Origin of the sequence: Dokdonella sp. (genome assembly GCF_019634775.1) — a bacterium.
Lineage (GTDB): Bacteria > Pseudomonadota > Gammaproteobacteria > Xanthomonadales > Rhodanobacteraceae > Dokdonella.
In genome coordinates, this window is record NZ_JAHCAS010000001.1 from 633,414 (window position 1) to 748,756 (window position 115,343).

95 protein-coding genes and 1 tRNA gene (2 of these 96 cut by a window edge) are annotated in these 115,343 nt (G+C 67.1%); 49 read left to right on the forward strand and 47 right to left on the reverse strand.

What is annotated here, in order from left to right; translation table 11 throughout:
• Window positions 1-969 carry the 5' portion of an MFS transporter gene (locus KF907_RS02720; RefSeq protein WP_291217932.1) on the reverse strand. Its footprint begins 309 nt before the window's first position, so only the first 969 of its 1,278 coding nucleotides appear in the window; its start codon is at window positions 967-969; its stop codon lies off the left edge, out of view.
• A 260-nt stretch (window positions 970-1,229) separates the two neighbouring features.
• Between KF907_RS02720 and KF907_RS02725 the strand changes: the two genes are divergently transcribed.
• On the forward strand, window positions 1,230-2,219 hold the full coding sequence (locus tag KF907_RS02725; protein ID WP_291217934.1) for a bile acid:sodium symporter family protein: 990 nt from the start codon (window positions 1,230-1,232) through the stop codon (window positions 2,217-2,219).
• 16 nt (window positions 2,220-2,235) lie between these two features.
• Here the strand turns inward: KF907_RS02725 and cyoE are convergent, their stop codons facing one another.
• Genes cyoE through KF907_RS02745 form a run of 4 tightly spaced genes read right to left on the reverse strand, consistent with a single transcriptional unit; the run spans window position 2,236 to window position 5,613 of the window.
• Window positions 2,236-3,147 carry a heme o synthase gene (gene cyoE, locus KF907_RS02730; protein WP_291217936.1) on the reverse strand — a complete coding sequence of 304 codons (912 nt, stop codon included), beginning with the start codon at window positions 3,145-3,147 and terminating at the stop codon, window positions 2,236-2,238.
• A gap of 50 nt (window positions 3,148-3,197) precedes the next feature.
• Window positions 3,198-4,337, reverse strand: coding sequence for a COX15/CtaA family protein (locus KF907_RS02735; RefSeq protein WP_343214749.1), 1,140 nt, complete (start codon window positions 4,335-4,337; stop codon window positions 3,198-3,200).
• Window positions 4,334-4,882, reverse strand: coding sequence for a hypothetical protein (locus KF907_RS02740; RefSeq protein WP_291217939.1), 549 nt, complete (start codon window positions 4,880-4,882; stop codon window positions 4,334-4,336). The genes KF907_RS02735 and KF907_RS02740 overlap by 4 nt, the downstream gene beginning before the upstream one ends.
• A complete protein-coding gene (locus tag KF907_RS02745) occupies window positions 4,882-5,613 on the reverse strand; it encodes an SURF1 family protein (RefSeq protein WP_291217941.1) in 732 nt (243 codons plus the stop codon). The genes KF907_RS02740 and KF907_RS02745 overlap by 1 nt, the downstream gene beginning before the upstream one ends.
• 57 nt (window positions 5,614-5,670) lie before the next feature.
• Here KF907_RS02745 and KF907_RS02750 point away from each other — a divergent pair, with 57 nt between their 5' ends.
• The gene (locus KF907_RS02750; protein WP_291217943.1) at window positions 5,671-5,880 is read left to right on the forward strand and encodes a twin transmembrane helix small protein; all 210 of its coding nucleotides are present in this window, start codon (window positions 5,671-5,673) and stop codon (window positions 5,878-5,880) included.
• An 84-nt stretch (window positions 5,881-5,964) separates the two neighbouring features.
• Here the strand turns inward: KF907_RS02750 and KF907_RS02755 are convergent, their stop codons facing one another.
• The 4 genes from KF907_RS02755 to coxB are packed head-to-tail and all read right to left on the reverse strand — an operon-like array spanning window position 5,965 to window position 10,041.
• On the reverse strand, window positions 5,965-6,837 hold the full coding sequence (locus KF907_RS02755; protein WP_291217945.1) for a cytochrome c oxidase subunit 3: 873 nt from the start codon (window positions 6,835-6,837) through the stop codon (window positions 5,965-5,967).
• Between the two features lie 32 nt (window positions 6,838-6,869).
• Entirely contained in the window at window positions 6,870-7,472 is a 603-nt protein-coding gene (locus KF907_RS02760) for a cytochrome c oxidase assembly protein (protein WP_347252747.1), read from the reverse strand.
• Window positions 7,473-7,484: 12 nt separating this feature from the next.
• Window positions 7,485-9,104, reverse strand: coding sequence for a cytochrome c oxidase subunit I (gene ctaD, locus KF907_RS02765; protein WP_291217949.1), 1,620 nt, complete (start codon window positions 9,102-9,104; stop codon window positions 7,485-7,487).
• A gap of 28 nt (window positions 9,105-9,132) precedes the next feature.
• Window positions 9,133-10,041: a cytochrome c oxidase subunit II gene (coxB, locus tag KF907_RS02770; RefSeq protein ID WP_291217951.1), complete on the reverse strand. Its 909-nt coding sequence runs from the start codon at window positions 10,039-10,041 to the stop codon at window positions 9,133-9,135.
• Window positions 10,042-10,470: 429 nt separating this feature from the next.
• On the opposite strand from coxB, the gene KF907_RS02775 reads away from it, so the two are divergent.
• The 3 genes from KF907_RS02775 (at window position 10,471) to KF907_RS02785 (ending at window position 16,329) form a co-directional block, all read left to right on the forward strand.
• Window positions 10,471-12,345 carry an LTA synthase family protein gene (locus KF907_RS02775; protein WP_291217953.1) on the forward strand — a complete coding sequence of 625 codons (1,875 nt, stop codon included), beginning with the start codon at window positions 10,471-10,473 and terminating at the stop codon, window positions 12,343-12,345.
• Between the two features lie 151 nt (window positions 12,346-12,496).
• Window positions 12,497-15,646 (forward strand): bifunctional proline dehydrogenase/L-glutamate gamma-semialdehyde dehydrogenase PutA, encoded by a 3,150-nt coding sequence (gene putA, locus KF907_RS02780; protein ID WP_291217955.1) that lies wholly within the window; start codon window positions 12,497-12,499, stop codon window positions 15,644-15,646.
• Window positions 15,647-15,936: 290 nt separating this feature from the next.
• Window positions 15,937-16,329 carry a hypothetical protein gene (locus KF907_RS02785; RefSeq protein ID WP_291217957.1) on the forward strand — a complete coding sequence of 131 codons (393 nt, stop codon included), beginning with the start codon at window positions 15,937-15,939 and terminating at the stop codon, window positions 16,327-16,329.
• A gap of 81 nt (window positions 16,330-16,410) precedes the next feature.
• Here KF907_RS02785 and KF907_RS02790 read toward each other — a convergent pair whose 3' ends face one another.
• From KF907_RS02790 to KF907_RS02815, 6 genes are all read right to left on the reverse strand, one after another.
• Entirely contained in the window at window positions 16,411-17,592 is a 1,182-nt protein-coding gene (locus KF907_RS02790) for a glutathionylspermidine synthase family protein (RefSeq protein ID WP_291217960.1), read from the reverse strand.
• Window positions 17,592-18,134, reverse strand: coding sequence for a DUF1190 domain-containing protein (locus tag KF907_RS02795; RefSeq protein WP_291217962.1), 543 nt, complete (start codon window positions 18,132-18,134; stop codon window positions 17,592-17,594). The genes KF907_RS02790 and KF907_RS02795 overlap by 1 nt, the downstream gene beginning before the upstream one ends.
• 59 nt (window positions 18,135-18,193) lie before the next feature.
• On the reverse strand, window positions 18,194-21,334 hold the full coding sequence (locus tag KF907_RS02800) for an efflux RND transporter permease subunit (RefSeq protein ID WP_291217963.1): 3,141 nt from the start codon (window positions 21,332-21,334) through the stop codon (window positions 18,194-18,196).
• A gap of 229 nt (window positions 21,335-21,563) precedes the next feature.
• Complete coding sequence (locus tag KF907_RS02805) at window positions 21,564-24,743, reverse strand: efflux RND transporter permease subunit (protein ID WP_472843849.1); 3,180 nt, start codon at window positions 24,741-24,743, stop codon at window positions 21,564-21,566.
• A 141-nt stretch (window positions 24,744-24,884) separates the two neighbouring features.
• Window positions 24,885-26,087: an efflux RND transporter periplasmic adaptor subunit gene (locus tag KF907_RS02810; protein WP_291217965.1), complete on the reverse strand. Its 1,203-nt coding sequence runs from the start codon at window positions 26,085-26,087 to the stop codon at window positions 24,885-24,887.
• A gap of 343 nt (window positions 26,088-26,430) precedes the next feature.
• Window positions 26,431-28,269, reverse strand: coding sequence for a hypothetical protein (locus KF907_RS02815; RefSeq protein ID WP_291217966.1), 1,839 nt, complete (start codon window positions 28,267-28,269; stop codon window positions 26,431-26,433).
• Window positions 28,270-28,433: 164 nt separating this feature from the next.
• Here KF907_RS02815 and KF907_RS02820 point away from each other — a divergent pair, with 164 nt between their 5' ends.
• The gene (locus KF907_RS02820) at window positions 28,434-29,045 is read left to right on the forward strand and encodes a glutathione S-transferase family protein (protein WP_291217967.1); all 612 of its coding nucleotides are present in this window, start codon (window positions 28,434-28,436) and stop codon (window positions 29,043-29,045) included.
• A gap of 94 nt (window positions 29,046-29,139) precedes the next feature.
• On the opposite strand, the gene rpe is transcribed toward KF907_RS02820, so the two are convergent.
• Together rpe and djlA are read right to left on the reverse strand one after the other, a co-directional pair.
• The gene (rpe, locus tag KF907_RS02825; RefSeq protein ID WP_291217969.1) at window positions 29,140-29,814 is read right to left on the reverse strand and encodes a ribulose-phosphate 3-epimerase; all 675 of its coding nucleotides are present in this window, start codon (window positions 29,812-29,814) and stop codon (window positions 29,140-29,142) included.
• Between the two features lie 91 nt (window positions 29,815-29,905).
• Complete coding sequence (gene djlA, locus KF907_RS02830; RefSeq protein WP_291217972.1) at window positions 29,906-30,703, reverse strand: co-chaperone DjlA; 798 nt, start codon at window positions 30,701-30,703, stop codon at window positions 29,906-29,908.
• A gap of 159 nt (window positions 30,704-30,862) precedes the next feature.
• On the opposite strand from djlA, the gene KF907_RS02835 reads away from it, so the two are divergent.
• From KF907_RS02835 to KF907_RS02850, 4 genes are all read left to right on the forward strand, one after another.
• Window positions 30,863-31,759 (forward strand): phosphoribosylaminoimidazolesuccinocarboxamide synthase, encoded by an 897-nt coding sequence (locus KF907_RS02835; protein ID WP_291217974.1) that lies wholly within the window; start codon window positions 30,863-30,865, stop codon window positions 31,757-31,759.
• 98 nt (window positions 31,760-31,857) lie between these two features.
• Window positions 31,858-32,574, forward strand: coding sequence for a J domain-containing protein (locus tag KF907_RS02840; RefSeq protein ID WP_291217976.1), 717 nt, complete (start codon window positions 31,858-31,860; stop codon window positions 32,572-32,574).
• Window positions 32,564-33,037, forward strand: coding sequence for an Mpo1 family 2-hydroxy fatty acid dioxygenase (locus KF907_RS02845; RefSeq protein ID WP_291217979.1), 474 nt, complete (start codon window positions 32,564-32,566; stop codon window positions 33,035-33,037). The genes KF907_RS02840 and KF907_RS02845 overlap by 11 nt, the downstream gene beginning before the upstream one ends.
• A 227-nt stretch (window positions 33,038-33,264) precedes the next feature.
• Window positions 33,265-33,957, forward strand: coding sequence for a VIT1/CCC1 transporter family protein (locus tag KF907_RS02850; RefSeq protein WP_291217981.1), 693 nt, complete (start codon window positions 33,265-33,267; stop codon window positions 33,955-33,957).
• A gap of 76 nt (window positions 33,958-34,033) precedes the next feature.
• Here the strand turns inward: KF907_RS02850 and KF907_RS02855 are convergent, their stop codons facing one another.
• The 8 genes from KF907_RS02855 to KF907_RS02890 form a co-directional block, all read right to left on the reverse strand.
• Window positions 34,034-36,550, reverse strand: a complete 2,517-nt coding sequence (locus KF907_RS02855) for an efflux RND transporter permease subunit (RefSeq protein ID WP_291217983.1) — start codon at window positions 36,548-36,550, stop codon at window positions 34,034-34,036.
• 10 nt (window positions 36,551-36,560) lie between these two features.
• Window positions 36,561-37,670, reverse strand: coding sequence for a WD40/YVTN/BNR-like repeat-containing protein (locus tag KF907_RS02860; protein ID WP_291217985.1), 1,110 nt, complete (start codon window positions 37,668-37,670; stop codon window positions 36,561-36,563).
• Between the two features lie 99 nt (window positions 37,671-37,769).
• Complete coding sequence (locus KF907_RS02865) at window positions 37,770-39,146, reverse strand: DUF1329 domain-containing protein (protein WP_291217987.1); 1,377 nt, start codon at window positions 39,144-39,146, stop codon at window positions 37,770-37,772.
• Window positions 39,147-39,159: 13 nt separating this feature from the next.
• Window positions 39,160-41,061, reverse strand: a complete 1,902-nt coding sequence (locus KF907_RS02870; RefSeq protein WP_291217989.1) for a DUF1302 domain-containing protein — start codon at window positions 41,059-41,061, stop codon at window positions 39,160-39,162.
• 22 nt (window positions 41,062-41,083) lie between these two features.
• Window positions 41,084-43,246 carry an Ig-like domain-containing protein gene (locus KF907_RS02875; protein WP_291217991.1) on the reverse strand — a complete coding sequence of 721 codons (2,163 nt, stop codon included), beginning with the start codon at window positions 43,244-43,246 and terminating at the stop codon, window positions 41,084-41,086.
• Between the two features lie 147 nt (window positions 43,247-43,393).
• Complete coding sequence (locus KF907_RS02880) at window positions 43,394-44,272, reverse strand: NAD-dependent epimerase/dehydratase family protein (RefSeq protein WP_291217994.1); 879 nt, start codon at window positions 44,270-44,272, stop codon at window positions 43,394-43,396.
• Between the two features lie 9 nt (window positions 44,273-44,281).
• Window positions 44,282-45,283, reverse strand: coding sequence for an ATP-binding protein (locus KF907_RS02885; RefSeq protein ID WP_291217995.1), 1,002 nt, complete (start codon window positions 45,281-45,283; stop codon window positions 44,282-44,284).
• A 56-nt stretch (window positions 45,284-45,339) separates the two neighbouring features.
• Window positions 45,340-46,290 (reverse strand): hypothetical protein, encoded by a 951-nt coding sequence (locus tag KF907_RS02890; protein ID WP_291217998.1) that lies wholly within the window; start codon window positions 46,288-46,290, stop codon window positions 45,340-45,342.
• Window positions 46,291-46,669: 379 nt separating this feature from the next.
• On the opposite strand from KF907_RS02890, the gene KF907_RS02895 reads away from it, so the two are divergent.
• A complete protein-coding gene (locus KF907_RS02895) occupies window positions 46,670-47,470 on the forward strand; it encodes a TonB-dependent receptor (RefSeq protein WP_291218000.1) in 801 nt (266 codons plus the stop codon).
• A 194-nt stretch (window positions 47,471-47,664) separates the two neighbouring features.
• Here KF907_RS02895 and KF907_RS02900 read toward each other — a convergent pair whose 3' ends face one another.
• The 4 genes from KF907_RS02900 to rplM all read right to left on the reverse strand — a co-directional run bounded on the left by KF907_RS02900 (window position 47,665) and on the right by rplM (window position 50,664).
• On the reverse strand, window positions 47,665-48,777 hold the full coding sequence (locus tag KF907_RS02900; RefSeq protein ID WP_291218002.1) for an S-(hydroxymethyl)glutathione dehydrogenase/class III alcohol dehydrogenase: 1,113 nt from the start codon (window positions 48,775-48,777) through the stop codon (window positions 47,665-47,667).
• 867 nt (window positions 48,778-49,644) lie between these two features.
• A tRNA-Gln gene (locus tag KF907_RS02905) sits at window positions 49,645-49,718 on the reverse strand.
• Between the two features lie 53 nt (window positions 49,719-49,771).
• Window positions 49,772-50,164, reverse strand: coding sequence for a 30S ribosomal protein S9 (rpsI, locus tag KF907_RS02910; protein WP_291218004.1), 393 nt, complete (start codon window positions 50,162-50,164; stop codon window positions 49,772-49,774).
• A gap of 71 nt (window positions 50,165-50,235) precedes the next feature.
• Window positions 50,236-50,664, reverse strand: coding sequence for a 50S ribosomal protein L13 (gene rplM, locus KF907_RS02915; RefSeq protein WP_291218006.1), 429 nt, complete (start codon window positions 50,662-50,664; stop codon window positions 50,236-50,238).
• Between the two features lie 363 nt (window positions 50,665-51,027).
• On the opposite strand from rplM, the gene KF907_RS02920 reads away from it, so the two are divergent.
• Both KF907_RS02920 and coq7 read left to right on the forward strand, forming a co-directional pair.
• Window positions 51,028-52,224: a (Fe-S)-binding protein gene (locus KF907_RS02920; protein ID WP_291218008.1), complete on the forward strand. Its 1,197-nt coding sequence runs from the start codon at window positions 51,028-51,030 to the stop codon at window positions 52,222-52,224.
• Window positions 52,221-52,865: a 2-polyprenyl-3-methyl-6-methoxy-1,4-benzoquinone monooxygenase gene (gene coq7, locus KF907_RS02925; RefSeq protein ID WP_291218010.1), complete on the forward strand. Its 645-nt coding sequence runs from the start codon at window positions 52,221-52,223 to the stop codon at window positions 52,863-52,865. Before KF907_RS02920 ends, coq7 begins: the two co-directional genes overlap by 4 nt.
• 157 nt (window positions 52,866-53,022) lie before the next feature.
• On the opposite strand, the gene speD is transcribed toward coq7, so the two are convergent.
• Window positions 53,023-53,808, reverse strand: a complete 786-nt coding sequence (speD, locus tag KF907_RS02930; protein WP_291218012.1) for an adenosylmethionine decarboxylase — start codon at window positions 53,806-53,808, stop codon at window positions 53,023-53,025.
• Window positions 53,809-54,062: 254 nt separating this feature from the next.
• Between speD and crp the strand changes: the two genes are divergently transcribed.
• Window positions 54,063-54,773 carry a cAMP-activated global transcriptional regulator CRP gene (gene crp / locus KF907_RS02935; protein WP_291220223.1) on the forward strand — a complete coding sequence of 237 codons (711 nt, stop codon included), beginning with the start codon at window positions 54,063-54,065 and terminating at the stop codon, window positions 54,771-54,773.
• A gap of 96 nt (window positions 54,774-54,869) precedes the next feature.
• Here the strand turns inward: crp and KF907_RS02940 are convergent, their stop codons facing one another.
• Complete coding sequence (locus KF907_RS02940; RefSeq protein ID WP_291218014.1) at window positions 54,870-55,574, reverse strand: HAD family hydrolase; 705 nt, start codon at window positions 55,572-55,574, stop codon at window positions 54,870-54,872.
• Window positions 55,571-56,368 (reverse strand): indole-3-glycerol phosphate synthase TrpC, encoded by a 798-nt coding sequence (trpC, locus tag KF907_RS02945; RefSeq protein WP_291218017.1) that lies wholly within the window; start codon window positions 56,366-56,368, stop codon window positions 55,571-55,573. Before trpC ends, KF907_RS02940 begins: the two co-directional genes overlap by 4 nt.
• 149 nt (window positions 56,369-56,517) lie before the next feature.
• Between trpC and KF907_RS02950 the strand changes: the two genes are divergently transcribed.
• Complete coding sequence (locus tag KF907_RS02950) at window positions 56,518-58,233, forward strand: M28 family metallopeptidase (protein WP_291218019.1); 1,716 nt, start codon at window positions 56,518-56,520, stop codon at window positions 58,231-58,233.
• A gap of 206 nt (window positions 58,234-58,439) precedes the next feature.
• Here KF907_RS02950 and KF907_RS02955 read toward each other — a convergent pair whose 3' ends face one another.
• Window positions 58,440-60,080 carry a hypothetical protein gene (locus KF907_RS02955; protein WP_291218021.1) on the reverse strand — a complete coding sequence of 547 codons (1,641 nt, stop codon included), beginning with the start codon at window positions 60,078-60,080 and terminating at the stop codon, window positions 58,440-58,442.
• A gap of 135 nt (window positions 60,081-60,215) precedes the next feature.
• Window positions 60,216-61,235, reverse strand: coding sequence for an AI-2E family transporter (locus tag KF907_RS02960; RefSeq protein WP_291218023.1), 1,020 nt, complete (start codon window positions 61,233-61,235; stop codon window positions 60,216-60,218).
• 125 nt (window positions 61,236-61,360) lie between these two features.
• On the opposite strand from KF907_RS02960, the gene KF907_RS02965 reads away from it, so the two are divergent.
• The 3 genes from KF907_RS02965 to plsB all read left to right on the forward strand — a co-directional run bounded on the left by KF907_RS02965 (window position 61,361) and on the right by plsB (window position 66,089).
• Window positions 61,361-62,278, forward strand: a complete 918-nt coding sequence (locus KF907_RS02965) for a 5'-nucleotidase, lipoprotein e(P4) family (RefSeq protein WP_291218025.1) — start codon at window positions 61,361-61,363, stop codon at window positions 62,276-62,278.
• A gap of 309 nt (window positions 62,279-62,587) precedes the next feature.
• On the forward strand, window positions 62,588-63,493 hold the full coding sequence (locus tag KF907_RS02970) for a hypothetical protein (protein ID WP_291218028.1): 906 nt from the start codon (window positions 62,588-62,590) through the stop codon (window positions 63,491-63,493).
• Between the two features lie 55 nt (window positions 63,494-63,548).
• On the forward strand, window positions 63,549-66,089 hold the full coding sequence (gene plsB, locus KF907_RS02975) for a glycerol-3-phosphate 1-O-acyltransferase PlsB (protein WP_472843821.1): 2,541 nt from the start codon (window positions 63,549-63,551) through the stop codon (window positions 66,087-66,089).
• A gap of 164 nt (window positions 66,090-66,253) precedes the next feature.
• Here plsB and KF907_RS02980 read toward each other — a convergent pair whose 3' ends face one another.
• Entirely contained in the window at window positions 66,254-66,460 is a 207-nt protein-coding gene (locus KF907_RS02980) for a YdcH family protein (protein WP_291218032.1), read from the reverse strand.
• 95 nt (window positions 66,461-66,555) lie between these two features.
• Here KF907_RS02980 and ttcA point away from each other — a divergent pair, with 95 nt between their 5' ends.
• The 3 genes from ttcA to KF907_RS02995 all read left to right on the forward strand — a co-directional run bounded on the left by ttcA (window position 66,556) and on the right by KF907_RS02995 (window position 69,266).
• The gene (ttcA, locus tag KF907_RS02985) at window positions 66,556-67,398 is read left to right on the forward strand and encodes a tRNA 2-thiocytidine(32) synthetase TtcA (RefSeq protein ID WP_291218034.1); all 843 of its coding nucleotides are present in this window, start codon (window positions 66,556-66,558) and stop codon (window positions 67,396-67,398) included.
• A gap of 171 nt (window positions 67,399-67,569) precedes the next feature.
• On the forward strand, window positions 67,570-68,487 hold the full coding sequence (locus KF907_RS02990; RefSeq protein WP_291218036.1) for a recombination-associated protein RdgC: 918 nt from the start codon (window positions 67,570-67,572) through the stop codon (window positions 68,485-68,487).
• Window positions 68,488-68,501: 14 nt separating this feature from the next.
• On the forward strand, window positions 68,502-69,266 hold the full coding sequence (locus KF907_RS02995) for a M48 family metallopeptidase (protein ID WP_291218038.1): 765 nt from the start codon (window positions 68,502-68,504) through the stop codon (window positions 69,264-69,266).
• A gap of 67 nt (window positions 69,267-69,333) precedes the next feature.
• On the opposite strand, the gene KF907_RS03000 is transcribed toward KF907_RS02995, so the two are convergent.
• Window positions 69,334-70,203, reverse strand: a complete 870-nt coding sequence (locus KF907_RS03000) for an alpha/beta fold hydrolase (RefSeq protein WP_291218041.1) — start codon at window positions 70,201-70,203, stop codon at window positions 69,334-69,336.
• On the reverse strand, window positions 70,196-71,242 hold the full coding sequence (gene hemH / locus KF907_RS03005; protein WP_291218043.1) for a ferrochelatase: 1,047 nt from the start codon (window positions 71,240-71,242) through the stop codon (window positions 70,196-70,198). The genes KF907_RS03000 and hemH overlap by 8 nt, the downstream gene beginning before the upstream one ends.
• Window positions 71,243-71,384: 142 nt before the next feature.
• Between hemH and KF907_RS03010 the strand changes: the two genes are divergently transcribed.
• The 6 genes from KF907_RS03010 to KF907_RS03035 all read left to right on the forward strand — a co-directional run bounded on the left by KF907_RS03010 (window position 71,385) and on the right by KF907_RS03035 (window position 74,861).
• Window positions 71,385-72,326: an NHL repeat-containing protein gene (locus KF907_RS03010; protein WP_291218045.1), complete on the forward strand. Its 942-nt coding sequence runs from the start codon at window positions 71,385-71,387 to the stop codon at window positions 72,324-72,326.
• A gap of 84 nt (window positions 72,327-72,410) precedes the next feature.
• Window positions 72,411-73,085: a lipid-binding SYLF domain-containing protein gene (locus KF907_RS03015; protein ID WP_472843850.1), complete on the forward strand. Its 675-nt coding sequence runs from the start codon at window positions 72,411-72,413 to the stop codon at window positions 73,083-73,085.
• 45 nt (window positions 73,086-73,130) lie between these two features.
• Complete coding sequence (gene tatA / locus KF907_RS03020; protein ID WP_291218049.1) at window positions 73,131-73,355, forward strand: Sec-independent protein translocase subunit TatA; 225 nt, start codon at window positions 73,131-73,133, stop codon at window positions 73,353-73,355.
• Window positions 73,356-73,389: 34 nt separating this feature from the next.
• Complete coding sequence (gene tatB, locus KF907_RS03025; protein ID WP_291218051.1) at window positions 73,390-73,704, forward strand: Sec-independent protein translocase protein TatB; 315 nt, start codon at window positions 73,390-73,392, stop codon at window positions 73,702-73,704.
• The gene (gene tatC, locus KF907_RS03030) at window positions 73,691-74,461 is read left to right on the forward strand and encodes a twin-arginine translocase subunit TatC (RefSeq protein WP_291218052.1); all 771 of its coding nucleotides are present in this window, start codon (window positions 73,691-73,693) and stop codon (window positions 74,459-74,461) included. The genes tatB and tatC overlap by 14 nt, the downstream gene beginning before the upstream one ends.
• Window positions 74,462-74,645: 184 nt before the next feature.
• Window positions 74,646-74,861, forward strand: coding sequence for a hypothetical protein (locus tag KF907_RS03035; RefSeq protein WP_291218054.1), 216 nt, complete (start codon window positions 74,646-74,648; stop codon window positions 74,859-74,861).
• Window positions 74,862-74,902: 41 nt separating this feature from the next.
• On the opposite strand, the gene tfpB is transcribed toward KF907_RS03035, so the two are convergent.
• Complete coding sequence (tfpB, locus tag KF907_RS03040) at window positions 74,903-76,732, reverse strand: type IV pilus assembly ATPase TfpB (protein ID WP_291218057.1); 1,830 nt, start codon at window positions 76,730-76,732, stop codon at window positions 74,903-74,905.
• Between the two features lie 73 nt (window positions 76,733-76,805).
• On the opposite strand from tfpB, the gene glyQ reads away from it, so the two are divergent.
• The 4 genes from glyQ to KF907_RS03060 all read left to right on the forward strand — a co-directional run bounded on the left by glyQ (window position 76,806) and on the right by KF907_RS03060 (window position 81,917).
• Window positions 76,806-77,711, forward strand: coding sequence for a glycine--tRNA ligase subunit alpha (glyQ, locus tag KF907_RS03045; protein WP_291218058.1), 906 nt, complete (start codon window positions 76,806-76,808; stop codon window positions 77,709-77,711).
• A gap of 5 nt (window positions 77,712-77,716) precedes the next feature.
• Window positions 77,717-79,858 carry a glycine--tRNA ligase subunit beta gene (glyS, locus tag KF907_RS03050; RefSeq protein ID WP_291220225.1) on the forward strand — a complete coding sequence of 714 codons (2,142 nt, stop codon included), beginning with the start codon at window positions 77,717-77,719 and terminating at the stop codon, window positions 79,856-79,858.
• Window positions 79,859-79,960: 102 nt separating this feature from the next.
• Entirely contained in the window at window positions 79,961-80,866 is a 906-nt protein-coding gene (locus KF907_RS03055) for a GGDEF domain-containing protein (RefSeq protein ID WP_291218061.1), read from the forward strand.
• Between the two features lie 202 nt (window positions 80,867-81,068).
• Window positions 81,069-81,917 carry a YbaY family lipoprotein gene (locus KF907_RS03060; RefSeq protein WP_291218064.1) on the forward strand — a complete coding sequence of 283 codons (849 nt, stop codon included), beginning with the start codon at window positions 81,069-81,071 and terminating at the stop codon, window positions 81,915-81,917.
• A gap of 130 nt (window positions 81,918-82,047) precedes the next feature.
• Here the strand turns inward: KF907_RS03060 and KF907_RS03065 are convergent, their stop codons facing one another.
• Together KF907_RS03065 and mnmG are read right to left on the reverse strand one after the other, a co-directional pair.
• Entirely contained in the window at window positions 82,048-84,405 is a 2,358-nt protein-coding gene (locus KF907_RS03065) for a Tex family protein (RefSeq protein WP_291218066.1), read from the reverse strand.
• A 79-nt stretch (window positions 84,406-84,484) separates the two neighbouring features.
• Window positions 84,485-86,365, reverse strand: coding sequence for a tRNA uridine-5-carboxymethylaminomethyl(34) synthesis enzyme MnmG (mnmG, locus tag KF907_RS03070; RefSeq protein WP_472843822.1), 1,881 nt, complete (start codon window positions 86,363-86,365; stop codon window positions 84,485-84,487).
• Window positions 86,366-87,061: 696 nt separating this feature from the next.
• Between mnmG and KF907_RS03075 the strand changes: the two genes are divergently transcribed.
• Window positions 87,062-87,259 carry a hypothetical protein gene (locus KF907_RS03075; protein WP_291218070.1) on the forward strand — a complete coding sequence of 66 codons (198 nt, stop codon included), beginning with the start codon at window positions 87,062-87,064 and terminating at the stop codon, window positions 87,257-87,259.
• Between the two features lie 234 nt (window positions 87,260-87,493).
• Here the strand turns inward: KF907_RS03075 and pepN are convergent, their stop codons facing one another.
• Complete coding sequence (gene pepN / locus KF907_RS03080) at window positions 87,494-90,154, reverse strand: aminopeptidase N (protein WP_291218072.1); 2,661 nt, start codon at window positions 90,152-90,154, stop codon at window positions 87,494-87,496.
• Window positions 90,155-90,304: 150 nt separating this feature from the next.
• Between pepN and KF907_RS03085 the strand changes: the two genes are divergently transcribed.
• The 7 genes from KF907_RS03085 to KF907_RS03115 all read left to right on the forward strand — a co-directional run bounded on the left by KF907_RS03085 (window position 90,305) and on the right by KF907_RS03115 (window position 96,142).
• On the forward strand, window positions 90,305-91,288 hold the full coding sequence (locus KF907_RS03085; RefSeq protein WP_291218074.1) for a pyridoxal-phosphate dependent enzyme: 984 nt from the start codon (window positions 90,305-90,307) through the stop codon (window positions 91,286-91,288).
• 407 nt (window positions 91,289-91,695) lie between these two features.
• Entirely contained in the window at window positions 91,696-92,124 is a 429-nt protein-coding gene (locus KF907_RS03090; RefSeq protein WP_291218076.1) for a ketosteroid isomerase-related protein, read from the forward strand.
• Between the two features lie 3 nt (window positions 92,125-92,127).
• Window positions 92,128-92,748, forward strand: coding sequence for a DNA-3-methyladenine glycosylase I (locus KF907_RS03095; protein WP_291218078.1), 621 nt, complete (start codon window positions 92,128-92,130; stop codon window positions 92,746-92,748).
• Complete coding sequence (locus KF907_RS03100) at window positions 92,745-93,653, forward strand: arginine deiminase-related protein (protein WP_291218080.1); 909 nt, start codon at window positions 92,745-92,747, stop codon at window positions 93,651-93,653. The genes KF907_RS03095 and KF907_RS03100 overlap by 4 nt, the downstream gene beginning before the upstream one ends.
• A gap of 130 nt (window positions 93,654-93,783) precedes the next feature.
• On the forward strand, window positions 93,784-93,999 hold the full coding sequence (locus KF907_RS03105) for a PepSY domain-containing protein (protein ID WP_291218082.1): 216 nt from the start codon (window positions 93,784-93,786) through the stop codon (window positions 93,997-93,999).
• 14 nt (window positions 94,000-94,013) lie between these two features.
• Window positions 94,014-94,742 (forward strand): response regulator transcription factor, encoded by a 729-nt coding sequence (locus tag KF907_RS03110; RefSeq protein WP_291218085.1) that lies wholly within the window; start codon window positions 94,014-94,016, stop codon window positions 94,740-94,742.
• A gap of 14 nt (window positions 94,743-94,756) precedes the next feature.
• Window positions 94,757-96,142 carry an ATP-binding protein gene (locus KF907_RS03115; RefSeq protein ID WP_291218087.1) on the forward strand — a complete coding sequence of 462 codons (1,386 nt, stop codon included), beginning with the start codon at window positions 94,757-94,759 and terminating at the stop codon, window positions 96,140-96,142.
• A 200-nt stretch (window positions 96,143-96,342) separates the two neighbouring features.
• Here KF907_RS03115 and KF907_RS03120 read toward each other — a convergent pair whose 3' ends face one another.
• The 5 genes from KF907_RS03120 to KF907_RS03140 form a co-directional block, all read right to left on the reverse strand.
• Window positions 96,343-97,539: a glycosyltransferase family 4 protein gene (locus tag KF907_RS03120; RefSeq protein ID WP_291218089.1), complete on the reverse strand. Its 1,197-nt coding sequence runs from the start codon at window positions 97,537-97,539 to the stop codon at window positions 96,343-96,345.
• Entirely contained in the window at window positions 97,536-98,618 is a 1,083-nt protein-coding gene (locus tag KF907_RS03125; RefSeq protein ID WP_291218092.1) for a glycosyltransferase, read from the reverse strand. The genes KF907_RS03120 and KF907_RS03125 overlap by 4 nt, the downstream gene beginning before the upstream one ends.
• Before the next feature lie 16 nt (window positions 98,619-98,634).
• A complete protein-coding gene (locus tag KF907_RS03130; protein WP_291218094.1) occupies window positions 98,635-99,618 on the reverse strand; it encodes a glycosyltransferase family 4 protein in 984 nt (327 codons plus the stop codon).
• A gap of 108 nt (window positions 99,619-99,726) precedes the next feature.
• A complete protein-coding gene (locus tag KF907_RS03135; protein WP_291218097.1) occupies window positions 99,727-100,659 on the reverse strand; it encodes a hypothetical protein in 933 nt (310 codons plus the stop codon).
• Window positions 100,660-100,676: 17 nt separating this feature from the next.
• Window positions 100,677-101,855: a hypothetical protein gene (locus KF907_RS03140; RefSeq protein WP_291218100.1), complete on the reverse strand. Its 1,179-nt coding sequence runs from the start codon at window positions 101,853-101,855 to the stop codon at window positions 100,677-100,679.
• A gap of 83 nt (window positions 101,856-101,938) precedes the next feature.
• Between KF907_RS03140 and KF907_RS03145 the strand changes: the two genes are divergently transcribed.
• From KF907_RS03145 to KF907_RS03190, 10 genes are read left to right on the forward strand one after another with little or no spacing between them, the layout of a single operon-like run.
• Window positions 101,939-102,412: a hypothetical protein gene (locus KF907_RS03145; protein ID WP_291218102.1), complete on the forward strand. Its 474-nt coding sequence runs from the start codon at window positions 101,939-101,941 to the stop codon at window positions 102,410-102,412.
• A gap of 10 nt (window positions 102,413-102,422) precedes the next feature.
• Window positions 102,423-103,130, forward strand: coding sequence for a class I SAM-dependent methyltransferase (locus KF907_RS03150; protein WP_291218104.1), 708 nt, complete (start codon window positions 102,423-102,425; stop codon window positions 103,128-103,130).
• A gap of 26 nt (window positions 103,131-103,156) precedes the next feature.
• Complete coding sequence (locus tag KF907_RS03155; protein ID WP_291218106.1) at window positions 103,157-104,503, forward strand: glycosyltransferase family 39 protein; 1,347 nt, start codon at window positions 103,157-103,159, stop codon at window positions 104,501-104,503.
• Window positions 104,504-104,558: 55 nt separating this feature from the next.
• The gene (locus tag KF907_RS03160; protein WP_291218108.1) at window positions 104,559-105,320 is read left to right on the forward strand and encodes an ABC transporter permease; all 762 of its coding nucleotides are present in this window, start codon (window positions 104,559-104,561) and stop codon (window positions 105,318-105,320) included.
• A gap of 1 nt (window position 105,321) precedes the next feature.
• Entirely contained in the window at window positions 105,322-106,035 is a 714-nt protein-coding gene (locus tag KF907_RS03165) for an ABC transporter ATP-binding protein (protein ID WP_291218111.1), read from the forward strand.
• Window positions 106,032-106,298 (forward strand): hypothetical protein, encoded by a 267-nt coding sequence (locus KF907_RS03170; protein ID WP_291218113.1) that lies wholly within the window; start codon window positions 106,032-106,034, stop codon window positions 106,296-106,298. The genes KF907_RS03165 and KF907_RS03170 overlap by 4 nt, the downstream gene beginning before the upstream one ends.
• On the forward strand, window positions 106,298-108,916 hold the full coding sequence (locus KF907_RS03175) for a glycosyltransferase (RefSeq protein ID WP_291218115.1): 2,619 nt from the start codon (window positions 106,298-106,300) through the stop codon (window positions 108,914-108,916). The genes KF907_RS03170 and KF907_RS03175 overlap by 1 nt, the downstream gene beginning before the upstream one ends.
• Window positions 108,906-110,396: a glycosyltransferase family 2 protein gene (locus tag KF907_RS03180; RefSeq protein WP_291218117.1), complete on the forward strand. Its 1,491-nt coding sequence runs from the start codon at window positions 108,906-108,908 to the stop codon at window positions 110,394-110,396. The genes KF907_RS03175 and KF907_RS03180 overlap by 11 nt, the downstream gene beginning before the upstream one ends.
• Window positions 110,393-111,424 (forward strand): GDP-mannose 4,6-dehydratase, encoded by a 1,032-nt coding sequence (locus KF907_RS03185; protein ID WP_291218119.1) that lies wholly within the window; start codon window positions 110,393-110,395, stop codon window positions 111,422-111,424. The genes KF907_RS03180 and KF907_RS03185 overlap by 4 nt, the downstream gene beginning before the upstream one ends.
• A complete protein-coding gene (locus KF907_RS03190) occupies window positions 111,424-112,572 on the forward strand; it encodes a glycosyltransferase family 4 protein (RefSeq protein ID WP_291218122.1) in 1,149 nt (382 codons plus the stop codon). Before KF907_RS03185 ends, KF907_RS03190 begins: the two co-directional genes overlap by 1 nt.
• 69 nt (window positions 112,573-112,641) lie before the next feature.
• Here KF907_RS03190 and KF907_RS03195 read toward each other — a convergent pair whose 3' ends face one another.
• On the reverse strand, window positions 112,642-115,343 hold the 3' portion of the coding sequence (locus KF907_RS03195) for an ankyrin repeat domain-containing protein (RefSeq protein ID WP_291218124.1). The gene runs 646 nt beyond the window's last position; the window shows 2,702 of its 3,348 coding nt (coding positions 647-3,348); its start codon lies beyond the right edge, outside the window — the gene reads right to left on this strand; its stop codon occupies window positions 112,642-112,644.

Consider the following 115,343-nt stretch of genomic DNA (forward strand, 5'->3'; position numbering starts at 1 on the left):
AGCCGTGGTCGCGGCGACTGCGAAGGCGCCGATGAGCAGCATGCGGCGATAGCCCCAGCGGTCGGCGCCGAGGCCGTAGGCAATGCAGCCGATGACCAACATGAAGGTCGCCAGGCTGTTCGCGCGCGCGGCATCGACCGGGACGATGGCAAAGAGGTTCTGCACCAAGGTCGGGGTCATCAGGATCACCACGACGATGCCGGCGGTGAGCATCCAGGTCAGCAGCATCGAGGTGGCGACTTCGCGCCCCGAGCCAGCCAGCACGCGACGCAACGGAAGACCTTCGACCAGCGCACGGCGCCGGCGCATTTCCTCGAACACCGGCGTCTCGGCGAGATAGCGGCGCAGCCATACGGCGAGCAGGCCCGACACGCCGCCAAGCACGAACGGGATGCGCCAGGCCCAGGCCAGCACCTCATCCTTCGTCCACGTCGCGTTGACGCCGCTGGCGACGAGCGAGCCGAGCAGGATGCCGAAGGTGAGACCCGCGGTCAGGGTGCCGCAGGCGAAACCGACGCGCGACGGCGGCACGTGTTCGGACACGAACACCCATGCTCCCGGCACCTCGCCGCCGACTGCCGCGCCTTGCAACATGCGCAGCCCGAGCAGCAACAACGGTGCGGCAAGACCGATGTCGGCATAGGTCGGCAGGAGGCCCATGAGCAAGGTCGGCACGGCCATCAGCAGCACGCTCAGCATGAACATGCGCTTGCGCCCGCCGCGGTCGCCGAAGTGGGCCATGATGATGCCGCCAAGCGGACGCGCGAGATATCCGGCGGCGAAGATGCCGAACGCCTGCAGCTGACGCAGCCATTCGGGCAGGTCGGGCGGAAAGAATACCTGAGCGATCACCGCCGCGAAGAACACGAAGATAATGAAGTCGTAGAACTCGAGCGCGCCGCCGAGTGCGGCGAGCACGAGGGTACGCACGTCGCCGCGGCGAAGGGCGTGGTCGGCGGGCGGCGTCATCGGTCATTCTCGGCGGGAAGGGCCGGCGCTGTATAGCATTGGTGCAGGGTGTGCGCACGGGGTTGTGCATCGGGTGAGTGGAGCCTGGCCTTGTGGGAAACGCCTTCAGGGGTGATGCTTTCGCTTTTGCGGGGTGTGGGAAGGGAGCCTCGCGGCTGTAGCTATTTCCTGCAGCCGTTGCCTGCGGCCGTTTCCCGTGCTTGCTTGCCGTGACGAACGGGGTTGCTCCGCGTGCGGAGTGACGGGGAACCGCACACCTGTTGCCGATCGAGGACCACCGCTTGCGTTCGCTGTTCGATCCCTACCTGCTGGCCCTGGTCGCGGCCGTCGTGCTGGCCAGCTTCGCTCCGGTGCGAGGCGATGCGGCAGTGCTGGCCGGCGTCGCAACCAACGTCGGCATCGCCCTGCTGTTCTTCCTGTACGGCGCGCGCCTGCCGCGCGAGGCGATCATCGCCGGCCTGGTGCACTGGCGCCTGCACCTGACCGTGCTGACATGCACCTTCGTGTTGTTTCCACTGCTCGGATTCGTCGTCCTGCCGATGGCACGGCCATGGCTGACAGACGAGCTCGCGTTCGGTGTCCTCTTCCTGTGCGCCCTGCCCTCGACCGTTCAGTCATCGATCGCCTTCACCGCGATCGCACGCGGCAACGTTGCCGCGGCGGTGTGCAGCGCATCGCTGTCGAACCTGCTTGGCGTTTTCCTGACGCCGCTGCTGGTATCCCTGATGGTGGCCACGCATGGTGACACGACCTCGCCACTCGATGCGGTCGGCAAGATCGCCTTGCTGCTGCTTGCGCCGTTCGTGTGCGGCCATGCGCTGCGGCCACTCCTGGCCGGTTTCGTCGAGCGCAGGCGCCATCTGCTGGCGATCAGCGATCGCGCAACCGTGCTGCTGGTGGTCTATGTCGCCTTCAGCGCATCGGTGGCCGAAGGTCTGTGGCAGCGCGTGTCGCCGATGGCCCTGGTGGTGGTGGGCATCGTCGCGCTGGTGCTGCTCGCGCTGGTGCTGTTCGCCACGCAGGCGGCTGGTCGCCTGCTCGGCTTCGCGCGTGGTGACACGATAGCGCTGGTGTTCTGTGGCTCAAAGAAGAGCCTCGCCAGCGGCGTGCCGATCGCCAAGGTCCTGTTCGCCGGCGACCCGATGATCGGCGTGATCCTGCTGCCGATCATGCTGTTCCATCAGTTGCAGCTCATTGCCTGTGCGATGCTGGCGCAACACTGGTCACGCCAGGCAGCGGATCGCGGCTGAGCGAAAGCCGGCGGATTCAACCTGCGGGATCGAAACGGATTGCCGGTACCGGCGCCAGCGCCTGCGGCATCAGATAGTGGTCAGCGAGCAGGAAGGCGAACAGCGCCATCAGGTAGATGATGGAATAGTTGAACACCTTCATCGCGAACCATTCGTCCGGTGGGTTCAGCAGGCGCACGGCGTACCAGAGGAAACCTGCGCCGAGCACAAGCGCCCCGCCGAGATAGAAAAGCCCACTCATGCCGGTCAGATACGGCAGCACGGTGACGATGACGAGCAGGATCGTATAGGCGAGCACATGCCAGCGCGTGTAGGTGACGCCATGCGTGACCGGCAGCATCGGCACCTGCGCGCGCGAGTAGTCCTCGCGCCGGAAGATCGCCAGAGCCCAGAAATGCGGCGGGGTCCATACGAAGATGATCAGGAACAGCAGCAGCGCGTACGGATGCACTTCGCCGGTCACCGCGGCCCAGCCGAGCAGCGGCGGAGCGGCACCGGCGGCACCGCCGATGACGATGTTCTGCGGCGTGGCACGCTTAAGGAAGGCGGTGTAGACGACCGCATAGCCGATCAACGAGGCGAAAGTCAGAACTGCGGTCAACGGATTGACCAGCGCAATGAGGATCGCCATCGACAGCGCGCCGAGCGCGATCGCGAAGGCGAGCACCTGGGTCGGGGTCAGGCTGCCGGTCGGCAGCGGTCGATGCGAGGTGCGCGCCATCACGCGGTCGATGCGCTGATCGATCAGGTGATTGATCGCCGCTGCCGAAGCGGCAGCCAGCCAGATGCCGATGAACCCGAACACCGACTGGCGCAGGGGCGGCCAGCCTGGCACCGCGAGGAACATGCCGATGATCGCGGTGAACACGATCAGGGCGACCACGCGCGGCTTGGTCAGTTCGAGGTACTGGCTGGCAAGGGAGGTCATGGTCGCGCCAAGGGAGGGGGCGTGGAGTGTTGGCCGCGCGCTCGCGTCGGTCAAGCCACGGTCATGCGCGGCTGCGTGCGCGCAAAGGCCAGGATCAACATGAACTGCAGCAGCACGGCGACAAGGACATGCGCGGTGGCAACGGCAAGAGGCAGCATCAGCACGACGTTGCCGATGCCGAGCGCGACTTGCACCAGCAACAAAGTGCCAAGCACGCGTCCACTCGTGCGCAGACCCGCGCGCACGAGGCGGCCGCTGAGCCAGCCGATATACAGGAATGCGACGACCGCGCCGATGCGATGCGCGATCTGGATCGCCGCGCGTGCCGGGCCGTCGAGCACACCGCCTTCGTAGTCGACCCCGATGCCGCGCCAGAGCACGAAAGCTTCGCGGAAATCGGTAGGCGGCCACCATTGGCCGAGGCAGGTCGGAAACGTGTTGCCGCAGGCGAGGGCGGCATAGTTCGCGCTGGTCCAACCGCCGAGTGCGATCTGCACGGCAAGCACGACCAGTGCGATCACGATCAATGGACGCAGTTGCACATGGCGTGCGTCTTCGGCGCCGATGCCGGACCAGCGCAGGCCGACGTAGGCGAGCAGACCGAACGTGGTCAGCCCACCGAGCAGGTGGCCCATGACGACGACAGGCTTGAGCAGCCAGGTCACCGTCCACATGCCGAGCATGGCCTGCAGGATGACGACGGCGAGCACACCCACACCGATGCGCCATGCCGCAGGTCGGTCCAGCAGCCAAGCACCGAGCACGGGCGCAGCGAGCGCCACGACCGACAGCACCGCGGACAGGGTAGTCGCGCCGCGCATCCAGGCAACGACAGCCGCCGCCGCGGCGAGCGCGGCGATCGCCACGAGTGCGAGCACGCGCGGTTGTCGCCAGGCGCTGCTCACGGCAACCGCCAGGATCAGCAGGCCGAGCGTGCCGGCGACCATGCGATGACCCTGCTCGCGCCAGGTCTTGTGCGATTCGACCGGGCGATCGAACTGGGCGTTGGCGGCGACGACTTCGTGTTCATGGCCGGGCCAGGTCGCCTGGCCATAGCAGGTCGGCCAGTCCGGGCAGGACAGGCCCGCATGCGAGAGCCGCACGAAGGCGCCGAACACACTGACACAGAGCGCTAGCGCGGCAGCGGCGCAAGCCAAGCGCGCCGGCCACGAGGACGGGATCAGGCTCACTTGGTCACCTTGGCGAGATCCTTGCGCAGGCCACTCGCATCGAAGCCGTTGCGATAGACGATCAGGGCCGTGCCGTCGGGCTTGACCAGGACGATGGCGAGGCCGTCGTCGACATCGGGCGTCCATTCGGCCAGACGTGCATCGACGTCACGGCCGATCTGCCATGCGGACAGGAGCGTCTCCGCCGCGTCGCCGGCGGGAGGTTCGCCGACATAGAGCAGGCGCACGCGCATCGCGTTCTGGTTCAGCGAGACGCGCGCGCGATGCACGAGGTCGAGTTGTTGCTGACAGGCGTCGCCGCAACGGCGGCCCGGCAGGGCGACGACGCTCCAGCGCCAGTCGGGGTCCTTCCATTGCAGCAACTCTCCGTCACCGAGCGCGATCGCAATGCCGTCGAACGAACGCTGTGGGACGATGCCTTCGCCGTGGCTGCGCGCGTCGGGTACCCAACCGCTGGCCACGAGCAAGCCGGCGATGAGCATCGGCAGGAAGAACAACGAGGCGATCAGGATCAGCTGGAACCGCTTGCGATTGCGCTGTTGCATCATTTGGATCCGTTGGATGCGCGCCGCCAGTGCAGCACGATGAAGATGACGATCGCGGCAATGGCGAAGGAGAACCATTGCAGGGCATAGCCACGATGCCGCTCGGGCGGGATGATCTGCGGCGTCCAGGCGCGCATGAAGCCCGAAGCCGGATCGGCGTCGAGCAACAGCACGCGCGTGTCGACGGCGCGACCGATGTCCTGGGCGATTTCCGCCGTGTCGATGTAGATCGTCGACTTCGGCCAGCGTGACTGCCGCGGCAGGGCATTGCCGCCGAGGCGCAGCCCCCCGCCCGGCGGCGACGCGTACAGACCGCTCAGTTCCACCTCTCCTGTTTCGACCGCCGGCAGCACCGGCTGCTTGCCGTCGCTGCCGCGCGCGACGAAGCCGCGATTGACCAGCAACGCCGGTCCGCCTCCATCCGGCTCGAACACGGCCCAGGCCAGCAGCCCCTGACGACCGTCCCGGACCTGATCGTCGAGCAGGTAGCTGCGCAACGGATCGTAGCGGCCGTGTACGCGCACACGCGGATACGGCATGGAAGCGGCGCGGCGACGCGCATCGGCCAGGGTGAGCGGCGCCTGCGCCGCATCGGCGGCGAACGCGTCGAGCAATGCGTCCTTCTCGTGCGCGCGGTCGAGCTGCCAGAAGCCCAGCGTGATGAACACGCCGAGTCCAGCCAGCAGCAGGACCAGCGCAAACCACGACGGCGAAGTCCAGTGACGCGCCACGACGGAGCTTATACTGCGCGACCGGACGGATCCTGCCGTCCGCAACGGAGCCCATGCATGGCCGGCAAGATCATCATCATCGTGTTCCTGGTCGCCATCGTCTGGAACCTCGGCGCCGGCCTGTACTACATGATGACCGACAAGGGCGGCAGCGACCGCACCGTCAAGGCCCTGACCCGCCGCATCGGCCTGTCGGTCCTTCTCATCGTGCTCGTCATCATCGGCATCGCCACGGGCGTGATCCAGCCGCATGGGGTGGGTGGCTAGAGCAGGCGGGAATGGAGCATGGGGAACGGTCAGCTGCGGCGACGCTCACGTGCTCCGACTTCAGCCATGCCCCGCTCCCTGCTCTCAAAGCACGTAGACGAACACGAACAACCCCAGCCACACCACGTCGACGAAATGCCAATACCAGGCGACGGCTTCGAAGCCGAAGTGGTTGTCGCGGGTGAAGTGGCCCTTGAGGCAGCGGAACAGGATCACCGTCAACATGATGACGCCGAGGGTGACGTGCATGCCGTGGAAGCCGGTCAGCATGAAGAAGGTCGAGCCATAGATGCCGCTGCCGAGGGTCAGGTTGAGGTGGTTGTACGCCTCGGCGTACTCGTGCACCTGGTAATAGAGGAAGATCACGCCGAGCGTGATCGTCGCGGCCAGCCACAGCACCAGCGCACGGCGCTGACCGGCACGCAGGGCGTGGTGGGCGAGCGTGATGGTCACGCCCGAGGCCAGCAGCAGCAGGGTGTTGAGCAGCGGGATGCCCCACGCCGGGATCGTCTCGAAGCTGCCGCCGACGTTGCCGGGGCCGTTGGTCGGCCAGGCCGGCGTGAAGCCTGGCCAGAGGAACTCGTTGGTCACCGCGCCATGACCCTCGCCACCGATCCACGGCACCGACAGAGCGCGCGCGTAGAACAGCGCGCCGAAGAACGCGGCGAAGAACATCACTTCCGAGAAGATGAACCACATCATCCCCATGCGGAACGAGATGTCGACCTGACGGTTGTACAGCCCACCGACCGATTCACGTATGACCGAGCCGAACCAGCCGAAGAACATGAAGACGACAACAGCGAGGCCGAGGAACATGGTCGGCTGTGCGAGCAGGCCCGTGTCGCCGTTGATCCAGTGCGCGGCCCCCATGACGGTGAGGAACATGCCGACGGCGGCCACGATCGGCCACATGCTGCCGTGCGGGACGTAGTAGAGGTCTTTGGAATGCGCCATGGTGGTCGGCCCCGGTTCGATGGGTGGGTGCGTCAGTGTTGCGCCAGGCTTGGCGAAGCGTGTGCGGTCGCGGCGAGGCGCCGCGTCGCGATCTCGTTTTCGTAGAACGTGTAGGACAGCGTCAGCGTCCTGACGTCGGCCGGCAGGCGCGGATCGACGACGAAACGCACCGGCATGCGACGTGATTCGCCGGCATCGAGTTTCTGCTCGGTGAAGCAGAAGCACTCGGTCTTGTTGAAGTACAGCGAGGCAGAACTCGGCGCCACGCTCGGCACGGCATTGCCGACGATCGCCGAACCGGCCGTGTTGGTCGCATCGAACCAGACCTCGGTCAGCGCGCCCGGATGGACCTCGATCCGTGACACTTCGGGAGCGAACTCCCACGGCAGGCGACTGTTGACGCCCGCCACGAACTCGACGGCGACCGTGCGTGAAACGTCAACTTCCATTGCAGCGACCGTCTCCTGGGCAACGACATCGCCGGCCAGCTTGATGCCGAGCACGTGTTCGCAGGCAATGCGGTACAGCGGCACCATGGCGAAGCCGAACAGGAACGACGCCAGCACGACGGTACCGGCGACCTTCGCCAGTCCGCGCACGTCGCGTTGTTTCGTCTGGGCCACGTTGTGACTCATGGGATCAACAACTCAGTGACTTACATCGCCGTGGGCCAGCATCGAATCGTCGATGACCGGCGGCGTCTCGAAAGTGTGGTGCGGGGCCGGCGACGGCACCGTCCACTCGAGACCGCGCGCACCCTCCCAGACCTGCTGGGTCGCGCGGTTCTTCGAGAAGAACACCGCGTGCACGATCACGCCGACGAACAGGAGCTGGCTCGCGCCGAACCAGAAGCCGCCAATCGAGGAGATCATGTTGAAGTCGGCGAAGGCGACGTTGTAGTCGGGAATGCGCCGCGGCATGCCGGCCAGGCCGAGGAAGTGCTGCGGGAAGAACAACACGTTGACCGAGATCACGCTCGACCAGAAATGGATCTTGCCCCAGCGCTCGCTGTACATGTTGCCGCACCACTTCGGCAGCCAGTAATAGGCGCCGGCCATGATCGCAAACACCGCGCCGGTGACGAGCACGTAGTGGAAGTGGGCAACCACGAAGTAGGTGTCGTGGTACTGGAAGTCGGCCGGTACGATCGCGAGCATCAAGCCCGAGAAACCGCCGATCGTGAACAGGATGACGAAGGCCAGTGCGAACAACATCGGCGTCTCGAACGTCATCGAGCCTTCCCACATCGTGGTGACCCAGTTGAATACCTTCACGCCCGTCGGCACCGCGATCAGCATCGTCGCGTACATGAAGTAGAGCTCGCCGCCGAGCGGCATGCCGACGGTGAACATGTGGTGCGCCCACACGATGAACGAGAGGAAGGCGATCGAGGCGATCGCGTAGATCATGGCCTGATAGCCGAACAGCGGCTTGCGTGCAAACGTCGGAATGATTTCCGAAACGATGCCGAACGCCGGCAGGATCATGATGTAGACCTCGGGATGCCCGAAGAACCAGAAGATGTGCTGGAACATCACCGGGTCGCCGCCGCCGGCGACGTTGAAGAAGCTCGTGCCGAAGTACTTGTCGGTGAGCAGCATGGTTACCGCGCCGGCGAGCACCGGCATGACCGCGATCAGCAGGAACGCGGTGATCAGCCACGACCAGACGAAGATCGGCATCTTCAGCAGATCCATGCCCGGCGCGCGCATGTTGAGGATGGTCGCGATGATGTTGATCGCGCCCATGATCGAGCTGATGCCCATCAGGTGGATGGCGAAGATCGCGAACGCCACCGCGTGACCACCCTGCATCGACAGCGGCGGGTACAGCGTCCAGCCACCCTGCGGGCCGGCCCCCGGCATGAACAGCGTGGAAAGCAACATGAAGAACGCGAACGGCAGGATCCAGAACGACAGGTTGTTCATGCGTGGCAGCGCCATGTCCGGCGCACCGACCTGCAGCGGGATCATCCAGTTGCCGAGGCCGACGAAGGCCGGCATGACCGCGCCGAAGATCATGACCAGCGCATGCATCGTGGTCATTTCGTTGAAGAATTCGGGTTCCACGAGCTGCATGCCCGGCTGGAACAGTTCCGCGCGGATGATCATCGCCATCGAGCCGCCGACGAAGAACATCAGCAGCGAGAACACGAGGTACAGGGTACCGATGTCCTTGTGATTGGTGGCGAACACCCAGCGCGCAAGGAAACCCTGCGGCGCGGCGTGGTGGTCGTGGTGATCGTCGTGGACGGCAGCGTGGGCCATGGCCTCAACCTCGATTGCGATGTCTGGATCAGCCCTGCGGGGCCGTCGTCGGAGCGGTGGCGGCAGCCGTGGCCGCGGCAGGCGCGGGCGCCTGTTCGGTCATCCACTGCTCGAACTCGGCCTTCGGCACGACACGGACGACGATCGGCATGAAGCCGTGGTCCTTGCCGCACAGCTCGGCGCACTGGCCGCGGTAGATGCCGGGCTGGTCGACCTTGGTCCAGGTCGAATTGATGACGCCGGGAATGGCGTCCTGCTTCCAGCCGAGGGCGGGCACCCACCAAGCGTGGATCACGTCGTCGGCGGTGATCACGAAACGCACCTTGACGCCGGCCGGCAGTACCAGCGGCTTGTCGACGTCGAGCAGATAACTGGCGTAGTCGCCGGACTTGACCGAACGCGGATCGAGGCCGGAGCCGAGCTGGCGCACGCGGTTGGACTGCGCTTCCAGACTCGAGATGAAGTTGATGCCCGGATTGCTGCCGTAGTAGTCGACGTACTCGTAACGCCACTTCCACTGGTAGCCGGTGATCTTGACCGTCATCTCCGACTCGCTGGTATCGGCCATGCGCACCAGGACCTTGGTCGCAGGCCAGGCGCTGCCGATCAGGATCAGCACCGGGACGATCGTCCAGGCCGCCTCGAGCTTCGTGCTGTGGCTCCACTTGGCCGGCACCGCGCCCTTCGACTTGCGGAAGCGGAACATGGCGATGAACATCGCGCTGAACACGACCACGCCGATGACCACGCAGATCCACAGGATCGCCATGTGCAGGTAATGCACATCGGCCGAAGTCTCGGTCACACCCGGTGTCATGTTGAGCTGCCAGGGCTGCGGGTTGGCTGCCCAGGCCGCCGCGTTCGCCAGACACGCCGACAGCAGCACGGCCGACGCGGCCAGCGCGCGGCGGATTCGCGGGATCCCAACTGACGTCATTGCCATCACCTTGAATGGAAACCATCGGAGCCCGCGCGGAACGCGGGTGACACGCCTTCTTCCCCGGGGCTGCGCCTCGCGGCCCTGCCCGGCATCCGTCGAAACGCCGGGCGTGGAACTATCGGATGATAGTGGAGCGTGCTTGGCAGCGGCAAGGACGAGGCCCGGACGGACACCGCCGCGCCGCGTGCATGGCGCGACGTACTGCCGCGTGCATGGCGCGACGTACTGGAGCAGGCGGCGGATCGGCGATTCCCCCGCAGGAGCCCGTGCACGGGCGATCGGATGTCGCGACGCCGGGGGAAAGCATCGCCCCTGAAGGGGACTCCTGCGGCGAATGTTCAACCCGAACCCTCGCCCCTCGTCCCCTCATCTACACTTGCGCCCCCGCCGCATCTCGGAAGCCACTCTGGCGAGACCTCGCGCATCGTGAGCCCCCCCCTCGGAAATCTCGGATCCGCAGCACGCCGGGCAACGGCCACGTGCGGTCATCGGCTCGGCATCGCCGGCATCACCGGAGTGGTGCTGCTGCTGATGTTGGTGCCGTGGGCACGCGCGCTGGTGGTCGAGCGCACCTATGGCGGCTTCGCCGATTGCGGCAGTTGCGTGCGCTGGCAAAGCCTGGGCAACGACGCCTGGCTGGCCGGCGCAGGCATCCTGGTGCTGGCGCTCGGGCTGCTGCTGCGCTGGCGCATCCTGCGCCATGTGTGCGCGTTCGCCGTGTTCGCGCTGGGCCTGGTGATGCTGGTGGACACCCTGCTGCTGGACCTGTTCACCCTGCGCCTGCACATGGGCGACGTGCTGAAGTTCGGTGGCGAGGGCCGCGCCACCACCCAGTTCATCCAGTCCCTGGCCGCCGGCGGCTATCGTCCTTTGCCATACCTCGCCGTGGCGATCCCGGGCATCTTCGTGCTGCTCTGGTTCCCGCTGCCGCGCACACCCAGGCTGGCCCGGGCACTGCTCGGGTCGGGCATTGCGATGATCGCCTGCGGTGTCTGGCTGGCAGCGACCGCACGCGACCACGTGTTCCGCGACAGTGCCGTGAACATCGTCCAGCTCAGCGGCATGCGCGGGATCAACCAGCCGTACTCGGAAGCGTTCAAGTTGCGCATGCTGGCGCAGGAACGACCACAGGCCGTGCTGTGCGACATGGGGCAGGAACGGCATCCGGACGTGCTCCTGCTGATGGTCGAGTCACTTTCGGCCCACCACAGCGCCCTGCTCGGCGGCAGTGGTTTCACGCCGCAACTGGATGCCATCGCACGCGCCAACACCTGGTTCGAAGCTTTCCACGCCAATGGTTTCACCACCGACCATGGCCTGATCGCGCTGATGGACGGGCGCGTGCCGGTCCCGGCCGTCGGCCGCTACCTCAGCCTGTACCCGTTCACCGGGTTCGGCGACCCGGAGCACTCCGTCGGCGGGGTACTCGGCGCGCACGGCTACCAGACGGCGTTCTTCACCAGCGGCAACCTTGGCTTCCTGGAGAAGCAGCCGTGGCTGAAAAGTCTTCATCTGAGCCATTTCGAGGGCGCGGAGAGCCCGTTCTACGAAGGCAAGCCGCGCGGCATCTTCGATGCCGCCACCGACGAGGTGCTGTACCAGCGTGTCATCCAGTGGCTGGACAACGAACGTGACCGCACCCGCCCGCTGTTCGCCGCCGTGCTGACGGTGGAGACCCACCCGCCCTTCCTCGACCGCGCATCGGGCAAGCTCGATGAGGCCGCCCTGTTCCGTCGCGCCGATGCAGCGATCGGCGACTTCTACCGAACCCTGCAGGCGCGCGGCTTCTTCGACAACGGCATCCTGCTCATCGTCGGTGACCACCGCAGCATGACGACGGTGACGCGTGAGGAATGGGAGCGCTATGGCGACAGCGCACTGGCGCGTGTGCCGATGGTCGTCGTCGGTCCGAGCGGCTTGCCGAAAGGCGCCATCGCCGGCGCCTTCCAGCAGGTCGACCTCCTGCCCTCGCTCGCCCAGCTGACCGGCAGCGGTCCGGTCTGCCGCCGCGAGGACCAGGGCAGCTTCCTGCGCCCCGATCCGCAGCCGCCGGCCTGGGTGCTGCACCCGCGCGGCGATCTGCGTGGCCGCGTCGACGTGTACTTTCCCGATGGCACCGGCTGGATCGACCTGGCCGGGGATGCCAGCGTCACCGGCGGCGCGCATCCGGAACGCATGGCCGCCATCGCCAACGCCGTGCACCGCGATCGCATCGAGCGTGGCGAGGTCGCCCAGGACATGGCCGAGCTGCTGATGAAGATCTCGGTTCAGCGGCTGGAGCAGGAAGAACAGGCGCGCTGAGTACCGTTCCCACGCGCCATCTTCCGGTACGGGCCCGTTCAGGGGCTCCTACGCCGAAGGTCCAACCCGAGCCCTGGCCCTCGGCCCTCCTCTACACTAGTGCCCCCCGCCGCCACAGCCTGGCGGCCACCCCAGGCGAGACGTCCGCACCGTGAGCGACATCCTCTCCCCCGAACTGCCCGCGCCGAGCGATGCCGCGCGCGCCCGCATCACCGCAGCCTGGCTGCGCGACGAGACCGAAGCGGTCAACGACCTGCTTGCCCAAGCCAGCCTGCCGCCCGCCGAGCGCGAGCTCGTGCTCGCGCGCGCCGCCGAATTGGTCGCACGCGTGCGGGCCAAGGCATCGAACCAGAGCGCGGTCGAATCGTTCATGCGCGAGTACGACCTTTCCAGCGAGGAAGGCGTGCTGCTGATGTGCGTAGCCGAGGCCTTGCTGCGCATCCCTGACAGCGAGACTGCCGACAAGCTGATCCGCGACAAGCTCGGCGAAGCCGACTGGCGCAAGCACGTCGGTGCCAGCGAGTCGCTGTTCGTCAATGCCTCGACCTGGGGCCTGATGCTGACCGGCCGTCTGGTCAGCTTGGCCGAGGAAACACGCAGCAACTTCACCGGCGCGCTCAAGCGCCTGATCGGCCGTGCCGGCGAACCGGTGATCCGCCTGGCCGTGCGTCAGGCCATGCGCATCATGGGCCACCAGTTCGTCATGGGGCGCACGATCGACGAGGCGCAGGACCGTTCCGAGCAGAAGGAAAACCGCGCCTACCGCCATTCCTACGACATGCTCGGCGAAGCCGCGCTGACCGCGCACGACGCCGAGCGCTACCAGCAGGCCTACCGCGACGCGATCGCTGCGCTCGGCCGGCGCGGGCCGTGGACCGATGTGATCGAAGCGCCGTCGATCTCGGTGAAACTCTCGGCGATCCATCCGCGCTACGACGTGGCCAATCGTGCGCGCGCGCTCGCCGAACTGACCCCGCGCGTGCTCGAGCTCGCCCGACTGTCCATGGCCAACGGCATCGGCATGACCGTCGACGCCGAGGAGGCCGATCGCCTGGAACTCTCGCTCGACGTGATCGGCACGGTGTTCGCCGACCCGTCACTGCAAGGCTGGAACGGCTTCGGCCTCGCCGTGCAGGCCTACCAGAAGCGCGCGCCGTTCGTGATCGACTGGCTGGCCGAGACCGCACGCAAGGCCAACCGGCGCTGGTGCGTGCGCCTGGTCAAGGGCGCCTATTGGGATTCCGAGATCAAGCGCGCGCAGGAACTCGGCCTCGCCGGCTATCCGGTGTACACGCGCAAGCCGAACACCGACGTCTCCTACCTCGCCTGCGCCAAGCAGATGTTCGAGGCCGGCGCGAACCTGATCTATCCGCAGTTCGCCACCCACAACGCGCATACGATCGCGGCGATCCACCACCTGGCCAAGGGCCGCCCGTACGAGCACCAGCGCCTGCATGGCATGGGCGCGGATCTCTACGCCGAAGTGGTCGGCAAGGACAACCTCGACGTGCCGTGCCGCGTGTATGCGCCGGTCGGCAGCCACGAGGACCTGCTGCCCTATCTCGTGCGCCGCCTGCTCGAGAACGGCGCCAACACCAGTTTCGTCAACCGCGTGGTCGACGAGGACGTGTCGATCCGCGACCTCGTCGCCGACCCCTGTGAGGTCGTGCGCCAGCACGACTCCAAGCCGCACCCCCGCATTCCCCTGCCGATCGGTCTGTTCGGCGAACAACGGAAGAACTCCATGGGCGCCAATCTCGCCAACGACAATGAACTGCGCGCACTCGCCGACAGCGTCAACGCCGCGCGCAAGCCGTGGACCTCGACCCCGCTCGTACCGGACGCCAAGCCCGACGGCGACAAGCGCGCCGTCACCGACCCGGCCGACCGCCGCCGCGTGATCGGTGATTCGACCACCGCTGGTGCCGCCACCATCGCGCGCTCGCTCGACAACGCGCTCGCCGCGCAGCCGGACTGGAACGCGCTGCCGGCCGCGAGCCGCGCGAAGATCCTCGAACACGCCGCCGACCTGCTCGAAGCGCGCCGCGCCGAGTTCATCGCCCTGGCCGTGCGCGAAGCCGGCAAGACGATGTCCGCGGCGATCGCCGAAGTGCGTGAAGCCGCCGACTTCTGTCGCTATTACGCGGCAATGGCGCGCAAGCTGTTTGCTCAGCCCGAAACGATGCCGGGCCCGACCGGTGAAACCAACGAACTGCACCTGCACGGCCGCGGCGTGTTCGTCTGCATCAGCCCGTGGAACTTCCCGCTGGCGATCTTCATGGGCCAGGTGGTCGCCGCCCTCGCCGCCGGCAACAGCGTCATCGCCAAGCCGGCCGACCAGACCACCCTGATCGGCCATGCCGCGGTCAAGCTGCTGCACGAGGCCGGCGTGCCGGAAGGCGTGCTGCAATACGTGCCGTGCAAGGGTTCGGTGCTCGGCCAGACCCTGCTCACGCGCCCCGAGATCGCCGGCGTCTGCTTCACCGGCTCGACCGAAACCGCGTGGACGATCAACCGCACGCTGGCCGCACGTGATTCGACGATCGCCGCGCTGATCGCCGAGACCGGCGGCCAGAACGCGCTGATCGCCGACTCCTCGGCGTTGCCCGAACAACTCGTCAAGGACGTGATCGCGTCAGCGTTCGATTCCGCCGGCCAGCGTTGCTCGGCCGCGCGCGTGCTGTTCGTGCAGGATGACATCGCCGACAAGGTCATGACCATGCTCGCCGGCGCGATGGCCGAACTGACTCTCGGCGATCCCGGCCTGCTGTCCACCGATGTCGGCCCGGTCATCGACGAACCCTCGCACAAGGTGCTGAGCGACCACGCCGCACGCATGGATCGCGAAGGACGCCTGATCGCTACCGTGAAATCCGGTCCGAGCGCCGAACATGGCACCTTCTTCGCCCCGCGCGCCTACGAGATCCCGTCGTTGTCGGTGCTCGAACGCGAAGTGTTCGGGCCAATTCTGCACGTCGTGCGCTGGAAGGCCGACCGCCTCGACGAGGTGATCGACGCCATCAACGCCACCGGCTACGGCCTCACTCTCGGCATCCACAGCCGCATCGACGACACCATCGACCACATCGTCAAGCGCGCCAAAGTCGGCAACTGCTACGTCAACCGCAACCAGATCGGTGCGGTCGTCGGCGTGCAGCCGTTCGGCGGCGAAGGCCTCTCCGGCACCGGGCCCAAGGCCGGCGGCCCGCACTACCTCTTGCGCTTCGTCACCGAGCGCACGGTCACCATCAACACCACGGCAGCGGGTGGCAATGCGTCGTTGTTGACCCTGGGCGAGTGATCACGGGCGGCCTGGCCGCCTCCCCATCCGCAGCTTGCCGACGAACGCGCGAACGCAGGCGCGCGCGCGCCGGCATGCGCACGACCGAAGCAGGGGCCGAGCGACTTCCGCGGACACGCATGCGGACAGTTGCTGTGTCCGCGAACGGCCGCCGCAGGCAGGGCATGACTTCCTTCACAGCAACGCAAATGCGCGCCGCTGCATCTCTTTTCCCGCAAACGACACACTCCGGCCAGGCTGGCACAGCGCTTGCTCTACCGGACTTGCAACACCGTTTGCTGGAGACTGCCATGAAAACCCGTTATTCCCCCCGCCGTGCCTTCCTGTTCATCGCCCTCGTCGCCGTGGCCGCGGGCACGGCCAAGGCATCCTGTGCCGAGACGATGACGGTCGACTCGCGCGCGCCGCTCGCGGCAACGCTGCTGCCGACCGTGACCGTGGTCGCCGATGTGGCGAAGCCCGACGCCGATGCGCGCTGGCACGTCGCCGCTGATGCCCCCTTGCCGGTGACCTTGATGCCCACCGTGCGGGTCAGCGCGCGGATCGCCATCCCGATGGTCGCGCAGGCACATGCGCACGCGCCGGCGATCGCCGCTGAGCTTCGCGGCCGCGCCCTCATCGCCCACGCCGATGTCGTCGATGACCACGCAAAGCCGCCGCATGGCCTCGAGATCGGAGATTGAAGGCCTTGCGCCTCGCTTCGCTTGACCTGCAGGAGCCCGTGAACGGGCTCCGCGGTGTCTTCGTGAACGCACGTCGCGGCTTCAGGCCACCAGCACACCCGTTTCCTCAGCGAGGATCACGTGCGGCACGAAGCAGGCGCCGTCGCGGGTGATCGGTGAGGCGTCTTCGCGGATGCCGAGGCCACAGGCACGGTCGCCGACGACCCAGCTGCCGAGCAATGCATGGCGACCATCGAATTGCGCGAGCGGATGGAAGGCCTGGCGGATGCAGGGACCGTTGTACGGGCCTTCCGAGGCGAGCCGCCGGCCATCGGGCAAGGCGATCGTGACATTCGCTCCTTCGCGCGAGTGCAGCGGCTTGCGCACCCAGCCGGCGGCAAGCACGCCCTCGCCGTCGTCGAATTCCGCGGCGAGCAGGTTCGGGTGGCCGCGATGTTTCTCCCACAGCAAAGGCAGGATGCCCTTGTTGCTGAGCACGGCCTTCCATGCCGGTTCGATCAGGCGCAGGCCTGAGGTCGGCAGCCAACGCGCGAAATCCTCGCGCATGAGGTCCTCGAGCGGGTACAGCTTGAACAGCGTGCCGATGGTGCGATCGGAAAGGTCGGTGTAGTGGCCGTCGGCGGATACGCCGATGTCCTCGATGGCGATCAGGCCACAGTCGATACCCGCTTGCTGCGCGCATTCCTGCAGGTACATGACCGTGCCCTGGTCCTCGGCCGATTCGCGCACCGCCGAGAGCAGGAACGGGCGCGGCAACGAGGGCGCGATCGTGCCGAATGCTTCGACGAGACTCTCATGGATGGAGTTGTACTGGTCGGCGGCCACCGGCAGACGCCCGGCACGTTGCTGGTCGTCGAGCCATTGCCACTGGAAGAACGCCGATTCGTACAGCGAAGTCGGCGTGTCATAGTTCAGCTCGAGCAGCTTGGCCGGGCCGATTCCATTCCAGGCGAAGTCCATGCGCCCATACAGGTGTGGCTCGCGTGCACGCCAGCTCGCCGCTATCCAGTCGCGGAATGGTTCGGGAATGGCGAGCCGCTCCATGTGCTGCTCGCTGCCGACCACCTCGTCAACGAGGTCGAGTGCCATCGCATGCAGTTCAGCCGTCGGATCCTCGATGCCCTGCTCTATCTCGTCGAGCGTGAAGGCGTAGAACGCCGACTCGTCCCAATAGGGAGCACCGTCGATCGTGTGGAAGACGAAACCGGCTTGCTCGGCGCGTTCGCGCCAGTCCGGGCGCGGCGCGATCGCAATGCGCCGCATCAGCCGCCGCTGCTCGAACCACCGCGACCGGCACTGCTCGCGCCAAAGCCGCCGCGCGACACGGTCGGTGCCGCGTTCGGCCGCGCGTTGACCGGTGCCATCGCCGTGGTGCCGTTCATGCCGGCGCGATAAACGCCACCCGCCGACGCCGGCCGCTGCCAGGTGCCGTTCGGCGAACGATAGGCCGGGCTTGAGGCAAGCCCGGCCGGCTGGCCGCCACGCATGAGCTGGGCCATCAGGAAGCCTGTCATGAACGGCATGAAGTATGAGTGACCCGTGCTGGTGCGCATCTCGTTGCAGTTGTCCGCGCCGTGCGCGGCGATGCATTCCTCGCGCGAGGCATAGCGCGGGCCTTCCGCCTCGGCCAAGCGCGTTGCCGACGTGAATGCCTGCTCGCAGTTGTAGCGGTCATTGGTCTGCTCGACGCAGGCCTCGACCGAGGTGTACAGCCCCTCGCGCACGCTTTCTTCCTCGCTGCAGGCGGTCAGCAGCAGTGGTGCTGTGCCCATCAGCAACAGGGCGGTCGTCTTTGAACGCTTCATCATCGTTTCCTTGCCGGCCAGGCGCACAGTCTGCCCGTGCGTGCACAAAAGGGGAACCGTCACGGCGCCGCAGCTTTCGCTGACTGCGTGGCAGCCCGCGCGGCACGTTTCGCCGCGCGTTTCTCGCGCCGGCGCGCGGCGATGCGCGCGAACACGAGGTAGAGCGCGGGCGTGGAGAACAGGGTCAGGCTCTGCGAGACGAGCAGGCCGCCGATCATCGCGATGCCGAGCGGTTGGCGCATCTCCGAGCCGACACCGAAACCGATGGCCAGCGGCAACGCACCAAGAATCGCGACCATCGAAGTCATCATGATCGGTCGGAAGCGCACCAGACAGGCTTCACGGATCGCCTCGATCGGTGCAAGACCCTCGTCACGCTCGGCCTTGAGGGCGAAATCGATCATCATGATCGCGTTTTTCTTGACGATGCCGATCAACAGGACGATGGCGATCACCGAAACGATCGACAGTTCGGTGCTGGTCACGATCATCGCCAACAGTGCGCCGACACCGGCGGCTGGCAGGGTCGACAGGATCGTGACTGGATGGATCAGGCTCTCGTAGAGGATGCCGAGCACGAGATAGACGGCAAGAATGGCGAACAGGATGAGCTGGTTCTGTCCACTCTGCTGCTGTTGGAAACGGCGGAAGTCGCCACCGAATTCGCCACTGATGCTGCCCGGCATGCGCAGGTTGCGCATGACCTCACCTATCAGCGGGATCGTCTCGCCCATGCTGACGCCTTCGGCGAGATTGAAGCTGAGGTCGAACACCGGGAACTGGAACGCATGCTGAATCGTCAGCGGGGCTCGTCCGGCCTCGATGCGCGTCAGCGCCGACAACGGCACCATCGCGCCATTGTTTGCGCGCACGTGCAGGCGTTCCAGTGTCTCCACACCCGGCGTGGCGCCGGTGATCGCGTTGAGCACGACGCGATACTGGTTGAGGTCGGAATGGATCGTGGAGATCTGGCGCTGGCCGAAGGCGTTGTAGAGCACGCTGTCGATCGCGCCGATCGACACGCCGAGGCGTGCGGCCGTATCGCGATCGATGACGAGGTTCTGCTCGATGCCGCCATCATCGAGCGCGGTACCGACGCTCTTCAGTTGCGGCAACTTGGCCAGTTCAGCGGCGAGCCTGGGGCCCCATTCGAGCAGTTCCTCATAGTTGCTGCCCTTGAGCGAATAGGTGTAGGTGGCATCACCGCCGCGCGGGCCGCCGCCACCACCGACGTCCTGCACCGGGCGCAGGCGCAATTGGATGCCCGGCATGCCGGCCGTCTTCGCCTGCAGGCGCGCCATCACCGCGAAGGTCGACACGTCGCGCCCCTGGCCGAGCGGCTTGAGGTTGATGAAAAGGCGCCCGCGATTGCTGCCCGACCCCGGACCGCCGCCCCCGCCCAGCTGCGAGCCGACGCTCTCCACGGCAGGATCGGCCATGACGATGTCGGCGATGCTGCGTTGCAGTTCGACCATCGCTTCGTACGAAGTCGATGCGCCGGCCACCGTGGTGCCGTTGAGCATGCCGGTGTCTTGTTGCGGCACGAAACCGAACTTGAGGAAACCGGCGAGCACGACGGTCAACCCGATCAGCAGCACAGGCTGCAGGCTCATCAGGCGCGGATGGCGCAACGACCAATCCAGGCCGCGTTGGTAGGCGCGCGTCATCGCCGCATGCATGCGGTCGATGCGTGCAACCCACTTCGATGGCCGAACCGCGGCATGCGGGAGCAGCCAGCGCCCGCACAGCGCGGCGGTAAGGGTCAGCGAGACCAGCGCGGACATGATGATCGCCGCGGCGATCGTCACCGAGAACGAGTGCAGCATCATGCCCATGAACCCACCCATGAACAGCAGCGGCAGGAACACGGCCACCAGCGAGGCGGTGATTGAAACGATCGTGAAGCCGATTTCGCGTGCACCGTCGAGCGCGGCCTGCAGGCGCGGCTTGCCCATTTCGAGATGGCGCACGATGTTCTCGATGACGACGATCGCATCGTCGACGACGAAGCCGATCGAGATGACCAGCGCCATCAAGGTGAGGTTGTCGAGGGTGAACCCGAACACGTACATGACGATGAAGGCCGCCGCCAGCGACAGCGGCACCGACACGCCGGCGATCACGGTCGGCACGACGCGGCGCAGGAACAGCAGCATTGTCAGGATGACCAGGGCCAGGCTGATCAACAGGGTGATCTGCACCTCGTTGACCGAGGCGCGGATCGTCGCCGTGCGGTCGTTGAACGGGATGAGCTGCACGCCTTCGGGCAGCCAGCTGCGCATCAGCGGCAACTGTTCGTGGACGCTGTCGACCGTCTTGATGACGTTGGCATCGGCCTGCTTGGTGATGACCATCAGGACCGAACGCTGGCCATTGAACCACGCCGCCTGGTTGCGGTTCTCCAGGCCATCCCCGACGGTGGCGATCTCGCGCAGGCGCACCGGCACACCATTGCGCACGGCGACGACCAGATCGGCGAACTGTTCGGCTTCGGTCAAGGCACCGTTCGCGGCGATGGTCATCATGCGCTGGCCGTCGCCGAGGAAGCCCTGCGGCGAGGTTACGTTGGCGGCGGCGATCGCGTTGCGCACCTGATCGGCCGATAGACCCATCGAGGTCAGCTTCGACAGGTCGACATCGATGCGCACGGCCGGTGTCGCACCACCGGCGATGCCGACGTCAGCCACCCCCGGCAACTGGCGCACGCGCTGGGCGAGCAACGAATCGGCCATGTTGTAGAGCTCGGCCGGGGAGTGCTTCGGCGAGGTCAGGGCGAGCAACAGCACCGGGTCGTTGTTCGGGTTGGCCTTGCGGTAGAACGGCGCAGTACGCAAGCCGGCCGGCAGGTCCGGCATGGCCGCATTGATCGCCGCCTGCACGTCGCGCGCCGCACTGTCGATGTCCTGATCGACCTTGAAGAACAGGATCACCACCGTGTTGCCCTCACGGCTGTTCGAGCCCATGTCGTCGACACCGGCGATGCGTCCCATGTGGCGCTCGAGCGGCGCCGCCACGGTCGATGCCATCGTCTGCGCATTCGCACCCGGCTGGTTTGCGACCACGAAGATCACGGGGTACTCCATGTTCGGCAACGCCGCGACGCCGAGCTGGAAATAGGCGATGACGCCGCCGACGAACACGCCGAGGGCGAGGAGGATCGTGCCGATGGGGCGTTTGATGAAGGGGGCGGAGAGGTTCATCGGCCGGCTCCGCGTGGATCCGCGGGAGTGCACCCTGTGCGCGATTCGCGCCGCGTGGAACGAAAATCGCGCACAGGGCGCGCTCCTGCGACAGAGGGGCCGAGCCAAGGCAAAGCAAGGCGCGCCTCGCCGCTGTTCTGTAGGGGCCCGTTCACGGGCGATGCTTGCGTCTTCGTTGGATCGCCCCTGAAGGGGCTCCTACGGGTTGCTCGCATGGCCGTGACGACACTCATGCCCTCGCCCCCGCCTGCACCAGTGCACGATGCTCGCGGCGTCCGCGCAGCCAATCGGAGAAACGCTCCATGTGCAGGTACAAGACCGGTGTGGTGTACAGCGTAATGAGCTGTGAGAGCAGCAGGCCGCCGACGATCGACACGCCGAGTGGCTGGCGCAGTTCGGAGCCGATGCCGGTGCCGAGGGCGAGCGGGAGCGCGCCGAACATCGCCGCGGCGGTGGTCATCAGGATGGGACGGAAGCGCAGCAGGGCGGCGCGGCGGATCGCGGCATGCGCGGACATGCCGTCGCGCTGCGCATCGATGGCGAAATCGATCATCATGATCGCGTTCTTCTTGACGATGCCGATCAAGAGGATGATGCCGACGATGCCGTCGATGGACAGATCGAAACCGCACAGGCTGAGCGCGAGCAACGCACCGACGCCGGCCGGCGGCAGGGTCGAGATGATCGTGACTGGATGGATGTAGCTCTCGTAGAGCACGCCGAGCACGATGTAGATGACCACCAGCGAGGCGAGGATCAACAGTACCTCGTCGATCATCGAGGCGGAGAACTCGCCGGCCTTGCCGATGAAGCTGCCGCGCACCTGTGGCGGCATGCCGATCGACCTTTCGACCTCGGCGATCGCCTCGACCGCCTGCGACAGCGAATGACCCGGCGCGAGATTGAACGAGATCGTCACCGCCGGCAGCTGGTTCTGGTGGCTGACCACGAGCGGCGCGTTGACGACCTTGGCATCGACCAGCGAGGCCATCGGAATCGTGCCGCCACCGCCGAGGCTGATGCCGGTGTTGCCTTGCGTGCCGATGCCGCTCGGCGTGGCCGAGTTGCTCGAGGTGACCATGCCGAGCGTGGTCGCGTTGCTGCCGGTCAGCGCACCGCTGCCGCTGCCGCGCACCGCCAGGCGATCGAGCAGGTCGGCGCTGGTACGGTATTGCGGATCGACCTCGAGAACGACGCGGTACTGGTTGAGCTGGGTGAAGATCGTCGAGATCTGGCGCTGGCCGAAAGCCGAGTAGAGCGTGTCGTCGATGGTCTGGATCGGCACGCCAAGGCGGCTGGCCTGGTCGCGGTCGATGGTCAGGTTCAGCTGCAGGCCGTTGGCAGCGAGATTGTTGTCGACGTCGGCGAGTTCGGGGCGTTTGGCGAGCTCCGCGGTCATGCGTCCGGCGAACTCGGCAAGCTCATCGGCGTCGACATCGGTCAGGGCGTACTGGTATTCGGTCGGCGCGATGCGGTTGTCGAGCGCGATGTCCTGCACTGGTTTGAGGAACAGGGCGATGCCCGGAATCCCGGCTGCGGCGTCCTGCAAACGTGGCAGCAGCGCATCGAGGCCGTCGCGTTCGCCGCGCGGCTTGAGCACGATGTTGAGCTGGCCCTGGTTGAGGGTCGGGTTGATCGATCCGGTACCGACGAAGGCGGCGACACCGCTCACGGCCGGATCGGCGCGCAAGGCCTCGGCGACGCGCTGCGTGCGTTCGAGCATGGCCGGGAACGCGATCGTCTCGTCGGCCTGCACGACGCCGGTGATCATGCCGGTGTCCTGGTCCGGCAGCAGGCCCTTCGGCATGGTCACGAACAGCAGCACGGTCAGCGCGACCGTCGCCGCCAGCACGAGCAGGGTCAGCTTCTGGTGCGCGAACACCCGGTCTAGGCTGCGCGCATAGGCATCGACGAGACGGTTCCACCAGCCACCCTCGCCATGATGGCCGGTGTCGACGGCTTCCTCGTCGGCCGGTGCATTTTCGCGGCGCAGCAGGTAGGCGCACATCATCGGCGTCAGGGTCAGCGAGACGACCATCGACAGCGCAACCGCGATCGACAGCACGACCGCGAACTCCTTGAACAGCCGCCCGGTCACGCCGGGCATCAGCAGCAGCGGCAGGAACACCGCGATCAGCGAGACGGTCAGCGAGAGCACGGTGAAACCGATCTCGCGCGCACCCTTCTCGGCGGCTTCCTTCGGTGCGTGGCCTTTTTCGAGGTAACGCACGATGTTCTCGATCATCACGATCGCATCGTCGACGACGAAGCCGGTGGCGACGGTCAGCGCCATCAGCGAGAGGTTGTCGAGCGAGAAACTCATCGCCGCCATCACTGCGAAGGTGCCGACGATCGACAGCGGCACGGCCACGCTTGGAATCACCGTGGCCCACAGCCGGCGCAGGAACACGAAGATCACGGCGATGACGAGACCGACCGTCAGCATCAGGGTGAACTCGACGTCCTCGACCGAGGCGCGGATCGTCACCGTGCGGTCGGCGAACACGTCGAGGTTGACGCTGGCGGGCAACAGTGCGCGCAGCTCAGGCAGCATGCGCTTGATGTTGTCGACGGTCTGCACGATGTTCGCGCCGGGCTGGCGGCGGATGTCGAGCAGCACGGCGGGCCTGCCGTTGGCCCAGGCGGCAAGCTGGTCGTTCTCGACGCCATCGATCACCTTGGCCACGTCGGCCAGGCGCACCGGCGAGCCACCCTTGTAGCTGACGATCGTGTTGCGGTATTCGTCGGCGTCGCTCAACTGATCGTTGGCGCCGATCGTGAACGACTGCGCGGCGCCGTCGATCGTGCCCTTCGGGCCGTTGACGTTGGCCTGCACGAGCGCCGCGCGGATGTCCTCGATGGTCAGGCCCTGGTTGGCGATCGCGGTCGGATCGACCTGGATGCGCACGGCCGGACGCACGTTGCCGGCGATGCTGACCAGGCCGACGCCAGCGACCGTCGCGAGCTTCTGCGCGAGGATCGAGTCGGCGTAGTTGTTGACCTCGCGCAGCGGCAGCGCGTCGGACTGCATCACCAGCGTGAGGATCGGCGCGTCGGCCGGATTGACCTTGTTGTAGACCGGCGGGTACGGCAGGTTGTTCGGCAGCGTGCCGCGGCCGGCGTTGATCGCCGACTGCACGTCCTGCGCGGCGGCGTCGATGTCGCGATCCATGTCGAAGGTGAGCAGGATCGTCGACAGACCGGCCGACGAATCCGAGGTCATCACGCGCAAGCCGGAGATCTGCCCGAACTGGCGCTCGAGCGGCGTCGTGACCAGCGCCGCCATCGTGGTCGGGCTCGCACCTGGATACTGCGTGGTCACCTGGATCGACGGTGCGTCGATGTCAGGCAGCGCCGACACCGGCAGCAGGCGGTAGCCGGCGATGCCGAGCAGCAGCAGCGCCGCCATCAGCAGCGAGGTGGCAATCGGTCGGCGGATGAAGAGCGTCGAGAAGCCCACGGTAAGGTGTCCTGCTGGATCGGAGCGCGGCGCGCGTCCTGTCTTGCGTTCAGGACCGGACGGCAATCGCCGGCCAGGTCACATTCGTGTTCAACCGCCCGCCGAACGACCGCGCTTCGCCGCATCGGCCGGCGGCGCCTTCGGTGCAGCGACCTCACCCGGCGCAAGCGGCGTGACCTTGCTGCCCGCCTTCAAGCGGAACTGGCCTTCGGTGACGACGCGATCACCGAGCGCGAGACCCTCGGTGACGAGCACGCCTTGGCCCTCGACGCTGCCGGCACTGACGACCTTGCGCATGACCACCGTATCGTCGCCCTGTACGAGCCAGGCGAACTCGCCATCCGGGCCTTGCTGCACGCCGGTCGCCGGCACCACGATGCCACCCCGCACGGTCTTGACCTGCAGGCGCACGTTGACGAACTGGCCGGGCCACAGGCGGCGGTCCTCGTTGGGGAACTCGGCCTTGAGCTTGAACGTCGCCGTCGCCGTATCGATGGTGTTGTCGACCACGGTCAGCACGCCTTCGGCGATCGGCGCGGTATCGGTACTCGACAACGCGAACACCCTGAGAGGCGCCGCGTCGGCTTCGCGCACGCGCGCCATGTCGCGCTGCGGCAGGTTGAACAGCACGTTGATCGGCCGCGTCTGCGTGAGCACGACGATGGCGCCGCCGTTGGCCTGCACGAGGTTGCCGACGTCGACCTGGCGGATGCCGGCGAGGCCGTCGATCGGCGCGACGATGCGCGTGTAGCCGAGCTGGGTGCGCGCATTCGTGATCGCCGCATCGTCGGCGGCGATCATCGCCTCCTGCTGGCGCACGGTCTGGCGCTGGTTCTCGAGATCCTGCGCGGAGACGAACTTCTTCTCGATCAGCTCCTCATAGCGCGCCAGCGTGCTGCGCGAGGCAGCGAGCTGGGCCTGGTCCTGCTTCTTTTTTGCCACGGCCTGGTCGAGCGCGGCCTGGTAGGTGGCCGGGTCGATCTCGGCGATGAGGTCGCCCTTCTTCACCTCCTGGCCTTCCTGGAAGTGCACGGCCTTGAGCTGGCCGCTCACCTGCGCGCTGACTGACACCGTGTTGAGCGCCTGCACCGTACCCGGCGCGGTCAGGAACAGCGGCACATCGCGCGCCTCGGCGGCGACCACGGTGACCGGAATCGGCCCCTCGTTCTGCCAGCCCTGCCCGCCGGGACCGCGTGGCCCCGACGCACCCGGACCGCCCGCGAACAGGCGCCAGCCGATGAACGCAGCCACCACCACGGCCACTCCAAGTCCGATCCACTTGCCGCGCGACATGCGCCGATCCCTTATGTCTGGATGAAAATGATTCGCGGCCACTGGTTCAGTGGGCACGAGCGGCGCACATGATCGCGCGAATGGCCGCCCGGCGCCGCATGCTGGGAGTCATGCCGGGCAGCAAAGTTTCCCTGGGGCAGGCCCTCGCTTCCGGGGGCGTTCGTGAGCGCTCGGGGTGAGCGAGAGCATCCTGGAGGGAACCTCCAATAAGAGTCCTGCGCAAAGCCGTCATTCCGGCGTTTTCAACAGACGAATGTCTGGTCGGGCCGGCATGACGGGAAAGGGGGAGTTTTTTCGAGGTTCCCTACAGCGAATCAGTGGACAGGGCAGGCCGCACGATTCCTCAGTAATCGTGCGGCCCCGTCGAGGCCGGCACGCGCTGACCGAAGCCGCCGAAGAACAGCACGTCGTCGCGTTCGACGGCGCCGAGATCGTGGCGGCCGGCAGCGTCGCCGAAGCGGTCGGGCACGCCGGGCGTGTCGGCGAACGGCGCGGTGCGGTAGTAGTCCTCGCCGGGCGCGAAGCCGAGGCCGTCGCAGGCGTCGACGGCGGGCGAGGCCGGAGCCGGGCGGTAGAAGGCCGGATCGATGCGTGGCTCGATGGCGAACACGCGCGCGGGATTGCCGAAGCCGGGAATCTGGTCGCCGAGGCGCGTGATGAGGCAGTCGTTGTGGACCACGGTCGGCGTCGCGCCGGCGAAATTCGTCGCGGCCGATGGTGCCCACAGGATGCTGCCCTGCAGGTCGATGTTCTGCGCGCGCAGCAGGTTCTGCACGTTGTTGTCCAGCACGGTGTTGTAGCGGAAGCGCGTGGTCAGGCTGCCGGTGATCGAGGCCAGCGCGCGCGAGCCGGTCGAATCGACGGACTGCGCGGCGTTGCCGGAAAAGGTCGAGCGCTCGACCACGGTCGTGCCGCCGAGGCTGTCGGTGTAGGACAGGATCGTGGCGACCGAACCGGCACTGGTGTTGCCGCGGAACTCGGTGCGCGTCACGGTCAGCAGCGAGGACGGCGCCGAACCCATGTGGAAGTGGATCGCACCGGCCGCGGCCTCCACGCCCACCGCGGCGGCCTCGTTGGCGAGGAAGGTCGAGCAACTGTAGGTGAAACCGACCAGCCAGAAGGCCGGGCACGGCGCGGTCGAGGCATGGCCGATGGCGATCCAGACGCGACCGTTGGCGAACACTGCTCCGCCGACGTTGTGGGCCTCGTTGAGCGCGAACGCCGTGTTGGCGAACGAGAGCGCCGGCTCGCTGCCAGCCTGGTCGTCATTGCGCGCGGCGACGCCACCGCCCGAGTAGGCGCGGTTGCCGACGAGGGTGAAGCCATGGCGGTTGGTCGTGCCCTGCGGCGCATCAACGAAGATGCCGCGGCGGTAGGCGTAGATGCCGCCGCCTTCACCGCCACCGCCGGCCACCACGGGGCGACCGAAGTGGGCGCGGTTGTTCGAGATCGACACCGTGCCCTCGCCCGGCGTCACCACCATTCCGCTGGCGGCGGGTCCGGCGAGATGGATGCCGCCGCCGTTGCCGACAGCGTTGTTCTGCTCGATCCTTGACGGGCCGAGAACCACGCGCGCGTACGGCCCGGCGAAGATCCCGCCGCCACCGGTGCCCGCGTCGCTCGCGCTGTTCGAGCGCACGCTCGATCCGCCCTGCACGTGCAGTTCGGCTTCGCCGCTGTTGGCGATGCCGATGGCGATGCCGCCGCCGCGCTGCGCCGAGCTGCGACGCACCGAGGTTTCGGCGTCGAGCACGACGACGACACGCCCGTCAGCACGGATCGCGCCGCCGATGTCCGCGCTGCCGCGGTCGAGGATCACCTGGCGCAGGGTCAGCCGGCGCGTCGTCGCCGTGGTGTTGGTGATGCGGATGTGGCGCGCGGCATCGTTGGCATCGAGCGTGGTGTGCACGCCGGCCTGCGGTGCCGATGCCGCACAGTTGGCATAGCCGCCTTCGAGGGTGATGTCGGCCTGCGGATTGGCAATGACCACGCCGGTGAAGGCCGAGAACGTCGATTCTGGCAGGCGGATCACATGCGGACCGCCGGCATTCGCCGCCGCCGCGGCGACCGCGGCCTGCACGCTCGCATGCGTGCAGCCGGCGCCGCCGACCGAATAGATGGCCGCATGCGCGGCGGGCATGCAGGGCACAGCGAACGACAGGCACATGAGGAACATGCGCATGGGCACCTCCAATCGTTGGGATCCACGACGTCGCGCGTGTCATCGGCGCGCACCATCGATACAAGCGCAAATGCGCGTCGGCGCAGGACATCCGCTAGGCTTGAATCCGCGCGCAGGCGCGCCAAACTCGGCGGACGCGCACCCCATCCACACGAGGACACCCCATGAAGCTCTACACCAAGCCCGGCGCCTGCTCGACCGCCGACCACATCGCTCTGCAATGGACCGGGCAGCCGTTCGAGGTCGAGGTCCTGACGGCGGCGACGATGAAGGAACCGGCATATCTGGCTATCAATCCGACCGGCGCGGTGCCGGCGATCGTCGATGGCGATTTCGTGCTGACCCAGAACGCGGCGATCATGGGCTACATCGCTGACACGTATCCGCAGGCGAAGCTCGCCGGCGACGGCTCACCACGCCAGCGCGCCGAGGCGAACCGCTGGCTCTCCTTCGTCAACTCCGACCTGCATCCGGCGTTCCGGCCGATCTTCGGCCCGGCGGCGTTCCTTGCCGACGAAGGCCAGCACGATGCGCTCAAGGCCGCCGCGCGCAAGCGCCTGCGCGCTTTGTACGAACAGGCCGAGAAGCAGCTTCAAGGCCGCGACTGGCTGGCCGGCTTCCGCAGCTTCGCCGACCCGTATTTCTACGTGACCCTGCGCTGGGCCGGTTTCCTCGGGGTGGACCTGTCGGGCCTGCCGAACATCGCCGCGTTCAAGGCACGCATGGAAGCCGATATCGGCGTGCAGGAGGCGTTGAAGGCCGAAGGGTTGGCCTGATGCCGGGGTGAATGCCGTGGTATAGGAGCCCGTTCACGGCCGATGCTCCTTCTGTACAACCTCCAAAGCAAGGGCATCGCCCCTGAAGGGGCTCCTACGAAGCTTTGACCGCCGCCTTCATCGCCGCGATGACCGCGGCGTAGTCCTTCTGGCCGAAAATCGCCGAGCCGGCGACGAAGGTGTCGGCGCCGGCGCGCGCGATTTCGGCGATGTTGTCGGCCTTGACGCCGCCGTCGATCTCGAGGCGGATATCGCGACCACTGGCGTCGATCAGCGCACGCACGCGGCGCAACTTGTCGAGTGCGGACGGAATGAAGCTCTGTCCGCCGAAGCCGGGATTGACCGACATGATCAGCACGAGGTCGAGCTGGTCGAGCACGTGGTCGAGGTGATGGAGCGGCGTGGCCGGGTTGAATACGAGGCCCGCTTTGCAGCCGCTGGCCTTGATGAGCTGGATCGTGCGGTCGACGTGCTCGCTGGCCTCGGGGTGGAAGCTGATCGTGGTCGCCCCGGCTTTCGCGAAGTCCGGCACGATGCGGTCGACCGGCTTGACCATCAAGTGCACGTCGATCGGCGCGGTGATGCCGTGCTTGCGCAGCGCCTCGCAGACCAGCGGCCCGATCGTCAGGTTCGGCACGTAGTGGTTGTCCATCACGTCGAAATGCACCCACTCCGCACCGGCGGCGAGCACGGCCTCGACCTCCGCGCCGAGGCGGGCAAAGTCGGCCGACAGGATCGACGGGGCGATGACGGCTGGTTGTCTGGACACGGGAGATCCTCGGCGGCACGTACGGCTGGATGGTCGGGCAGATCGGCGGTTGCCACAAGGGATGCGCTGGACGGGGCATCCACAGCCCGCTTCAGGTGAAACCCTGCTCCGACTTGATGCGTTCATAGGCGGCGTTGATCTCGCGCGCCTGCGCTTCGGCACGACGCTTGAGCTCGTCCGGCACGTCGCCGAGCTTGTCCGGGTGATGTTGGCTCATCAGTTTGCGATAGGCGCGCTTGATGTCGCGTGGTTCGGCGCCGCGCTTGATGCCGAGCACGGTGTAGGGGTCGACCTGCACACGTGACGGCGCGCCGCGCTGGCCGCCGGCACCCGAACCGCGTGGATCATGCTGTTGCCACGCCCCGTGTGGTGACCCGTAACCCTTCATCGCCGCGACTGCGGCGAGTTCGGCGTCGCTGACCCCGAGCGACCAGCACAGCTTGCGCACCATCGCCTCCTTGGCAACGGCGAGCGGACCTTCGGCGTAGACGAGATCGAGCAGCATGTCGAGCAGCAGGAAGGCAAGGTCGCGACGGCCGCGCGTCCACTGCCTGAGCTCGGCAACCGCACGCTGCACGTCATAGTCGGCTTGCTTGCCGACGGTGAAGCGATCGATCGCAATGCGCCTCTGTTCGTCATCGAGGCGCAGACGCGCCATCAGGTTTTCGGCGGCGCGGATCTCCTGCTCTGACACGCGGCCATCGGACTTCGACAGCGCGCCGGCGAAGGCGAACAGTGGTTCGATGAACGAAGCACCAAGTGCGGCACGCGGGCGCAGCAGGCCGGTATCAAGGAAATGCCCGAGCATGCCACCGAGCAAGGCCCCGAATACATTGCGGAAAAGGAGGTAGCCGATGAAGGCACCTGCGATCTTGCCGATCCAGCTCATGCGCAGCTCCCGGCACTGCGGGAACCGGCGGCATCGCGACGACGATCGAGCGGGTGGTGCAACATCCACGTGTCCCGGCAGGCGGTCGGGCGGCGATTCTACAGGCGCAGGCGTGCATCACGCTAAACTGCGCACCCGATCCCGCCGGGAACCGCATCCGTGCCGACCACGCTGTCCGCCTCCGCTCTCCCCGGCCTCGACCTCGTCCACCGCGGCAAGGTGCGCGATGTCTATGCACTCGATGCCGACACCTTGCTGATCGTAGCCACCGATCGCCTCAGCGCTTTCGATGTCGTCCTGCCTGACCCGATCCCCGGCAAGGGCGAGATGCTCACCCAGATCTCGAACTTCTGGTTCGCACAGACCGCCGGCATCCAGCCGAACCACCTGACCGGGCGCGACGTTGCCAGTGTGCTGCCGAGTGGTGTAGACACCGATCTGTACGCGCACCGCAGCGTGGTGGCAAAACGCCTCAAGCCGGTGCCGGTCGAGGCGATCGCGCGCGGCTACCTGATCGGCTCCGGCTGGAAGGACTACCAGGCCACCGGCGCCCTGTGCGGAATCGCCCTGCCGGCGGGGTTGCGGCAGGCCGAACGCCTGCCCGAACCGATCTTCACCCCCTCGACCAAGGCTGCGGTCGGTGAACACGACGAGAATGTCTCCTTCGACGCGGTGGTCGAGAAGATCGGCGGCGAACTGGCCGAGCGGGTGCGCGCAGCGACGCTGGCGATCTATCGCTTCGCCGCAGACTTCGCTGCCGCGCGCGGCATCATCATTGCCGACACCAAGTTCGAGTTTGGCACCGACACCGAAGGCCGCTTGTACGTGATGGACGAGATGCTGACGCCGGATTCGTCGCGCTTCTGGCCGATGGAGCACTACAAGGTCGGCATCAGCCCGCCGAGTTACGACAAGCAATACGTGCGCGACTATCTCGAAACGCTGGACTGGAACAAGACCGCACCCGGACCGCACGTGCCTGCCGCGGTCATCGCCGCCACTGCGGCGAAATACGCCGAGGCCCTGCACCGGCTGGCCGGCATCCGTGTGGATTGATCCTGACCGGAGGCGGCTGCGGGCAACCGCACGCCGCCGAAGTTCCTATACTGGCAACCGTCGCCGCGTTTGCGGTGGCTGAGGTTCGAGGGGCAGGCATGACGCGCGGCATCGACTTCCTGCGGCTGTACCACGAATTCGGGCTCGCGCCAGACGCGGGCATCGACGACCTCAAGCGCGCCTATCGACGCTTCGTCTCGACCTTGCATCCGGATCGCCATGGTGACGATCCGATCTCGCAGCATCTGGCGCAGGATCAGCTCGCCCGCCTGACGCGCCTGTACGATGCCGCGATCCGGTTCCATCGGGAGCACGGCCGCCTGCCGGGTGCAGCGCCCTCGGCACGCAGTGGCGACAACAGCGCCTGGGCCGCGGCACAACGAATCGAAACGGCCGACGCCGTGCCACGGACGCCGCAGCAACCCGACCTCATCGAACCAGGACCACGTAGTGGCCTGCGCCCGGGCCTGTGGCTCGCCGGGGTCGGCGTCGTCGGCCTGTTCGTGTGGCTGATCGCGCGGCTTGCAGCACTTGAGGACGCGCTCGTGCCTGAACCGGTACGCACAGCACCAGCGGCGAGCGTCGTGGCCGCGCCGCCAACGCCACGCGCAGGTGGAATCCACGTGGGCATGCGTGCCGAAGACGTGTTGCGCATCCAGGGCGAACCCGTCACGCGCAGTGAATACCGCTGGGAATACGGCCCATCCTGGATCCAGTTCGAGAACGGTCGGGTCACGACCTGGTACAGCTCGCCGCTGCGCGCCTTGCGCATCGCACGCACGCCACCGTCGCCCGAGGCCACGCGTGGCGACTGAGCCCAGTGCACACGAGTGGTTCGATGATTACCGTCGCGGCCATCGCCACCCGCTCAACCGCCTGATCGACTCGATCTGCGCGCCGGCGATCCTGTATGCGCTCATCACCCTGCTGTGGGTCGTCCCGGTGCCGGAGTCGCTCGGACGACCCGGTTTCTGGGCGGCGCTGGCCATGGTCGGCGTATTCGCATTCTGCTGGCGCCGCTCGCGGGCGAGCGGACTCGGCATGCTCGTCGTCCTTGGCGTGTTCGGCCTGCTGAACGAGTGGCTGTGGCACACGCTCGGCCCGGCGCAACTGTTGCGGTTGGGTGCCGGCGTGTTCGTGCTGGCCTGGATCGGTCGATTCATCGGTCAGCTCATCGAAGGCACACGACCACCGATCCGCACCGACCTCATCTGGCTGCTGATCGGTCCGGCCTGGCTGGTCGGCACGGTCATGCGACGGTTGGGCCTTGCGCGTTGACGGCATCGACCCGCGCAACGACGGCAGGACCGCCGAGCGAAGGCTGCGCGGCGACCATGCCGACCCGCTCGCCCGCTGGGCGCGGAGTGCATGGTCCTTGTGCATCCGACCGCGCGTCCCTCGACCTCTTCGACACCATCCCCCTGCACGCGAGAGAATGAGCGCGTCTGCGCTTCGTCCACGAAGTTCGCGTGCCAGGCTTCACCGCTCAATCATGGGGGTCGAACATGCCGGGAGGTCATCATCACGTCCACAAGTCCGGACGCAGCGGCTGGCTGCGTGCGGCCGTGCTCGGAGCCAACGACGGCATCGTCTCGACCGCGAGCCTGATTGTCGGCGTGGCCGCGGCTTCTGCCGGGCGTAGCGATGTGCTGCTGGCCGGCGCTGCAGCACTCGTCTCCGGTGCCCTGTCGATGGGGGCTGGTGAGTACGTATCAGTCAGTTCGCAGGCCGATGCCGAGGAAGCCGACCTGGCCATCGAGCGCCGCGCGCTGGCCGAACATCCGCAGCCCGAACTCGAGGAACTCGCCGGCATCTACGTCGACCGTGGCCTCGATCCCGCGCTGGCACGCCAAGTTGCCGAACAGCTGACCGCGCACGACGCGCTGGCTGCCCATGCGCGCGACGACATCGGCATCACTCCCGAACTGGCTGCGCGCCCGCTGCAGGCCGCGGCAACGTCGGCCCTCTCCTTTGCCTCCGGCGCGATCGTGCCGTTGCTGGCCTTCCTGATGCTGCCGCACGAAGCCATCGTCGCCGGCGTGATGGTGGCCTCGCTGATCTGCCTCTCCCTGCTCGGCGCACTCGCCGCCTGGGCCGGCGGCGCGCCCATGCTTCGTGGCGCCGTGCGCGTCGTCACGTGGAGCGCACTCGCAATGAGCGCGACCGCATTGGTCGGGCGCTGGCTCGGGATGTCCTGATCAAGCCCCGTCGCGGCCGAAGCCACGAAGGGCCAGAACAGGGGCTAGGGATGCCCCGATCCAACCCGCAATGGCGTCATGACATCCGCAAGGCCCGTGCCTTCTCCATCGGCCGCAGCAGCCAGCGGCACAGCGCCGGCAGGAAGATGATCGCGGCGAGCATGTTGACGACGAACATGAAGGTCAGCATCACGCCCATGTCGGCCTGGAACTTGAGGTCGGAGAACACCCATGTGAACACGCCGACCGCGAGCGTCAGCGCGGTGTAGAAGATCGCAATGCCGGTGGTCTTCAGCGAGGCGAAATAGGCCTCTGTAAGTGGACGGCCGGCGAGCAGGGACTCGCGCATGCGCGCGAAGATGTAGATGCCATAGTCGACGCCGATGCCGACGCCAAGGGCGACGACCGTCAACGTGTTGACCTTCATGCCAATGTCGAGGTGCACCATCAGTGCATGACCCAGCTCGGTGACGAGCACGAGCGGCAGCACGATGCACAACGCCGACAGTGGATTGCGGAAGCTCAACAGGCACATGAGGAACACCGCGGCGTACAGCATGTAGAGGATCAGGCGCTTGACTGCGCGCACCTCGTCGTTGATCGCGGCCATGACACCGACGTTGCCGGTAGCCAGGCGCAGGTTGACGAACGGCTCGCCCGGCTTTGGCTCCTCGCCGGCCGCTGCCTGCTCGGCGAGCACGGTGCGCAGGTTGACCGTGCCACCGGCCCAGGCCGCGTTGCTTTCTCGGAACTGCTTGATCGCACCGACGACGCGGTCGATCGTGGTGGCGCGGTGGTCGGTCAGGAAGGCCATGATCGGCATCGCGCTGCAGTCTGCATTGAGCAGGCCCGAATCGGTCTCGAAACCCTGGGTGGCGAGACGCAGCGTGTCGGCATCGCGTGGGAGAACGCGCCAGCGGATATTGCCCTCGTTCCACCCGGCGTTGACGATCTTTGCTGCCATCGGCAGGGTCATTACCTGGGCCACGCCCTCGACGTTGCGCAGATGCCAGGCGAAGCGATCGACGAGCTCCATGGTCGGGTAGCTGCCCGTACAGGCAGACGGCGCGCCTTCGGCGATCACGTTGAGGATGTCGACGCCGAGCGCGAACTTGTCGCTGATCTGCACGGCGTCGAGGTTGTAGCGCGCGTCGGGATGCAGTTCGGCGACACCCATCTGTGCGTCGCCGATCATGACCTTCTCGCCGTGGCGTTCGGCGACGAACCATGTGGCTACGCCGATGACGAGGATGATCGCAGCCGGTATAGGCCGGCTGAACTTCGCCAGCACGGTCCAGATCTTGTCGAACTGGGTAAGCTGACGCAGGCGATAGGCACGCTTGCGCGGCAGGTTGCGCAACTTGGTGTAGGAAAGGAGTACCGGCAGCAGGACGAGGTCGGTAAGGATGGTCAGGGCCACACCGACGGTCGCGGTGATGGCCAGCTCGAAGATGATGCGGATCGGGATGACCAGGATGGCAGCGAAGCCGACACAACCGGCCACGAGCGCGACCGCACCCGGCACGAGCATCGCGCGGAAGGCGTTGCGCGCGGCGGTCAGCGGATCGACGCCACTGCGTGTGGCGAGCTCCTCGGGCGTGCCTTCCTCGAGCCCACCGAAGAAGATCTCGCCGCGGAAGCGGTTGATCATCTGCTCACCGTGGCTGACCGCAATGGCGAAGATCAGGAACGGTGTCAGCATGTTCATCGGATCGATGCCAAAACCGAGCAGGCGCAGCGCGCCGAGCATCCACACCACCGAAACCAGTGCGCAGAACACGGTCAACGTGGCGAGCTTGATCGACGAGGAATAGATGAACAGCAGCAACCAGGTGAAGGCGATGGTGATGGCGAAGAACCAGATCACCGATTTCGCGCCGGCAGTGATGTCACCGACCATCTTGGCGAAACCGATGATGGCGACCGTGGTGTCCTCGTTCTCGTACTTGGCACGGATCGCGTCGAGTTGCTCGGCAATGCGGTTGTAGTCGACCTTGACGCCCTGCTCGGGATTCTCGGGCACGAGATCGACCCAGACCATCGCGCCGGAGAAGTCCTTTGCCACCAAGCGGCCGACGATGCCCGCCTTTTCGATGTTGGCCTTGATGGTGGCGAACTGCTCGGGTGTCGCTTCAAAACCCTCGCTGTTGGGCGTGAACTCCTGGGGGATGACGTTGCCACCGGCGAAGCCGTCTTCGACGACTTCGACGAAACGCACGTTCGGGGTGAAGATCGAACGCACGCGCGCCTCGTCGACGCTGTCGACGTTCTTGGCGTCCTGCGTGATGTTCTCCATCGTGCGGAAGAACGGCAGGTTGAACATGTCGCCCTTCTTGTCGAGCACGGCAATGAGCACGCGGTTTGCGCCGCCGAACTCCTGCTCGTAGTCGATGAAGGTCTTCATGTACTCGTGCTTGAGCGGGATCTGCTTCTTGAACCCCGCGTCGACGCGCAGCTGCGCGGCGAAGAACGCGAACACGATCGTGGCAATGGCAAAAAGTGCAAGAACGATCGGCCGGTTGCCGAACACGAGAGTTTCCGCGAAACGCTGCAACGCGCTTGGCGGGCGATTGGCGGGGCTGCCTGCGCTCATCGGGATTCCGTCATTCGTTCGGGAAGCGGTCGAGGCCATTCTCGCCGGCGATCACGAGACTGCCACCTGCCGTCGGCAGTACCGAGGCGATCACACCGGCTGCCGTATGGGTCGACAGCGCCAGCGGTGCGTCGACGCTTGAACGCCGCAGGATCGTGCCGTTGGCACCGACGACGACTGCACCACCGCCATCGAGAGGCGCGCCGCCCATCAGGCTGAGCTCGGTGCCGGTATCGACCTCGCGCCAGTTGGTGCCGAGGTCGTCGGATTCGAAGACATGACCACGCAGGCCGAAGGCGAGCACACGTTCGTCGTCGTAGCCGATCACGCCGAACATCGACCCGTCATACGGAAGCTGCGTACGCTCCCAGCGTGCGCCGTCACGCGAGTGGAACACCGCACCGCGTTCGCCAACGATGACGAAGGCGCCGCTGCCGGTGCGCGCGATCGCGTTGAGATGCGGGTCACTTTCCTGGCCAATGGCGAGTTCTTCGGCGCTGAATACATCGCTGTCCAAGCCATCGTCGTCGCTGTGGCCGACGCTGGAGGCGGCTGAAACGGAACTGTCCTCACCGACGACGTCGATGCGTCCTCCGTTCCAGGAACGACCTCCATCGCTGGTGGTCAACATGAGGCTGTATGCACCGATCGCGATGCCGTTGCTGGCATCGGTGAACAACACATCCAGCAGGGGCACGCCCTGGCGCAGGTCGTGTTCCGCGCCGTCAGTCGGCAGCGCCCACGGATCGCGGCGCTGGATCTTCCAACTTTCGCCGCCGTCGGCGCTGTGCACGATCGCGCCATCATGGCCGACTGCCCAGACATGATTGCCCACGGCGCTGACAGCGGTCAGCGTGCTGCGCAGGGGCACCTCCGCCTGGCGCCAGGTGCTGCCGTCGTCGGAGAGCAGGATCTGACCGCGTTCACCGACTGCCACGAGACGCGTGCCGCCCGCACGCACGAGGTCAAGCATCAGCGATTCAGCCGCAAGCGGCTGCCGCTCGGCCGGCAAGGCCATCGGATCGGCAACGGGAGCAACCGACTCGTCGGCGAGCGCGGCACCGGCAATGAGCGCCAGGCCAATCACCGCCACGCGCGGTCGTGAACGGGAAAACTGCATCGGACCACCCCTGGTCGGGCACGAGGCGTGGGCACTCGCACGGATCATCAAACGGAAACCGGCCCCGCACGAATGCGGGGCCGACTTGATGCACGCCGATTACTGGAAGCCGCGCTGGCGCAACGACTGCACCGAGAACATGTCCGGCGTGGTCTGGAACGAGAAGTCGTACATCTTGTCCTCGTTGTCGAGGCCGACCGCGAGGTAGCGGCCCGACTTGAGGTCGTGATGCGTCTCCAGCGTCGACCAGAACACCGGCACTTCGTAGTAGTTCACGCTCGGCGCTTCGGAATAGCGCCACAGCTTGCCTTGCCCATCGTAGTGGTCGACGATGAGGAGCTGCCAGCTGTCCTCGTCGATGAAGAACACACGCTTCGGATTGATGTGGCGCTGGCCCGGCTTGACGTTCGCCTCGACCACATGCACGCGGTGCAGTTCGTAACGCAGGTAATCCGGGTTGATGTAGCCCGGCTTGACCAGGTCAGCGATCTTGCTGTCTGCACTGTGCGCCTTGTAGGAATTGTACGGCACGTACATTTCCTTCTTGCCGACGTACTTCCAGTCGTAGCGGTCGAGCGCGCCGTTGAACATGTCGGTCATGTCGGTGGTGCGCAGGTTGTCCGACGCCGTGCCGGGATTGTCGTAGGCGATGTTCGGCGCACGACGCACGCGGCGCTGACCAGGGTTGTACACCCAGGCCTGGCGCGGACCGATCTGCGAGTTCAGGGTCTCGTGCACGAGCAGCACCTGGCCGGCAAGGCGCGGCGGTGAAACAACTTCCTGGTAGAAATAGACGAGCACGTTGTTGATGTCGGCAAGTGTTGCGTTCGGCTTGTAGTAGAGGCCGAGCAGTTCTTCCTTGACGCGCACCAGCGAGAACGTGCCGTTGGCAGTCACCGGAGCCTGGTTCGCCCATCGCTGCAGCGAGACACCCTTGTACTTGAGCTTGTGGTTCCAGATCGCCTGCGCGCCGGCGACGGCCGGATCGCGGTCGAGGATCGGGAACGGAATGCCCTCGGCGACGTTGGCGACGCCGTCACCGGCGCCGACGAGCTCTCCGGTGGTCGCGTTCTTGATGGTCATGTCGTAGACGCGCTGCGGGTTCGAGGCCGAGCGCCGGGTCGGATAGACGACCATCTTCCAGTCCGCGTACTTGCCGAACATGGCGATCTGGCCCGGAGTGAGCTGATCGGCGTGCTGCTGGTGATTGGCGGCAGTGATCGTCAGTACGGGCTTGTCGCCGGCAAATGGATCGGGATGGTGCATGCCGACCTTGTAGCCGCTCGGGGGCTGCTTGATGCCACCATCCCAGGCCGGGATCGTGCCGGCCGCGTTGCCGGCCTGCTCGGCACCCAACGGGGTCAGCGTGGTGCCGAGCTTCTTCGCCTCGTCGGCACCAACCTTGGCCAGTGCCGCGTTGCCGATCATCGCTGCGGCGATCACGGCGGCGAGTCCCGCCTTCTTCAACATCGTCATGGTCTCGTCCCCCTCAGAACGAATAGCGCGCGGCGATCTGCACGAAATCGCGGTCATGGATCAGATTGAAATGGCCGCCACCGAAGAAATTGGTGTAGGCAAGGTCGAACACCCAGCGATTGAGGTAGTTGGCCTCGGCACCGATCGTGACCGACTTGCGACCATCGAGGAAGCTGCCGCCTGGCCCCGGCGTGATGCCGTTGACATCGTGGTTGAAGGCGATGCGCGGCGACAGGTTCACCGGCGTGCCCCAGACGTTGTTGTAGTCGGCACGCATGGCCAGGCGATAGCCCCATGAGAACCGCGTGGGGAAGCCACCGACCTGGGTGATCGGATTGCGCCCGCTGCCGGTGTTCACGTCTGGACCACCGCCGGTGTCGGTGCCATCGCCGTTGAAGCGCAGGTTGTCCGGCAGGTCGACATGGGTGAAACCGACCTCGCCGACCATGGCGAGCTGGTCGGAACCGAGGAAGTTGCCCGGGCCGAGCACCTTGGTCGCAGTGAACTGCAACTGCGCGATCTTGTGGCGCTCGTAGCCGCGGATCTCCTCACCCGGCCCGTACTGGCCGAGCTGGCTGTAGAAGCGCAGGTAGGGTTGCGGCAGCAGCACGTTGAGCGGCGACAGGCCGGCGAACAGCAATTCGACGTCGTCGATCTGGAACGGCTGGTTCGGGCGGTAGCTCAACTCGCCCTGCAGGGCGATGCCGGTGGACTCGAGCTGGGTGTTGAAGCTGACGCCGAACAGATGGATGTTCTCCGGATACTCGGTGAAGAACGAACCCGAACTCGGTGCCGAATTGACCACCGAGATGCCGCTGATCAACGGTACGCGGCTGTGGTAGTTCAACGCGTAGAAACCGAACTCGGTGTTGTTGAGGCCTTCGGCGAGATAGCGCAAGGCGAAGCCGCCCTGCCCGCTCTTCTTCGGGTTGCGCGTGGCCGTACGCGGGAAAGCAGCCGAACAGCCGGCGGCGACCAGGGCCAGCGGCAGGCTGGTATCGCTGGCGGCGTAGTTGCCAAGGCCGCAAACCTCGTCGTACAGATCCGGATTGATCACCGGCTGCGGCACCGTGCCGAAGTTCAGCATGACGTAGCGACCGCCCATGACCGCGAAGTCGTTGGTCGAGAAGTAGCTGCCGACCGGATCCGGGTCGGTGCGGCGGAAATCGAACAGGTAGACGAGTTCGCCCGAGAAGTTGTCGGTGAACGTGTACGACGACCACAGCATATGCACGGGCAGGAACGCATTCTTCAGTTCCGCGCCGGCGACACGCAGCTTGGACACGTCGACCGGGTTGATCGCGTTGATGCCGCCCTGGATGAAGGTGCTCTCACCCCAGCTGACGACCTGCTGGCCGAGACGAATGGTGCCTTCGCGCTCGGCGAGACTGAAGTTGTGGAAGACAAAGGCGTCGAGGATGCGCGTCTGCGTGCCGACGCGGTTCTTCGCCGCCCTCGACAGATCGTCGCGATCGTTGTTCTCGAAGTCGTAGAACCCGTAACCGCGCACGAAGGCGCCCCAGTTTGCGCCGTAGCGCAGGCTGAGCTCGACGGTTGCGTTGATCGCGTTGGAGATCGGTGACCATTGGTCGTAGGCGAGATTGCCGTCGTCGCCGTTGACCGAGTAGCGACCGCGTGCAGCGCGCTGTGCGGCCGAACCGAGGCCGAGCGCGCTGACGGTCGGATCAAACTGCGCCTTGCCGATCAGATCGTCGGCGGCATCCTCGGTACGCCAGGCCATGCCCCAGCCGATCGTCGTGTTGACGCTGCCGTGGAAGCCGTCCTGGTCGCCGAACTCGAGGGCCTGCGCGGTCCCAGCAAGGCCGGCAAAGGCCAGGAGGGTCGCCATGGCGAGGGCGTTGCGCACCGGCGCGCGCAAGCGCCGGCCGGTCGGGATGAGTGTGTTACGTGTCATTTTCGGATTCCCCTGGCCGGACTTACTGCGTACGGATGACGGACGGATTGGCGATCTGCACGGCGGTGCCGCCGCTGACCAGCAGACTGGCCATCTCACCCTGCATTTCGGCGGTGGCCGCAGCCGAAGCGGTCGGGCTCAGCAACGAACCATGGTCGCCGACGATGAAGCGCACCGCGCCGCGGATGCCGCTGGCCGACTGAGTGGTCTGCGTGATCGAGGCGAGGCCGAGCGTGCGAATCAGCGGCTCGGTACCGGACAGCGGCGCGCCGGCCACACTGTTCGGGATGACCTGATCGGGCAGCACGCTGCCGCCACCGACGACTTCCTGCAGCAGCAGGCGCTTGGTCGCAAGCAGGCTGGTGTTCGCCGAGTTGGCGAAGTTGACCGGATCGGCCGAGTCGATGACGGTCTGCGCCGCGCCGAAGAAGGAATCGTAGTCCGGCGTGTTGGGCTGCAGGCCCGCGCTGGCGGCGAGGCCGGCGCGGATGCGCGGCCCGAAGGTCGGCGAGGCTTCGAGCATGCGCGCAATGCCACCACCCGGCACGTTCAGCAGGGCGGTCTGCACGTTCGGCTGCACACTCATGAACACCGTGCCGATGATGCCGCCGAGCGACTGGCCGACGAAGCTGATGCGCGTGCCGTCGAAGCTGACGGTCTGCACCCCCATCGTCGGAATCGCCCGGGCCAGCACGAGCAGGTCGGCGGCGGCCTGGCGGATGTTGTCGCGCGAAGTCAGCAGGCTCGACAGGTTGATGAAGTGCGCGCCCGACGAGTCGATGACACCGTCGGGGCCGGCGGCGCCGGTCGTGTTGTTGATGTAGTCGACGTTGAACGTGCGCTCGCGTGCGCCGGCCGCGGCGAACGGCGTATTGGCGATGTTGAGCGGGCTCGCCGGATTGGTGATGCCGTGCAGCGGCGCGTCGATCGCGATCACCGCGAAGCCCTGCGCGGCGAGCGTGCCGGCGACGGCAAATGCATCGGTGCGATCACGCGTGATGCCATGCTGGTAGATCACCACCGGCCAGCCAGCAGCCGGCTTGGTGCGGCCCGATGCCGCATTCGGGACGGTCAGCAGCAGGGGCACCTTCTGTGTTGAATTGGCCACCGGCAACGGATTGGCATAGGTGACGAAGGTGGAGGTCGGATCGAGACCAAAGCCGTTGAAGGGCGGCACATAGGCGCCCGGTGCGGCACGCCAGAAACCGGTCAGTGGTGCGGTCGGCGCGGCCGCGCTCGGCGCACCGAGGTAGTACGGCAGATCGATCGTGCCGATGTAGACATCGGCGACCGGCGGCAGCGCGGCGTTGATCTGCGCCAGGGTAAGGCCGGTCGGAGCGAGCGCAGTCGCCGCCGCCGGCGAAGCCGCAGTGCGCGTCTGCACGGCGCCGATGACCGGCGTGATGCTCTGCGTGGTTGCCACCCAGGTCAGCACCACGCGATCGCGCGGAATCCCGGCGCCAGCCGCGGCGGCCAGGTGCGAATTCGTCAACTGGCGCAGCGGCTCGAGCGCGCAGGCGGTCGCGTTCGGCAGCAGCGGCTCCTGGGAGACGCCATTGACGCACAGCGGCGTCGTGCGCTTGGACAGGAAGTAGGCCTGGTCCGACGTGGCGTCGTTGCCGGCGTTGTCGGTGATGCCGTTGGTGAGCACGACCAGATACGAGGTCACCTGCTTGAGCGGTCGCGTCGGGACGATCGCCAGGGTGCGCCCGGTCGTGTCGGACGACGCCAGCGCGGTGACGAAATCGGTGCCCGCCTGCAGTTCGGCAGTCACCCCGGTGACGCCGCCTCCAGGGCCACTCAGGGTGACCTGGAACACGCGCACACTGGAGCCGGGAACGATGCTCGACGGCTTCGGCGGCGCGGAGAAGGTGGTCGTCATCGGCGACACCGTGCTCCAGCCGTCGAGCGCGTTGATCGCAACGCGCGGATTGGCGTAGTCGCTCGGATTCGGCACCGGGATGTTGAGCGTGAGATCCGTCGTACCCGACAGCAGAAGGTTGTTCGGGAACGGGATGACGCTGGCACTCGGATCGAAGCGCGCGGTGATGACGCCGGTGACCGGCGAGCCGTTGTTGTTGGTCGCGGGCGGCGTGTCGACGGCGCGCGGGCTGTTGCTTCCGCCGCCGCACGCGACCAGAAGCAGTGACGGCAGCAGGACTGCCGCGATCAATCGAGCCTGCATGGGTATCCCCTTCGTAGTGTTCGCATGATGAAACCGGCTTGGCATCTTAGGCCGTTCAAACGCCTGTTGGCAACGCTCGCTTAACCGAAATTTCCTAGTTACATCAGCATGTTGCGGCGCACCATACGCTCAGGAATGGTGTACTCGTCAGTACTCGTCCGGCACCTCGTCCCAGGTGCCCGGTTGCGGCGCGAAACCACGTGGCGACCAGCCGAAGTCGGCACGCGCCTCGGCGTCGTCGGTGATGAGGTCCTGGCGCAGGCGTGTCAGGGCGGCACGCCCCGGCAAGCCACCGGAGCGCAGGCGACCCCATAGCGGCCATGCCACATCGAGCGCACGAAGTGGCAGGGGTATGCCAAGGCAGGGCACACCGAGCGATGCACGCAGGCGCGCGAGCATCGTTGCGAAGGCGAGGCGCTCGCCACCGCCGAGTGCATAGGTGCGATCCTGTCCGACACCACGTTTCCACAGCGCAAGACATGCCTCGGCAAGATCCGCGGCATGCACGGGCTGACGCAGGCCACTCGCCGCCGGCAACGCAGGCAGCACGTGCCAGCGCCGACCGAGGCGTGCGATCGGAGTCAGGCTGCGATCGAGGCCGGCACCATAGATCAGAGTCGGCCGCAACACGGTCCATGCACGCGATTGCGCCGCGCAAACCACAGCCACTGCGCGCTCCGCCTCGAGCAGGCGTGCAGCCAGCACGCGTTCGCCGGCATCGGCAGAATCGCGCTTGCTGTCCACGCTCATCGAGCCGAACGCGATCACGCGAGCGCGCGCATCAAGGCGCGCCGACGCCAGCCAACGCGCCAGTCCGTCGAGCGGACCAAGACTGAAAACCACCGAGATATCCGGCAAATCCGGCGCGGACGCATGAAGATCGCCCTGCAGCCAGCGCAGGCGCGGGTGCCGCGCGCTGCGCGCGATGCGGCTCAACGCATGCACCTCATGGCCGTCATCGAGCAAGGCCGGCACGAGGAAACGGCCGATCTGGCCGCTCGCGCCGAGGACGAGACAGGCGCCCATGCGCGGGGTTCAGTTCACTGGCGTGGAATCAACCGGGAGCACGAGCGTGAAGGTCGAACCCTCGCCCGGTTTCGTGCGCACGGTCACCGATCCGCCATGCGCCTTGACCAGATTGCGGACACTGGCAAGACCCAGGCCGGCGGCGCCGGGCCTGGTCGTGAAGTAAGGCTCGAAGATGCTCGGCAGTACGTCCTCGTCGATGCCGCTGCCGCTGTCGGTGAAACTGATTTCCACGCCGCGCGAGGGGTTTGCGCGCGCCTGCACGACGAGGCGACCTTCGCCGTCCATCGCCGCGGCGGCATTGTTGGCGAGCTGGATGAAGGCACGCGTGAGCTGGTCGACCGGCAAGCTCACCCTCGGCAGGTCGGCGTAGTCGCGCACGATCTCGATGCGCCCAGCCCACACACGGGACGCGAGCGTCAGAGCGGCATCGAGCGCAGCCACCGGATCGCTGCCGGTCGCGTTGCCGGCGGCCGGCGCCTGCACCGCCATTCGCAACGCCGAGGCCAACGCATCCGATCCGACCAGCGCCCGTTCGACTTCGTCGAGTCGCTGGCACGCGTCGACCAGAAGGTTGCTCTTGTCGAGGGCGGCACGTGCCGTGAACAGCTTGCGGCGCGCATCCTCGACATGGCCGACGAGTTGGTCGAGGCCGGCCTTGTCGGCACCGAAGATCATCTCGACCGGTTGCAGGCAATACTGCACGGCGTTGTCGTAGGCCTTGACCAGGGCGCGATAGTCGTCGAGCGAGGTACCGACCACACCAACCCGCGCCACGGCCTCGGCGAGCGGCGCCTGCACGTCGGTCACGAAGCCGGATGCGAGCCGCCCGAGTAGCGCCTCTTCACTGGCCGGAACCAGCTGTGCCTGGATCGCGCGCAAGGTATCGACCTCGCCCAGCGCATCGACCAACTCGTCGTCGAGATGCCGCGTGGTCGCTCTTTCCTTGCGCAACTGCAGATACAGCCACACGGCGATGCAGACAGCGATCGCCGCAACCAGCCAGCCCATCCAGACCATCCGACGACCTCCCTCAGCGCCCGCGCAGGCGGCGAGTATATGCCCGCTCAAGCCATCAGCAGCAGCATTTCGATGACGATGAAAGTGGCGAATGCGGCGACCAGGACCAGGCCCTCGCGACGCGACAGCTCACCGTCGTTGCGCATCATCGGGTAGACCGCAACGGACAAGGCGAGCAGGGCCGGCAGTTCGAGATTGGACAGGGCCGCACCGGTCACCAGTGGCCCGGCGGCCAGCACGAGCAAGGCCGGCAGCGGCAGCACGTTGGCAAGCGCGCCGAACAGCACCTGGCCGACGGCGAAATCGCCATGGCCGCGGCGCGCGTGCACGAGCGCCGCCGGCAAGCCGGCGATGGCTGCGGCCGGGCCGAGCAGCAGCAGTCCGACGAGCAGCGTGCCCGATTCGAGGCCCGCGGCCAGGCCAAGGGCGGCGCCCACGAGCAACCAGGCACCGAGACCAACCAGGCCCAGACCAACCAGGCTGCGTACCGCGAGCAGGCCGGAAGCGGCGCGTACCGCATCGCCGTCGAACAGGGCGCGCGCGGCGATGCGTTCGCGGCCGGTGTCGCGTGCAAGCAGGACCATGGCGACCAGCGTCGCTGTGCCGAGCAGGCCGGCATCGAGCGCCGCAAGCAAGCCGTCGAAGACCAGCACTCCGAACAGGACCGTAGCCAGCGCGATCAACGGGATCGCGTGCACGAAGGTCCTCAGGCGCAGGCGCAGCGGCGCGAGCATTGCGGCCAGACCCAGCACGAGGCCCAACTGGGCGATTGCGCCTCCGACGAGGCTGCCGAGCGCAAGCGCTCGCGCATCGACGAACAGCGCGGCCACCACGATGGCCGCCGCCGGCACGATCGCATTGAGCGCGCTCGCACCCAGGGCAAACGCAAACCCCTGCACGGCACGACGTGCACACAGCGCAGCAAACCCCTTGGCGAAGGCGTCGGTGCCGAGCAGCAGCACGAGGATACCGAGCAAATACCAGCCAACATCGACCATGATGCACTCCCGGCAGCGGCACGCTGCAACCGAAGGCCGCAGTCTAGGTATGTTCTGATCAATCCCACAACGGCGCCACCGTCTTGTGCAGGCGCATATCAAGGGGCGACGGCGAAGGCAGACTGGCCGTCTGTCGAGCCGGCGCAGCGCCGAGCTGCGCCCGCACAGGATGGCCCCAACCTCTTGATTCCCGATGACGACGTGACCGCAGCGCAGACCAGCGCGCATGTGTCATGTCATGATCGACATGGACTGCTTCGACTGCGGCCGGAGCAGCTCCCGCAAACGCAGCCCTGTGAGAACGCCTTCAGCGCGATCGATAGGCTTCAGGCCGCCCGAGTCGAACCAGGCGACCTTCGACCCCGAATACGGATAACCCATGCGCCTGCCCGCATCCGCCCTGTCCATCGCCATCGTCGTGCTCGCCTGCACGAGCCTCGTCGCGCCGGCACATGCCGACGACGACCGCTTCGCGTTGACCGCATCGGGTTTCCACCCGACCTCGCACACCCGGGTCAGCGCGGATGCCGGCGATCTGCGTGGTGAAACCCTCGACTTCGAGGACCGCTTCGCCCTTGCGCGCAAGACCACACGATTGCGTCTCGACGGCATGCTGCGCCTCGGCGACCGCCATCGCCTGGTGTTCAACCACTACGACCTCGAGCGCCGCCGCTCTACGGTGATCGACGAAACGATCCGCTACGACGGTCAGACCTTCCCGATCGACACCTTGGTCAGTGGTCGCTTCGACTTCAGCCTCTCCACGCTCTCGTATGAATACGCGGTCGTCGAGACGCCTTCATTGCGTGTAGGCGCGCAGATCGGCGCGCACTGGGCGAGGGCGCGCATCCGCATCCGCAGCCACGGCACGCCGATCGCCGACGTCCACACGCGCGCCGAAGGCGGCTCGCCCGCGCTTGGCCTGCGCTTGCTCGCCACGCCAGGCGGACACTGGCGGCTCGGCGGCTACGTGCAGGCGTTCAAGGCCGACATCGGCAACGTCGACGCCCGTTTCACGCGCGCCGGCATATTCGCCGAATACCGCATCAGCACGCACCTCGGTGCGCAGCTCGGCCATGACTGGTTCAAGCTCGACGCCGACTACGCGAAACCGAGCTGGAACGGCCGGCTCGATCTCGTCGTGCGCGGCCCGTCCGCGGGCCTGACGCTGGCGTTCTGACCTAAGGATGCTCTGCCGTACAACGCCCAAAGAAGCATCACGCCTCAAGGCGTTTCCTGCAAAAACCCTGGAAAGGTCAGATCAGATCCCTTCGCGGCTGAAGCCGCACACAAGGACTTGATTTCGTGGGGGCGATTTCAGCCGCGAAGGGTGAAATCAGTGCATCCTCAACGGCAACTCGCCCTGTGCCCGATTCAGTAGCGGATCACCGAGCGGATCACCTTGCCCTCGTGCATGAGATCGAAGGCGTGGTTGATCTGCTCGAGCGGCAGCACCTCGCTGACGAACTCGTCGATCCTGAACTCCCCAGCCATGTAGCGATCGACGTAGCCCGGCAACTGCGACCGGCCCTTGACGCCACCGAACGCCGAACCGCGCCAGACACGGCCGGTGACGAGCTGGAATGGACGCGTCGAGATCTCCTGGCCGGCACCGGCAACGCCGATGATGATCGACTCACCCCAGCCCTTGTGGCAACACTCCAGCGCAGAACGCATCACGTTGACGTTGCCGATGCACTCGAACGAGTAATCGACGCCACCATCGGTCAGCTCGACGATGACCTGCTGGATCGGCGTGTCCGGATGGTCCTTGGGATTGATGAAGTCGGTTGCCCCGAGCAGCTTTGCCATCTCGAACTTGTCCGGGTTCATGTCGATCGCGAGGATGCGCCCGGCCTTGGCCATCACCGCGCCCTGGATCACCGACATGCCGATGCCGCCAAGGCCGAACACGGCGACCGTCGAGCCCGGCGTGACCTTCGCGGTGTTGAGCACCGCACCGATGCCGGTGGTGACGCCACAACCGAGCAGGCAGACCTTGTCGAGTGGCGCGGCCTTGTTGATCTTCGCCAGCGCGATCTCAGGCAGCACGGTGTATTCGGAGAATGTGCTGCAACCCATGTAGTGCAGGATCGGCTTGCCGTTCATCGAGAAGCGCGAAGTGCCGTCGGGCATCAGGCCCCGGCCCTGGGTCGCGCGGATCGCCTGGCAGAGATTGGTCTTGCCCGACAGGCAGAACTTGCAGGTGCCGCATTCCGGCGTGTACAGCGGGATGACGTGATCGCCCGGCACAACGCTGGTCACCCCCGCGCCGACCTCCTCGACAATACCGCCGCCCTCGTGGCCGAGGATTGCCGGGAACAGGCCTTCGGGATCGGCGCCCGACAGCGTGAAGGCATCGGTATGACAGACCCCGGTCGCGACGATGCGTACCAGCACCTCGCCGGCCTTCGGTCCGGCCAGTTCGACCTCCTCGATCGCCAGCGGCTTGCCGGCCTCCCATGCCACGGCGGCTCTCGTCTTCATCCGGATGTCTCCCGTTGTTCGATGGATTCACGCCACGACGATGCGGACGCGGGGCGGTCGGGTAATGATGGCGTATTGGGGGTGGGGCGGGATAGGCGACAGCAGCGACGATCCTCGAATAGCTCAGCAGTCGTGGATGCATCACGCCTGCACGCGTGTTCAAGGGGCACCCGGGAAGATGCCTTTCCGCACGCTTCTCGCATTGCGCAGCATGGCCCGGCGACAGGTGCGGCCACTGGCGCTGCGCGCCGTTCGCTTTCGGCAATCCTGCCGAAAGCGTCGAACAAAGGTTCTGCCATCACGCCACTCTCCCAGCCATACGCAAGAAGGCCCGCTTGAGGCGGGCCCTTCTGCCTTGGGAGACCAGGATGACTCGCGCCATCCATGGCGCTCGGCCCTTCGGGCCCGGCGCTGCGCGCCGTTCGCTTTCGGCAATCCTGCCGAAAGCGTCGAACAAAGGTTCTGCCATCACGCCAGTCTCCCAGCCATACGCAAGAAGGCCCGCTTGAGGCGGGCCCTTCTGCCTTGGGAGACCAGGATGACTCGCGCCATCCATGGCGCTCGGCCCTTCGGGCCCGGCGCTGCGCGCCGTTCGCTTTCGGCAATCCTGCCGAAAGCGTCGAACAAAGGTTCTGCCATCACGCCAGTCTCCCAGCCATACGCAAGAAGGCCCGCTTGAGGTGGGCCCTTCTGCCTTGGGAGACCAGGATGACTCGCGCCATCCATGGCGCTCGGCCCTTCGGGCCCGGCGCTGCGCGCCGTTCGCTTTCGGCAATCCTGCCGAAAGCGTCGAACAAAGGTTCTGCCATCACGCCAGTCTCCCAGCCATACGCAAGAAGGCCCGCCTGGAGCGGGCCTTCTTGCGTATGGCTGGGAGACTAGGATTCGAACCTAGATAAACGGAGTCAGAGTCCGTTGTCCTACCGTTAGACGATCTCCCAATGAACCGGGATGCCGGGCCGGGAAACATCCCGACCTGGCGAAAGCGTTTCGATCAGCGCTTCGAGTACTGCGTCGCGCGGCGGGCCTTGCGCAGGCCGACCTTCTTGCGCTCGACCTCGCGGGCGTCGCGGGTCATGAAACCGGCCTTGCGCAGCGGGGCCTTGAGGTTCTCGTCGTATTCGACGAGGGCGCGGGCGATGCCGAGGCGGATCGCGCCGGCCTGGCCGGTGGTGCCGCCGCCGGCGACCGTCACGAGGACGTCGAACTTCTCGGTGGCTTCGACGAGCTGCAGCGGCTGGCGCACGATCATGCGCGCCGTCTCGCGGCCGAAGAAGGTGTCGAGCGGCTTGCCGTTGACGACGATCGCGCCACTGCCCTTGCGCAGGAAGACGCGGGCGGCGGAGGACTTGCGACGGCCGGTGCCGTAGTTCTGCTGGATAGCCATTTGACGTTCGCTGGTTCTTGTCTATTTATAAAGAGTGGGGTGCCGCGGACGAGCCCACGGCGATGCCTGGCTCAGACCTCGAGCACCTGCGGCTGCTGCGCCGCATGCGGGTGGTTCGGGCCGGCGTAGACCTTGAGCTTGCGGTACATCGCCCGGCCGAGCGGATTCTTCGGCAGCATGCCCTTGACGGCGATCTCGATGACGCGCTCGGGATGAGTCGCCAGCATGTCCTTCAGCGAAGTCGTCTTGAGGTTGCCGACATAACCGGTGAAACGGTGGTAATTCTTGGCGTCAAGCTTGTTGCCGGTCACGGCAACCTTCTCAGCATTGACGACGACGACGAAATCGCCAGTGTCGACATGCGTGGTGAACACGGGCTTGTGCTTGCCGCGCAGGCGGTGGGCGATTTCCGTGGACAGGCGACCGAGCGTCTTGTCCGTGGCATCGACCACGAACCAGTCGCGCTTCACGGTTTCGGGCTTGGCGCTGATCGTCTTCATGTCAAAACCTTGGGTGCCCTGAGGCGGGCTGGATGCGGCGAAAGGCGCGGGAGAATAGCGGAACGTCCCGGGTGGCGCAAGCGTCCCGGCCACTTCGGCCCCGGGCGGCGAACCGCCATCGCCACGGATGTTCTGATCAATCCCACAACGGCGTCACCGTCCTGTGCGGGCGCAGATCAAGGCGCGAGGGCAAAGCCAGACTGGCCGTCTGTCGAGCCGGCGCAACGCCGGGCTGCGCCCGCACAGGGCGGCCCCAGGCTTTTGATTCCCAATGACGGGGTGACATCCGCAAGGCCCGCAAGCGACCCTTGCGGATGTCATGACGCCATTGCGGAATGGGTCAGGGCATCCCTAGCATGCGGCATGCCCACTCCGCCCGACGCGCGCCTGCTCACCCTGGCCGACCAGTGCGTGATGTGCGGCCTGTGCCTGCCGCACTGCCCGACCTACCGGCTCAGTCGCCATGAGGCCGAATCACCGCGCGGGCGCATCGCCCTGATCCGTCGCATCGCTGCCGGCGAGCCGCCATCGTCTTCGGCGCTGGAACATCTCGATCACTGCCTGTCCTGCCTGTCCTGCCAGAAGGTCTGTCCCTCGCAGGTCCGCTACGGCGAGCTCATCGACGGCGCGCGCGCGCGCTTGTGGGCGGAACGGGTGGATCGACCGCACCGCTTCGATCCGCGTCGCCTGACCCTACTCGCCCGACTCGGCACGTGGACGCGGGCCGGCCGCTGGCTGCCAGCCCTGGCGCGCCTGCTGCCGAAAGGTTCGCGCGCGCGACGCCTCGCTGCCGAAGCGCCGCTGACGCCGCCATCGCTGCGCACACCGGCCATCGTACGCAAGGACATCCGCGGCGAACTGACCCTGTTTCCGGGCTGCGTCGCGCGCGAGCTCGACCACGACACCCTGGCCGCCGCACGGATGCTCCTCGAAACGCTGGGCTGGCGCGTGACAGTGCCGGCGGGTGCGGTCTGCTGTGGCGCCTTGGCACGCCATGCCGGCGATGCGGAATCGGCGCGGACAGTCGAAGCAGCGACGCGCCGTACCCTGTCCGCGTTGCCGGCGGCGACCGTGCTGGTCAGCGCCTCCGGCTGTCTGGGGCCGTTGCGCGATCAGGCGCTGCTCGACACCACGCTCGCCGTCGACGACGTGGCCGGCTTCATCGCGCGCGACGAACGCCTGGCGACGCTGCGCTTTCGCCCGCTTCACCAACGCGCAGCCTGGCACCTCGCCTGCACGCAGGGCAGCGTCGGCGACGGCGGGGCCGCTGCACGTGCCCTGCTCGCCCGCATCCCGGGCCTCGAACTCGTGCCGCTGCCCGAACAGCCGCGCTGCTGCGGCGCGGCCGGTGCGTACTTCATCGAGCAGCCTGTACTCGCCGACCGCCTGCGCACGGAGAAGCTCAACCAGGCCACCGCGCTCGCGCCGGACCTGCTGCTTACCGGCAACGTCGGCTGTCGCGTGTTTCTCGGCAACGGCCTGCGACAACGCGACGCTGCGCTTCCCGTGCTGCATCCGCTTGTGTTGCTCGCGCGCCAGCTCGACACTGCCGCGTCATGAGCACCCGCCCGCTGTCGCGCCTCGACCGCGTGATCGTCGAGATCGAACGTGCCCTCGGCACGATGTTCCAGCCGCAGCCGATCGCCGCGCGCCCGTCACCCGCGCGCGGCATCGAAGCGGCCGAACTCGACGAAAGCGAACGTCGCCACGCCGCCGGACTGATGCGCGTCAACCACGTCGGCGAGGTCTGCGCGCAGGCGCTCTACTTCGGCCAGGCCGCGGTTGCGCGCAACGAGGCGGTACGCCGGCAACTGCTCGACGCGGCGGCCGAGGAAACCGATCACCTCGCCTGGTGCGGCGAACGCATCGCCGAACTCGGCGATCGTCCGAGCCTGCTCAATCCGCTGTGGTACGGCGGCGCCTGGGCGATCGGCGCGGCCGCGGGCCTGATCGGCGATCGCGTCAGCCTCGGCTTCGTCGTCGAGACCGAGCGCCAGGTCGAGGCGCATCTGCAAGGCCACCTCGACAAGCTTCCGCCCGCCGACCAGCGCAGCCGCGCGATCGTCGCGCAGATGAAGGACGACGAAGCCCGCCACGCCGACCACGCCAAAGCCGCCGGCGGCATCGATCTGCCGCCACCGATCAAGGCGGCGATGCGTCTGGCCGCCGATGTGATGCGCAAGGTGGCGTATCGGGTTTGAGGCCCGGCAGCGGCAGCAGCAGAGATACAACCGTAGGAAACGGCTTCAGCCGTGATGCCTTGTCTGTACAACGCCACAACGAAGAAGCATCACGGCTGAAGCCGTTTCCTACGGCGGAACATGGAACCAAGCCGCACCGCGCCCCTGAACCCGGCCGTCAGACCAGATTGCGGCCGTGGAACAGTTCCTCGATCTCGCGCTTGACCAAGGCCTCGATGCGCTGACGCTCCTTGAACGAGAGGTCGTCGGCGTGGGCTTCGAACAGATAGGTATCGAGGTCGAAGTTCTTCACGTGCATCTTCGTGTGGAACATGTTTTCCTGGTACACGTTCACGTCCAGCATTTCGTATTTCTGCCGGATGTGCTTGGCCAGGTATTCCTGCACCGAGTTGATGCGATGGTCCATGTAGTGCTTGCGGCCCTTCACGTCGCGGGTGAAGCCGCGCACGCGATAGTCGGCGATGACGATGTCCGACTCGAAGCTGTCGATGAGGAAGTTGAGGGCCTTCAGCGGCGAGATCACGCCGCAGGTCGACACGTCGATGTCCGCGCGGAAGGTCGCAATGCCGTTGTGCGGATGCGTCTCCGGATAGGTGTGGACGGTGATATGGCTCTTGTCGAGATGGGCGACGACGGCATCGGAGATGGTGTCGCGGCCGAGCTTCTCGACCACCGGCTCCTCGGAAATGAGGATCGTCACACTGGCACCCTGCGGATCGTAGTCCTGGCGCGCGATGTTGAGGATGTTGGCGCCGATGATGTCGGCCACGTCGGTGAGGATCGCGGTCAGGCGCTCGGCATTGTAGGCCTCGTCGATGTACTCGATGTAGCGCCGGCGCTGGTCTTCCGACACCGCGTAGCAGATGTCGTAGATGTTGAAGCTGAGCGCCTTGGTGAGGTTGTTGAACCCCTGCAGGCGCAGGCGCGGAATGGGCTTCACCATGGCTCTTCTCCAACCCGCTGCCGCGGAAGGGCGCGCATTATGGGCCAATCCCCCCGGCGATGAAACCGCTCCGGGACGGCCATTTCGCCGCGCTCCGCGCGCCGGCGCGGCCCCGCCGTCCCGAGCCGGACCCGCCCACCGGGCCCGGAATTGCAATAAGATGCGGATCGACTGCGCGCAGGGGTGCAGTCGATGGAATTTCTCGCGCATTTGTGCGTGCCCTCCGCGTCGCCTTGGGAGACAGCCGAGTGAAGATGGCCGATTTCCGCTACACCCTGCAGCGCAACGTTTCCAAAGTGCAGGCTCCACCATCGCTGCAGCCCGACCGCGCGGCGATGGAGCGCTTCCTTGGCATGTGCCACCGCCGCCGCTATCCGAGCAAGACGGCGATCATCCGTCCGGGTGATTCGGCCAACATCCTCTACTACGTCATCGACGGTTCGTTGACCGTGTCCTCGGAGGACGAGGAAGGGCGTGAGCTGATCCTCGCCTACCTCAACCGCGGTGAGTTCATCGGCGAGATGGGCATCTTCGTCGAGACCCCGCGCCGCGAAGTCATGGTGCGCACGCGCACGCCCTGCGAACTGGCCGAGATCGGCTACGAACGCATGTTCAACCTGTTCGAGGGTCCGCTGCGCGAGGAATGCCCGAAGATCCTGTTCGCGATCGGTTCGCAACTCACCAACCGCTTGCTGCACACCAGCCGCAAGGTCAGCCGCCTGGCCTTCATGGACGTGACCGGCCGCGTCGCCAAGACACTGATCGACCTCACCGACGAGCCCGATGCGATGTCGCACCCGGAAGGCATGCAGATCCGCATCTCGCGCCAGGAAATCAGCCGCATCGTCGGCTGCTCGCGCGAGATGGTCGGACGCGTGCTCAAGCAGCTCGAGGAACAAGGCATGATCACCGTGTCGGGCAAGACCATCGTGGTGCTCGGCCGACGGGCCAGCAGCGAGGGCTGATCGGCGCAATCGCGGCCACGCAGATGCTTCTGGTCGCGCGAAGCGAAAACATCGCCCGTGAACGGGCCCCCATTACAGGGGTTCCATTGGTGCTGCTCAACGCCACTCCACCCGCCGCACGCTGCGTCCGAGCGCACGTTCGAGAGCGCGGCAAGCCTTCGGCGTGGCGTTGACGAGCACGGCATCCTGCGCCTCGCGCAGCATCGGCGCGTCGGCCGGGGAATCGGTATAGGCGACCGCCCAGGGCGACGCGATGCCATAGGCGGCGAGTTCGCGCGGCTTGCGCGGGCCGAAACAGTGCACTGCCGTGCGCAGGCCGAACCAGCCGGGCTCCACACGCGAGGCAACAAGCTCGAAACCATCCAGGCCGATTGCCTCGAACAGGCCGCGCGCGACGTGCTGTTCGCAGCCGGTGACGACAATGACGCGATCGCCGTTGGTCAGATGCCGCCGCAGCGCGGTGATGCCATCGCGCAGGAAGATGCGCGGGCGTTCGGCATGCTCTCGCGCGAAGGCGGCGGCGAGCGAGCGATAACGCGCTTCGTCGAGGCCGAGCAGGTTCACGCGCACGAGCAGGCGCACGATCCGCCAGCGTCCGCGTCGGCTCAGCGCCAGCGGACTCGCCAGCAACGCCAGCGGCATGGCCAGGCACAGGCGCCATGGCGCCTGCCGGTAGCGCGCGCGCATGAAGGCGGCAAACGAGTCGCCGCGGATCAGCACGCCGTCGAAGTCGAACAGAACGATGCGCGGTTCCGGCACCGCATCGATCGATGCAGTGGTGTCGTCGTCGGCCGCGCTCACGGCTGGAAGAACAGCCCGGCCAGCGCAGCGCCGGGGTCGGCAGCACGCATGAAGGTCTCGCCGACGAGGAAAGCATCGATGCCGGCGGCACGCAGGCGGGCGACGTCGCCCGCCGTGGTGATGCCGCTCTCGGTGACGAAGACGCGACCGTCATCGACACGCGCGCGCAGTCCGATCGAGGTGTCGAGCGACACCTCGAAGGTGCGCAGGTCGCGGTTGTTCACGCCGATCAGCGGCACCGGCAGGGCCAGCGCACGTTCGAGCTCGTCACCGTCGTGAGCCTCGACGAGCACGTCGAGATCGAGCTCGGCGGCGAGCAGGGCCAGCTCGAGCAAGGCCGCGTCATCGAGCGCGGCGACGATCAGCAGGATTGCGTCGGCGCCGATCAGGCGCGCTTCGTAGACCTGATACGGGTCGATCGTGAAGTCCTTGCGCAGCACCGGCAGCGCGCATGCGCCACGCGCCTGCACGAGGCAGTCCTCATGGCCCTGGAAGAAATCGGCATCGGTCAACACCGACAGGCAGGTCGCGCCGGCGCGCGCATAGCTCGCCGCGATCGCAGCGGGATCGAAATCGGCACGGATCACGCCCTTGCTCGGACTGGCTCTCTTGATCTCGGCGATGACCGCCGCACGGCCGGACTCGATCGCCGCTTCGATCGCCGCGGCAAAACCGCGCGTGTCGGGCAGGTCGCGGCAGCGCGCAATGAGTTCGGCGAGCGGCTGGCGCGCCTGGCGCGCGGCGACCTCCTCGGCCTTGCGGGCGAGGATGCGGCTGAGGATGTCGGTGCTCATCTCGGATTCCGGCGACGGGGCGCGCATTGTAAGGCGGGGATCGAGGCATGGAGCCTGGCATGGGGAATGGCAGAGATGATCGTTGGATTGCCGGCGCTCCATCCTTCCGGCGCTAGAATCACCGACCCGCCCCTGTGTGGAGTCCGTCCATGGTTCGCCTCGCTCTTGCCTGTGCCGTCGCACTGGCCCTCACCGCCTGCGGCAAGCAGGAGTCCACTCCCGCGCCGGAAACTTCGACGCCGGCCACGACCGACGCCGGGATGCCGAGCAGGCCCGCCCCGGTCACGCCGACCGCGGAGGGCAAGTTTGATGCGGCGATCAAGGCCGAGGATTTCGCCGCGCGCCTCGAACGCCTGGCTTCCGACCAGTTCGAGGGCCGCAAGCCCGGAACGATCGGCGAGCGCGCGACAACCGCGTACATCAAGGACCAGTTCGAACGCATCGGCCTCAAGCCCGGCAACAAGGGCAGCTGGTTCCAGACCGTGCCGATGATCCAGACCACGCTCGTCGACGCGGCCGCAACGACACTCGAAGTCAGCGGCGCCAAGGGCAAGGAGACCTTCGCCTTCGCCACCGACATGGTGGTCGGCACGCTCGACGCGAGTGCCGAGGTCGACCTCGTCGATTCGCCGATCGTCTTCGTCGGCTACGGCGTCGACGCGCCGGACTGGAACGACTACGCCGATGTCGACGTGAAGGGCAAGACGGTGATCGTCCTCGTCAACGATCCAGGTTGGGGCAACCAGGACCCCGACCTGTTCAAGGGCCGCACGCTGACCTACTACGGGCGCTGGACCTACAAGTACGAGGAAGCCGCGCGCAAGGGCGCCGCGGCCGCCTTCATCGTCCACGAGACACCGGGCGCCGGTTATCCGTTCGGTGTCGTCGAAAGCGGCTGGTCGGGGCCGCGCCAGTCGCTGCCGCCGAGCGAAGAACCGGGTCCGCGCCTGACCACCGCCGGCTGGCTGACCGAGGACGCCGCGCGGCGCCTGTTCGCCGCCGCCGGTGCCGATTTCGACGCCTTGAAGAAGAGCGCCGACCTGCGCGGCTTCAAGCCGACCGTGCTCGATGCGAAGCTCGGCACGCGCTATCGCAGCACGATCGAAAACTCCTCCTCGGAGAACGTCATCGGCTACCTGCCAGGCAGCACGCGCCCGGACGAAGCAATCGTCTACACGGCGCACTGGGACCACCTCGGCAGGAACGACGCGCTCGAAGGCGAGGATCACATCTACAACGGCGCGATCGACAACGCGACCGGCGTCGCCGGCATCATCGAGATCGCCGAAGCCTTCGCCGCCCAGCAACCACCGCCGCAGCGCTCGATCGTGTTCAACGCGGTCACGCTGGAGGAGTCGGGTCTGCTTGGCGCCGCCTACTATGTCGCCCATCCGAGCTTCCCGCTCGACAAGACCGTGGCCAACATCAACCTCGACGCGCTGCCTGTCGGCGGCCCGACCAGGAACATCACCGTGATCGGCCTCGGCCAGTCCGAACTCGACGACTACATCGAGGAAGCGGCCGCGGCGCAGGGTCGTGTCATCAGCGGTGACGAGGAGCCCGAAAAGGGATTCTTCTTCCGTTCCGACCACGTCAACTTCGCACGTGCCGGCGTGCCGGCACTGTATGCCGCCGGCGGTCTCGACCTCGTCGACGGTGGCGAGTCGGCTGGCCGCAAGGCCGCGGATGACTACACGACCAACCGCTACCACAAGCCGGGCGACAACTACGACCCGAACTGGGACTACCGCGGCGTCGTGCAGGATCTCGAAGCACTGTACGCGGTCGGCCGCAGGCTCGCCGACGAGACGACCTTCCCGCAGTGGAAACCGGGCGCCGATTTCGCCCGACCGAAACAGCCGTAGGGGCTCCTTCCTCGGCCGCTCGCCCGTCAAGGTCTCGCGCCTTGATCTGCGCCCGCACAGGACGGTGACGCCGTCGTGGAATGGATCAGGGCATCCTTGAGGATGCTCTGATCCTGCCCTTCACGGCGGCAGTCGCCCAAGAAATCAAGATCTTGTGGGGCGGCTTCAGCCGCTACAGGATTTGATCGGATCTTCCTCAACGGGTCCTACATTGGCTCGCGCCGCCACACCGCCACCAGCGCGCGCAGCTTGTTCCATCCGCCGACGCGCTCGTCGGACACGACATCGAGGAAGTCGGACAGCCGTTTGGACTTGACGATGGTGTAGATCGTCAGCGCCGCGGCGGCCGCCAACACACCGATGAAGGTCAGCACGCGCTCGAGCACCGGAGTGTTCGGTCCAGCCAGCAGGCTCATGCCGAGCAGGCCGGCGGTAATGGTCCCGACCAGTCCGAAGATGGTGACCACGGTCAGGCGCACCACCGTGTTGGCCTGACGACGCAGCGCATCGGCGTCGAGATAGCTGCTCATGTCATGGATGCGCTCCTTGACCTCGGCGTAGACGCCATCGATGCCGAGGTGACGTGTGCACATGCGGAACAACGCCTTCACATGCGCCTGTTCGCTGATCTCGTGGAACCAGTAGCGGTGGGTGAAGCTGAGGAAGGCGACATAGTTGCGGCGGATCTGCCGCTTGAAGCGCTTGACCGTATCGGGTCGCTTCACATCCAGTGCCATCAGCGCCTCGGCCAGCTGGTCGGACATCATCAGGAGCGCCGCCTTCTGGAAATGCGCGATCAGGAACAGGAGGAAATGCTGGTGGCGGAACTGCGCCAGCGCGCCGCGTTCGGCGTCGCGGAAGTAGCTGCTGTGCGCATCGCCCGTCACCACCAACGACAAACCCGAGCACAGGTAGCGCGTGCGCGGCGCCACGCCGGAGTCGGTCCAGAAGCGGTCGTAGCAATACTGTTGCTCGAAGTCGGCGGGCGCAAACGCATCGCAACCTGCGCGGTCGTGGCTGCCCGTGACCAGGGCCAGCCGCAGGTAGTCGTCGCGCGTCAGCCGCGACGGTTCGTCCACCGCGAGGTAGGCCATCATTGGCATGCGGTAGTACTCGATCTGGCGATAGCGCAACGCGCCCGGACGCCCGGAATGATGGTTGACCAGCGGCGCCATCACGTAATCCCAATGCGCGGCGATGCGCGGCGCACGATGCTCGGCGACATGGGTCAGAAAGAGTGCCCGGTCGGCGGCATCGCTGCACACAACCTCCCGGCCCTGCGCATCCAGCCATGCCACGCTGGACGGGCAGTGCAACGGTTCCCCACCGGCATCCCAGCCCGCCGGATAGGCACGGCCGGAGCGGTACATCAGCTCGCGTGCCTGCGCCAGCGGCAGATCGTCCGTCGACAGCTCGACGTTGAGCAAGACGATGTCCACGCCGAAAAAGAAGATCAGGTCGACGTGTTCGACGCGCAGCAGCAGCTGCGCCTCGCCGGGGCGCAGCTGCACGCGCAGCGCGGCGAGGTCGTGGCGGCGGAACACGCGCATCGGCGAACCCTGCGCGGCATCACCAGCGCCCTGCCGTGAGCGTCCCTCCCCGTACAGGAAGCGCTGAACATAAGGCAGGAAACTGACGAACTCGTTGTAGTGGCGTTCGTGGAAACCGCTGCCGTGGTACTCGTCGACGTGCTCGCGCCATGGGCTGGCGTCACCAAGTTCCTGCAGGGCCCGCCACGGCATCTGTCGTCGCTCTGCATCGTCATCGGCGGCACCGCCGACCAGGCGCAGCGGCCACAGCAGACTCTGACGCAGGTGGCGGACGATGATGGGCGCTGGTGCGGACATGCGCGAAGTGTACGTCCGGAACGGCTGCCGCCGCCCTGCCCGCCAGGGCATTGCCGAGAACCTGCAGGCGGCGTGTACGGAGCAAAGCCAGCCGCGGCGCGAGGGCACCGGCGCGACGCCGGGAACGCCTTCGGGTCAGATCAGCTTCGCCGACTCCAGCTCGCGCTTGAGGTAGGCATAGTAGATCGGCGCGGCAACGACCCCGCCTAGGCCGAACGCGGCTTCCATGGCCAGCATCGCGATCAGCAATTCCCAGGCGCGCGAACGGATCTGCGTGCCGATGATGCGGGCGTTGAGGAAGTATTCGAGCTTGTGGATGACGATGAGGTAGCCAAGCGCGGTGACCGCGACCCACGGCGACACCGACATGCCGACGATGAAGATCAGCGTGTTCGAAATGAGGTTGCCGACCACCGGCAGCAGGCCACACACGAAAGTGGCGACAACCAGGCTCTTGGCCAGCGGCAACTGAACGCCGAACAGCGGCAGCGCGACGAGCAGGAACAAGCCGGTGAACAGGGTATTGAGCGCCGAGATCTTGACCTGGGCGAAGACGATGTCGTGGAACGAACCGACCAGGCGCGCGCAACGCTCGTTGAGCGCATCCGCCAAGGGGCCACCGGGTGGACGCAGGCGCGCGGTGTGCAGTGACAGCATCGCGCCAAGAATCATGCCGATCAGCAGCTGCACGGTCACGCGCACCGCGGCCTGGCCGGCGACCTGGAGCTGGGCGGCGTGTTCGCGCAACCACTCCATGATCGCCGCGCGGATCTCGTCGACGTTCTCCGGCAGCCAGGCATCGACGAAGGCCGGCAGTTGCGCACGGGCGCGTTCGATCAGCGGTGTCAGGCGCTCGAACAGCACGCTCGGGTTGCCGTGCTCGCTGCCGAGGTAGGCGATCGCTACGACGATCATGAAGGTGAGCAGGCCGACCACGACCGCCGCCAGCAGGGCAACGACCAGCCAGTGCGCATGCGCGCCGGGCAGGCGCTTCTGCACGGCCGGCGCGAGCGCGTTGACCAACGCGTAGACGAGCAGGCCGGCAAGCAGGGCGGGCAGCAGGTGCAGATGCAGCACGAGCAGCAGGCCGAGGCCCATCAGTACATGGCTGACGAGTTTCAGACGTGCGGGAGAGATGGGAACCGGCAGCGACATTGCAGAACCAGGCAGGGCGGCGCCGCGCAGTCTGTCAGCCGCTCCACAAGTTCGCCAGCCCGATCCGTCACGGGCCTGTCGTAGACTCCCGCGACCATTGCATCCGATCACCCGGGAGAACCTGCATGTCGAAGCCGTTTGCCGCCGTCCTGATGCTGGCCCTGGTTGCCACCGGCTGTGCGAGCAAGGCGCCACGTCCGGACGACCGCGCTGACACCGGGTCATCCGCAACCTCGGTGACCGAGGCCGCGCCGGCACCAACCGCCCCCGCCGCAAACGACAATCTCAACGCAGTGGCGTGGACGCAGACGGCGATCGAACGCGACCTTATCTACCGCCAGGCCTGGCGCGACGCGCAGGAGCATCTGCGCAGCGCGCTCGCTGACCGACGCTGGGAGGCCCTGCCCGAGGGCACGCGCAAGGCACCGTACACGGGCCGGAATACCGCGGTCATCGTCGACATCGACGAAACCGTGCTGGACAACTCACCCTACCAGGCGCGGCTGGTCAGGGACGGTACCTCGTACGACGAGTTCACCTGGGCGCAGTGGTGCCGCGAGGAGCGCGCGCCAGCGATTCCGGGCGCGCTCGAGTTCGCCCGCCATGCCGACAAGCTCGGCGTGACCGTGTTCTACCTGTCCAACCGCGCCGCCGACCTGCGCGACGCGACCCTGTCGAATCTGCGCAAGCTCGGCTTTCCGATCGCCGCGGGCAAGGATGTCTTTCTCGGCCTCGGCACCTTGGTCGAAGGCTGCGAGCAGCATGGCAGCGAGAAGGGCTGCCGGCGCCAGCTGATCGCGCGCGACCATCGCGTGCTGATGCAGGTTGGCGACCAGCTCGGCGACTTCATCGATATCGAGGCCAACACCGTGGACGGGCGCCGGCGTGCGATCGAGCCGTACCTGGACTGGATCGGCACGCGCTGGTTCGTGCTGCCGAACCCGACCTACGGCTCATGGGAGCCAGCCCTGTTCAACAACCAGTGGTCACTCCCCGAAGGCGAGCGCCGGAAAGCCAAGTTGAGCGCATTGCGTTTCGAGTAATTGAATAATATCAATGAGTTATCATGCGCATGTTCAAGTGTTGCATTAGCAATAACGCTTAAGTAACATGCCTGCCAGGACGACGCCCGGTTGCCCCGAACGCTCCGTCAGCGGCAAGAACGACGCACAGATTCCCCCTCCGGCTCTGCCGGATTCGACCCGGAAGGCACCACGCCCTCCGGGTTTTTTCTTGGGCAGTTCGCGCGCGTCGTCCAGCCCGATCCAACACAGCACGGCCAGGGCCACGGCATGACCACGCTCGGGCAGACTGCTAGAGTGCGCGTCCCCGATTCCAGCACTGAGCCTCCCATGTTCAAGAAACTTGCCCAGGCGACCGTCATCGGCGCGCTCCTCGCCGTCACTGCCGGATGCAACAACGATGGCGCCAAGTCCGGCGCATCCGCCGGCAGCGGGGCCGACCGGCCTGACGAGGCCATCCTCGCCTCGGCGCGCCTGGCCCGCCAGGGCGACATCGCCGGTCTGGTCGAACACCTGCTGCCGCCGGCCGAGTTCGCGCGCATCAAGTCCGAATGGAACGATCGCAGCAGCCAGCCAGAGATCAGCGACGAGGATCGCACGCGTTTCGCCGAGGCGATGGCCAAGCTGACCGCACCGGATGCGGTCGACGCGATCTATGCCGAGATCGAACCCGACCTCAAGCAGTTCGACGCGCAGTACAAGGCGCAGCTGCCCGGCATGGTCGCCATGGGCCAGGGCTACCTGCAGGGCCTCGTGCAGCAGAGCAACGAGCTTTCGCCGGCGGAGAAGGAACAAGCCCTCGCCGCGGTGAAGTCGCTCGGCGAGTGGGCGCAGAAAACCCCGTTCACCGACCCGACACTGGTGCGCAAGTCACTCGAGACACTGGCGACCACCGCCCGCGCGCTCGACATCAAGACCCTCGACGAGGCGCGTGCGCTCGACTTCGAGCACGCCGCACCAAAGCTCGGGATCGCCTTCAACGGCCTCAAGCAGTTGCTCGATGGCTACGGCCTGTCGATCGACCAGGCGCTCGACTCGGTGACGACCGAGGTGGTGTCGAACGACGGTACGCATGCCAAGGTCCGGGTCAGCTACAGCTTCCTCGGCGCGCCACTGTCGACCCATACCGACATGGTGAAGATCGACGGTCGTTGGTATGGCAAGGACACGATCGACAAGATCGCCGAGCGCAAGGCCGGCGGCGACGTCACCGCGCCGAAGGCGGGCAACGGGTGATGCACGCGCGGGAGGCCATCGTCACGGTGCCCTCCCGCCGCACGCGCCACAGCCGATGGAGCAGCAGAATCTCCCCTTGCATGCGCCAACCGAGCCCGCCCGCGGTCCCGGCTGGCTCAAGGTCCTCGGCGCGATGCTGCGTCCGTGGATCCGCATTCGCCGCGAGCCGCGTGAGCCGCAGGCGCTGATCCCGGCCGATGGACCGGCGACGGTCTACGTCGTCGAACGCTACGGCCTTTCCGACACCCTGATCCTTGAACAGGCTTGCCGCGAGGCGGCCCTGCCCTCGCCATACGAAGCCGCCGCGCTGCTGCCGATCCGGCGCACACGCGCAATCATCGCGCTGACGCCGCGCCCGGGCCTCTGGCGCAGGCGCAATCCCGCCACGCGCTCGGAGACACTGGGCCAGCTCGCCGAACTGGTCGCCGCTGATCCGACGCTCGACGTGCGTCTGGTGCCGGTGTCGATCTTCGTCGGCCGCGCGCCGGACCGACAGTCCGGCTGGTTCCGCGTGCTGTTCGCCGAGAACTGGGTCGTGGTCGGCCGTTTCCGCCGTCTGCTCGCGATCCTGCTCAACGGCCGCGACACGATCGTGCAGTTCTCAGCGCCGGTGTCGCTGCGCGACACGCTCGGCGAACCACACGATGTGCCGCTGGAGCGCAGCGTGCGCAAGCTCGCGCGCGTGCTGCGCGTGCACTTCCGGCGCGTGCGAACGACGATCATCGGCGCCGATCTCTCGCACCGGCGCACGGTGGTCGACAGCGTGGTCAACGCCGAGCCGGTCGTCGCCGCGATCTCCGCGGTTGCGACAAAGGAGAACATCCGCCTCGACCAGGCGCAGCGGCGCGCACGCAGCTATGCGCTGGAGATCGCCGCAGACTATTCGCACACGGTCGTGCGTTCGCTGTCGTTCATGCTGATCGCGTTCTGGAACAAGCTCTACGGCGGCGTCGTCATGCACCACTTCGAGCGCCTGCGTGCGGTCGCACCGGGCCACGAGGTGATCTACGTGCCCTGCCACCGCAGCCACATCGACTACCTGCTGCTGAGCTACCAGCTCTACCAGAATGGCCTCGTGCCGCCGCATATCGCCGCCGGGGTCAACCTGAACCTGCCGGTGATCGGTCCGATCCTGCGCCGTGGCGGTGCATTCTTCCTGCGCCGCAGTTTCAAGTCGAACGCGCTCTACTCGGCAGTGTTCACCGAGTACGTGAGCCAGCTCTTCGTGCGTGGCGTCGCCCTTGAGTACTTCATCGAAGGCGGCCGTTCGCGCACCGGCCGCCTGCTGCAACCGAAGGCCGGCATGCTGGCCATGACCCTGCGCAGCTTCCTGCGCGAATCGCGCCGGCCAGTGATCTTCCAGCCCGTCTACATCGGCTACGAAAAGCTGATGGAGGGCAAGTCCTACATCGGCGAACTTTCCGGCAAGGCCAAGGAGAAGGAATCCCTGCTTGGCCTGCTGCGCTCGGTCAAGGTACTGCGCCAGCGCTACGGTCGAGTCACCATCAACTTCGGCGAACCGATCGAGCTTGCCGCACTGCTCGACGCGAACGTGCCGGACTGGCGCGCGGCGACGGCCACCCCGGACGAGAGACCGGACTGGCTCAACGCCGCCGTCGACGCACTTGCCGAGCGCATCCAGGTCAATGTCAACCGCGCCGCAGACGTCAATCCGATCAACCTCGTCGCCCTCGCCCTGCTGGCGATGCCCAAGCACGCCATGGCCGAGGCCGACCTCGTCGCCCAGATCGACCTGTGCAAGGACCTGCTCGTTGCCCTGCCCTACGGCGAGCGCGTGACGGTCACGGCGATGAGCGCCGGCGAGGTCGTCGCCTATGCCGAAGGCATGCAATGGATCCGCCGGGTCAAGCATCCGCTCGGCGACGTGCTGATGGCCGAGGGCGACAACGCAGTGCTGCTCTCGTACTTCCGCAACAACGTGCAGCACCTGTTCGTGGCGCCGGCCTGGATTGCCTGCTGCTTCCTCAACAACCGGCGCATGGCGCGCACCTCGATCCTGCGCCTCGGCCGACTGATCTACCCGTTCATCCAGGCCGAGTGGTTCCTGCCATGGGATGAAGCCGGCTTCACCCAGCGCCTCGAGGCCACCCTCGACGTCCTCGTCGCACGCGGCCTGCTCGAAGCCGATGCCGACGGCCGCGTGATCGAGCGCGCGCCGGGCCAGAGCGACAGCGCATTCCGCCTGCGCGCGATCTCGCACAGCCTGCTGCAGGCGGTCGAACGCTACTACATCACGATCGCCTTGCTGGTCAGCAACGGCCGTGGCTCGCTGTCGGCCGGCGAGCTGGAGAACCTCTGCTTCCTGACCGCACAACGTCTGTCGCTGCTGCACGAGCTCAATGCGCCGGAGTTCTTCGACCGCTCGCTGTTCCGCGGCTTCATCCAGAAACTGCGCGAGCGCCGCGTGGTCTGGCCCGACGAGTCGAACAAGCTCGATTTCGATGCCGGCCTCGAGGAACTGGTCAAGGAAGCCAAGGTGATCCTCAGCCGGGACATCCGCCACGGCATCCTCAAGCTCACCGCGGAGAACCGCGCGGCCACGGCAACGCCGTCGAGCGAGAGCGAGGCGGCATAACGGATCGCGCCCCGGGTTGTGGACTCTTCAGCCGCGGAGATTTGCTCTGTGGGAGCAGCGTCATCCGCGATGGCTCCCGGTTGGAGACAGGCGCGAGAGTGGAAAAGATCGCCGCCGGCTTTCAGCAGGCGAACGGCTGGTCAGCCGCTCCCACGGAATGGCCGTCAGGCATCGAGGTCGGGAATCAACCGGCTCTCGAGCAGCGCAATGCTGTCCTTGAGATGCAGCTTGCGCCGCTTGAGGCGCTTGATCTCGAGTTCATCGCTACCGGGTTCGAGACTCCAACGCGCGATCAACGCATCGAGGTCGCGATGCTCGATCTTGAGCTCGGCCAGACGACGCACGATCGCGGCGGGGTCTTCGGGTTGCATGCCGATCCTCTCGTGGAGCGCCGAGTGTAGCGCCACGCACGGTCGTCGGCACACCGCCGGCCGCTACAATCGGGCACCCCGCGCATGCCGCCCCGATGACCGCCGACCGACCGCCTGAACGCGACACCGAACGCCTTGCCTCGCGCCTGCGTCACCTGGCAGGCCGGGCGATCGCCGACTACGGCATGATCGCCGATGGCGACCGCGTCATGGTCTGCCTGTCTGGCGGCAAGGATTCGTGGACCCTGCTCGACATCCTGCTGCAACTGCGCGCGAAGGCGCCGCTGTCGTTCGAGATTGCGGCCGTGCATCTCGACCAGAAGCAGCCGGGCTACGACCCCACGGTCATGCCGGCCGAGTTGGCCCGGCGCGGCGTCCCGTTCCACGTGCTCGAACAGGATACCTACACGGTGGTCAAGCGCACCGTGCCCGAGGGCCGCACGATGTGCTCGCTGTGTTCGCGCCTGCGCCGCGGTGCGCTCTACAGGTTCGCTGCCGAGCACGGCTACACGCGCATCGCCCTCGGACATCACCGCGACGACATCGTCGAGACGCTGTTCCTCAGCATGTTCCATCAGTCGACCCTCAAGGCGATGCCGCCGAAACTGCGCTCGGACGATGGCCGCAACGTCCTGATCCGCCCGCTCGCCTACTGCGCCGAGGCCGACATCGCCGCCTACGCCGCTGCACGCGCGTTCCCGATCCTGCCGTGCAACCTGTGCGGCTCGCAGGAGAATCTCCAGCGCAAGGCGATCAAGGCCATGCTCGCCGAGTGGGAGCGCATCCAACCCGGTCGCAGCGAGAACATCTTCCGCGCCCTGACCCGTGTGGCACCGTCCCAGCTCGCCGATCCGGCATTGTTCGACTTTCGCGGACTCGAACGCCTGGAAGGACCGCACCGGCATCCACAGCAGAGCCCGGTTCACGGGGAACACTGAGGATGCTCTGATCGATCCCGCAACGGCGTCACCGGCCAGGAGCGACTTCAGCGGCGAAGGGCAGAATCAGGGCCTCCCCAGATGCCGGAACAGCGCGCAGGTCTCACAATACGCGACCCGCCGCAGCGAGCCTGCGGCCGCCCCTTCTCCCGGACTGAAACCGTCGATCGCATGTTCTTTCGCAACCTGACCCTGTTCCGTTTCCCCGAATCCTGCGCCAGATCCCTGAAAAAGCTCGAGAAGGAACTGGACGACCATCGCCTGCGCCCATGCGGCCCTATCGAGATGGCCACGCGCGGCTTCGTTTCACCCTACGGCCGCGATGCAGAGGAACTCGTGCACCGGGTTGGCCCTTACGCCCTGCTGAGCATCGGCAGCGAGGACAAACTGCTGCCAGCATCGGTGATCGCCGAAGAACTCGCGAACAAGATCGCCAAGATCAGCGAAAAGGAATCGCGCCGCATCGGTGCGCGCGAGCGCAAGCGCTTGAAGGACGAAGTCATCAACGAACTGCTGCCGCGCGCGTTCGTGCGACCCTCGCGCCTGGCGGCCTATGTGGATACCGAAACCGGCTGGCTGGTCGTCGACACGGCCAGCCGCAGGGCCGCCGAGGACACCGTAACCGCGATCCGCGAGGGGCTCGGGCGGTTCCCGGCGACGCCGATGGCCCCTGTGGAGTCGCCACGCGCGCTGATGACCGGCTGGCTGGCTCACGGCAAGCTTCCGGCAGGCCTGGCCTGGGGCGATGAGATCGAGTTGCGCGACCCGGTCGAGGCCGGCGCGGTGGTGCGCTGCCGGCGCCAGGAGCTCGAATCGGACGAGATCCGCGAGCACCTGAAATCGGGCAAGCAGGTTTTCCAGCTCGGCCTCGAACTGGATGAACGCATCGCATTCGTGCTCGGCGAGGACCTGACGGTGCGCAAGCTGCGCTTCCTCGACGTGGTGCTCGACGAACTCGGCGAGGACAGCGCGGAGTCGGCCCGGCAGGAGCTCGATGCACGCTTTGCGCTGATGACGCTGGAGCTGAAGCGTCTGCTGGAGAAACTGGACGAATGGTTCGGCCTGCCGCGTCCAGACGAACGCGACTGATCGCGGCTCGGACCATGACTCTGGACACCGCCGACGACTACCTCGAATGGCCGACCCCGGCCGGCGCGACGATCAAGGTGCTGCGCCTGTGTCATCCACGCGCGCGACGGCTGCGCCTGACCGTGACCTCGGCCGGCGCCCGCATCACCTATCCGCACGGCACGCATCCGGCCCAGGTTGATGCATTCCTGCGCAAGCACGGCGAATGGCTCGAACGCAAACTCGACGAACTCAAACTCGGCGCAAGCCCGCCCGCGCTGGCTGTCGGCATCGCCACCATGATCCCGCTGCGCGGCGAAACCACGCCGCTGTCATGGCGTGACGGCGACTATCCACGCGTCGAACAGGAAGGTGGCCGGCTCGTCGTCACCCTGCCGCACGCGCACCGCCGCGCACTCGAAACCGCGCGCGGCCTGCTGCGCAGCTTCCTCGAGGCCGGGATCCGCCGCGACGTCTCGCACTGGCTGGCGCGCTACAGTGCGGAACTGCGCATGGCACCGACCGGCGTGCGCATCCGCCCACTCAGGAGCCTGTGGGGCAGCCTCGACACGCGCGACCGCGTGACCCTCGACCTCGCCCTCGCCCTCGCACCCGCGCAGGTGTTGCGTTACGTCGTCGTCCACGAACTCTGCCACCTGCGCATCCGCAGCCACTCGCCACGATACTGGGCGCTGGTCGAGTCGCTGTTGCCGGACTGGCGCGACCAGCGCGATTGGCTTCGCCACAACGGCCAGGCGATCAAGGCCGAATTGAACCGGCTGGTCCGCACCACACCGTAATGGGAGCCCCTTCAGGGGCGATGCTTTTCGATGCGGTCAGGCAGAAGCATCGCCGGTGAACGTGCTCCTACGGAAGAGGCCGGTCGAGGAACGCCGCCACGCAAGCCGCGACCTCGCCAGGATGGTCCATGTGCAGGTGATGGCTGCCGCTCATGCGCACGACCTCGATGTCATCCACCCGGGCGATGCGCTGCTCGAGTGATTCGCGCGGCAGGTACGGTGCGCCGGGCTCGGCGAGCACGAGCAGGGTCGGCGCCTTGATCGCGGCCAGCATCGGTGCGAGCTGTTCCTCGCTGTAGCGTTGCGCACTGGGCAGGGTGAGGCGTGGATCGCTCGACCAGGTGAAACCACCATCGACCGCGTGCGTGCCGCGTGTGACGAGCATGCGCGCAGCTTCCATCGTCAGTCCGCCGGCGCGCACGCGTGCGGCGACCGCCGCGCCAAGATCCGCGAACACGCGCAGGCGGCCTTCGAAGGCCATGCGCGCCTCGAAGGCGCGACGCAACTGCGCATGCGCTTCGGCAGGTTCGAGCGTGAGCGGCCCGAGTCCCTCGACCAACGCGAGACGACCGACGCCTTGCGGCGCAAGCGAGGCATACACCGATACCAGCGCGGCACCGAGCGAATGGCCAAGCAGGTCGACATGACCGCCCAGCTGCATGACGAGCTCGCCGATTTCGTCGAGATAGTCGACAAAGGCGTACCACTGGCCGGGCGCACGATGGGCGGACCGACCGTGACCGGCGAGATCGACGGCCACGACATGGCGCCGCACGGCAAGCAGCGGCGCCACGAGGTCGAACGAAGCGGCATTGTCGAGCCAGCCATGCACGGCCAGCAGCGGCGGCAGGTCCGGATCGCCCCAGCACTTCGCCGCGAGTTCGATGTGGCGCAAGGCGATGCGCCGTTCGCGCACATCGACCATGGCCTCAGCCACTGCTGACCGCGGCATCGAATTCGTCCCAGCCCTGTGCGTGGCGCACGACCAGGGCCGCCAGCGCCTCGACCTGGTCGGCGCTGTCATTCAGACACGGGATGTAGCGCAGGCTGTCGCCACCAGCGGCGAGGAAGGTCTCACGGCCAGCGATGGCGATTTCCTCGAGCGTCTCCAGGCAGTCGACCGAGAACCCCGGGCAGAGCACATCGAGCCGGCGCACACCCTCCCCGGGCAGCGCGGCGAGCAGGCGGTCGGCGTAGGGCGCGAGCCATGGCTCACGGCCGACACGGGACTGGAATCCGACCTTAAGCGATCGTCCATCGAGGCCGAGTCGCTTGCGCAGGGCTTGCGCCGTCGCCTCGACCTGGTCGCGGTATGGGTCGCCCTCGCGCACGTAGCGCTCGGGGATGCCGTGGAACGACAGCAACAATGCGTCGCCGCGCCCATGTTCGCGCCAGTGCGCCTCGACGCTGCGTGCGAGTGCCTCGATGTGGTGCGCGTCGACGTGATAGTCGTTGATGAAGCGCAGTTCGGGGACCGCGCGCCAGCGGCGCAGCTCGGCGCCGATCGCATCGAGCACCGAGGCCGCCGTGGTCGCCGAATACTGCGGGAACAGCGGCAGCACGATCAGGCGGCGCAGGCCGAGCGCACCGAGTTCACGCAGGACGCCCGGGATCGACGGATCGCCATAGCGCATCGCATGGCGCACGGCCGGACCGCCTTCGCGGCCGCCGCCCAGTCGTGCCTGCAGGCGCGCGGCGAGGGCGCCCATTCCGACCTGCAGCGGCGAGCCCTGCGCGGTCCAGATCCTGGCGTAGGCACGTGCCGAGCGGCGCGGGCGCAAGCGCAGGATGATGCCGTGCAGGACCAGCCACCAGAGCCAGCGCGGCTGCTCGACGATGCGTGGATCACCAAGAAATTCAGCAAGATAGCGGCGAACGGCAGCGGCCGTCGGCGCCGCCGGCGTGCCCAGGTTGACGAGCAGGACCGCGTTGCGGACCGGCGCGTCGGGTTCGCGGAAGGCGAGGAATCGCGGCATGCAGGCTGGCATCCAGAACGGGGCGGGCATGCCCGGATCAGGACCGGGCGCTTGTCGCGACGTCGACGGCTGAACTAGACTCGAACCGTTCCACACGGACCGTGGGGCCGACGACACCTAATAACGATAACAGCCTGCCGCCATGCGCACACTCGCCTGCATCCTCGCTGCAGTAGTGCCCGTCGTCGCTTCGATGCCGGCGGCACACGCCCAGTCGACCGCCTATGCCACGGCATTCGACGATCTCTACAGCATCAATCTCAACACCCGTCAGGCGACCTACATCGGCAGTGCCGGCAACTACGGCAACCAGCCGTTTGGCTACCTGAAAGGCCTTGCCTTCGACCCGAACCAGACGCTGTACGCGATCTCCGACAGCCTCAGCCAGAAACCGCTGGTCTCGATCAACACCACGACCGGCGCGGCCAGTTTCGTCGCGCCGCTCAATGTCGGCAGCGGCACCGGCCAGTTCAATGCCCATGACTTCGGCGCGACCTTCACCTGCAGCGGCCTGATGTGGGTGTCGTCGGCCACGACGAATCGCCTGTGGAGGGTCGATGCCGCGCGCGTGACCCAGCAGGTTAGCAACAACACCGGGGCGCTGATCACCGGCCTCGTAGCACGCGGTGAAACGCTGTACGCCGCCGGCGGCCGTGGCAACAACAACTTCTACCGGGTCAACACCGAAACCGGCGTGGCCGAACTGGTGGGTCCGTTCGGCATCCCGAACAGTACTTGGATCAGCTCGGTGTCGATGAGCTTCGACAACCAGGGCACGCTGTGGGCGGTCATCAACTACGTGCCGCCCTCGCCCGGCAGCAACACGGTTGCCGACTGGGCCGATCTCGCCCGCATCAACCGCAATACCGGCGCGGTGACGATCCTCGGCCCGATCACCGGCCCCGAGCGACTGCGCCAGGTCGGCATGCACGGCTTTGCGCTCGGCGTACCTCCGTGCACGGCCCCGGACGGCGGCAATGGCGGCGGGTCACCGACGACCCTGCCGGTGCGCAGCCCACTCGCCCTGCTCCTGCTCGGTCTGTTCCTCGCTGGCTTCGGCGCACACCGTCTGCGCCATCGATGACCACCGCGCTTCATCGCGCACTCAGCCTCATCTGCTAGGTTGCCCGGGTTCATCCTCGCGGAGCTCTTGCCGATGTCGTCCCTGATGCGCCCAATCGCCGCTCTTTTCCTGGTCACGCTGGCCTGCTGCACGGATGCCTGGGCGGCCGACCCACCGCTCGAGCGCGCCGCGAACGCCGTACGCGTGCTCAACGAGATCATGCAGGCACCGGACAAGGCGATCCCGCGCGACCTGCTGCAGAGCGCGCACGCGATCGCTGTGGTCCCCGATGTCATCAAGGCCGGCTTCGTCGTCGGCGGGCGTCGCGGCGAGGGCCTGATCGCGGTGAAATCGACCGACGGCACCTGGTCGAATCCGAGCTTCGTCAACCTGACCGGCGGCAGCGTCGGCTTCCAGGCTGGCGTGTCATCGACCGATGTCGTGCTGGTGTTCCGCACCCAGCGCGGCGTCGACTCGATCGTGCACGGCAAGTTCACCCTCGGCGCCGACGCCTCGGCTGCCGCAGGGCCGGTTGGCCGCACCGCCCAGGCCGCGACCGACGCCCAACTCAAGGCCGAGATTCTCTCGTACTCGCGTGCGCGCGGCTTATTCGCCGGCGTCGCCCTTGACGGCTCGGTGCTGTCTATCGACAACAAGGCCAACCAGGCCATCTACGGTGAAGGCGTGACGCCACGACGCATCTTCGAAGGCGGCGTCAGCGACGTACCGAACGCGGTCGTCGACTTCCGCGACCGCCTGGAGGAGTACACTGCGCCCTGATGCGGGCGCGGCAGGCGATCGCCCCACAACTCCGGAGTGATCGAAATGGGTGGTTTCAGCATCTGGCACTGGATCGTCGTCCTCGTCATCGTGGCACTGGTGTTCGGCACAAAGAAGCTGCGCAACGTGGGCGGTGATCTCGGCTCGGCCATCAAGAGCTTCCGCAAGGGCCTCAACGACGGCGACGAGACCGCCAAGCCCGAACTGAAGGCCGATCCGCCGGCCGTCGCCTCGAACGGCGAGCGCGACAAGGAACACGCCGACCGCTGAGGGGTCGGCCAGCGCACTCCAAAGGTCGACCGCGATGTTCGAGCTCAGTTTCGGCAAGATGGCCTTGATCGCCGTCGTCGCCCTGCTCGTGCTTGGCCCTGAACGCCTGCCCGGCGCGGCGCGCACGGCCGGCGCCCTGCTGCGCCGCATGCGCAACAGCTGGCAGGGTGTGCGTGCCGAGATCGAGCGCGAGCTCGCCGCCGAAGACGTCAAACGCGGCCTGCACGATGCCCAGCACGACCTCGACCTTGCCGCTGAACTGCGCCGCACCGCGGCAGACATCGAGTCGGCGGTGAATCCGCGATCGCCGACCACACCCAGCGATCCGTCGTCCGATGAACCGCGCTGATCCACCCGCGGACGGCGAACTGTCGTTCATGGGTCACCTGGTCGAACTGCGCGCGCGCCTGCTCAGGGCGGTCGCCGCTGTGCTGCTGATCCTCGTCGCGCTCGTTCCCTTCGCCAATCGCCTTTACGGCTGGCTGGCGAAACCCCTGCTCGAACACCTGCCGGCCGGTGGCGCGATGATCGCCACCGACGTCGCCTCGCCGTTCTTCGCACCGCTCAAGCTCGCCTTCTTCGCCGCCGTGTTCGTGGCGATGCCATTCATCCTGTACCAGGCCTGGGCGTTCGTCTCGCCGGGCCTGTACAAGCACGAGCGTCGCCTTGCCCTGCCCCTGCTGGTCTCGGCAGTGACCTTGTTCTACGTCGGCTGCGCCTTCGCCTACTACCTGGTGCTGCCGGCTGTCTTCACCTTCATGACCAGCGTCGCCCCGGCTGGGGTGGCGGTCATGCCGGACATCAGCCGATTCCTCGATTTCGCCCTGATCCTGTTTCTCGCCTTCGGCTTCTGCTTCGAGGTGCCAGTCGCCCTGGTCATCCTCGTGGCAATCGGCGCGGTCACTCCCGAACAGCTGGTGAGAAGCCGGCCCTACACGATCGTCGGCGCCTTCGTCATCGCGGCAATCCTGACGCCACCGGACGTCATCTCGCAATTGTTGCTCGCCGTGCCGATGTGCCTCCTCTATGAGGTCGGCATCATTGCCGCGCGCCTGGTTGCGCAGCGCACGGCGACGGACGAGGCAGACCCGGCCCGCGAAAACTGAATGGGTACGCAGACCGGCGTCGTCGTTGCCGATCCACGCGGGTGAACGTGACAAATTCTTACCTGGTCGACAGGCTCCCGCGTGGGCACTGCGGAAATCCCCCGCTACACTTGGCGCTGCAATACAAACAGACATTTGCAACGTCCGCATCATTCCAAAATGAGAATTCCCTCGAGGAGGGATCATGGCCGCGAAAAAATCCAGCGCCGAAACCGACGACGTCCGCGACGCCAGCCTGCGCGTCTCCAAGCGCATGCGTGACAGCCTTAAGGCCGCCGCGGCAGTGATGGGCCGTCCGCTCTACGACGTGACCAACGAAGCAATCAACGACTACCTTTCGAACCTGCGCCTTGGCGATCCGCTTCAGGCGATCCGCCGCAATGCCCGCGCGCGCAAGTAGGCAGGAGGTGGTGGCGCACGTCACGCCCGCACAAGCCGGGATCACTCCACCGGCGGCAGCACGTTCATGACCTCACGCACGGTGGTGACGCCACGTGCGACGTGGGCCGCCGCCGACACCCGCAGCGGCCGCATGCCTTCGGCGAGCGCGGCCTCGCCGAGCTTGGCGAGATCCATGTTCGGCTGGATCAGCGCACGCAGCGGCGGCGAGATGCGCATCATCTCGTAGATGCCGGTACGGCCGAGGAAACCGGTCTTGCGGCACTCGAGGCAACCCTTCGGCCCGAAGGTCTGCTCCGGCACCGGCAGCGACCAGCGCTGGGTCAGTGCGGCCCAGGCACGCACGTCGAGCGCCACCGGCTCCTTGCAGTGCGGACACAGCGTGCGCACGAGGCGCTGCGCGACCACGCCGGTCAGGGTCGACTGAATCAGGTAGTTCGGCACACCCAGGTCGAGCAGGCGGGTCAGCGCGCTCGGCGCGTCGTTGGTGTGCAGGGTCGACAGCACGAGATGGCCGGTCAGTGAGGCCTGCACCGCCATTTGTGCGGTCTCGAGGTCGCGGATTTCGCCGACCATGATGATGTCGGGATCCTGGCGCATCAGCGTGCGCACGCCGGCGGCGAAATCGAGATCGATCGCGTTGTGCACCTGCATCTGGTTGAACTCGGGGCTCACCATCTCGATCGGGTCTTCGACCGTGCAGACGTTGAGATCCGGCGTGGCCAGCACCTTGAGCGTCGAGTACAGGGTGGTGGTCTTGCCCGAGCCGGTTGGGCCGGTGACAAGGACGATGCCGTGCGGGCGCTCGACCATCTCGCGCCAGACCGCTTCCTCGTCTGGCGAAAAGCCGAGCTGGCGGAACTCCTTGACCACGATGTCCGGGTCGAAGATGCGCATGACGACCTTCTCGCCGAAGGCGGTCGGCATCGTCGACAGGCGCAGCTCGACCTCACGCCCGCCTTGCGAGCGCGTCTTGATGCGGCCGTCCTGCGGGCGGCGCTTCTCGGCAACATCCATGCGCCCGAGGATCTTGATGCGCGAGGTCACTGCAGTCATGACCGGCGTCGGCAGTTCGAACACCTTGTGCATGACGCCGTCGATGCGGAAGCGGATCGGACTCGAATCACGCCGCGGTTCGAGGTGGATGTCCGAAGCGCGCTGCTCGAATGCGTACTGCAGCAGCCAGTCGACGATGTGCACGACATGGCGATCATCGACGCCGATCTCGCCGGTCTTGCCGAGTTCGACCAACTGCTCGAAGTTGAGGATCGCGCGCCCATCACCGGCGTCAGCCTTGGCGTCCTTGGCTCGCTGGATCGAGCGCTGCACGCCCCACCATTCGGTGAGGTAGCGGCTTACGTCGAGCGGACTGGCGACGACGCGCTGGATGTCGCGGCGGAGGATGTGGCCGAGGTCGGCCAGCCAGCGCGTGTCGAACGGCTCGGAAGTGGCAAACACGACCTGCATCTCGCTGACCGCGACCGGCAGGATGCGGTAGCGCTGCGCATAGGCATGGCTGACCACCTGGGTCACCGCAGCCACGTCGATCTTCATCGGATCGATCTTGAGGTAGGGCAGCTTCGCGCGGCCGGCCAGCCACTGGCTCAGCACCTCGACACTGAGCGGCTTGCCGGGGTGGCGCGCATCGTCGAGCTTGAGGTTGGCGATCAAGGCCAGCGGATGCAGTTCGAGGCGGCCGCGCGCTGTGCGCACGTCGGCGCGCACACGCTTGACGTCGGCCTCGGTGACGAGGCCATCGGCAAGCAGGGCGGCCAGCGTCTCGTCGAGTTCGATGCGCGTGTGGCGGCCAAACAGCGACGGAGCAGCCGTGGCCACCGGGTTCTTTGGCGGGCGCATCGATTGCGTGGCCATTGCGTGTCGTCCTCGGGGCGCGTGCGGTCGCGGCTATACTAGCGCGCTTTGCCAACGCCTCCCTGAGAATTCCATGGCCGGACCGACCTTCCAGGACGTCATCCAGACCCTCAACCAGTACTGGGCCGAGCAGGGCTGCGTGCTGATCCAGCCGCTCGACACCGAGGTCGGCGCCGGCACGTTCCATCCGGCGACCTTCCTGCGCGCGCTCGGCCCCGAACCTTGGGCCGCGGCCTATGTGCAACCGTCGCGGCGCCCAACCGATGGCCGCTACGGCGAGAACCCCAACCGCCTGCAGCACTACTACCAGTATCAGGTCGTGTTGAAGCCGAATCCCGACGACATCCTCGATCGCTACATCGGCTCGCTGAAGGCACTCGGCATCGACCCGCTCGTGCACGACCTGCGCTTCGTCGAGGACAACTGGGAATCGCCCACGCTCGGCGCCTGGGGACTGGGCTGGGAGGTCTGGCTCAACGGCATGGAAGTGACCCAGTTCACCTATTTCCAGCAGGCCGGCGGGCTCGAATGCCGACCGGTCACGGGTGAAATCACCTACGGCCTCGAACGCCTTGCCATGTACCTGCAGAACGTCGACAACGTCTACGACCTCGTGTGGACGGTGGCACCGCACGGTGTGGTCACCTACGGCGACGTGTTCCACCAGAACGAAGTGGAGCAGAGCACCTACAACTTCGAGTACGCCAACGTCGAGAAGCTGTTCGCCTGGTTCGACACCTGCGAAAGCGAGGCGACACGCCTGGTCGCCGCCGGCCTGCCGCTGCCGGCCTACGAGCAGGTCATGAAGGCCAGCCACACCTTCAATCTGCTCGACGCGCGCCGCGCGATCAGCGTGACCGAGCGCCAGCGCTACATCCTTCGGGTGCGCACGTTGGCACGCGCAGTCGCCGAGGCCTACCACGCGCAGCGCGAGAAGCTCGGCTTCCCGGGACTGCGCAAGACGCGGGAGGCCGCATGATGACGATGCCCGACACCGCCCCACTGCTGATCGAGCTCGGCACCGAGGAACTGCCGCCGAAGGCGCTCGACGAACTCGCCGCGGCATTCGCCGCCGGCATCGTCGGCGGTCTGGCGAAACGCGGCATCGGCGCCGACGGCGCGAACGCGCGCATCGGATGCTCGCCGCGCCGTCTCGCCGTGCACGTGCCTGCAGTCGCGCGCATGCAGCCGACGCAGAAGTCCGAAGTGCTCGGCCCCTATCTCAACATCGGCCTCGACGCGAACGGCGCGCCGACGCCGGCACTCATCGGCTTCGCTGCAAAGAACGGCGTCGCCATCGAACAATTGCAACGCAGCAGCGACGCCAAGGGTGAGCGCTTCGTGGTGCGCAGCGAGAAACCCGGCCAGGCCTCCACGGCGCTGGTGCCGGAGATCGTTGCCGAAGCGGTCAAGGCACTGCCGATCCCCAAGCCGATGCGCTGGGGCGACCATGAATTCGCTTTCGTGCGCCCGGCACATTGGCTGGTCGCGCTGCACGGCAGCGAAGTGATCGACATCGAACTGTTTGGCCTGCGCTCGGGCCGGCAGTCGCGCGGGCATCGCTTCCATCATCCGCAGCCGGTGCACGTGGCCGACGCGGACGCCTGGTTCGACGCCCTGCGCGGCGCGCACGTGCTCGCCGATCCGGCCGAGCGACGCGCGCGCATCCGCGCCGAAGTCGCCGCAGCTCGCACCGGCGGCGTGCCGCACCTGTCCGATGCCCTGCTCGACGAGATCGCCAACCTGACCGAATGGCCGGTCGCGATCGCCTGTACCTTCGAGCGCGCCTTCCTCGACGTGCCGCAGGAAGCGTTGGTCACGACGATGGAGGCAAACCAGAAGTTCGTGCCGGTGTTCGATGGTGCGGGTCGACTGGTCGAGCATTTCATCGGCCTCGCCAACATCGAATCGAAGGACCAGGCCGAGATCCGCAAGGGATACGAACGCGTGATCCGGCCGCGTTTCGCCGACGCCAAGTTCTTTTACGACGAGGATCGCAAGCAGCCGCTCGCAGCCTGGCAGGACGCGCTCAAGAGCGTCACCTACCAGCAATCACTGGGCAGCGTGTGGGACAAATGCGTGCGCGTCGCCGAACTGGCCCGGGTGATCGCCGGACGCATCGGCGCCGATGCCGGTCTGGCCACGCGCGCCGCCGCGCTGTCGAAGTGCGATCTCATGTCGCGCATGGTCGGCGAATTCCCCGAGCTGCAAGGTGTGATGGGCCGCTGCTACGCGAGCCAAGGAGACAAGCCCGAAGCGGCCGAAGTTGCCGCCGCGCTGGACGAGTTCTACCGGCCGCGCTTTGCCGGCGACGCCATCGCCGACGGCAAGATCGGCCAGGTGCTGGCTGTGGCCGAGCGTCTCGATACCCTGGCCGGCATCTTTGCGGTCGGCCTGAAACCGAGCGGCAACAAGGATCCGTTCGCTCTGCGCCGCGCTGCGCTCGGCCTCGCCCGCACCTTCGTCGAAGGCGGCCTCGATCTCGATCTGCACGCCCTGCTCGCCGAAGCCCTCGCCCTGCTGCCGGAGGCGGCGCTGGCCGCCGGCCTCGGCAAGGGCAAGGACGGCAAGGCCGCGCCGCTCGATGCCGGCGCGCGCCGCCAGGCACTGGCCGACGAGCTGTACGCCTTCATCCTCGACCGTCTGCGCGGCTACTACGGCGACCAGGGCTTCGGTGGCGAAACCTTCGAAGCCGTGCGCGCGCTGTCGCCAGGCTCGCTGGTCGACTTCGACCGCCGCCTGCGCGCCGTTGCCGACTTTGCCCGCCTGCCCGAGGCGCAGGCCCTCGCCGCAGCCAACAAGCGCATCGGCAACCTGTTGCGCCAGGCCAGCACGAAACCCGCGTCGCTGCTTGATGCCAGCCTGCTCGAAGCCGGTGCCGAGCACGCGCTCGTGCAAGCGATCGAGCGCACCGAACACGAGCTCGCCCCACTCGTCGCGGCGATCGACCACGTCGGCGTGCTGCGCCGGCTGGCCGCCCTGCGCGAACCGGTCGACGCATGGTTCGACGCGGTCATGGTCATGGCGGAGGACGCGGCCGTGCGTGCAAACCGTTTGGCCATCCTTGCGCGCTTGCGCGCGATGTTCCTGCGTGTGGCCGACATCTCGCTCCTGTCGGGAGCTTGACCGGCACAACAGTACCGATGCACTCACAGCGGCGGCATTTGCGTAGAATCGCGACCGGTACGGGGTTGTGCCGGTGATGCCGGCGCCAGGGGGCTACTCCACATGAATGCGCGCGACAACGACGCGAGTACCACGCAGCGGCGAACCATGCGTCCACAGCGCATCGATGGTGCCGGCCATGTGCCGGCTTGCCTGGTCGTGCTGCAGGGCCAGCGCCTCGGCCAGCGCATCGACCTTGGCGACAATCCTCTCGTCATCGGCCGGTCACCGGAAGCCGAGTTCCAGATCCTCGAACGCAGCGTCTCGCGCGAGCATTGCCGCATCTGGCGGGAACCGGCCGGTTACCGCATCAAGGATCTCGACTCCACCAACAAGACGTTCCTCAACGACCAGCCGATCATCGAGGCCGAGCTGAAGGATGGCGACCACATCTCGATCGGCAGTTGCGTGCTCAAGTTCATGGATCGCTCCTCGGTGGAAGCGCGCTACCACGAAGAGATCTACCAGCTGGCCACGGCCGACCCGTTGACCGACCTGTACAACCGGCGGCAGTTCACCGAACTGCTCGAGAAGGAGCTCGCGCGTGCAGCCAACCACAAACGCCCGCTTGTGCTGCTGATCGTGGACATCGACCACTTCAAGTCGATCAACGACCGCTACGGTCATCCCAGCGGCGATATCGTGCTCAAGAAGGTCGCACTCACCCTGCGTGGGCTGTCCCGCGAGGAGTTCATCACCGCGCGCATCGGCGGCGAGGAATTCGCCGTGGTCCTGCCCGAACATGCCCTCGAACAGGCCGTCGGATTCGCCGAACGCCTTCGCGAAGGCATCGCCGGACTGTCGCTGGCCCTCACCGGCGGCCCGCAACGGGTCACGGTCAGCATCGGTGCCGCCGCCTGGGCGGACGGCATGAGCGGCAGCAGCGACTTGATGCGGGCGGCCGATGCCGAGCTCTATCGGGCCAAGCAGGCTGGCCGCAACCGGGTGAGTTCTGCCCTCACGGTCTGATCGCCCCCGTTCCGGACGCGCCGCAAACGATTGTGACGGTTCCCCGATTGCACCCATCACCAGCGCGCATTATCGTGAGCGGCTCGCGCGACGGCCCGCTCGCTGCGAACCCCGCCGCGTCCCCTCGACCGTTCATCGACGTCGGGCTATGCTGCCCCGGCGTTCTACGACAACTTTCGTTTACCGTTTCCGAGGATCTTCCATGTTCAAGTCCGTCGCCACCGCCCTGGCCGCCCTCGTCGTCCTCGGCGGCTGCAATTCCTCCACTCCGCCGGCCGGCAACGCATCGGTGACGGCCGCGCCCGCACAACCCGTGCCAGCGAATGCAACCACCGACCCGCTCGGCACGACGATCAGCGGCAACGTTGCCCTGCGTGAACCCATGGCGATCGGCGCAGGCGCACGCCTTGAACTCAAGCTCGTCGACGTCGCCCAGCCGGATGTCGTCATCGCCGAAGCGAACGAGAACGTCTCCGGTCAACCGCCGTATCGTTTCACGCTGAACTTCGATCCGATGCGCATCGACCGGACGAAGACCTACGTCGTCAATGCCCTGTTGTTCGACGGTGACCGTCGTTTCGTGCCGGCCCTGCAGGCACCGGTGCTGACCCATGGCGCGGGCAGCACGATAGACATCACGCTGAACGCCGAGGCGACGCCCGGCGAGAAGCTCAAGGAGGACTTCGGCAAGCTCAAGGCGCAGATCGGCGGCATGACGCGCATCCAGGACGCCTTCCTCGACGGCGACCTGTCGGTCGCCTGGGACGGCTTCGTCAGCAATGGTCAGGTGCGCTTCATGCGCGTGAACACCGAGCTCGGCGAAGGCGAGACCGCGCAGCGCTCGAACGCCGAATATGCCTTCCTCGACGACAAGCCGATGGTCGTGTTCAAGAAGGGGACGGGAACACGCGTGGGCTGGGATGCCGAAGGCAATCTCATCCTCAACGAACGCAACAGCGGTCCGGTCAGCGAGGATGAAGCGAAGTCGTTGCACAACGACGCGCTGAAGGCGCTGGCAATGGGCAAGACCAAGGTGCCGAAGAGGAAGTAGGAAGCGGCTTCAGCCGCGATACTCTGGCTGCACAAGGCCGCCAGCAAGAAGCATCACGCCTGAAGGCGTTTCCTACGGTGTCATGTTTCGGCGATCGTCCGTGATCGCCGATTCAACCTGCACTGGTCGTCTACGCCCCGGGGTTACGCTTCGCCCGTGCAAACGCATCGGCGAAGGCGTTTCCGGCCGGCGGCGACGGATTGGCCATCGGGGCCCTGCGCGGTGCCGGCGTGCTCGACGCGCGCGCCATCGGACGGGCCACGCCCGGCTGGTCGCCGAGGCGCATGCTGAGTCCGATGCGCTTGCGCGCGACGTCGACCTCCATGACCTTTACCCTGACGATGTCACCGGCCTTGACCACCTCACGCGGATCCTTGACGAAGCGCTCGGACAGGGCCGACACATGCACGAGGCCGTCCTGGTGCACGCCGAGGTCGACGAATGCGCCAAAGGCGGCGACATTGCTGACCACGCCTTCGAGGATCATGCCCGGCACGAGGTCGCGGATGTCCTCGACGCCATCGGCGAAGGTGGCCGTACGGAACTCGGGACGCGGGTCGCGACCCGGCTTCTCCAGCTCGCGCAGGATGTCGCGCACGGTCGGCACGCCGAAACGTTCGTCGACATAGTCCTCCGCTTTCAGGGTGCGCAGGAAGGCACTGTCGCCGATGATCGATTTCACCTCGCGCCCGCAGCAGGCGAGGATGCGTTCGACCACCGGATAGGCTTCCGGGTGGACGCCCGAGGCATCGAGCGGATCCTCGCCGTCACGAATGCGCAGGAAGCCCGCACACTGTTCAAAAGCCTTGTCGCCGAGACGCGGCACCTCACGCAACGCACGCCGTGAGCGGAATGCTCCTTTCGCATCACGATGGCGCACGATGTTCTCGGCGACACCGGCGCTCAATCCGGCAACGCGAGCAAGCAGCGGCGCGGAAGCCGTGTTGACATCGACACCGACCGCGTTCACGCAATCCTCAACGCGACCATCGAGTGCGTGGGCGAGCTTCACCTGGTTGACGTCGTGCTGGTATTGGCCGACACCGATCGCCTTGGGTTCGATCTTGACCAGTTCCGCCAATGGATCCTGCAGGCGGCGCGCGATCGACACCGCGCCGCGCAAGGATACGTCGAGCTCGGGGAACTCCTTTGCGGCGAGCTCGGAAGCGGAATAGACGGAAGCGCCCGCTTCGCTGACCACCACCTTGCCGAGTTTCAGTTCCGGATGGCGCTTCATCAGCTCGGCGACGAGACGCTCGGTCTCGCGTGAGGCGGTGCCGTTGCCGATCGCAACGAGATTGACACCGAATTCGCGGCAGGCCGCGGCAAGTTGCGCGATCGACGCATCCCACTGCTTCTTCGGCTCGTGCGGGTAGATCGTGTGCGTGGCCAGCAGCTTGCCGGTGCCGTCGACGATGGCGACCTTGACCCCGGTGCGCAGGCCAGGGTCGAGGCCCATGACGACCTTCGGTCCGGCCGGCGCAGCCATCAGCAGGTCCTTGAGGTTGTCGCCGAATACGCGAATCGCCTCGGCTTCGGCCTGTTCACGCGCGCGCCCGAACAGGTCGAGGGTGAGATGCAGGTGCAACTTGACGCGCCAGGCCTGGCGCGCGGATTCGAGCAGCCAGCGATCGGCCACGCGTCCCCGTTCGGCGATGCCGAAATGTGCGGCAACCCGACCCTCGGCTTCGGCGTGTCCAAGCGCAGCGGCCGCATCGAGCACGCTGTCTGTGTCGCCGTCGCCGGCCGGGCGCGGCGCACTGGTCGGCATCGGCGCGAGTTCGAGATCAAGCACGCCTTCGTTGCGCGCGCGGAACAGGGCGAGCAGACGATGCGAGGGAATCGTGCCGATCGCCTCGGCATGGTTGAAGTAGTCCCGGTACTTCGCGCCGTCGTGTTCCTTGCCGGCGACGAGGCGGGCACGGATCTGCGCCTTCGCGGCGAGCCAGTCGCGCAGCGCACCGACCAGGGCCGGATCCTCGGAGAAGGTTTCGAGCAGGATCGCGCGCGCGCCATCGAGCGCAGCCTTGACGTCGGCCACGCCCTTGCCGGCGTCGAGGTAGGCGAGCGCGACGTCCTCTGGAACGAGGCTCGGATCTGCACGCAAAGCCAGGGCCAACGGTTCGAGTCCAGCTTCGCGCGCGATCTGCGCGCGCGTGCGGCGCTTCGGTTTGTAGGGCAGATAAAGGTCCTCGAGACGCGCCTTGCTCTCGGCGGCGAGCAGATCGCCGCGCAGCGCGTCGGTCATTTTCCCCTGCTCCTCGATGCTGGCGATGACCGCGGCACGGCGTTCCTCGAGTTCACGCAGGTAACCCAAACGCTCCTCGAGCTGGCGCAACTGGGTGTCATCGAGGCCGCCGGTGGCTTCCTTGCGGTAGCGTGCAATGAACGGCACGGTGGCGCCACCATCGAGCAGGGCGACGGCGGCCTCGACCTGCTGCGGGCGCGCGGCGATTTCCGCGGCGATACGGTGTTCGATGCTGTGCATTCGATGATCCATTGGTTCAGGAAACGACACGGGCCGCGTGTAGCGGCCCGTGTCCGGATTGTAATGCGCGGCGTTCGTTTCAGGCGACGTGACGTGGCCGCTTCAGGTGCACGAGCAACAGCGAAATCGCCGCCGGAGTGACGCCACTGATGCGACGGGCCTGGCCGATCGTGGTCGGCCGGTGACGCTCTAGCTTGGCCAGCACTTCGGCCGAGAGTCCGCGCACCATCGCGTAGTCGAAACCGTCGGGGATCGCGGTTGCCTCGTGGCGTTCGGCGCGCGCGACCTCGTCGCGCTGGCGTTCGATGTAGCCGGCGTACTTGACGCCGACCTCGACCTGTTCGGCAACGCGTGGGTCGGCAACCCCGGGGCCAAACCCCTCGATGCCGACCAGGCCGGCATAGTCGATCTCGGGCCGGCGCAGCAGGTCGAGTGCGCTGCCCTCGCGCGTCACCACGATGCCGGTCGCCTCCTCGACGCGCCGCGCCGCGGCCAGACCAGGGGCAATCGCCAGGGCGGCCAGGCGCGCGCGCTCGCCTTCGATCGCGTCGTGCTTGCGGCGCAGGGCATCGAAGCGCGTGTCATCGACGAGTCCGAGCGCATGGCCCTGCGCGGTCAGGCGCAGGTCGGCGTTGTCCTCGCGCAGATGCAGGCGATGTTCGGCGCGCGAGGTGAACATGCGGTACGGCTCGAGCGTGCCGTTCGTGGTCAGGTCATCAATCAGCACGCCGATGTAGGCCTCGTCACGACGCGGCGTCCACGGTGCCTCGCCGCGCGTCGCCCGCGCGGCGTTGAGACCGGCAACGAGGCCCTGTGCGGCGGCCTCCTCGTATCCGGTCGTGCCGTTGATCTGGCCGGCGAAGTACAGGCCGGTGATCGCCTTGGTTTCCAGCGATGGGCGCAGACCGCGTGGATCGAAGTAGTCGTACTCGATCGCATAGCCGGGCCGCGTGATGTGCGCACGCTCGAAACCGCGGATGGATCGCACCAGATCGAGCTGCACGTCGAACGGCAGCGAGGTCGAGATGCCGTTCGGATAGATCTCATGGGTGTCGAGGCCTTCCGGTTCGATGAAGATCTGGTGCGAAGCCTTGTCGGCGAAGCGCACCACCTTGTCTTCGATCGACGGGCAATAGCGCGGACCGACGCCTTCGATTACGCCCGTATACAGCGGCGAGCGATCGAGGCCGGCGCGGATGATCGCGTGGGTGCGCTCACTGGTGTGGGTGATCCAGCAACTGACCTGGCGCGGGTGCTCGGCGCGCGAGCCGAGGAACGAAAACACCGGCGCCGGGTCATCGCCGGGCTGCTCTTCGAGGCCCGTGTAGTCGATCGTGCGCCCATCGATGCGCGGCGGCGTCCCCGTCTTCAGGCGATCGACGCCGAGCGGCAATTCGCGCAGGCGTTCGGCGAGGCGTTGTGCCGGCGCGTCGCCAGCGCGTCCGCCGGCATAGTTCGCCGTGCCGACATGGATGCGCCCGGCGAGGAAGGTACCGGCGGTCAGCACGATCGCGCGCGCCGAAAAACGCAGGCCTCCCTGGGTCAGCACGCCGACCGCGCGCGTGCCCTCGACGAGGATGTCGTCGACGGCCTGCTGGAACAGACTGAGGTTCGGCTGCGCCTCGACCAGTGCGCGGATCGCCGCCTTGTACAGCGTGCGGTCGGCCTGGCAGCGCGTTGCACGCACGGCCGGACCCTTGGAAGCATTGAGCATGCGCCACTGGATGCCGGCACGGTCGGCCGCGTGTGCCATCGCCCCACCGAGCGCGTCGACCTCGCGCACCAGATGCCCCTTGCCGATGCCGCCGATGGCCGGATTGCAGCTCATCTGACCGATCGTCTCGATCGCGTGAGTCAGCAGCAGGGTGCGCGCGCCGGTACGCGCCGCGGCCAGCGCGGCTTCGGTGCCAGCATGACCGCCACCGACGACGATGACGTCGTACACACAAGCGGAATCCATAGGCGGGGACCAGCAGGGACAGGCGCGGGGGACGCGATTCTAGGGATGTTCTGCTCAATCCCACAACGGCGTCACCGTCCTGTGCGGGTGTAACCTTTTGATTCCCAATGACGGGGCGGGATCCGCAAGGCCCGGATCGCGACGGACGTCGCGCCGACGATCACGGCAGCGCCCGAGCGGCGCGGGGATCGTTGGCACGAAAGCTGCTACGGCATTCGGTGCACTCCCACCGGCGCAGGCGTATGCGAGCACGCCGAGGACGGAATTCAGGGGCCGGCCGCGCGCCGGTGGGAGGACGCACAAATCACGCTGCACACGGGCCGCGGTGACGGGACTGGATCGAGGCTGGCGCCCGGCGGTCTTAGGAACAGGGGGAATCCAAGAGGACCGTAGTGCCGGGCGCCAGGTTGATCGAATCCGTACTGTCGTCACGCTGGAAAGGCCGCTTCCTTGGAAGCGGCCTTTTCATTTTGCGACGAGGCGACGGTAACGGCAACTGCTTTTGGCAGACTGTGACCATGATCGCGGAAAAGCGGCACTTGCCGGGCGAGCTGCGCGATCCCGGTCAGAAAGCGACACGTCACGTCAGCGCTGCACGCCGCAGCTGCGCAGGAACGGCGGTTTCCACCGCGAAGGGGACTTGGCACGGCCTTTGCTGCATCTCCTGCAACCAGACTTCCACCAGGGGACACCGCCATGATCGCCACCGCCTCCAGCATGAGCTTCAACCCGCTCTTCCTCCGCCACGACCTGATGATCGAGCTCGGTCGCCTGGAGATGGCCATGGAGGACATGCGCCAGCATGGCGTGCAGGACCAGGCGCAGCAGCAGGTTGCGCAACTCGAGACGCGCCGCGCGCGCATCAACGAGGCGCTGAGCCGCCTGCCAGCCTGAAAACCCGCATCATCGCTCGCGCACGCGCACCCCTGGTGCGTGCCCGGGTCGAATCGCAACACCGAAAAGCCGCGCATTGCGCGGCTTTTCTGTTTGCGGCCGCCACGGCGCAACAAGGCAGGTGCAGGCCACGTCAACTTCGGCGCAGATTGTCAGGGAGCGACAAGACCTGCCCCGTCACACCGCGCTTCAGGACATCCACGGCACCCGAACCGGCGCCGCGATGACCTTTCTTCACAATGCCTGCAGTGGCCCGGCGAGGCTGCGCGCGACGATGTCGGCAACATCGCGCGAGCGCACGCGGGCGGCCAGGCGTTCGAGTTCGGCACACATCAGGCTGCGCCGCCCGGCCTCGAAGCGCCGCCACGGTCCGAACGCGGCGGCGAGACGTGCGGCGACCTGCGGCGTGGTCGCGTCAAGGCGCTCGACGGCGGCGCCGACGAGGCGGTAGCCGGCACCGTCGTACCGGTGGAAAGCCAGCGGATTGCGCAACGCAAACGAGGCAAACAAGGCATAGACCTTGTTCGGGTTGTCCCAGCGGAACAGGGCATCGCTGGCCAGCACCTCGACGCGCTCGACGGTATCGGCGTGCGGCGCCGTGGCCTGCACGGCAAACCACTTGTCCAGAACCAGCGCATCGTCGACATGGCGCGCACGAAAATCCGCCAGCACGTCAGCGGCATCTTCAGCGGCACCGTGCACGAGGCAGGTCAGTGCGGCGAGACGGTCGGTCAACGTAACCGCATGATCATGATGCGCACGGGCCAGTGCGTACTGGCGGGCATCGGCGCGACACAACAGACCGAGGCAACGGTTGCGCAGCCGCCGACGCCCCTGGGCCGCCGCGCCCATGCCTTCAGTGGCGGCCGGCGCAAGCAGTGAATAGCGCAGCGCGAGCGGTGCCTGCAGTGCGGTGGATAGCATGACTTCGACCGCATCGCGTGCGGCATGCACGCGTTGCGGATCGACTTCGATCAGGGCTTCGGCCAGAGTGACCTCATCGGCAAGGGTCAACATCTCGGCCAGCGTAGCCGGATCGAGCAGGTCATCGGCGAGTGCCTGGCGCAGAGCGTCGATCCATGCCGCATCCATCGCCGCATCGACCACCGTGCCGGCGATGCGCACATCGATGATGCGCCGTGCCAGCGCGTCGGCGCTGAACCAGCGGTTGAAACCATCGTCCTCGTGCGCGGCGAGCACAGCGAGGTCACGCCAGTGTGCAGGGGCGAGACGCACCGGTGCGGAGAAGCCGCGCAGCAGCGAGGGCACCGGTTCGGTCTCGACGTCTTCGAGGGTCACGCACGCCTCGGCCGCATCGACGACCACCACGTGTGCATGTGCGGACCCATCGCAGCCGTGAATGCGCGAGGACAAGACACGTCCGTCGCGGCCGAACAGCGCCAGGGCGAGCGGGATCGGCAACGCCTGCTTGGCAGCCTGGCCGGGTGTCGGCGGCGTGTGCTGGCGCAGCGCAAGCGTGTAGCGGCGCGCCACCGCATCGTAGTGGCCGCTCCAGTCCAGTACCGGCGTGCCCGCCTGGCGATACCAGGCCAGCCAGGCCGACAAGTCGCGCCCATTGGCATCGCCGAGTGCGGCCACGAAGTCCTCGACCGTCACGGCGGCACCGTCATGACGATCGAAATAGAGATCCATGCCGCGACGAAATCCGGCCTCGCCGAGCACGCGCTCGAGCATGCGCACGATTTCGGCGCCCTTTTCGTAGACGGTCGCGGTGTAGAAGTTGTTGATCTCGCGGTAACGCGAGGGCCGCACCGGGTGCGCGAGCGGCCCGGCATCCTCGGCGAACTGCACACGCCAAAGCATGCGCACATCCTCGATGCGGCGCAGCGTGCGCGAGGCGACGTCCGATTCGAACTCCTGCTCGCGATAGACGGTCAACCCTTCCTTGAGGCTCAACTGGAACCAGTCGCGACAGGTCACGCGGTTGCCGCTCCAGTTGTGGAAGTACTCATGACCGACCACGGCGAGGACATGGCGCAAATCGTCGTCGGTGGCAGTTTCGGTGTCGGCGACCAGGTACTTCGCGTTGAAGATGTTGAGGCCCGTATTCTCCATCGCGCCCATGGTGAAATCGTGCGTGGCGACGACATGGAAGACGCCGAGCCGGTAGCAGCGCCCGAAGCGACGCTCGTCCCAGGCGAACGCGGCCTTGAGTGCAGCCATGGCATGTGCACAGCGCGCGATGACGTCAGCTTCGGCCCAGATGACCAGGCGCACCGCGCGCCCCTCGCTGGTGAGGTAGCGGTCCTCGATCGATTCGAGATGGCCGGCGACCAAGGCGAACAGGTACGAAGGCCGTGGCTGTGGATCGAAGAATCGCGCCCAGTGGCGGCCGCCGGGAAGTGCGCCGGCACCCTCGGCATCGCCACCAGCGAGCAGGACCGGGAAACGGTCACGCTCGGCACGCAGTTCGACACGGTAGCGCGACAGCACGTCGGGACGGTCCAGGCTCCAGGTGATGCGACGGAAACCCTCCGCCTCGCATTGCGTCAGCAGGAATCCCCGCTCCACGCTGCCGCTGAGATAGAGGCCCTGCAAGGCGGTATTGGCCGACGGGTCGATGCGCGAACGCGTTTCGACCACGGCCGTGTCGCGATCGAGCTCGATGACGAGGGCGCCCGCCTCGAGGTGCCACGACGTTGCGGCCGGCTCGTCGCCGTCGATGCGCAACCCGAGGAGTTCAAGTTCCTCGCCGTCGAGACGCAAGGGTTTGCGCGGTCCCTGTGCCGCACGATGCACATGCAGACGCGCATGCACGAAGGTCTCACGCACATCGAGATCGAACACCAGCTCGATGTCGTCGATGCGCCAGGCCGGCGGACGGTAGTCCTCGAGGCGGACTTCGGTACTGGCGGGAGATTCGCGGTTGCTCATGGTGGATGCTGGCCAGAATGTGGCGATTGAACCACGAAGCGTACCGGGGAGCGCCCATCTGACCCTGCTGCCCCTGCGCATGCGTTCGCCGGCATCGTGTTTCAGGCGACCGCATCGGCTATCGTCGCGTTCGATCCGACAGGTTGCGATATGTCCGCCATCGACTTGCCCGGTTTTGCCGATCTCGAGCGGGCGCGCCTGCGCATCGCTGCGCATGCGCGGGTCACGCCGGTGCTGCGTTCGCGCTCGCTCGACGCGCTGGCCGGCGCCGAACTGCATTTCAAGTGCGAGAACTTCCAGCGTGCCGGCGCCTTCAAATTCCGCGGCGCCTGCAATGCCGTCTGGGCACTCGACGAGGCCACCGCACGGCGTGGCGTGGTTACGCATTCGTCCGGCAACCACGGCGCCGCGCTTGCCCTCGCCGGACACACGCGCGGCATTCCGGTGCACGTCGTCGTACCGGACGGCGCGGTGCGTTCGAAGCTCGCCGCGATCGAGGCCTTCGGCGCCAGCGTGCACCGTTGCGCGGCCACGCTGGCCGCGCGCGAGGACGCCGCCGCGCGTGTCTGCGCACAGACCGGCGCCAGCCTTGTGCATCCGTATGCCGATGCGCGCGTCATCGCCGGCCAAGGCACGGCGGCGATCGAACTCCTTGAAGCCATCGCCGACCTCGATGCCCTGGTCGCACCGATCGGCGGCGGCGGCCTCATCGGCGGCACCGCGATCGCCGCCGCGCAGCTCTCGCCCGGCACGCAGGTGTTTGCCGCCGAACCTGCCGGCGCGGCCGATGCCGCCGAATCACTACGGCTTGGTGCACGCGTCGCGGATTTCGAACCACACACGATCTGCGATGGCCTGCGTGCGCTGATTGGTGCGCCGAACTTCGAACTGCTGCGCCGGCATGGCGTGGAAGTGCTGACCGTCGACGACGACGCGACGGTCGCCGCGATGCGCCTGGTTTGGGAGCGCCTGAAGATCGTCATCGAACCGTCCAGCGCGACCGTGTTCGCCGCCGTGCTGCGTCATCGCGAGCGTTTCGCCGGCCAACGCGTCGGCCTGATCGTTTCCGGCGGCAACGTCGATCTCGACGCCCTGCCGTGGACGCCGCCGCCCAGCGCGCCGGGACGCGGGTAATGCCGAACAGCGCGACGGCAAGCAGGACGATTGCCGAGACCTTCGGCCGGACCGGGCCCCTCGCCGAGCACGGCCCATGCGAACAGCCCGCCGCACAACGGTACGGCCAGGCTGCTCAGGCCGGCGATGCTCGCCGGCAGCCGCTGCACGATGTTGACCCGCATCAGCCAGGCGCGCGCCAGGCCACGAAGCCGATCGGTGCCGCATGCTGCAGGGCCTGCTTCACGACGATCCAGTTGTAGCTCCAGATCAACGTCAACATCGCCAGCGCGAGCAGCGCGGTGGCGCGGGAATGGGGGCGATTGGGGGTTGCGGCGGCACGGCGGTACGGATGATCGCGCCCGGATGCACACGACGGCTTGGCGCGCGTATCCTCCACGCGCCGCAAAGCCGACCGGAACCCGTCGATGTCCTTCCCTGCAGACACGCCCGCCGCACGCGCGATCGCGCTGGTGGCCGACTACTACGCCGCCTTCAACCGCGGTGACCGCGAAACCATGCTCGCCTGCCTCGGCGACGATGTCGCCCACGACATCAACCAGGGCGCACGCGAGACCGGCCGCGAGACCTTCCGTGCCTTCCTCGTACGCATGGATCGCTGTTACCGCGAGCGCCTCGAGAACATCGTCCTGATGAGCAATGCCGAGGGCACCCGCGTCGGCGCCGAATACGTCGTGCACGGCCAGTACCTTGCCGATGACGAGGGTCTGCCGCCGGCGAACGGCCAGCACTACGTGCTGCCGGGCGGCGCGTTCTTCGACGTGCGCGACGGGCGCATCGCGCGCGTGACCAATCACTACAACCTCACCGACTGGATCCGCCAGGTCGGCGGCTGAAGCATGGCGAGGAACGCCCACGCACTGGCCGACGACGGCCGCATCCGTTGTTCCTGGGCCGGCGGCAGCGCCGCCGAGCGTGTCTATCACGACACCGAATGGGGTCTGCCGCAGCATGACGACCGCACCCTGTTCGAGTTCCTCGTGCTGGAAGGGGCGCAGGCGGGCCTGAGCTGGCGCACCGTGCTCGAGAAGCGCGACAACTACCGGCGCTGCTTGCACCGTTTCGACATCGCGCGCGTGGCACGCATGAGCGACGCGGAGCTCGAGCAATGCCTGCTCGACCCGGGCATCGTGCGCAACCGACTCAAGGTGTACGCGGCGCGCGACAACGCGCGCGTGGCGCTCGAGGTCATCGCCGCCGAGGGCAGCCTGGCGAAGTACCTGTGGTCGTTCGTCGACGGCGTGCCGATCGTCAACCGCCCGCGCCGTGGCGCCGACGTGCCGGCCAGCACCGTGCGATCGGATGCGATGAGCAAGGCCATGCACAAGCGCGGCTTCCGTTTCGTCGGCTCGACGATCTGCTATGCCTTCATGCAGGCCACCGGCATGGTCAACGACCATCTCGTCACCTGCTTCCGCCACGCCGAATGCACCCGGCCACCGCCTGCGAAACGCCAATGATCGTCGACAATGCCGATGCCTTCCTCAGCGCCTTCGCCGCGCTGCCGGTGCGTGCCGAAGGGGCGACCGCGCGCGCGGCCTTCCTGATCACGCCGGCCGCGTTTTCGCTGGCCGTCGAGTCGGCCGGCGACAACCGTTACATGGACCTCGGCCTCCCGGTCGATCCGCTGCGTGCGCTCACCGAGCACGCCGAACTCGCGCGCCGGCTCGGCGAGGACCTGCCGGTGGCGAGCTTCCCCGGCGATCCGGCCGCGCCGGACGGCATTTTCCCGAACAACGTCTTCGCCACCGTACCGGGCAGGCTGATCATCGGCCGCATGCGTCACGCGGTGCGCCGGCGCGAAGCGGAACGCCACGACATCCGCGCCTGGTTCGACCTGCTCGGCTACGCGGCGTCACCGCTGCCGTCCGGCGGCTACGTTGCCGAGCTGACCGGCTCGCTGGTCATCGACCGCGCGCGCAACATCGGCTACTGCGGCCTTTCCGAGCGCTGCGACCGCACCGGCGCGCGCGCGATGCACGAAGCCTTCGGTCTCGACCTGACCTGGTGCTTCGACCTCGCCGCCGGCGAGTACCACACCAATGTCGTGCTCGCGATCCTCGCCGGGCGTGCGGCGATCGTCGCCCCGGACGGGTTCGCCGATGCACGCGTGCCGATGGCGATCGCCAAGGCCTACGCGGGCGCCACGGTCGTCCTCGACGCCGCGCAGAAGAACGCCTTCGCCGCAAACTCGATCGCCCTGTCGCCGTCACGAGCGTGGATGAGTGCGCGCGCGGCAGCCGCGCTGCGCGACGACCAGGTCGCCACGCTCGCCTCCGCCGGCTTCTCCATCGGTGCGGTCGAGCTCGGCGAGATCGAGAAGGCCGGCGGCAGCCTGCGCTGCTGCGTGGCGGAGATCTACTGATGCCACGCGCCACGGAACCGGCGAGTTCAGCGGCAATTCAAGCCGCCACGCCAAGACTGCGGCCGCGTTCCACACGTGTTTTCCGCTTCCTGCTACCTTTTCGCCGATGAAGCTCCTGGGTCGAGGTCGAGTGCTCGCCGCCGTCGTGGCCATCCTGGTCGCGCCGGTGTCGTTGGCTGCCGACGAGATCACGGTCCAGCAGGCTGTCGACAAGGTGCAGCGGGAGATGAATGCGAAGGTGCTGAGCGTGCAGACCTTGCAGGTCGGCAAGCGCAAGCTCTATCGCATCAAGCTCCTCACTCCCGGCGGCCAGGTGCGGGTCGTCGACGTGAAGGCCAACCCCTAGTCCCGGAGAAAACCATGCGTGTACTGCTCGTTGAAGACGAAGCGCCTCTGCGCGAGACGCTCGCCGCCCGGTTGAAGCGCGACGGCTTCGCGGTGGATACCGCAGGTGATGGCGAGGAAGGCCTCTATCTCGGCCGCGAGGTTCCATTCGATGTCGCCATCATCGATCTCGGCCTGCCCAAGCTGTCGGGCATGGACCTGGTCAAGCAACTGCGCGAGGCCGGCCAGCGCTACCCGATCCTCATCCTCACCGCGCGTTCGTCATGGCAGGACAAGGTGCAGGGCCTCAAATTCGGGGCCGACGACTACCTGGTCAAGCCTTTCCATGTCGAGGAATTGCTGGCCCGTCTCAACGCCCTCGTGCGTCGCGCCAGCGGCTGGTCGCGCCCGCAGCTCGAGTGTGGCCCGATCGTGCTCGACACGACCGCGCAGACGGTCACCTCGAATGGCAGCACGGTCGATCTCACCAGCTACGAGTACAAGGTGCTCGAATATCTGATGATGCATGCCGGTGAACTGGTCTCGAAGGCCGATCTCACCGAGCACATCTACCAGCAGGATTTCGACCGTGACTCGAACGTGCTCGAAGTCTTCATCGGCCGCCTGCGTCGCAAGCTCGATCCGGATGGCGCGATCAAGCCGATCGAGACCGTGCGCGGCCGTGGCTACCGCTTCGCCCTGGAACGCACCGACTCGTTGGCCGGCGAGGATGACGCGCCCAAAGGGGAAACTGCCGCGAACTGACGAACGTCGTCGCGATGGCGCGTCCGCTGTCCCTGAAGGCCCGTTCGCTGACCGCGGCAGGCTTCGTGCTTGCCGGTTTCCTCGGCCTCGCCTTCTTCGCCCTCGACAAGGCCTTCCATGAGGCTTCGCTGGCTTCGCAGCGCGAGCGGCTGCAAGGCTATGTCTACGCCTATCTCGCCGGTGCCGATACGGTGCGCACCGGCACCCTGATCCCGCCCGAGGTCGGCCCCGATCCGCGTTTCGATCGTCCATCGTCAGGACTGTATGCGGCGATCGTCGGCGACAACGTGCGCAATGCGCACGCACGCCAGTGGCGCTCACCGTCGGCGCTCGGCGTCGAGCTCCCCTTCGATACCGAGCTTGCCGCCGGCGAGCAGCGATTCGACGGTCCACTGGCAACACCGGAAGGTGAGCTCTACGTGCTTTCGCAGGGCATCGAGTGGAGCCTGCCGAACAGCGACCCGCTGAAGCTGACTGTGCACGTCGCCGAGGACGGCGCCGAGATGGCGCGCCAGGCAACCCAGTTCAGGCGCACCCTGTTCGCCTGGCTCGGCGGCCTCGGCGTGCTGCTGCTATTGCTCCTGCTCGCCGTGCAGCGCTGGAGCCTTGCCCCGCTGCGCAAGATTGCCGCCGACCTCGAGCACGTCGAACGCGGCAACCAGGAACGCCTCGGCGACGACTATCCCGTCGAACTGTCAGGCCTTTCGACCAATCTCAATGCCTTCATCGATTCCGAACGCGAACGCCTCAAGCGCTACCGCAACACGCTCTCCGACCTTGCCCACAGTCTGAAGACGCCGCTCGCGGTCATGCGCACCCAGCTCGAGACGCAAAGCGACGACAGGCAATTGCGCTGGACCGTGCTCGAGCAGGTCGGACGCATGGACGAGATCGTCGCCTACCAGCTGTCGCGTGCGGCGACCTCCGGCCGGCAGACTTTCGCCACGCCGCTCGCGCTGGAGCCGTACGCCGAGGAAATCGTGCAGAGCCTGGAGAAGGTCTATGCCGACCGCAACGTGCTGTGCGAGTTCGACATCGATCCGGCCGCGCGTTTCCACGGCGACCAGGGCGACCTGCTCGAACTGCTCGGCAATCTGCTCGAGAACGCCTTCAAGTGGGCACGCCACCGTGTCCTGCTGAGCGCACGCCCGCATCAGGAAGAGGGCAGCCGCTGGCCCAGCCTCGAAATCAGCATCGAGGACGACGGTCCCGGTATCCCCGACGACCGCATCGAACACGTGCTGCAGCGCGGCGTGCGCGGCGACGAGCGTGTGCAGGGCCACGGTATCGGCCTGTCGATCGTGCAGGACATCGTGCGTGCGTACCGCGGCACGCTGCGGGTGACGCGCTCGCCGACCCTTGGCGGCGCCCGCTTCGACATCCGCCTTGAACGCAACTGAGCCGAACGCTTGGGGTGCTCTGATCAATCCCGCAATGGCGTCATGACGTCCGCAAGGTTCGCTGCGGGGTGGGCTTGGCGAAGTGCAGGCTGCTTGCCCGGGCGCGCCGCGCACGCCGCACTGCGGGCCTTGCGGATGTCACCCCGTCATTGGGAATCAGAAGCTTGGGGCCGTCCTGTGCGGGATTGATCAGAGCATCTTCAGTTGCCAGCAAGCGCCTCGACCTCGGCCAGCAGGCGTGCTGTCACCTGCTCGCGACCGTAGCGTTCGACGACGTAGTCGCGTGCACGCGCACCCTCTTCCGCGCGTGCGGTCGCATCGAGCGCGAGCACGCGGTCGATCGCAGCATGCAGTTCGGCTTCGCCGCGGAAGGCCGCGCCGCTGCGACTGGCTTCGACGTGCTCGACGAGTGCCTCGCACTCGCCGTTGACGATGACCGGCACGCGTTGCGCCATCGCCTCGAGCAGGACGATGCTCAGGCTCTCGTACGGCGAAGGCTGCACGAAGGCGAGCGCGCCGGCCATCAGCTCGAACTTGCGCCGTTCGTCGACGAAACCCAGGTAGCGCACGCCGGGCCGCGAACCGACGCCGATCACGTCGTGCCCGGTCAGCACGAGTTCGAGCTTCGACTGCGGATGCGCCTTCTTCCACGAGGCGAAACCGTCGAGCATTTGAGGGCTGCCCTTGTTGACGTCGATGCGTCCGCAGTACAGCAGGTACGGGCTCGCTTCGCGTGCCGGCTCGACCAGCGTGGTCTCCACGCTCATCGAAACGACGCGGCCATGGTCGACGTTCCACAGGCGCGCACCGATTTCCTGTTCTGCCCGCGTATTCCACAGCAGGCTCGGTGCGCGGCGCGCCTGATGTGCCATCGCCTTGAGATAGGCAGCCGGCTCGTCGTGCACGCAAGGCACGATCAGCCAGCGCCGGTGCGGCATGGCGCGGATGCCGTCGAACGTGGTCGGATACAGATAGGTGATGAAGATCACCGCGCGATAGTCGTCGCCATGCCGCGCGAGATGCTCGTGCAGGCTTGGGCAATGCGGTCCCTGTGCGCGGATGAATTCCTCCTCGAGCGACTCTGGCCAGGCGAACCGCGTCGCCGGTGGATGCGCACAGCGCGCGGCATGATGCGCGCGCAAACGATCCCAGAGCACGCCGAAGTAAGGACCACGCTCGTGCACCACCTCGAAGCGCCGCACGCGAATGCCATCACGTAGTTCGGTACCCACCGGGAGATCGTTGCGCCAATGCACGTAGTCGGACGCCGCCGTGGTGAGGATTTCGATGTCGTAGTGCGGGCGCAGCAGCTCGGCATACTGCCACGCCAAGGCTTCCGAGCCACCGACGAGCTTTTCGTGACAGCGTTGTACGACGATCGCGATGCGCGGCTTCACGTCCGCTGCTCCACCAGTTCGAGGAGCCTGGCACCAAGGCGGTCGTTGCGGAACTGCTCGCGATACCTGCGCATCCCTTGCTCGCGCAGGCTGTCCCTGAAGACTGCATCGGAGAACAACCGGGCGGCAGTTGCCGCGTAGACGAACGGATCAGCTGAGTTCCACGCGATGCCGGCGCTGCCCAGCGTCTCAGGGACAGCCGTGGTGGCGCGCGCCACGATCGGCGTGCCCAGCGCCATGGCTTCGACCAGCGGGACACAGAAACCTTCGTGCGCGCTCAACAACATGAAAACATGACTGGCCAGATACGCAGCCTTCAGCTCGGACTCGCTGGCACCATCGACCCAGCGCACGTGCTTCTCGATGCCGTAGGCGGCGACCCGCGCGCGGACCGCGTTCGTGTACGCGGACAGGCGCGGATCGATCTTGCCGACCAGGACCAGTCGCGCCGGCTCGGCATAGGCACGCAGGTAGGCGGCGAACGCGTCGACCAGGTCGACATGCCCCTTGTTCGGCGCGATGCGCCCGACCATGAGGAAGTTGCGCGCGCCGTCGCCGAGCTCGTCGAGCATGGCCGCATCCGCCTCGGCCTCGAGCAGGTCGTCGATGCGGTGGAATGGAGCCAGCACGCTGCCGGACGCGCGCGGCGCACCGGCGGCGAACAGCTCGTCGAGGTTGTATGCCGAATCGCCGATGTAGCGCTCGCAACCGAGCGCGGCCACGGCGGCAATCTCCGCACGCCCGTCCCTGCAGGCCTCCTCATGCTCGTGCGATATCGAGTGGAAGAACTCGGGTGGTGTGATGTTGTGGTACTTGACGAAGAGGCGTGCCGGGCAACGCCGGAGCAGGTCCAGTCCCTTCGCCCAGCCCATCGAGAAATGATAGACAACGATATCGTCGGGGCCGACGAAAGCGTTCAGCTTGTGAGCAGGGTATGTGCGCACCGCGACATCGTGGGCCGAAATGCAGAAGATGCGCGTTTCGAGACCGTTTCGCTCGAAAACGCTCGCCATGGTGAGCGCATCCGCGCCGACGGCATCACGATTGGCCAATACGGGAATGAGGATGGCTGCTTTCATCGTGCCCGGCCGCGATTCAGGCGAACCGCCCGAAGATCCGGATCAACTCGCGCTCCAGCACGGCGGGGGCGAAGCGGGCCGCATAACGCTCACGCCCGCGCTCACGCAGCCTGGCGCGCAACTCCGCATCCGCGTGCAGACGCCCCACCGACGCGGCGATCAGCGCCGGATCACGGCTCTCCCACGACAGTCCGGCGTCACCGAGCGTCTCCGGAATCGCACTCGAGGCATAGGCGATGATCGGCGTCCCCAGTGCCATCGCCTCGATGACCGGCACGCAGAATCCCTCGTGCGCACTCGGCAACACCAATGCCGTGGCCGCGGCAAATCCCGCCCTGAGTTCCTTGTCGCCGGCATCCCCGATGATCGTCACGTTGTGGCGCAGCCCGCGCTCGTCGATGCGCGCGTGCAGGGCACGTCCATAGGCGGCAAGATTCTGGTCAAGCTTGCCGAACACGAGCAGGTGCGATGCCGGATCGATCGCCTGACGGCAAACCGACAACGCATCGACGAGTTCCAGATAGCCCTTGTTGGGCGCGATGCGACCGACCATCAGCAGCAGCGGAGCACCCCCGACGCGTGGAATCCGTCGATCATCGACCGCGCTGGCGAGCAACTCCTCACAGGCATGAAACGGCGGCAACGTCTCACAGCGCCTCGGATCGACGCCTGCGGTGATGAAATCCTCGTTGTTGTAGCTCGAGTCGCCGAGGTATAGATCGCAGTTCATTCGCGCGAACCGCGCGATCTGGGCACGACCCGCCTCGCAGGCGTCGACATAGCCCTTCGACCATCCGCGGAAGAACCCCGGCGGCGTGATGTTGTGGTAACGCACCACGCGGCGCGCCTTGACGCGACGAAACAGGTCGACGATGGCATCGGCGCCCGTACAGTAGTGGTAGACGAGGACGTCATCGGGCGAATGCACCCAGTCGATGACCATGGCCGGATCATGGACGGGCTCGTCCACACCCTCGGCACTCCAGGCGAACGTCGTCACCTCGTACCCCGCGGAGCGCAGACATGCTGTCATGCCGCGGCAGTCATTGCTGACCGCGTCGTGGGGACGAAGTCCAGGGACGATCTGGGCGATGCGCATCGGCTGGCTTCAGTCCGGCCTGCGCGGCGACGTGTCCTGCCCTGACCCTAGTTCGGCCAGGTTCGTCCGCAACGTCGTCAACCAATGGTTCATGCCGAGGACCAGTCGTCGATAATCCTCGTTGCCGTCCACTGCGTGCCGTCCGATCTCGTCGATGCGGGCTGCAAGTTGGGACACCTGCGCATCACGCAGTCGGCTTTCCTCGCGCAGTCCCGACGCCTGCCCGTCCACCAGCTCAACCACTCGACGCGAGAGCTTCTCGAGCTGTTCCGCTTGCTCTTGCTGCGCTTCGCCCAGGCTTTTCAGTCCAGCCTCGTCATCACCGGTCAATGCCGCCAGGCGTGCGGCGATCGCGTCCTGCTCGCGGGCCAGTTCGGCACAGCGGAGCTCGAGCGCTTGCACGGCGTCACGCAGTTCGTGCAGTCGGCCCGCCTGGTAGGTTTCCATGGCCCGCTGCTGGCGCGCCTGGATCGGCAAGCGCGCAATTCGGAAACACCATTCCGCCAGGTAGCCGACGACCGGAACGTTGAAAAGCTTGGCCAGCAGGTAGCTCTTGCGCAGGCCGGCGACGCGCACACCGACCGAACGCCCTTCGGGCGAGTACAACAGGTCGCCGAGGATCTCGACCTTGGTGGTCCCGGAGGCCAGCCGCCGCACCAAGGCGCTGCGTGTATCCGGCTCGATGCTGCGCTTGATGATTGCCTCGAACGCCCGCTCGACGAAGCTTGCATAGTTCTCGAGGCACAGCTCGTCGATCGAGTAGTCGAGCCGCACGCGCGGGCCCTGCGACGGCCCCCGGGCAGCACCAGCCTCCACGGGGACGGCCTCGTACGCCGACGGCTGCACCACTGTCTCGACCGGCAGGCGCCTGCGGATGGCCTCGGCTTCGGCGCGGATCTCGTCCTTGGTGCGCTCGAGCAGGGTTTCGAAGGAAACGGACATCGTGGCGACAGTGCTGGTCAGTCGTGGGCGAAGGGGGGCGCGGCGGGTGCCATGACGGGGCCGGCGGGAGCGCTCCGATCGACGGCGAGCGGCATGATGCCATAGCTGCGTGCGATCGATATGTCGATGACCGCATAGTTGGGTCGGTGACGGCCGTCGAGGCGCGCCTCCGCGCGACGGTAGCGCGTGCGCCCGGCGGCGAGGGCCGCATCGAAACCGGCCGCGGCCACGGCGTCGCGATCGACAGCGTCGCCAGCACGCTCGCGCAGGCGACGGCCAAGCAGGGTGGTTTCGAGGAACTCGGCGTGGCGCGTGCCATCGTCAGTGTAGAAACCGACGAAGGCATGTCCCGGCACGAGCACGAGCATGGTGCGGATGCCGAGCCGCTCGAGCGCCGAGGCGATCAGCACACTGCCGTCGAGGCAGTTGGCCACGCGCTCGTCCCAGGTGTCGGCGAGCAGGCGCACGCGCTGGCTGTAGATCACCGGGCCCTGGCTGATGCCGGCGCCGTCGTCGGCGTAACGCAGGCCTCGGCGTTCGAGCGCCAGCCAGACCGCGCGCGCCTGGCGCCGGCGCGCCGCTGCGTCGCTTGCCTGCGTCGGCAGGCCGGGATCGATGCGGCGCGCGAGCGCAAGCAGGTCATCAACGACTGGCGACTGCGGGTCGACCCAGGCCGCGAACATGAAGCCGAGATCGATGCGCGCGTCGCCGTCGCGGACGAAGTACAACGCCTCGTCGAGCGGATGCACCCGCACCTTGGCGCGACGCACGAGCGGCGGCTGGCCGGGTCGCTCGATGCTCGCTTCGAGCGTTTGCGTGCGCGTGGTGGAGAGCGCACGCAGTGCCGAGATATCCCAGTCCAGGCGTGGGCGCAGCACCTGCGTGCCGTCGACCACGGTCTCGATGACGGTTGGTTCGACCAGGCCCGGCGTGTCGATGCGCACGCGCACGCGCTGCGGTGGCGAGACGCCCGCCAGGCGCACACGCAACAGGCCACTGCCGGTGTCCACGCCTGCCTGCGACAGCTCCAGCGCGGGAAACAGCTCACCAGCCGGCGTGACCTCGAGGGTGGCCTCGAGAGCGCGCGTGGGAACCGCCGTCGACAGCAGGGCGACGGCAAGCAGGACCTGGAGGAGAGAGGGCGCGATCCGCACACGCGTGAGGCATGCGGCGGTTCGGGTTGCCAGCGGCAGCATGCGCGCACTATCGTTGGCGGAGCTTGGTCTTGTCCAGTGCGGCTCCCGTACGCCAGCACCATTCATTCATTCTGGAGTTCCCCATGCGTCCGATTGTCCTTTGCAGCGTCATCGCCCTCGTGCTGGCCGGATGTGACGCGCCGCCACCCGACGAGAAGCCAGTCGCTGCCGTGCCGGCGCCAACCGAAGCCCCTGCGCCGGCCGAAGCCGCGCCGGTCAAGCCGCCGGAAGGCACCTGCGGTGACCAGTCCGCCCTGCCGGCCGAGGAACGCATCGCCAACACGCCGAAATGGACGCTGGCCAGCGAGCAGGACAACTTCGGCTTCGAGGTCTACCGCAGCGAGAGCGAGGACGGCGAGTTCACCAAGCTCAACGCCGATCCGATCCTTGGCGCAGGCACGACCGACGAAACACAGAAGTACCAGTTCCGTGACGACACGATCGATCCATGCAAGGACTACTGGTACTACATCGAGTCGATCAGCACCTCCGGCGTGCGCGAGAAGTTCACGCCGACGTTCAAGGCGCCTGCCAAGCGTTCGCCGAAAGCCGGCTGAGGCCGCCGCGATGGCAGGCGAGCAGCCCGTCGACGCGACCGCCGCGTCGATGCGCGGCGTCAACGGCTACTGGCGCGCACTCGACGCCGAGGACATCCGCCGCGGAGAACACCGCACGATGGTCGGCGCGATGTGGGACGACATCGGCCGGCTGCAGTTCGAGTTCCTGCGTGCACAGGGACTCGAGCCGCAACACCGTCTGCTCGATGTCGGCTGCGGCGCGCTGCGCGGCGGCGTGCATTTCGTGCGATACCTCGAACCGGGCCACTACTGCGGACTCGACGCCAATGCCTCGCTGATCGAGGCCGGCCATCACGAGCTTGCCCTGGCCGGGCTCGCCGACCGCGGTGCAGCCCTGCTCGCCGACGGCAACTTCGACGTCGCCCAATTCGGCCAGCGCTTCGACATGGCGATCGCGGTATCGCTGATAACGCATCTCTACGCCAACCACATCCAGGTTTGTCTGGCGCGCGTTGCCGAGGTACTCGCACCGGGCGGACGCTTCTACGTGACCTTCTTCGAGGCGCCACACAGCGCACACCTGGCATCGCTGGTGCAGCCGCCCGGCGAAATCACCACGCATTACGCGAACGATCCGTTCCATCAGTCGTTCGACGAACTGGCGACCCTGGCCGCACGCGCCGGCCTCGACGCCGAACTGATCGGTGACTTCGGCCATCCGCGCGGCCAGCGCATGATCCTGTTCCGCGCGCGCTGAAGCCGGTGGACGCGGTCGTCGACACCATGGCCCGGCCGCTGCGCAGGCATTGGCTGGTCGTGGCCGCGATCGCCTGGCTCGCAGCCAATGCGATCCTGCTGTGGCTCTACCACGGCGAACCGCCGAAACCGCTGATCGGTGACGAGTTCGACTACAACCGACGTGCGCTGGCCCTGCTCGCCGGCACGCCTGTGCCGGAGACCTTCATCTGGCCGCCGGGCCAGACCTGGTTCCTCGCCGCTGCCTACCGCGTGTTCGGCACACATGTCCTTGCCGTGCAGATCGTGCAGATCGCCCTGCTCCTCGGTTGCGCATGGATGCTCATGCGCCTGTGTCGGCCGCTCGTCGGCGCACGCGCGGCCACCGCCGCGACCCTGCTGTTCCTGCTCAATCCGACGACGATCGCGCAGGCGCATTGGCTGTGGCCGGAAGTCACCCACCTGGCCTGCCTGCTCGGCGCCCTGCTCCTGTTGTTCGGATCATCGTCGCGCCACGCTTGGCATGCAGCGGTCGCCGGCCTGCTGGTCGGCCTGGCCCTGCTGTTCAAGAGCCTGCTCGGCGCCTTCTGGCCGCTGCTGCTGTTCGCCTTCGTCGAGCGCCGCGACGGCCGCCGTGTCGTCCAATGGGGCGGCGCGGCGCTGTTCGTCGCCGGCCTGCTCGCCGCCACGGCGCCGGTGCTGTGGAAGGGCTACGTCGAAACCGGACGCCCGCTGATCGCCGACAGTTCGATCTACAACCTCGATGTCGGCCTCGCCGACCGCAGCCGCAGCGACTACATCGACGAAGCCGGCGCGCCGGCATTGAAGGCCTTCCTCGCCAGCGCGGACACACCACAGGCACGCAATGCGCTCTATCTCGATCGCGTGCGCGAAACGATTGCCGAACGCGGCCTCGGCGACGTGCTCGCCGACCAGCTCGGCACGCAGTATTTCCGCCTGTTCAACGCCAAGACCCTGCTCGTCTCGCAACTGCCGGGCGAGGCCTGTGCCGGACGCCTGGGCGCTTACCGGGCAACATCGCTGACGCCGTGGATCGCCACCGGCGCGATGCTCTGGCACGCGCTGACCCTGGCTGCCTGTGCGTTCGGCATCGCCCTGTGGCGACGCTGGCGAGAGCCGCTCGCTCTGTTCATCGCCGCCTTCCTGCTCTACCAGCTTGCGCTCTACCTCGGCCTGCACGTGATGCAGCGCTATCTGTTCCAGATGCTGCCGTTCCTGTGCGTCTTCGGCGGCGCCGTGCTGGCGATGCGTGACCACGAAGCGAGCCCGGTGCTGGCCACCACCCCGGCCCGCCTCGCGCTTGGCGGCCTGCTTGCAGCCGTCCTCCTTGCCCTGGCTTTCCTCGGCCCCTGGCTCGACGGCAATTGCCGATGAGCGGGTCGGACGGGCATTCCGGTATCCTGCGCGCGCCTTTCCGCGGCCCCTGTCCATGCATCAGCACGTTTTCGAACTGATCCGCTTCAGCACCTACGCAGAACTGCGCGCCGAGCGGGCGCGCAGCTATCTCGGCCTGATCTGGTGGGTCGCCGAGCCGGCGATGATGATGGCCGCGTTCTGGCTCGTCTTCGAGTTCATCCTGAAGACCGGCGGTCCCGACTATCTGCCGTTCCTGTTGATCGGCCTGACCGTCTGGCAATGGATGAAGTCGTGCATCACGCACGGTGGCTACGCGATCTGGACCAATCTCGGCCTGATCCGCCAGGCCCGCCTGCCCGTGCTGGTGTTCCCGCTCGTGCAGATGTTCGCCGACACCATCAAGTTCTTCTACATCTTCGCCCTGCTGCTGGTGATCCTGTGGGTCGCTGGCTACCCACCGAACCTGGCCTATTTCGCCCTGCCCGTGCTGTTCGTGACGGTGTTCCTGTTTGCCGCCGGTGCCGGCTTCCTGGTCGCCGCGATCGTGCCACTGGTCCCGGATCTGCGTTTCGTCATCGAACAGGTGCTGACCATGGTGATGTTCCTGTCCGGCGTGGTGTTCTCGCTGGGCCAGTTGCGCTCGCCGCTGCGCGAGATCTTTGCGCTGAACCCGGTCGCCACCCTGGTCGATGCCACGCGGGGCGTACTCATGCGTGGCGAATGGCCGGACTGGATGGCCCTGGCCAAGGTGGCGGCGATCTCGGCGGTGGTCTGCATGATCGGCATCCTGGTCGTGCGCCGGCTTGCACCGCGCTATCCGAAACTGGCGGCCTGAGATGTCGGATACCCTCATCGAACTCGATCACGTCGGCGTTGCCTTCAACGCACAGCGGCGGCTCGGCAGCGGTGCGTTCTGGGCACTGGAAGACGTCAGCCTGCAACTCCGACGTGGCGAGCGACTCGGCGTGATCGGCCGCAACGGTGCCGGCAAGAGCACCCTGCTGCGCGTGCTCGCCGGCATCCTTGCGCCGGACCGCGGCGCGGTGAAGCGTGGCGCCGCGTCATGTCAGTTGCTCGCGCTCGCGCTCGGCTTCGTGCCCTACCTGTCCGGGCGCGACAACGCGATCCTGTCCGGGTTGATGATCGGCCTGCGCCAGCGCGACATCGTCGCGCGCCTGCCGGCGATCCGCGAGTTCTCCGAACTCGGCGATTTCTTCGACCAGCCGATCGCCAGCTACTCTTCCGGCATGGTCATGCGCCTCGGCTTCTCAGTGGCGATCCAGGCCGAGCCCGACGTGCTGCTGATCGACGAGGTGCTCGCCGTCGGCGATGCCGAGTTCCAGGAGAAATCCGGCAACGCGCTGAAGGAGCGCATGCGCCAGGGCCAGACGGTCGTGTTGGTCAGCCATGACGAGAAGCAGGTGACCGGATTGTGTGATCGGTTGTTGTGGATCGAACACGGACGCAGCGTGCTCGAGGGTGACCGCGACGCGGTATACGAAGCCTATCGCCGCGAGCTGCATCTGGCATCGCCGGAAGCACCGAAATGATGCGCGAGGACGCCATTCGCCTCGTCGCGCTGGCCCAACGCCTCGGCTGCACGCCATGCGAGCTGCTCGTCGCGGCCGCGCGTGGCGTCGACACGCCGGATGTCGCAGTTCCCGAGCATCTTGCACACGTGCGCGCCCTGGTCGAGGCGGGCGATCCGCGTGTGCAAGCCTGTGCCAATCTGCTGCTCACCTCGCCCGGCAGTTACGCGACCGACGAGCTCGACAACCTGCTGGCGTCGATCTGGCGGACGGGTGGTCCGTGATGCGCGGCACCGCGCTCATCGTGCTGGCCTGGAACCAGTGGCCGCTGACCCGGAACTGCCTCGACACCCTGCTCGGGACGGATCTCGATGGCGCCGAGATCATCGTCGTCGACAACGGCTCCAGCGACGATACGCCATCGGCGCTGGCCGACTTCGCCGGTCGCGTGCGCATCGTGCGCCTCGAGGAAAACCTCGGTTTCGTGCGTGGCATGAACGCCGGCATCGACGCCGCACGCCCCGGCGACGATGTCGTGCTGCTCAACAACGACCTGGAGTTCACCCAACGCGACTGGCTCGGCCGCTTGCGCGACGCGGCCTATGCGCGTGCCGACCACGGCATCGTCGGCTGCCGCCTGCTCGGCGCTGCCGGGGACGATCACCTCCGTCATCTGGCAAGCTTCATCGAGCCGGAGACGCTGTGGGGCCAGCAGACCGAGTCCGGCATCCAGGAGCGCGACGTCGGCCAGTACCGGCGCCTGCGCCATGTCCAGGGCATCGCCTTCGCCGTCGCCTACATCCGCCGCGACTGCCTCGAACGCATCGGTGGGCTCGACGAGGTCTTCCACAGCTATTTCGAAGACACCGACTACTGCCTGCGCGCCGCCGACGCGGGCATCGCCACCGTGACCGCCGGCGCAGTCACACTGCGGCACGTGCAGCATGGCTCGACGCGCGACGACGGTGGCTTCCGCAAACGGCTTTGGGAGGACAGCAAGGCTGCGTTCGCGGCGCGCTGGCAGCAACGCCTGCGTGACCTGCGACGTGGCTCCTTGCACTGGACCGGTCCGACACGCCACATCCATGCCAGCGCCGATTTCACCCGTGACCTCGTCTGGCGTCTCGACGCGCGCGGCTTGCGCATGAGCTATGCGTCGGGCAGCCGCGCCGAACTCGCGGAGATCACCGACTACCGCCTCGCCCTGGCGGCCGCACGCACGCAGGAGGGCACACCAGATATCAGTCTGGCGTGCCTGCCGCGCCTCACCGCGGCGCCGGTGCCGGCACGACTGCATACCGCCCTCGCTTTCAGTGAGGATCTGCGGCTTGGAGAGGACGAGGTCCTTGCCGGCAACGCCTATGACCGCCTGTTCGTTCCCGACGAGCACCAAGCCGATGTGTTCCGCCGCTCCGGCATCCGCACGCGCATCGACGTGCTCGATCCCGGCATCGACATCGACTACTTTCATCCCGATGTGCCATCCCCACGCCGCAGCGATTGCCGCTACGTGTTCCTTTCGATTGCCAGCGAACTGGAACGCGATGCCCCGGACGTGCTGGTGCGCGCCTTCCGCCGCGCCTTCGAGGCCAGCGATCCAGTCGAACTCCTGCTCTACATCGAGCCAAGCGACGATGAATTCGCGATCCGCGAGGCGCTGGCACCGTTGCTCACCCCTCTCAATGGCGGCTGCGTGCGCCTGCTCGCCGGCACCGGCTTTCCGCGCTACCAACGCGGCCGGCTGTTCGCCGCCGCGGACGCCTATGCAAGCGCGCGCCGTGGCGGCGGCTGGGATCTCGATGCGCGCCGTGCGATCGCTTCGGGTCGACCTCTCATCGCCCCTGCGTACGGCAGCCAACACGCACTGGTCATGCAGTGGGGGCATGCGGTCGCCCATGTGACCGATCGGGCCAGTGGCCGAACCGGCCGGGCTGGCTGGATCGACGTCGACCCGGAGACGCTGGCACGAGCACTGCGTGCTGCATTCGAGGAACGCAGCGAACGCGGGCGCCACGCACGCGATCAGGCGTTGCAGTTTGCGCAGGGGCATGGGCTCGATGCCGGCGCTGATCGTCTCGTCGAACGACTCGACGAAGCCGGCGTGCTGAAACCCGCAGCCCCGCGCCCACCGCCCCACCGCCCCGCCGATACCACGCAACCTTCCGGCCAGATCGTCGTGCTCGGCATGCACCGTTCGGGCACGTCGAGCGTCGGCGGCCTGCTCGCCTTGTTCGGCGCCTGGCCAGGACCGACCGAGCGCCTGCTGCGCGGCGACGACAATCCGAAGGGCCACTTCGAGCACGGCGAACTGCACATGGCCTGCCTGCGCCGCCTCGAAGCGGCCGGCGGCGACTGGAAACGGCCGCCGCGCGAAGCGCCGCCGGCCGCGATCGACGCATTCCGCCGCGAAGCCGCCGCCGTGCTGGATACGCTCGACGGACGGCGTCCGTGGTTCATCAAGGAACCGCGCCTGTGCCTGCTCGCGCGCGAACTGCTGCCGCTGCTGACCCATCCGGTGTTCGTGCACGTCGCGCGCGAACCGCTCGCCGTCGCCGAATCGCTTGCACGCCGCGACGCCATGGACCGCGACGAGGCACTCGCCCTGTGGGAGCACTACACGCGCGAGGCCTTCGCCACGAGCACCGGCTGGAAGCGCGTGCTGGTCGACTACGACGCCCTGCTCGCCGATCCGGTCACCACCGCCCGGCGCCTGTTCGACGAGCTCGTCGCTGCCGGCGTGCAAGGCCTGCACCGGCCCGATGCGGCGACGATCCGCGCCTGGATCGAAGCGCCCGCGCGCGCGCCGTCGACCCTGCCGGCCGATGCCCTGAGTCCCGCGCAGTCCACGCTGCGGTCGGCGCTCGCCGACCGCTCGATCCTCGACCTCGCCGATGGTGGCTGAAGCCTTCGCACAACCGCGATGGGATGGGCAGCGGCTGGAGATTCCGCCTGCCTGGGGCCCACGCGTCGCGCTGGACATCGACGGCCACTGGTTCTGCGACATCGAAGCCGATGGCGACGGCCGCCTCGGTCTCGACCTGCCATTCACGCCGAGCGGCCGCGATGAGTTCTCGCCGTGCATCCGCAGCGCGCGCGACGGCGAAGTGCTGTGGCCGCGCGAAATCGGGACGGCCCCGTGCAGCTTCGCCGCACACGATGACGGCAGCCGCAGGGTGGCCTTCGAGGCCGAACCGATGCGCGCCGAAGTCGTGGTCATCGTGCCGGTGTACAACGCGCCGGACGCCGTGCGCGCCTGTCTGGACAGCGTGCTCGCCCACACCAGCGGGCGCACGCGCCTGCTCGTCATCGATGATGCCAGCACCGACCCGGCGATCGCCCTGCTGCTCGCCGGCCTGGAAGGCCGCCCCGGCGTGCGCGTGCTGGCGAATGCGCGCAACCTCGGTTTCACCGCAACCGCCAACCGCGGCATCGCAGAAGCCGGTGATGCCGACGTGGTCCTGCTCAATGCCGACACCGTGGTCGGACCGAACTGGCTGACCGGCCTGCGTCGGGCCGTGCATGCTGGCGACGCCATCGCCACGGCGACGGCGGTGTCGGACAACGCCGGCGCGTTTTCCGTACCCGAGCTGGAACGCGCCAACCCGCCGCCACCGGCGTGGTCGGTCGCCGACACCGCACGCGCGCTGTGGCAACAGGCCGGCCATGCCTATCCCGAACTGCCGACCGGCAACGGCTTCTGCCTGTACATCCGCCGTGCCGTCATCGATGCCGTCGGCATGCTCGACGAGGCCGCCTTTCCGCAGGGCTACGGCGAGGAGAACGATTTCTGCCAGCGCGCCAGCGCGCGCGGCTGGCGTCATGTCATCGCCGGCAATGTCTTCGTCCATCACGCACGCAGCCAGAGTTTCGGCGCTGAGCGCCGTCAAGCGCTCGGCCGCGCCGGCATGGCCGTGCTGCGCGAACGTTGGCCGGATTACGAACGCGAGGTCGGCGCCACCTTGCATTCGTTCGCACGGCGCGTGCTCGATTGGCGTGTGCGGCGCTGCTACGCGCTGGCCGAACGCGGCTGGCGCGCGCGCCCGCGCGCGCTCGTGTTCGGTGCTGTCGACGCGGTGCCCACAGCATTCGAAGCGTGGCAGGCGGACTGGCGCGACGCTGCACTGATCGTCACGCATGACGACGACGGCGCCACGCGCGAGGAGCGCATCGGCACCGATGCGGCCAGCCTCGCCGCTTGGCTCGAATACGCGGCGATCGAACTGGTCGACCTCGGTGAGGATGCTTCGCCGGCAGCCGTAGCCCTGCGCGTGCAGGCCCAACGCCTCGGCATCGCTGTCACCGATGTGCTTGCGTCGGCCGGCACGAACGGCTACACCGTCGCCGTTTGCGCCTCGCGCAGTTTTCCGGATCCCCGCGCATGACCCTCGCGCTCGTCACCGGCATTGGTGGACAAGACGGTGCCTGGCTCGCCGCACGCCTGCTGCAAGACGGCGTGCAGGTGATCGGCACGCATCGGCCGTCGAGCACGGCCGGCAACTGGCGACTCGACGAACTCGGTATCGCCGCACACCCGCGCCTGCGCCTGGTCGCACTCGACCCCGGCGATGCCGCAGCCTGCCGCCAGCTCGTCGCCGACATCGCACCGGATGTGATCTACCATCTGGCCGGACAATCTCGCGTGGCCGACTCGTTCCGCGACCCGCTCGGCAGCGTCGCCGTCAACGGCATCGGCACCCTGAACCTGCTCGAGGCGATGCGCCGGCACGCGCCTGACAGCCACTTCGTGCTCGCCGCCAGCGCAGAGATCTTCGGCACCGCGCCGGCACCGCAGGACGAAACGACACCGCCACAGGCCGCCTCGCCCTACGGCCTGTCCAAGCTCGTCGCGCATGCCGCGATCGGTGCCTGGCGTGCCAGCTTCGGCCTCACCGCGAGCAGTGCGATCCTGTTCAACCACGAATCGGAGCTGCGCGACGAAGCCTTCGTCACGCGCAAGATCAGCCGCGCTGCGGCACGCATCGCGCTTGGCCGCGAGCACGACATCGCGCTCGGCAACCTCGACGCACAACGCGACTTCGGCTACGCGCCCGAATACATGGATGCTCTGGTCGCCATGGGCGCGCGCGAACCGGGCGATGACTACGTGCTCGCCACCGGCCATGCGGCGAGCGTGCGCGAATTCGCCACTGCCGCGTTCGCCGCCGCCGGCATCGAGCTGGAATGGTCGGGACAGGGCCTCGCCGAAACCGCGCGAGACCGTCGCGACGGTCGCGTGCGCGTGCGCGTCGATCCGACCCTGTTGCGTCCGGTCGACGCGCCGCTGCTGGTCGGCAACGCGCACAAGGCGCGCAAGCTACTCGGTTTCGCGCCGCGCGTCGGCCTCGCCGAACTGACCCGGCGCATGGTCGAAGCCGATCTCGCGCGCGAGCGCGCCATGCAGGGCGGCTGATGCGCGTCATTCTCAACGTCGACGCGATCACCGCGCCGCTGACCGGCATCGGCCGCTACGCACTCGAACTCGCCCATGGCCTGGCTCGTCACGCCGCGGTCGAGGAACTGCGCCTGTATTCCGCGTTCCGCTGGGTCGACGACCCTGCCCACGCGCTCGCCGCGAACCGCACCATCGCCCAGCTTCGTCGCAGCATCCCGTTCAAGACACAGGCGCTCGAGCTCTACACGCATCTGCGTGCAGCGCTGTTCCGTGCGCATACGCGGCGCCTGCGCGGTTACCTGCTGCACACGCCGAACTACGTGCTGATGCCGTTCGACGGGCCGAGCGCGACGACCGTGCACGACCTGTCCGCGTTCAACTATCCAGAAACGCATCCGGTCGAACGGGTGCGCTTCCTCGAACGCCATCTGCCCCGCACGCTCGAGCGCGCCGCAGTCGTGCTCACCGATTCTCGCTTCATCGCCGACGAGATCCACCTCCGCCTCGGCGTGCCGCGTGCGAAGTTGCGCACGGTCGCGCTCGGCGTCGATCCGTCCTATCGGCCGCGCGGGAACGACGAACTCGACGCGGCACTCGCCGTTCATGGTCTCGTCGCCGGCGCTTACCTGCTCGTCGTGGCCACCCAGGAGCCGCGCAAGAACCTGGTGCGGCTGGTGCGCGCCTACGCCGCCCTGCCGGCCGCGCTGCGCAGGCACTCACCGTTGGTCATCGTCGGTGCGCGTGGCTGGCTCAACAAGGAACTCGAACGCACCCTCGGTCCGCTCGAGGCGAGCGGTGCGGCACGGCGGCTCGGCTACGTCGACGAGAACGCGCTGCCGTTGATCTATGCCGGTGCGCGCGCCTTCGCGTTCCCGTCGCTGTACGAGGGTTTCGGCCTGCCTGTGCTCGAGGCGATGGCGAGCGGCGTGCCGGTGCTGACCTCGAATGTTTCCTCATTGCCGGAAGTCGGTGTCGACATCGCCCTCGGGGTCGACCCGCTCGACGAGGACGCCCTGCGCAACGGCCTCGAACGCATCCTCGACGACGAACCCTGGCGCAGCGGCGCCATCACGCGTGGACCCCTGCATGCGCAGCAGTTCCCGTGGTCGCGGTGTGTGGACGAGACGGTGGCGGTCTATGAAGAAGTTGCCGGGAATGGGGAATAGGGGATCGGGAATGATCGGAAGCAATGCTTTTGATCTTCCATTCCCGATTCCCTATTTCCCATTCCCGGCTTAATCGGTTACCCGCCTGCGCAACGTCAATCGCGCACTCGGCACCGGCTGGCGAACGACGCCGAGCTCGGCGGCGACGTCGACATAGCCAAGCAGGGCGGCGACATCGCCGGCGCTGCGGCCGAAGCCGTCGGCGAGGTCGGTCGATGCGCCGTGCGCCTTGAGCAGACGGGCCACGCCGAGCAGGCCGTGCATCGCGCAGGCATGCAGTGGGCTGACGCCGCGTTGGTCCTGCACATCGACCGCCGCACCGGCTTCGACCAGGACGCGGGTGAGGTGACACAGATGCTGGGCGTCGCAGGATGCGCCTGGCTCGGCACGCGCGCCGAGCACGAGCAACAGCGCGGTCTGGCCAGCCGGGTTGGTCGTGTCACGCCTGGCCCCGGCACGCAACAGGGCTTCGAACACAGCCACCCATGTCGCGCTGTCGCGGCTGTCGAAGGCAGCCTGCGCGGCGGCCAGCAGCGGCGTGTTGCCGCGTTCGTCGCGCGCGTTGGCGTCCGCACCGTGCGCGAGCAGGGCCTCGACCATGTGCGGCAGGCCGAATGCGGCTGCCATCATCAGCGCAGTGCCGCCACCGGGCAGGCGCTGGTCGGCTGCGACGCCACGTTCGAGCAGGGTGCGCACGACCGCTTCGCGGCGCGCGGCGATCGCCGCCGACAAGCAGGTCGCGCCGGATGCGGCCGCATGGCTGAGGTCGGCGCCGGCATCGATCAGGCGTGCGACGAGGGCGGCGTAGCCGGATCCGGCTGCACGGATCAGTGCGGTCGCACCCTGCGCATCCACGGCCTCGATGTCGATGCCGAGCAGGAGCAGCTTGTCGACCGCCTCGATGTCGCCGGCCGCCGCCGCCGCAGGCAGATCCCTGGCACCGAGCGCGCGCAGCGGCAGGCGCCAGCGCGGCCAGTTGAGCCACTGCACGAGTTCGCTGTCGCCACGCGCAAGGGCGAGCCCGAGCGGCGTCTCGCCGTTCGCCGCGGGCCGGTCGGGATCGGCACCATGGCGGATCAAGGTACGGGCCACCGCGATCGCCGCCGCGCCACGCGCCTTTGCGGCGAAGTGCAGCGGCATGCGTCCGCGCGCGTCGCGCAGGTTCGCATCGGTGCCGCGCGCGAGCAGGGTCGAGACGAGGCCGGCATCGCCGAGGCCGGCGGCGAGATGGATGGCATGGCTGTCGCCGCCGATGCGCCCGCCGATGTCGGCGCCGCGTTCGACCAGGTCGGCAGCGAGCGCCGCCAGTGGCTCGTGACCACCGTTGGCCGGGGCCGCGGCGAGCACGCGCGCGACCAGGCCGGCACCACCGACCGGCGCGCCACGCGCGACGAGTTGCGCCAGCGCTTGCGCGCTCGACGGCAGCAGGTCGACCAGGGCATCGAGCAGGCTGCGGCCATCCGGCAGGCGGGCATCGATGGCAAGACCGGCATTGGCAACCCAGTCGCGTGCCTTGTACTGACTGTCGTCGGCCAGGGCGAGCCAAAGCGCAGCGACTTCGTCGGACGGCCAGTCGACAAGCGTCGCGCGGAACGTATCGGCGATGTTCCAGTGGCCGAAGCGCAGGGCGTCGACGAGATGCGCGGCGTTGGCCGGCTCCTCCGCGGAGTGTGCCGCATCGAGGCTGCTCGGCAGCGGGTAGGCCGGATCGAGCAGCGCGACGATATGCCAGCGCCCACTCGCCACCGCATGATCGAGCGCGCGCTTGCCGTCAGCCCCGGTGATGCCGCGGTCGGCGCCGAGCGCGAGCAGTGCACGCACGGTCTCGTCACTGGCCAGGCGCGACGTACAGGCGATGATCAGCGCGCTGCGGCCGGTCGCATCGATGCGGTCGGGGTCGGCTTTGCGCTTGGCCAACGCATTGATCACCGACACCGCCCCTGCGCGCGCGGCTTCCATCAGGGCCGTGGTGCCGTGGCGATCGGCGAGGTCGACGCCGGCGCCGCTGCCAAGCAGGGCTTCGACGATGCTCACGTGGCCGGCCAGTGCCGCCGCCATCAACGCCGTCCGATCGAGCGGGCCGCGTACGTCGACTCGCGCCTTGCGCTTGAGCAGCAGGCGCACGCCCCGCGCATCGTCGTCGGTGACCGCAGCGGCCAGCGGCAACGCCGGGTGGGCATGCTCGACTTCGCTGCGCGCACCGCGCTCGAGCAGGAATTCGGCGAGCACCCAGTTGCCGTTCGCGCAGGCCACGTCGAGCGGCGTATGCCCCTCGCGGTTGACCGCATCGACGAGCGCACCGGCATCCAGCAGCAGCGCCGCCACACTCGGTTCGGCACACAGCGCGGCGTGATGCAGCGCCGTATTGCCCTCGGCATCGGCGAGGCGCGCATCGGCGCCGTTCGCAAGCAGAGTCATGATCGCATCGGGCCGCCCCTGATAGCTGCCGCGGGTGGCTGCAACCAGGGCGGTCATGCCACCGTGCACGCGATTGACGTCGACGCCCTTGGCGATGAGTCCGCGCAGCAGGCGCAGGTCAGGCAGGATCACCGCATGCAGCAGCACGCTGCGCTGATCGCGGTCGCTGGCCAGCGGCAGGGTGTCGGGGTTGGCGCCGCGATGCAGGGCGGCCAGGGCCAGATCGACCTGGCCCGAACGCGTGGCGGCGAGCAGGGTCGCGCCGAGCTCGAGCATGCCAACGCCGGCGGGCAGCAGCTCCGGATTGCCCCCACCATCCGGCTCGTCGCCCGCGTCACGGCGCCCGCGCACAC

Bases quoted from the DNA above. Each gene is read 5' to 3' on its own strand.
- KF907_RS02990 (WP_291218036.1), top strand. From the start codon at position 67,570: ATGTTCTTTCGCAACCTGACCCTGTTCCGTTTCCCCGAATCCTGCGCC.
- rplM (WP_291218006.1), bottom strand. From the start codon at position 50,664: ATGAAGACGATCAGCGCCAAGCCCGAAACCGTGAAGCGCGACTGGTTC.
- KF907_RS03140 (WP_291218100.1), bottom strand. From the start codon at position 101,855: ATGCTGCCGCTGGCAACCCGAACCGCCGCATGCCTCACGCGTGTGCGG.
- cyoE (WP_291217936.1), bottom strand. From the start codon at position 3,147: ATGACCTCCCTTGCCAGCCAGTACCTCGAACTGACCAAGCCGCGCGTG.
- djlA (WP_291217972.1), bottom strand. From the start codon at position 30,703: ATGAGCTGGATCGGCAAGATCGCAGGTGCCTTCATCGGCTACCTCCTT.
- glyS (WP_291220225.1), top strand. From the start codon at position 77,717: ATGCCCGACACCGCCCCACTGCTGATCGAGCTCGGCACCGAGGAACTG.
- KF907_RS02860 (WP_291217985.1), bottom strand. From the start codon at position 37,670: ATGCAGTTTTCCCGTTCACGACCGCGCGTGGCGGTGATTGGCCTGGCG.
- KF907_RS02815 (WP_291217966.1), bottom strand. From the start codon at position 28,269: ATGCGCATGTTCCTCATGTGCCTGTCGTTCGCTGTGCCCTGCATGCCC.
- KF907_RS02795 (WP_291217962.1), bottom strand. From the start codon at position 18,134: ATGAAGCGTTCAAAGACGACCGCCCTGTTGCTGATGGGCACAGCACCA.
- KF907_RS03115 (WP_291218087.1), top strand. From the start codon at position 94,757: ATGGCGCGTCCGCTGTCCCTGAAGGCCCGTTCGCTGACCGCGGCAGGC.
- coxB (WP_291217951.1), bottom strand. From the start codon at position 10,041: ATGACGTCAGTTGGGATCCCGCGAATCCGCCGCGCGCTGGCCGCGTCG.
- KF907_RS03190 (WP_291218122.1), top strand. From the start codon at position 111,424: ATGCGCGTCATTCTCAACGTCGACGCGATCACCGCGCCGCTGACCGGC.
- KF907_RS03180 (WP_291218117.1), top strand. From the start codon at position 108,906: ATGGTGGCTGAAGCCTTCGCACAACCGCGATGGGATGGGCAGCGGCTG.
- glyQ (WP_291218058.1), top strand. From the start codon at position 76,806: ATGGCCGGACCGACCTTCCAGGACGTCATCCAGACCCTCAACCAGTAC.
- ttcA (WP_291218034.1), top strand. From the start codon at position 66,556: ATGACCGCCGACCGACCGCCTGAACGCGACACCGAACGCCTTGCCTCG.
- KF907_RS03170 (WP_291218113.1), top strand. From the start codon at position 106,032: ATGATGCGCGAGGACGCCATTCGCCTCGTCGCGCTGGCCCAACGCCTC.
- KF907_RS02810 (WP_291217965.1), bottom strand. From the start codon at position 26,087: ATGTCGCGCGGCAAGTGGATCGGACTTGGAGTGGCCGTGGTGGTGGCT.
- KF907_RS02755 (WP_291217945.1), bottom strand. From the start codon at position 6,837: ATGGCGCATTCCAAAGACCTCTACTACGTCCCGCACGGCAGCATGTGG.
- KF907_RS03010 (WP_291218045.1), top strand. From the start codon at position 71,385: ATGCGCACACTCGCCTGCATCCTCGCTGCAGTAGTGCCCGTCGTCGCT.
- KF907_RS02870 (WP_291217989.1), bottom strand. From the start codon at position 41,061: ATGACACGTAACACACTCATCCCGACCGGCCGGCGCTTGCGCGCGCCG.
- KF907_RS02980 (WP_291218032.1), bottom strand. From the start codon at position 66,460: ATGCAACCCGAAGACCCCGCCGCGATCGTGCGTCGTCTGGCCGAGCTC.
- KF907_RS02890 (WP_291217998.1), bottom strand. From the start codon at position 46,290: ATGGTCGATGTTGGCTGGTATTTGCTCGGTATCCTCGTGCTGCTGCTC.
- tfpB (WP_291218057.1), bottom strand. From the start codon at position 76,732: ATGGCCACGCAATCGATGCGCCCGCCAAAGAACCCGGTGGCCACGGCT.
- KF907_RS02740 (WP_291217939.1), bottom strand. From the start codon at position 4,882: ATGCAACAGCGCAATCGCAAGCGGTTCCAGCTGATCCTGATCGCCTCG.
- KF907_RS03185 (WP_291218119.1), top strand. From the start codon at position 110,393: ATGACCCTCGCGCTCGTCACCGGCATTGGTGGACAAGACGGTGCCTGG.
- KF907_RS03160 (WP_291218108.1), top strand. From the start codon at position 104,559: ATGCATCAGCACGTTTTCGAACTGATCCGCTTCAGCACCTACGCAGAA.
- KF907_RS02895 (WP_291218000.1), top strand. From the start codon at position 46,670: ATGCGCCTGCCCGCATCCGCCCTGTCCATCGCCATCGTCGTGCTCGCC.
- pepN (WP_291218072.1), bottom strand. From the start codon at position 90,154: ATGAGCAACCGCGAATCTCCCGCCAGTACCGAAGTCCGCCTCGAGGAC.
- KF907_RS03090 (WP_291218076.1), top strand. From the start codon at position 91,696: ATGTCCTTCCCTGCAGACACGCCCGCCGCACGCGCGATCGCGCTGGTG.
- KF907_RS02900 (WP_291218002.1), bottom strand. From the start codon at position 48,777: ATGAAGACGAGAGCCGCCGTGGCATGGGAGGCCGGCAAGCCGCTGGCG.
- KF907_RS02805 (WP_472843849.1), bottom strand. From the start codon at position 24,743: ATGGCGGCGCTGCTGCTGCTCGGCATCGCCGGCTACCGCCTGCTGCCG.
- KF907_RS03015 (WP_472843850.1), top strand. From the start codon at position 72,411: ATGCGCCCAATCGCCGCTCTTTTCCTGGTCACGCTGGCCTGCTGCACG.
- KF907_RS03155 (WP_291218106.1), top strand. From the start codon at position 103,157: ATGGCCCGGCCGCTGCGCAGGCATTGGCTGGTCGTGGCCGCGATCGCC.
- KF907_RS02885 (WP_291217995.1), bottom strand. From the start codon at position 45,283: ATGGGCTGGCTGGTTGCGGCGATCGCTGTCTGCATCGCCGTGTGGCTG.
- KF907_RS03065 (WP_291218066.1), bottom strand. From the start codon at position 84,405: ATGCACAGCATCGAACACCGTATCGCCGCGGAAATCGCCGCGCGCCCG.
- KF907_RS02965 (WP_291218025.1), top strand. From the start codon at position 61,361: ATGTCGAAGCCGTTTGCCGCCGTCCTGATGCTGGCCCTGGTTGCCACC.
- KF907_RS02760 (WP_347252747.1), bottom strand. From the start codon at position 7,472: ATGAGTCACAACGTGGCCCAGACGAAACAACGCGACGTGCGCGGACTG.
- KF907_RS02790 (WP_291217960.1), bottom strand. From the start codon at position 17,592: ATGCGGCGCATTGCGATCGCGCCGCGCCCGGACTGGCGCGAACGCGCC.
- KF907_RS03095 (WP_291218078.1), top strand. From the start codon at position 92,128: ATGGCGAGGAACGCCCACGCACTGGCCGACGACGGCCGCATCCGTTGT.
- KF907_RS03165 (WP_291218111.1), top strand. From the start codon at position 105,322: ATGTCGGATACCCTCATCGAACTCGATCACGTCGGCGTTGCCTTCAAC.
- mnmG (WP_472843822.1), bottom strand. From the start codon at position 86,365: ATGGATTCCGCTTGTGTGTACGACGTCATCGTCGTCGGTGGCGGTCAT.
- KF907_RS03135 (WP_291218097.1), bottom strand. From the start codon at position 100,659: ATGTCCGTTTCCTTCGAAACCCTGCTCGAGCGCACCAAGGACGAGATC.
- speD (WP_291218012.1), bottom strand. From the start codon at position 53,808: ATGGTGAAGCCCATTCCGCGCCTGCGCCTGCAGGGGTTCAACAACCTC.
- KF907_RS02840 (WP_291217976.1), top strand. From the start codon at position 31,858: ATGACGCGCGGCATCGACTTCCTGCGGCTGTACCACGAATTCGGGCTC.
- KF907_RS03175 (WP_291218115.1), top strand. From the start codon at position 106,298: ATGCGCGGCACCGCGCTCATCGTGCTGGCCTGGAACCAGTGGCCGCTG.
- KF907_RS02865 (WP_291217987.1), bottom strand. From the start codon at position 39,146: ATGACGATGTTGAAGAAGGCGGGACTCGCCGCCGTGATCGCCGCAGCG.
- KF907_RS02850 (WP_291217981.1), top strand. From the start codon at position 33,265: ATGCCGGGAGGTCATCATCACGTCCACAAGTCCGGACGCAGCGGCTGG.
- KF907_RS02800 (WP_291217963.1), bottom strand. From the start codon at position 21,334: ATGAACCTCTCCGCCCCCTTCATCAAACGCCCCATCGGCACGATCCTC.
- KF907_RS02785 (WP_291217957.1), top strand. From the start codon at position 15,937: ATGAAAACCCGTTATTCCCCCCGCCGTGCCTTCCTGTTCATCGCCCTC.
- crp (WP_291220223.1), top strand. From the start codon at position 54,063: ATGGCCGATTTCCGCTACACCCTGCAGCGCAACGTTTCCAAAGTGCAG.
- KF907_RS03060 (WP_291218064.1), top strand. From the start codon at position 81,069: ATGTTCAAGTCCGTCGCCACCGCCCTGGCCGCCCTCGTCGTCCTCGGC.
- KF907_RS03075 (WP_291218070.1), top strand. From the start codon at position 87,062: ATGATCGCCACCGCCTCCAGCATGAGCTTCAACCCGCTCTTCCTCCGC.
- KF907_RS02955 (WP_291218021.1), bottom strand. From the start codon at position 60,080: ATGTCCGCACCAGCGCCCATCATCGTCCGCCACCTGCGTCAGAGTCTG.
- KF907_RS02855 (WP_291217983.1), bottom strand. From the start codon at position 36,550: ATGAGCGCAGGCAGCCCCGCCAATCGCCCGCCAAGCGCGTTGCAGCGT.
- trpC (WP_291218017.1), bottom strand. From the start codon at position 56,368: ATGAGCACCGACATCCTCAGCCGCATCCTCGCCCGCAAGGCCGAGGAG.
- KF907_RS03150 (WP_291218104.1), top strand. From the start codon at position 102,423: ATGGCAGGCGAGCAGCCCGTCGACGCGACCGCCGCGTCGATGCGCGGC.
- KF907_RS02875 (WP_291217991.1), bottom strand. From the start codon at position 43,246: ATGCAGGCTCGATTGATCGCGGCAGTCCTGCTGCCGTCACTGCTTCTG.
- KF907_RS03055 (WP_291218061.1), top strand. From the start codon at position 79,961: ATGAATGCGCGCGACAACGACGCGAGTACCACGCAGCGGCGAACCATG.
- KF907_RS02995 (WP_291218038.1), top strand. From the start codon at position 68,502: ATGACTCTGGACACCGCCGACGACTACCTCGAATGGCCGACCCCGGCC.
- KF907_RS02750 (WP_291217943.1), top strand. From the start codon at position 5,671: ATGGCCGGCAAGATCATCATCATCGTGTTCCTGGTCGCCATCGTCTGG.
- plsB (WP_472843821.1), top strand. From the start codon at position 63,549: ATGGAGCAGCAGAATCTCCCCTTGCATGCGCCAACCGAGCCCGCCCGC.
- KF907_RS03085 (WP_291218074.1), top strand. From the start codon at position 90,305: ATGTCCGCCATCGACTTGCCCGGTTTTGCCGATCTCGAGCGGGCGCGC.
- KF907_RS03100 (WP_291218080.1), top strand. From the start codon at position 92,745: ATGATCGTCGACAATGCCGATGCCTTCCTCAGCGCCTTCGCCGCGCTG.
- coq7 (WP_291218010.1), top strand. From the start codon at position 52,221: ATGAGCACCCGCCCGCTGTCGCGCCTCGACCGCGTGATCGTCGAGATC.
- KF907_RS03110 (WP_291218085.1), top strand. From the start codon at position 94,014: ATGCGTGTACTGCTCGTTGAAGACGAAGCGCCTCTGCGCGAGACGCTC.
- KF907_RS02950 (WP_291218019.1), top strand. From the start codon at position 56,518: ATGGTTCGCCTCGCTCTTGCCTGTGCCGTCGCACTGGCCCTCACCGCC.
- tatC (WP_291218052.1), top strand. From the start codon at position 73,691: ATGAACCGCGCTGATCCACCCGCGGACGGCGAACTGTCGTTCATGGGT.
- tatA (WP_291218049.1), top strand. From the start codon at position 73,131: ATGGGTGGTTTCAGCATCTGGCACTGGATCGTCGTCCTCGTCATCGTG.
- KF907_RS02920 (WP_291218008.1), top strand. From the start codon at position 51,028: ATGCCCACTCCGCCCGACGCGCGCCTGCTCACCCTGGCCGACCAGTGC.
- hemH (WP_291218043.1), bottom strand. From the start codon at position 71,242: ATGCCGCGATTCCTCGCCTTCCGCGAACCCGACGCGCCGGTCCGCAAC.
- tatB (WP_291218051.1), top strand. From the start codon at position 73,390: ATGTTCGAGCTCAGTTTCGGCAAGATGGCCTTGATCGCCGTCGTCGCC.
- KF907_RS03035 (WP_291218054.1), top strand. From the start codon at position 74,646: ATGGCCGCGAAAAAATCCAGCGCCGAAACCGACGACGTCCGCGACGCC.
- KF907_RS02970 (WP_291218028.1), top strand. From the start codon at position 62,588: ATGTTCAAGAAACTTGCCCAGGCGACCGTCATCGGCGCGCTCCTCGCC.
- KF907_RS02820 (WP_291217967.1), top strand. From the start codon at position 28,434: ATGAAGCTCTACACCAAGCCCGGCGCCTGCTCGACCGCCGACCACATC.
- KF907_RS03145 (WP_291218102.1), top strand. From the start codon at position 101,939: ATGCGTCCGATTGTCCTTTGCAGCGTCATCGCCCTCGTGCTGGCCGGA.
- KF907_RS02880 (WP_291217994.1), bottom strand. From the start codon at position 44,272: ATGGGCGCCTGTCTCGTCCTCGGCGCGAGCGGCCAGATCGGCCGTTTC.
- rpsI (WP_291218004.1), bottom strand. From the start codon at position 50,164: ATGGCTATCCAGCAGAACTACGGCACCGGCCGTCGCAAGTCCTCCGCC.
- KF907_RS03125 (WP_291218092.1), bottom strand. From the start codon at position 98,618: ATGAAAGCAGCCATCCTCATTCCCGTATTGGCCAATCGTGATGCCGTC.
- KF907_RS02960 (WP_291218023.1), bottom strand. From the start codon at position 61,235: ATGTCGCTGCCGGTTCCCATCTCTCCCGCACGTCTGAAACTCGTCAGC.
- ctaD (WP_291217949.1), bottom strand. From the start codon at position 9,104: ATGGCCCACGCTGCCGTCCACGACGATCACCACGACCACCACGCCGCG.